The organism is Rhizobium sp. LARHSG275, from assembly GCF_052871115.1.
The window spans coordinates 1-112093 of sequence record NZ_JBIXJN010000020.1; the positions used below are offsets into that span (position 1 = coordinate 1).

Consider the following 112093-nt stretch of genomic DNA (forward strand, 5'->3'; position numbering starts at 1 on the left):
GCGGGGCGCTCGACTTGCATGTGTTAAGCCTGCCGCCAGCGTTCGTTCTGAGCCAGGATCAAACTCTCATGTTGAGAATTCAATCTCGACTAAATCACGTTCTTTGAATCGACGAGAACTTCACACCTGTTTTCCAGGACATAAGCCGAAACCCATATCCGAAAACCAGTGTAACTTCTCTTGATAAACGTGACCGTCAAAGTCTCTTTCAAAGGATCCAAATCTCTTCAGACCCCGCAAGCTCCGCCGCCCACGTTTCTCTTTCTTCTCTATATTCAATTGTCAAATAACAGACGACACCAAAGGCCGTCGACAAAACCCGCTCCAAACTCGCGCCCAGAACACAAACCAGCAACCCGCCAATCCGCTTGAGTTTCTTTAGAACGAAAGACTTCGTCGCCAGCAGCGCCGCCGCCCTCGTTCAGTGAGTGGGCTTATAGAACTAACCCATTAGAACAGTCAACAGCGCTTTTCGAAAAAATTGATTTTTCTTTCAAGCCATTGTTTTTCAGCCTAAAATTCGGGTGACACTCACATCTTGTCATTTCCCGGATTCCGAACAGGCCTCACACGGCCAGGAAAGATGAACGTCTTTCGACTTTTCGTGGAAAGAACTCCTCTTTTGTCTCCTGCGCCCCGACATCATCACAATCTGCTGGTCTTAAGAGACACATGATTCACACAGGCAAATGCAGGCAGACTGCCTTTTCCTGGGTGATTTGACTTCCATGCCTAAAATATGCACATCTTTCGCCCAGCCAGGATGGCCGATACATGCTCCCACAGACGCCTGATGTAAGGACGCGGACCCGACTGCCATGATGACGGAGAAAATGATGATCCGCTCGTTGGGCAACGAGCCTCCGCTTCTGGCCGACGGCAGACGCGCGCCCGACCGGCGCGAAGTTTCCTTGCGCTGGCTCTCGGGCACGTTCCTCACCGGCATTACATCCTCCGTCCTGATGGGTGTCGCCCTTTTTGCCGCCCTTGATGGCCGCCAGCAATTGGCGATCCCCGCCGAGGCCTATGCAAGTGTTGCGGCGGACGCGCATGAGGATACGACAGTGGTCCGCGGTGGCCGGCTGATCGCGCCCGCCATCGCCGCAAAGCCGTCCGACCGTGCCATCATGGAAGTCTCAACCGTCGTCCACGACGGCGAAAAGGAAGTCGTGCGCCGCCAGCCCTTCGCACATGTGAAGATGACGCTGGCCGCCAACCATGTGGCGACGGAGGACTATCCCGACTTCGATCCCCTGGCGATCTTTTCCGCCGACGAGCCTCAGCCCTCGCCGCAAAGCCGCACTGGCGCGCTTTACGGCTCCGACGTCGAATCCGAAGTCAGCCTGAAGACCATCCCCTTCCCGACCGGCAAGACCAGCGTGCAGATGGCGTCTGGCCTGTCGCTCGAGGAGGTTGAAGAGAACGTGCGTTCCAACGGCTCGGTGCTGACTGACGGCAACACGCAGCTCGCAGCCCTTTATTACGTCGATCCGCGTCGCTTCTCCAACGAGGACGCCGACGTCGATCTGACCGCCGGTCTGTCCGCCCGCGTGCTCGAACAGAACATGACGGTCTCCGCATCGGAATCGATCACGCCGCAGACCGAAGAATTCGCCGACGACGTCCTGCCCGTGCGCGTCGACACGCCCATCGCCAAGGCGCTGACGGATTCAGGCTATCCGCAGCAATATGCCGATGGCATTGCCGGCTATATCGCGCAGCAACTGGGTTCTGGTGATCTCGACAAGGGCGACGTGCTGCGCATCGGCATCATTCAGAAAGGCGAGCAGGCAAAGATCATCCGGGCCAGCGTCTACCGCGGCACGCGCCATCTCGTCACCGTGGCCGTCGACGACAAGGGCAGATACGTGCCTGGCAGCGAGCCGCCGATGCTGGATGCCATCGCCACCGCCTTCGATGATAATTCCTTTGCGCCGCCCCCCGGCCAGAACCTGCCGCGTGTCTATGACGGCATCTATCGTGCTTCCCTTTCCTACGGCATGACCAAGGATATGACGGCGCTGATCATCAAGCTGCTCGCCAGCAATGTCGATTTCCAGGCGCAGCTGAGGCCCACCGACAGTCTCGAGGCCTTCTTCTCCGTCGCCGACAGCGGCGGCCAGGCGACCGAGGATTCCGAGCTGCTCTACGTCAACGCCCGTTTCGGCGACACGCAGACGCGCTTCTACCGCTTCCAGGACCCCGAGGACGGCACGGTCGATTATTTCGACGAGAACGGCAAGAGTATCCGCCAGTTCCTGCTGCGCAACCCGGTGCCGAACGGCATCTTCAAATCGGGCTTCGGCATGCGCCGCCACCCGATCCTCGGTTTTGCCCGCATGCACACCGGCGTCGATTGGGCAGCACCGCGCGGCACGGCGATCATCGCCGCCGGCAACGGCACGGTCGAAAAAGCCGGCTGGGATTCCGGCGGTTATGGCAACCAGACGATCGTGCGCCATGCCAACGGCTATGAATCCTCCTACAATCACCAGAGCGCCATTGCCAAAGGAGTCGTCCCAGGCGCCAAGATCCGCCAGGGCCAGGTGATCGGCTGGGTCGGCACGACGGGCGAATCCACCGGCCCGCACCTGCATTACGAGCTGATCGTCAACGGCACCAAGGTCGATCCGCTGCGCATCCGCCTGCCGGGCGGCAAATCGCTGCAGGGCGAGGCACTGGCGAAATTCGAAGACGAGCGCAAACGCATCGATACGCTGCTGAACAACCAGACTCCGGACCAGGTGGCGAGCAAGTAGCATCTCGACCACCCAACGAAAATGGCGGCCGAAGCCGCCATTTCTCATTCATCCGGCAAACCGGCTTACGCCGCTTCGCTCACCGTCTGTCTCGTCCTGAACTGCAGCCGGTCCGAACCGCTCGTCACCGTGACAGTCGATCCGTCCGGCACCTGGCCGGACAGGATCTGCTCGGCCAGCGGATCCTGCACGAACTTCTGGATCACCCGCTTCAGCGGCCTTGCGCCATAGACCGGATCGTAACCCTTGTTCGCCAGCCAATGGCGGGCTTCCTCGTCGAGATCGATGACGATCTTGCGCTCGGACAGCAGAGCCACCAGCCGCTTCAGCTGGATATCGACGATCGCGCCCATCTCCTCGCGCTTCAGGCGATGGAACAGAATGATCTCGTCGATGCGGTTCAGGAATTCCGGCCGGAAATGCCCGCGCACGACCTCCATCACCTGCTCGCGAACCGTGTCACTGTCGTCGCCGTCCCTCAGCTGCGTCAGATATTCGGCGCCGAGGTTCGAGGTCATGATGATCATCGTGTTGCGGAAATCGACCGTCCGGCCTTGGCCGTCCGTCAGGCGTCCGTCGTCCAGCACCTGCAGCAGGATGTTGAAGACGTCGGGATGCGCCTTTTCGATCTCGTCGAACAGCACGACCTGATAGGGCCTGCGGCGCACGGCTTCCGTCAGCGCTCCGCCTTCGTCATAACCGACATAGCCCGGAGGCGCACCGATCAGCCGGGCAACGGAGTGCTTCTCCATATATTCCGACATATCCATGCGCACCATCGCCGTTTCGTCGTCGAAGAGGAAGCGGGCGAGTGCCTTGGTGAGCTCCGTCTTGCCAACCCCGGTCGGGCCGAGGAAAATGAACGAGCCGATCGGCCGGTTCGGATCCTGCAGGCCGGCACGGGCGCGGCGGACGGCGCGTGACACGGCCTGAACCGCATCGCCTTGACCGATCACCGATTTCGCCAGCTCATCTTCCATCCGAAGCAGCTTGTCGCGCTCGCCCTCCAGCATCCTGTCGACCGGAATACCGGTCCAGCGCGAAACGACATGGGCGATATTGTCCGGGCTCACCACCTCCTGCACCATCGCGCCTCGGTCGCCATCCTGCTTCTCGGCATCGACGAGCTGCTTTTCGAGATCCGGAATGACGCCGTAGGTCAGCTCGCCGGCACGCTGGAATTCACCTTTGCGCTGGGCGATCGCCAGTTCGTTGCGGGCATCGTCGAGCTGCCTCTTGAGATCGGCGGCTAGGCCGAGTTTCTGCTTTTCCGCCTGCCAGCGAGCCGTTAGCGCATCGGCCTGTTCCTCAAGATCGGTCACTTCGGTTTCCAGCCGCTTCAGACGGTCGGCGGACGCGACGTCCGTTTCCTTTTTCAGCGCTTCGCGCTCGATCTTCAGCTGCATGATCCGGCGATCGAGTTCGTCGAGTTCTTCCGGTTTGGAATCCACCTGCATGCGCAACCGCGCCGCCGCCTCGTCCATCAGGTCGATGGCCTTGTCGGGCAGGAAACGGTCGGTGATATAGCGGTTGGAAAGTGTCGCCGCGGCCACCAGCGCCGCATCGGCGATGCGCACTTTGTGATGCTGCTCGTATTTTTCCTTCAGGCCGCGCAAGATCGAGATCGTGTCTTCGACCGTCGGTTCATCAACGACGACGGGCTGGAAACGGCGGGCCAGGGCCGGATCCTTCTCGACATGTTTGCGATACTCGTCGAGCGTGGTGGCGCCGACGCAATGCAGCTCACCGCGGGCAAGAGCGGGCTTCAGGAGGTTGGAGGCATCCATCGCCCCATCCGCCTTGCCGGCGCCGACCAGCGTATGCATCTCATCGATGAACAGGATGATCTCGCCACTTTCCGCCTGGACTTCATTGAGCACGGCCTTCAGCCGTTCCTCGAATTCGCCGCGGTATTTCGCACCGGCGATCAGCGCGCCCATGTCGAGCGCCATCAGCTTCTTATCCTTGAGCGATTCCGGCACGTCACCGTTGACGATGCGTAGCGCCAGGCCCTCGACGATCGCCGTCTTACCGACGCCGGGTTCGCCGATCAGGACAGGATTGTTCTTGGTGCGGCGCGAAAGCACCTGGATGGTGCGGCGGATTTCGTCGTCGCGGCCGATCACCGGGTCGAGCTTGCCCTCGCGGGCCTCGGCGGTGAGATCGCGTGCGAACTTCTTCAGCGAGTCAAAACCCTGCTCGGCATTGGAGGAATCGGCCGTCCGGCCTTTGCGGATATCGTTGATGACCTGGTTGAGGCCCTGGGCCGTCACGCCGGCATTCTTCAGCGTCGAAAAGGTCGAGGCAGAGGATTCGATCGCCAGCGCCTGCAGCAGGCGCTCGACGGTAACGAAGCTGTCGCCGGCCTTCTTCGCCGCTTCTTCGGCGGTCGAAAGCACCTTGGCGAGCGGCTGTGCCAGATAGATGTTGCCGTTGCCGCCGGAGATCTTCGGCAACTTGGCGAGAGCCGCGTCATTGGCTAGGCGGGCGGCCTTGGCATCGCCGCCGGCGCGTTCGATCAGCGACGCCGCCATGCCCTGATCATCGTCGAGCAGGACCTTCAGCACATGTTCGGGTGTGAATTGCTGGTGACCTTGCGCCAGCGCATAGGTCTGGGCGGACTGGATGAAACCACGCACCCGCTCCGAATATTTCTCGATATTCATATTCTACCTCCATGGATCGCCCTGCCCTGACGAGGCGCAGACCGATGATTGAGATCGACCCCCTGAAAAGGCAGGCCGCGCTTGACCCGTAATGGATTCGGGCGAAGCAGTTCGAGGAGAATATGGTAGCCTGTTCTGCAAGTTTAAAGAGCCCGTAAAATGAAAATCCCCGGCACAAGGCCGGGGATTTTCAAGGCAATTCGAGCTGATGGCATGAGCGTCACGTTCTCCCCTGAAGGGAAAGCGAAATCCTCATTCCGATGCGACGTCAGCCAGCACTGGCGCCTCGGCAGAGGCACCCTCGCCTTCAGCGGCTGCTTCTTCGCCCTCAGCGCCGCGACGCGGGCGACGGGCACGGCTGCCGGTGCTGCGGCGGCGGGGCTGGCGTTCGCGCGGCTGGCCGCCGGCACCTTCCTCGTCCATCGCGACTTCGGCCGGAATGCCTTCGATCTCCGGCTGCGGGCCGGTTCCATCGTTGATCTCCGATTGGGGTGCCGGTGCAGGCGCCTGAGCGGCTACCGGCTTCGGCTGTGCCTGCGGCTGATGTTGTCTGCTCTGCTGCGGCTGGTGCGGCCTGCTCTGCGGCGGCTGGACAATAACGACATCGTCGCCGTCATTGTCATTCTCATTGTTGTCCATATCGTCGCCGTCGCGGTCCGCACCGTCGCGATCATTGTACTCGCCGCGGTCGTCGCGCTGGAAGCGTTCCTGCATCTGCGCCTGGGCACTGGCAATGATACGATTATAATGTTCGGCGTGCTGGAGATAGTTCTCGGCAATCACGCGGTCGCCGGAGCTTTGGGCGTCGCGGGCGAGCTGTGCGTATTTTTCGGCGATATGCTGCGCAGTACCGCGAATCTTCACATCGGGGCCGGAACTGTCATAGGTCCGGGTTAGCGGGTTGCCGCCCTTGCGGTTGAAATTGTTGTTATTGTTATTTCCACCGCCGCCACCGCCGCCGTTATTATTGTTACCACGCCCTCGACCGCGCTTGTTCTGCTGTCCTGGCCTCATCGATCGTTCACCTGAATTCTCTGTTTGTGATGGATACATGGCACCAACCGCCATGACCGGAAAACCGGGTCAGGACCTTTGTGCCGCGAGCATACTGCGCCTTTGCGCCGACCTGCCGCTTGGTTCTCAAGTCAGTTTGACTGATTCACGCATTGGGTCGTGTTCAAACCGTTGAAACTCTCGTTTAAAAGAGCGGACCCCCGAGGCAAACCAAGTACCGAACGAATCTCGTTCATTCCCATCTGCCCAACACGTGACCGCAACCTATATTGCTTCACCGGGAAATCCAAGCCTTTTCTTCGCAATAACAATAATGTCTCGTCCAATGCCGCATTATCGTCTTTCACGCGAGCGCGAACACGAGCACCCTGTCGTTCTGACCATAATCTTTCACGGATTTGAGGCACCTGAAGCCTTTCGCTTCAAAGATCGCCGTCACGTCGTTTCGCTGATCGTAGCCGATCTCCAGTCCGACGACCCCATCGGGCCTGATGAACCTTGCCGCATCCTTAGCTATGGCTTCGTAAGCGTCAAGCCCATCCGGGCCGCCATCCAGAGCCGCAGCCGGATCAAATTTGGTCACTTCGGGAGCGAGATCGTGAATGACATTGGAAGCAATATAGGGCGGATTTGAGACAATCGCGTGAAAGGATCCCTGGATGTCCTCGAACCAATTCGACTGTACGGCCTCAAAACGATCCTGCAACCCGTTTCTTTCTGCATTCGATCTTGCCGTTAAAAGTGCATTCGCCGATATGTCGCTGCCGACACCTGACGCATCAGGACATTCGCTCAAAAGCGCAAGGCATATCGCCCCGGTCCCGGTTCCCATGTCAAGGATATGGAGACGGCGTTGCGCCTTTGCAAGATCTTTGAGGTAGACGAGAACCGTATCGACCAGAATTTCCGTATCCGGCCGCGGTTCCAGCGTTTCGGCCGAGAGCCGAAGCGGCAGACCATAGAATTCCCGTTCGCCGAGAATGCGATGCACCGGCTCATGACCAAGCCGCCGCTCCAGCGCTCTGAAAATCACTTCTGCCTGCTCGGCAGAAAGCCTCTCGGCCGATCGCGTCAACAGCTCGGTCGGCGACAGTTTCAGAAGGCCCGCGACAAGCAGCCGCGCATCGGTCGCCGCATCGACGATACCTGCTTCGGTGAAGCGGCGGCGCGCATCGGCAAGCATATCGGCGACCGTCGAGCTCATTGTTGCTCGCCGAGCTGCGCCAGCTGGCTGGCCTGGTAATCGGCCATCAGCGCGTCGACGACCTCCTCGATCTCGCCTTCCATCATCCGGTCGAGCTTATAGAGCGTTAGGTTGATGCGATGGTCCGTTACCCGTCCCTGCGGGAAATTATAGGTGCGGATACGTTCCGAGCGGTCGCCCGAGCCGACCTGGCTCTTGCGATCGGCAGAACGCTCGCTGTCGGCCCTCTGCCGCTCGGCATCGTAAAGCCTGGAGCGCAGTACCTGCATAGCCTTGGCGCGATTTTGGTGTTGCGATTTTTCCGAGCTGGTGACGACGATGCCGCTCGGCAGGTGGGTAATGCGCACCGCCGAGTCCGTCGTATTGACGTGCTGGCCGCCCGCACCCGAAGAGCGCATCGTGTCGATGCGGATATCCTCAGCCCGGATCTCGATGTCGATTTCCTCGGCCTCCGGCAGCACCGCAACCGTTGCGGCCGACGTATGGATGCGCCCGCCCGCCTCGGTTTCCGGCACACGCTGCACGCGATGCACGCCGGATTCGAATTTCAGCTTGGCGAAGACACCCTTGCCGGTGATCGTCGCGATGATTTCCTTATAGCCGCCGGCTTCGCCCTCGCTCGCCGAGAGCACCTCCACCTTCCAGCCCTTTTCCGCCGCAAAGCGCTCGTACATGCGAAAGAGATCGCCGGCGAAAAGGGCCGCTTCCGAGCCGCCCGTACCGGCGCGGATTTCGAGGATCGCGCTCTTTTCGTCGGCCGCGTCCTTCGGCAGAAGCAGGATCTGCATCTCCTGCTCGAGCGCCTCGATCTGCTCTTTCACCTCTGGCAGCTCGAGTTCGGCCAGGTCGCGCATCTCGCGGTCGACCGACCTGTCCTCGAGCAGCGTTTCGAGGTCGGCAAGCTCGGCGACGGCCTTCTCATAGGCGCGGATCTTCGTCACGACTGGCTGCAGCTCCGAATATTCGGATGCGAGCTTCACATAGACATCGGCAGCCGGGCCAGCCGACATGCGCGCCTCGATTTCGCCGAAACGGCGTTCCAGCTCGCGCATCTTTTCAACGGGAAGCTTCGCCACCCTTCACTCCGATTCTTCTTAATCTCTGTCTAAAGGGGAATATTGTGGCTCTCGGCGAAGCGGGCAAGCACCTCGCGCATCGGCATCAAGGCGTGGTGATCGTCCAGCACCTCGTCCATCGCCTTCGTCAGTGCCCCGACATCGAGCCCGAGCAGCATCGCCTTCACCGGACCGATCGAGGCCGGCGACATCGAGATCGAGCGGAAACCAATGCCGAGTAGCGCCATCGCCGAGATCGGTTTGCTGGCGAGCTCGCCGCAGAGCGTCACCGGTGTCTTGTTCCGGTCCGCCCCGCGCACGATATCGCGCAGGATGCGCAAGAACGGCTTGCCGAGCGGATCAAAGCGGTCCGAGACCCGCGCATTGCCGCGATCGACCGCCATGGAGAACTGGAAGAGATCGTTCGAACCCACCGAGACGAAATCGACCGCCTCCATCAGTTCGTCGAGCTGCCAAAGCAGTGCAGGCACCTCCAGCATTGCTCCGAATTGCAGCTTGCGCGGCAGCCCGTGGCCAAAACGCGAGAGATGCTGCACTTCCTTCTGCAACAACTCGCGCACCATCCTCAGCTCGGAAACCTCGGTCACCATCGGCACCATCAGCTTCAGCTCGGTGTCGGCCGATGCCTTCAGCAGGGCGCGCAACTGGGTGCGCAACAGTCCCGGCCGGTCGAGCGACAACCGGATGGCGCGCCAGCCGAGTGCCGGATTTTCTTCCTCATGGCCGCGGAAATACGGCACCACCTTGTCGCCGCCGATATCGAGCGTACGGAAGGTGACGGTGCGACCTGCCGCCTGCTTTATCACATTGCGGTAGAACTGCTCCTGCTCCTCCGCCTTCGGCATGGTGGAGGCGATCATGAACTGCAGTTCGGTCCGGAACAGGCCGATGCCCTCGGCGCCTGATTCCGAAAGCTGCGGCAGGTCGACCAGCAGGCCGGCATTCATCATCAGCGCGATCCGCTGCCCATCCTTGGTCACCGGCTCGACGGCGCGCAGCGCCCGGAACTGCTCCTGCCGCCTGGCGCGGAAGCGGACCTTTTCCTCGTAGGAGCGCCGGTGATCGGCCATCGGCCGCAGATGCACATGTCCCTCGTCGGCGTCGATGATCACGGCATCGCCGTTCTCGGCGAGCGCCACCACGCCCGCTGCCTGGCCGATGACCGGAATGCCCATGGCGCGGGCGACGATCACCACGTGGCTCGTCACCGCCCCTTCTTCCAGCACCAGTCCACGGACATTAGAACGCGGATAATCGAGCAGTTCGGCTGCTCCCATCGCGCGCGCCAGGATGATTGCGTCGCTGGGGAAACCTTCGGCGGTCGTCCGGCCGGTATAACCGGTCAACTGTCTGAGCAGACGGTTCGCCAGATCCTCGAAATCATGCATGCGTTCGCGCAGATATGGGTCGGTCAACCGCATCATTCGCGCCTTGGTGTCGCTCTGCACTTTCTCGACCGCCGCTTCCGCCGTCAGGCCGTTGCGGATCGCCTCCTCGAGCTTGCGCACCCAGCCCTGGTCATGCGCAAACATGCGATAGGTTTCGAGCACCTCGCGGTGTTCGCCCTCCATCGAGACGTCGCGACGCGACAGCATGTCGTCGATCGAAATCCTGAGCGAGCCCATGGCTTCGGCCAGCCGCCGGATTTCCTTCTCGGCATCCTCGTTCAGCAGGTTGGTGACGACGATGCGCGGCTCGTGCAGCACAACGTAACCGAGGCCGATGCCGTCATTATAAGTATCGCCATCCACCGTCACCGAACGCGTCAGGTCGAGTTCGAGGCCCGGCTTGGTGATCTTCTTGAGCTCGCCGGTGGCGATCATCTCTGCAAGCACCATCGCCGTCGTCTCGAGCGCTTCAACCTCTTCCTCGCGATAGTTGCGGCTCGCCTTGTTCTGCACGACGAGAACGCCGAGCGAGCGCCCCGTCCTGAGGATCGGCACGCCGAGGAAGGAATGGTAGATTTCTTCGCCCGTTTCCGGCAGGTAGCGGAAGGCAGGGTGCGACTGCGCGTCGGAAAGGTTGAGCGGCTGGGCTGAGGCCGCGATGGTGCCGACAAGGCCTTGCCCCATCTTCAGTTGCGCCAAGTGCACGGCCTCACGGTTGAGGCCTTCTGTCGCATAGAGTTCGAGGACGCCGTCGGCGCGCAGCACATAGACGGAGCAAACCTCCGCCACCATGTTGCCGGCGATCTGGCGGACGATCCGGTCAAGCCGCTCCTGCGGCTCCAGCGGCTCCGCCATTAACTCGCGCAACCGCCTGAGCAGCACGCGCGGACCGCCGGAAAGGTCTCTCATGGCGTCTCAAGCTCCCGAAACAACGCACTCAGTCCCGGCGGGCCGGCCCTCGTCTCCTCAACCTGAAGGGGCAGGGCGCCCGCTGGGAATCAATTCTTATCCAGACCGTAGCAGGAATGCAAAGTCCTGACAGCGAGTTCTGCATAGGGACCGTCGATCAGGATGGAAATCTTGATCTCGGAGGTGGTGATCGCCTTGATGTTGATGCCTTTTTCGGCAAGTGCACGAAATGCGGTAGCAGCAACGCCCGCATGGCTGCGCATGCCGATGCCGATGACCGATACTTTCACCAGCCCCGATTCGTTTTGCACGACATCGTAGCCGATCTTCTCCTTATGGTCGCCGAGCACCTTGATCGCCTTCTCGACGTCGCCTGATGGTACTGTGAAGGTCATGTCGGTCTTCGATCCGTCCTCGGAAATATTCTGGACGATCATGTCGACATTGATATGGGATTCGGCGAGCGGCCCGAAGATCGCCGCGGAAACGCCCGGCCGGTCGGCAAGACGGCGTAGCGAGATCTGAGCCTCATCCTTGGCATAGGCGATGCCGGTGACTACTTCCTGTTCCACGATTTCATCCTCGTCACAAATCAGCGTTCCGGGCGGGTTCAACAGATCGCCCATGCCCGGAGCATCGGGATCTTCGAATGACGAGCGCACGAAGGTGCGCACCTTGTGTACCATGGCAAGCTCGACCGAGCGCACCTGCAGTACCTTGGCGCCGAGCGAGGCCATTTCCAGCATTTCCTCGAAGGCGATCTTCTTCAGCCTGCGCGCCTTCGGCACGATGCGCGGGTCGGTCGTGTAGACGCCGTCGACATCAGTATAGATATCGCAGCGGTCCGCCTTGACAGCTGCCGCGATTGCGACGGCCGAGGTATCCGATCCGCCGCGCCCCAGCGTCGCGATACGGTTGTCGGGTCCCAACCCCTGGAAGCCGGAGATGACGGCGACCTGCCCCTCGCCCATCCGCTTGACGATGTCGGAGCCGTCGATCTCCATGATCCGTGCCGCGCCATGCGCGTTGTCGGTGCGGATCGGGATCTGCCATCCCTGCCAAGAACGGGCATTGATATCCATCGCCTGCAATGCAATGGCCAGCAGCCCGGAGGTCACCTGCTCGCCGGATGCGACCACCGCATCATATTCCCGCGCATCGTAAAATGGAGAATTGGCGCCGATCACCTTCGGCGTGCCCTGGACCCAGCCGACCAGTTCGTTGGTCTTGCCGGACATGGCCGAGACGACCACCGCCACCTCGTGCCCGGCATCGACTTCGCGTTTTACGTGGCGGGCAACGTTCTTGATGCGGTCCAGGTCAGCGACGGATGTGCCGCCGAATTTCATTACGATGCGTGCCATATGCCTCTACCACGACTGGCGCCGGGAAATCGGAAAACCGGACCCGGCATCACGAAAGCTCTGGGGCAAACCGCTAGGCCCAAGAGCCGGATTCCCAACTTCCGGAACCGCTCTAAAGCCCAGGTCCCCAAAGGCCCCAAGTTGCGGCGTCTCATAGCGAGTTTGGCGGGGGGAGGCAAGCGCACGCGATAAAAGCTATTGGCGAGCGGATCCGCGCTCGCCAATCCCCTGATCCGCGCCCTTGACTTATGCCCCCGATCGTCCGACTTCACATGTCACGAATGAAGGAGTGGACGATGACGGAAACCGCCAGAAGCACGATTGACCAGGGCGAGGTGGACCGCTTTTCGGCGATGGCGGCGGAATGGTGGAGCCCGACCGGCAAGTTCAAACCACTGCACAAATTCAATCCCGTCCGGCTCGCCTATATAAGAGACAAGGTCTGCCAGAATTTCGGCCATGATCCGAAAAGCCCGCGCCCGCTCGAGGGTCTGCGTGTGCTCGATATCGGATGCGGCGGCGGCCTGTTGTCCGAACCTGTCGCTCGCATGGGCGCCTCCGTCGTCGGCGCCGATCCGTCCGAGAAGAATATCGGCATCGCCTCCACCCATGCCGCAGCCTCCGGCGTTTCGGTCGACTATCGCGCCGTCACCGCCGAGGAGCTTGCGGATGCTGGCGAGACCTTCGATATCGTCTTGAACATGGAAGTTGTCGAGCACGTCGCCGATGTCGAATTCTTCATGACCACCTGCGCGAAAATGGTCCGCCCCGGCGGCCTGATCTTCGTTGCCACCATCAACCGCACGATGAAGGCGGCAGCGCTTGCCATCTTCGCCGCCGAGAACATTCTGCGCTGGCTGCCGCGCGGCACCCATCAGTATGAAAAGCTGGTGCGCCCGGAAGAACTGGAAAAGCCGCTGGCGGCAAGCGGCCTTGAGATCACCGACCGGACCGGCGTCTTCTTCAATCCGCTGTCGAACCAGTGGAACCTGTCCAAGGATATGGACGTCAATTATATGCTGCTGGCGAAGCGGCCGGCATAATTCCCGCCGTCAATAAGCCGGCTGCACTTTCAGCAGAACGAGATGCAGGCCGAAATTGTAGGCGGCCAGACGCCCGGACTGGATGTCAGTTCACGTCCTCCGGCAAAACCGGAATGGCCGCGATCTCAATGCCCTCTTCCAGGAGCGCCTGCGCCTCGTCGACCGTCGCCTGGCCGATGATGCCGCGGGCATCCGCCTCGCCATAATGGATCTTGCGGGCTTCCTCGGGAAACTGCGTGCCGACGTCCTCTGAATTGGCCTTGACCGCCGCAACGGCCTCCTTGAGTTTTTGCAGGGCCTCGCGGCGCATGGCATCCATCGCCAGCGTCTGCCTCTCGTCCTTCCCGCGCGCAGTCGACACCGAAGGCGCCATCAACAGCTTGGAAATGGCGGCGGAATGACAGACCGGGCAGGTCAGGAAACCGGCTTCGACCTGACGGTCGAAATCGGCGCTTTCCGAAAACCAGCCTTCGAATTCATGGGCATTGTCACAAGTGAGGGAATAGCGGATCAAGCGGCGACGCCTCCGGCGATTGCCCCTGCAATCCTCTCAACCGAGAATTCCCGCCCATTCTTCAGGTTCGGGATCTTGTCATGCGCAGCCTTGACCGCGCCGGGATCGATCTCGGCGACGATGACCGCCTCGCCGGCGGCGCCGGCCGACGCCAGCACCGTGCCCCAGGGATCAATGATCATCGAATGGCCGAAAGTCTCGCGCCCGTCCTCGTGCCGGCCGGCCTGTGCAGCGGCGATGACGAAGACCCCGTTCTCGATCGCGCGTGCCCTGAGCAGGATCTCCCAATGCGCCTCGCCGGTCTGCTTGGTGAAGGCGGCGGGAACCGTCATCACTTCAGCGCCGGCCATGGCCTGGGCGCGGAAGAGTGCAGGGAAACGCACGTCGTAGCAGATCGCGAAGCCCATTTCCGCAAAGGGCAGCGACAGGACGCGGGCCTCCGAGCCGGCTGTATAAGCAGCACTTTCACGCCAGCTCTCGCCATTGTCGAGGTCGACGTCGAACATATGGATCTTGTCGTAGCGATTGAGAATCCTGCCGTCGGGACCGAACAGGAAACCGCGATTGGCGATCTTGCCGTCGGCAAGGGCGATCGCCGTCGAACCGACATGCATGTGGATGCCGAATTCCGCAGCGAGCTCAGAGCCGGTCTTGACGATGATGTCATGCGCCTCGTCGGCAAGCACGGCGCGTGCCGCCGTACGGTCGCGCTGCAGCATTCCGGTCATCTCGGGCGTCTGTACATAAGTCGCGCCCTGGCCAGCGGCCTCGCGCACCAGCTGCGCCATGGCCGCGGCATTCCTCACCGGATCGACCCCGGAGCACATCTGGACGGCGGCGGCCTTGAAGCTCATCGGCTCTTCCTCAAGCTGCCAGCATCGGATCGAGCCTGCCGGCCCGATCGAGTGCAAAGAGATCGTCGCAACCGCCGACATGTTCGATGCCGATGAATATCTGCGGAAAGGTCGTACGCCCGTTCGACTTGCCGATCATCTCCCGGCGAAGATCCGGCGAAAAGGTCGCGTCGTGCTCGACATATTCGACGCCCTTTTCTTCGAGAAGGGACTTGGCGCGGCTGCAATAGCCGCAAAACTGCCGTGTATAGATGGTGACGGGTACCATAATCTCTCCAGACCGACGCCGGGTATTTCTGTCATATAGGCTCGGAGAGAGCCCTTGCAAAGGTCAAAACCGTGATCTCAGCCGCACCCGCCTTGCGCAGTGTCCGGCTTGCCGCAGCGACCGTCGCCCCTGTTGTATAGACGTCGTCGATAAGCACGATGCGCTTGCCGAAAATGTCGTTTTCGCAACCCTTGGCGATCGCGAAAGCGCCCCTGACATTGTCCTCGCGCGCCTTGGCGCCAAGGCCGACCTGCTGGCTGGTGCGCTTGACGCGAATAAGCGTGGCGGCAAGCAGCGGCTTGCCCGAGAGCTTTGCCATGTGGCGGGCAAGCTCTGCTGCCTGGTTGAACTTGCGCGCCAGCATACGGGTGCGATGCAGCGGCACTGGGATCAGCGCATCGCAGCTTTCGACCGTCCCATCGGAGGCCCGCAGCATCCAGGCGGCCATCATCGGCGCCAGATCGGTGCGATCTCGATATTTCAGCCCATGGACGAGATCACGGACCGCATGATCGTGGGTCGCAGCCGACCGTAGCCGGTCGAAGGGCGGCGGGTTGGCGATCGCCTCGGCGCTGAGGATCCCGGCGCCGAGATCGTGCGAGAAGGGAATGCCGAGCACCTCGCAATAAGGCCGTTCGATGAAGCGGATACCAGACCAACATTTCGCACAGAGCCCGCGATGGCCGCCGGTCGAAATACCGCAGACGGAACAGGCGGGCGGATAAAAGAAATCGGCAAGCGCCGAAAACGGCCGCAAGAGATGCGTCCGCAAGAATTCTGCCGGTCTTTTCAATTCGATTGGCCCCATGCCCGAGAGACTAGCGCGTTCTCCACGAAAGGAAAATCGTCTTGCCGCAAAGGCGGCGCGGGACTAAGGACATCGCCATGGAAACGATCTTCGACAGAGCCCTGATCGCCGCACATCGCCATCGCGCGCTTGTAAACAACGACCCGAAAGCCGCCTTCCTGCTCGACATTGCCGCTGAGGAAATGGCCGAGAGGCTTACGGTGGTCGAGCGGACTTTCGAGACCGCCGTCGAACTGCATGGCGCAACCGGTGCTGCCGCCCGTGCCGCGCTAGAGACGGGCAAAATCGGCACGATGATCCGCATCGAAAGCGAGAAGGTCTATGCCGGACCGGGCGAAACCTTGATCGAGGCGCCGCTGGAGGATGTGCCGCTCGAACCGCAATCGGCCAATCTTATCCTTGCGCCGCTCAGCCTGCATCTGACCAACGATACGCCGGGTGTCTTCATCCAGATCCGCCGTGCCCTGAAACCGGACGGCCTGTTCCTGGCCGCGATCCCCGGCGCCGGCACGTTGCAGGAATTGCGCGACGTGCTGCTGGCCGCCGAGGTCGAGATGACGGGTGGCGCAAGCCCGCGTGTCATTCCCTTCGCCGACGTGCGCGATGTCGGCAGCCTCATGCAGCGCGCCGGCTTCACGTTGCCGGTGATCGACGCTGAGAACTATACGGTGCGATATGATTCGCTCTTTCCGCTGATGCGGGATCTGAGAGCGATGGGCATGAGCAATCCACTTGCAGCCCGCGCCCGGATGCCCCTGACGCGCGCCTTCTTCCTGCGCGCAGCGGAGATCTACGCCGAACGTTATTCCGATCCCGATGGACGTATCCGCGCCACCTTCTCGATCATCTATGTCTCGGGATGGTCTGCCCACGAGAGCCAGCAAAAGCCGCTCAGGCCAGGTTCGGCCAAGGCGCGCCTTGCCGATGCACTGAAGGTAGACGAGTACAAGCTCAAGCAGTAGCGGCCGGCGTCTTCAATTCGCGGGCAGATTGTTGCCGATCACGTTGAAGACGCCTTGCAAGGCGCCGGTGAAGGCTCCGAGACCGGAGATGAGCGCGCCACAAATGAGGGCGGCGATCAAGCCATACTCGATTGCCGTCGCACCTCTGTTATCCGCAAGAAATGCTTTCAAAATACGCATTATTACGCGACCCTCTGAGCGAAACCGACTGCAAACGACCAATTCCACGATTATCGGGGACGGCCGGCATTCTTCAGCAACCGCCGACGCCATAGCCCTGGACGACGCAGACCGACCCGGGCGTCTCCTGAAGAACGCTGCGGCGGATGGTGTAACGCTTGCCGCTTTCACTCTTCGGGATTGATCCCGTCGTGATCGTATCGAAGTCCGCCGGCGCGCTGGCAAAAACGCTTTTCTTCGAGGAATCCGCAAGCATCGGCGTCAGAATGAGCGTCAGCGCGACCACCGCCGTGCCGAACAGAAGGGCGATATTCAGCGCACCCGTCCTGCGCGAGGCAGACGAAGCCCGTTCCTTTTCCCGGACAGCTTTCCAGAAATCATCGTCCATGACGTCAAGCCTTTTAATACACGCACGCCAGATGCTTGATTGAGGCCGATCTTTGGCAGAAGGTGCTAAACGATCCATTAATATCCACAGCCGAAAACGGTGTGGCACAATAATAATCAGATAACGCTAAAGTAAATCCTGCAACATCGGGATGAGCGGCTCGTCGGCCGGCGGCATCGGGTAATCGCGCAGCGCCTGCGGACGCACCCATTTCAGCGCCTGGCCCTCCCGGCCCCGGGGAATGCCCTCATGGCGCCGGCAGATATAAAGCGGCATCAAAAGATGGAAGGTCTCGTAAGAATGGCTGGCAAAGGTAAGCGGCGCAAGGCAGGCGATCTTGGTGATGATGCCGAGCTCTTCCTCGAGCTCGCGCACGAGCGTTTCCTCCGGCGTCTCGCCGGGCTCGACCTTGCCGCCGGGAAACTCCCAGAGCCCGGCAAGCGACTTTCCCTCGGGACGCTGCGCCAACAGGATACGCCCATCGGCATCGATCAGCGCACAGGCGGCGACCAGCAATATCTTCCGGCCTGCCTCGCTCATCGCGGCTCCTTTTGCCAATAGCAATAATGATAGGCGTCGCGAAAACCGAGGCGCTCATAGAGTGCGATAGCCGGGCGGTTGGACAGCTTCACCTGCAGCCAGGCCGAACGGGCGCTGCGCATGCGCGCCCAGCGTAGCGCCGAGGTCAGGATTTCGGTGCCAAGCCCCTCGCGCCGCCGCGTCTCGGAGACCGAAAGCGACATGATGCCGGCAAGGTCATTGTCCTGGACGCAGAGAACGGTCGCAAGCGGACCGTCCGTCGCATTCTCGATCATGAACAGGCCGGATGGCGGCTTGATCGCCGAAATGATCTCGGCAAGCGCCGGCTTCAGCCTCAGTGGCGCCTGGTCGACGGCAAGATTGGCGTCGACGAACCGGCCGACGTCATGGGTCGGCAGGTGATCGAGCGTATCCGGCAGCTCCGCCTCGGCAAGGTCGCAGGTCATCACCACCGTCTCATCGAAGCACGTCCAGTTCTGCGTGCGCAGAAGTTCGATCAGCATCGGCGAGGCAAGCGGCGTCTGGCGGACCACGGCAGCGCGTCCATAGGCCTCGAACTTCCGGCGCGCTTTTTCGAGGCGGATTTCGACGTCGCGATGATCCGAAGGATCGAGCGGCACGATCGAATTCAGCCGGTTGGACGGGTGACCGGCCGTCAGCCGCACCTGCCAGCTGCCGTCATATTGCACGGATGCCGCCGGCCAGGCGCGGAAGCCGACGGCCTCCAGCCTGCGCACCAGCGGCAGATTGTGTAGGGAAATGGATGCCTGCGCCAATGAACGATCAGCTCCGATAGTCGCCATTGATCGCAACATATTCCTTGGTGAGGTCGCAGGTCCAGACCGTTGCCGTGCCGGCGCCGAGCCCGATATCGACTTTGACGGGGATATCCTGCGCCTTCATGACGTTCGAGGCCGCCTCCTCGGAATAATCGGGATCACGCTCGCCATTGACGGCAACCCTGATGTCGCCGAACCAGATGGCAAGCCGGTCGCGGTCTGCCATCTCGCCGGACTTGCCGACGGCCATGACGATACGGCCCCAATTGGCGTCCTCGCCGGCGGCGGCCGTCTTGACCAGCGGCGAATTGGCGATCGACAGCCCGATACGCTTGGCGGCGGCATCGCTCTCTGCGCCCGTCACGGTGATTTCGAGCATCTTGGTGGCGCCCTCGCCGTCCCGCACCACCTGCAGCGACAGATCCTTCAGCACTTCATTGAGTGCGGCTCGGAAGGCGGCAAGGCGCGGATCGTCGGCGCGGTCGATGCGGGCCTGGCCGTCCTCGGCTGCGGCACCCGTTGCAAACAGCATCAGTGTGTCGGAGGTGGAGGTGTCGCTGTCGACGGTCATGGAATTGAAGGTCGGGCCGACGCCGTCGGACAGCAGCGCCTGCAGCGCGGCAGGCGCGATGTCGGCATCGGTGACGACGAAGGAGAGCATCGTCGCCATATCAGGCGCGATCATGCCGGCGCCCTTGGCGATGCCATTGATCGTCACCGCCACGCCGCCGATCTCGGCGCTGCGGGTCGAAACCTTCGGATAGGTGTCGGTCGTCATGATCGCCTTGGCCGCCTCGAACCAGAAATCGCCGGTCGCTTCGACCTGCATCCGTTCCAGAACGCCTGAGAATTTGGTGGCATCGAGCGGTTCGCCAATGACGCCGGTCGAGGCCAGATAGACCTCGTTCTCGGCACAGCCGACGGCAGCGGCAGCCGACTTCGCCGTCAGCGCGGTCGCCTGGCGGCCCTTCAGGCCGGTGAAAGCATTGGCATTGCCTGAGTTGACGACGACGGCGCGGGCGCTGCCGTGGGGGAGGTTGGCCCGGCAGAAATCGACCGGCGCCGACGGGCACTTGGAGCGGGTAAAAACGCCCGCGACGGTCGCCGGCCTGTCGAAGACCATCATCAGCACGTCGGTACGGTTCTTGTACTTGATGCCGGCGGAAGCCGTCGCCATGCGCACGCCGCGCAGCGGTGGCATCGAGACGAAGGATTTCGGAGCGAGCGGAGAGACGGAACCGGACATGATGAGACCTGCCAATGAGCATTTCCAGGCGAAATGGAAACCGGTTCGCCGTCCGGAAATGCGACAACCACGATAGTGAAGGGCCCGGAAGAACCGGGCCCTAGGCGATTATTATTACTGCTGCGGCGCCGGCGCGACGGGCTCGCTGCCCGGCTCCGGCTGCTTGTTGGCTTGGTCGTAACCCTTGCGCAGCGTCTCGTCCGTGATCTCGATCTTGGACGAGGCCTTCGCCTGGTTCAGAAGCGCAAGATACTTGTCGCGCATGACGAGCTGACGAACCTGATCCTGCACCTGATCGAAGGGCGGCGGCGGCGCATCGCGCTTATCTTCGACCTTGATGACGTGAAAGCCGAAATCGGTCTTAACAGGCGTCTTTGAATATGTGCCTTTCTCAAGCACGAAGGCTGCGTCTTCGAATTCCTTGACCATGCGGCCGCGCGAGAAATAACCGAGGTCGCCGCCTTCCGACTTGTTCGGATCGGTGGATTTCTCCTTGGCGAGTTCGGCGAAATCCTTGCCGGCGTCGAGCTGCTTGATGATGTCCTTGGCTTCGTCCTCGGTCTTGACGAGGATATGACGGGCGTGGACTTCCTCCTGCTTCGGCAGGGCGGCGACTTCCTTGTCGTAACGGGCCTTGACTTCGTCAGGCGTTACGATGTCGACGACATGCTTCTTGAAATAGGCATTGTGCAGCTCGCGATCGGTGAGATACTGCATGCGCTTCTTGAATTCGTCGGTCTGATCGAGCTTCTCGGTCGCAGCGTCGGCGGCGAGCAGCTTCACGTCGATGGCGGCGGAAAGGGCTGCGACCTTCTTCTGGTCATCGGGAAGCTGTGCCAGCTGGGGGTCGAGATTGGCGACGGCGAGGTCGAGTTCCGACTGGTGGATCTCCAGGGCGCCGACCGTGGCGATGACGGCGTCATCGGCATAGGCCGGGGCCTGGAGCGCAACGAAAGTTGCAAACGCCAGAACGGCAAGTTTGTTGGTGCTCAACATGAAATACCCTTCACAGTTACATTGCCGGTTTCAGCATCCCCTGAATCCGGCCCAAAATAGCCATCAACACCGGATTGTGGCCTTTCTGTATCCGCCAAATCCGTTGACATCATTCGACCCCCCTCTTATCTGTCACGCAACCTCGCGTCCAGAACAGTTTCCGGGCGTTTTAAGGCGCGCGCCTGATTTTCGGCTGGGCCGCGAACAAGAAACGCCGGGGATGAATATTGAGAAAGGGCCAGTCATATGGTCAGCTTTGGCGGTATAGCCCGCAAGTTATTTGGGTCTTCCAACGACCGCCGCGTGCGGTCCTTCCAGCCGAACGTCATTGCCATCAACTCTATCGAAGAGAAGACGAAGGCCCTGACGGACGAGCAGCTCGCGGCAAAGACCGTGGAGTTTCGCGCCCTGCTCGCCGAGGGCAAGACGCTGGACGACATTCTGATCCCGGCCTTTGCTGTCGTGCGCGAAGCCTCGCGCCGCGTCCTCGGCCTGCGACCTTTTGACGTACAGCTGGTCGGCGGCATGATCCTGCATTCGAATGCGATCGCCGAGATGAAAACCGGCGAAGGCAAGACCCTTGTCGCCACCCTGCCGGTCTATCTGAACGCGCTTTCCGGCAAGGGCGTGCACGTCGTCACCGTCAACGATTACCTCGCCCAGCGCGATGCCGCCAACATGGGCCGCGTCTACGGCTTCCTCGGCATGACCACCGGCGTCATCGTCCACGGCCTTTCCGACGAGGAACGTCACGCGGCCTATGCCTGCGACATCACCTACGCCACCAACAACGAACTCGGCTTCGATTATCTGCGCGATAACATGAAGTACGAGAAGAACCAGATGGTCCAGCGCGGCCACAACTTCGCGATCGTCGACGAAGTGGACTCGATCCTCGTCGACGAGGCGCGCACGCCGCTCATCATCTCCGGTCCGCTCGACGACCGCTCCGAACTCTATAATACGATCGACGCCTTCATTCCGATGCTGGCTCCCAGCGATTACGAGATCGACGAAAAGCAGCGCTCGGCCAACTTCTCCGAAGAGGGCACCGAGAAGCTGGAAAACCTGCTCCGCCAGGCTGGCCTCTTGAAGGGCAACGCGCTCTACGACATTGAGAACGTTGCCATCGTCCACCACATCAACAATGCGCTGAAGGCTCACAAGCTCTTCCAGCGCGACAAGGACTATATCGTCCGCAACGACGAAGTGGTCATCATCGACGAGTTCACCGGCCGTATGATGCCGGGTCGCCGCTATTCGGAAGGCCAGCACCAGGCGCTCGAAGCCAAGGAAAAGGTGCAGATCCAGCCGGAAAACCAGACGCTGGCCTCGATCACCTTCCAGAATTATTTCCGCATGTACGACAAGCTCGCCGGCATGACCGGTACGGCGCAGACGGAAGCGGAAGAATTCGCCAATATCTACAATCTCGATGTCATCGAGGTCCCGACCAACCTGCCGATCAAGCGCCTCGACGAGGATGACGAGGTCTACCGGACCTTCGACGAAAAGTTCAAGGCGATCATCGAAGAGATCCTCGACGCCCACAAGCGCGGTCAGCCGGTGCTGGTCGGCACCACCTCGATCGAGAAATCGGAACTGCTCGCCGAGCGCCTGCGCAAGCAGGGCTTCGACGACTTCAAGGTGCTGAACGCCCGCTACCACGAGCAGGAAGCTTATATCGTCGCCCAGGCCGGCGTGCCGGGTGCCATCACCATCGCCACCAACATGGCCGGCCGCGGCACCGACATCCAGCTCGGCGGCAACCTCGACATGCGCATCGAGCGCGAACTCGGCGAAGTCGAAGCCGGTCCGGAGCGTGACGCCCGGATCCAGGCGATCATCGAGGAGATCAAACAGCTTAAGCAGAAGGCGCTCGAAGCCGGCGGCCTCTACGTCATCGCCACCGAACGCCATGAAAGCCGCCGCATCGACAACCAGCTCCGCGGCCGCTCCGGCCGTCAGGGCGACCCCGGCCGCTCGAAGTTCTACCTCTCGCTTCAGGACGACCTGATGCGCATCTTCGGTTCCGACCGCATGGACAGCATGCTGACCAAGCTCGGCCTCAAGGAAGGCGAGGCGATCGTCCATCCCTGGATCAACAAGGCCCTGGAGCGCGCCCAGAAGAAGGTCGAAGCTCGCAACTTCGATATCCGCAAGAACCTGTTGAAGTATGACGACGTTCTCAACGATCAGCGCAAGGTGATCTTCGAGCAGCGCCTCGAACTGATGGAATCGACCAACATATCCGAGACCGTCTCCGACATGCGCCGCGAGGTGATAGAGGACATGGTCGACAAGCATATCCCCGAGCGCGCCTATGCCGAACAATGGGATGCTGTCGGCCTGAAGACCGGCGCTTTGAACATCCTCAATCTCGACCTGCCGGTCGAGGACTGGGTGAAGGAAGAAGGAATCGGCGAGGACGATATCCGCGAGCGCCTGACCGAAGCCGCCAATGCGGCCTTCACGGAAAAGGCCGAGCGTTTCGGCGACGACATCATGCATTATGTCGAACGCTCGATCGTCATGCAGACGCTTGATCATCTTTGGCGCGAGCACATCGTCAACCTGGACCATCTGCGCTCCGTCATCGGCTTCCGCGGCTATGCCCAGCGCGATCCGCTACAGGAATACAAGTCGGAGGCCTTCGAGCTCTTCACCGCGCTGCTCAACAATCTGCGCGAGGCCGTCACTGCCCAGCTGATGCGCGTCGAACTGGTGCAGCAGGCGCCTGCCGAGCCTGAACCGCCGCTGATGCAGGCCCATCATCTGGATCCGACGACCGGCGAGGACGATTTCGCCCCGGCGATCTACCAGGCGTCGGAAGTCATCGTTTCGCCTGAAAACCGCAACCCGGATGATCCCGCCACCTGGGGCAAGGTCGGCCGCAACGAGACCTGCCCCTGCGGCTCCGGCAAGAAATACAAGCACTGCCACGGCGCCTTCGAGCAGGTCTGAGGCAAGCCCGCAAAGATCCGCGAAAATGCCGCCTTCGGGCGGCATTTTCTTTTCTGCGGCAACGCCGAAAATCCGAATTTCAGCGTTGGACGGCAGCCCAATCCGGAACCGTTTCTTAACCCTGTCCTGTCAAGACTTCAGGGGCGATTTGCCTGACCTCAGAGTTTTGCGTGTTCATCATGGCGGTCATAGAAACAGCGGAGAAGATGCTGCCCGCGGGCCTGCGCCCAATCGGCGGCCGTACGCTGCGCATGCTTGCCGCCGTGCTCACCGAACGCGGGGAGAAGGCGGCCGCCCAACGCATGGCGCTGACGGCGTTTTCGATCCGTATCCTCAGCGCAGCACTCGCCTTCGTCTCCCAGATCGTGCTTGCCCGGCTGATGGGCGAGTATGAATACGGCATCTTCGTTTTCGTCTGGGTGCTGGTCGTCGTCTTCGGCGATCTCTCATGCCTCGGTTTCCACACCGCGATCGTCCGCTTCTTGCCGCAATACAGGGCTGCCGGCGCCTTCGAGGAAATCCGCGGCCTGACCGGCACGGCGCGGATCTTCGCGCTGCTGTCCGGCACGGCGGTGCTCGCCGCCGGCATGCTCGGGCTGCATTTCTTCGGCGATATGATCCAGGTCTATTATCTCGTCCCGATCTTCATCGGCCTGCTCGCCATGCCGATGATCGCGCTCGGCGACATTCTGGAAGGCACATCACGGGCGAACCATTGGCCGGTGATGGCGCTGAGCCCGGTCTACATCGTCCGCCCGATCCTCATCATCCTCTTCATGCTGATCGCGATTGCCATCGGCGCCGAGCACACGGCCGTCACCGCAATGCAGGCAGCACTCGTCGCCACCTTCGTCACCGCTCTCGGCCAGTATGTCGCAACGCTCTACCGCCTTCGCCGGCATTATGACGAAGGCCCGCGCAAGGTCGATTTCCTCGCCTGGTTCAGCGTCGCCTTCCCGATTTTCCTGATCGAGGGCGTGAGCTTCCTGCTCACCAATTCCGATGTCGTCGTCGTCGGCATCTTCCTCGAGCCGCACGACGTCGCCATCTATTTCGCCGCCGCCAAGACGATGGCGCTGGTGCATTTCATCAATTTCTCGGTCAAGGCGGCCTCCGGCCCACGCTTTTCCTCGATCATCGCCGAAGGCGACCACGCCCAGCTGGCAACCGCTGCCATCGACGCCGCCCGCTGGACCTTCTGGCCGGCACTCGGGGTCGGCCTTGTCGTGCTTGCGGCCGGCCATCTGCTGCTGTCGCTCTTCGGCGGCGCCTTTACATCAGGCTATCTGGTGATGGCTATCCTGCTCGCCGGCATCCTTGCCAAATCGCTGGTCGGCCCGGCCGAAACGCTGCTGATGATGGCAGGCAAGCAGAACCTCTGCGTCGCACTCTATGCCGGCGCATTGACGGCCAATGTCAGCCTCAACCTCGCATTGATCCCACATTACGGCATCGAGGGCACGGCGATCGCCACGGCCTCCGCCATGGCCGTCGAGGCGATCCTGCTGCATATGGCCGTGCGCCGCACGCTCGGCATCGTCCTTTTCGCCTTCGCCAGCCCCTCCACCGCAACGCCTGAAATGAGAGTTCGATAGATGGTGCGTGTTCCCCCCGTTACCGAAAGCACTGACAGCGCCGCAAACCGCATGGTGCATGATCTCGCCGCGTTGAATTTCGAAGCACCGCGGGCCGAGGCTCGCTCCGAGATCGGCCGGCCGGGCCGCGAGCTCTGCATCTATCCCGGCAAGCTCGGTTATGAGCTTCAGGATGAGCTCGATTTCCTCTCCAACCGGGCGATGGAGCCGAACGTCTTTTTCTCCGGCCGTTTCCTCGCCCCCGCCATGCCGCGGCTCGAAGACCGGCAGGTGAACTTCGCCCTGATCCGCGATCACAATGCCGGCCGCAGCCGTATGCGCTTACTCTTGCCGTTTTCGGTCGACAAGCCGGGCTTCGCCGTCGGCCCGTCGATCATCCGCGGCTGGTCGAACAGCTTCGGTCCGCTCGGCACGCCGCTCGTCGATGGCGAGGATGCCGCCGAGACGCTCGACAATCTCTTCGAGGGACTGACCGCCCGCGATCTCAATCTGCCCGGCATATTGGTTCTGCCGGATCTCAGGCTGAACGGTATCTTCGTGCGCATGCTCAAGGCCGTGGCGCTCAGCCGCAATCTTCCCGTCACCGTCACCAATCCTTACCTGCGCCCGATGCTGCAGAGCGAGGAAGAGGCGCCGGCCTATCTCGGCAAAACCATCTCCTCCTCGCATATGCGCGAGATGCGCCGGCAGTGGCGCCTGCTGGAGGAACAGGGAACAACGGTCTATGCTGTCGCCCGCCAACCGCGCGAAATTCATGTCCGCTTCGAGGAATTCCTGGCAATGGAAGCCGGGGGCTGGAAGGGCAAGCGGCGAAGCGCTCTCGTCACCGATCGTTATCATACGGCCTTCGCCCGCGAGGCGGTGTCGAACCTTGCCGCCGTCGATGCCGTGCGCATTCACACGATCGATCTCAACGGCAAGGCGATCGCCGCCATCGTCGTGCTGATGATGGGCGGCGAGGCCTATACCTGGAAGACCGCCTACGATGAAAACTATGCCCGCTATTCGCCGGGCAAGCTTTTGATGAGCGAACTCACCGAATGGCATCTCGACGATGCCAATATCGTGCGGTCCGATTCCTGCGCCGTCTCGGATCATCCGATCATGAGCCGCTTCTGGCAGGAGCGCGAGGAGATGGGAACACTGGTGATCGGCCTGATGCAGAACGGCGACCGCGACATGCGCCAGGTCACCGCCCAGCTCCACATGTACCGCAGCACCCGCAACATGGCGAAGATGCTGCGCGAAAAGATCATGTCGCTTGCCGGGCGAGGCTAACCTTCAGCCGCCGCCCTCTCCCGCAGCAGCCGGCGGATCACCTTGCCGGTGGTCGTCAGCGGCAAGGCATCGATGAATTCCACCTCACGGGGATATTCGTGCATCGAAAGCCGCGTCTTCACCCATTCCCTTATGTCGGCGGCCAGCGCCTCGCTTGGATGATGGCCCGGTGAAAGCACGATATAGGCCTTGACGATCTCGGTGCGCACCGCATCGGGCTTGCCGACGGCGGCGGCAAGCTGCACGGCGGGATGGCCGATCAGGCAGTCTTCGATCTCGGCCGGGCCGATGCGATATCCCGACGAGGTGATGACGTCGTCGTCGCGGCCTTCGAAGGTGACGTAGCCCTCAGCGTCCTGCCGGCCGATATCGCCGGTGAGCAGCCAGCCCTTGGCGAATTTTCGTTCGGTCGCCGCCGCATCGTCCCAATAGCCGAGGAACATCACAGGATCGGGACCGGCGATGGCGATCTGGCCCGGTTCGCCGACGGGCAACTCGTCGCCCGTCTCGCTGACGATCGCGACGCGATGCCCGGGCACTGCCCGTCCGATGGCACCGGCCTTGGTGACGCCATAAGCAGCGCTGGAAGCGAGCACGAAATTGCACTCCGTCTGGCCGTAGAATTCGTTGACGGTGATGCCGAGCGTATGCCGCGCCCATTCATAGGTCTCGCGGCCGAGCGCCTCCCCGGCCGAGCCGATGGTGCGCAGCACCAGATCATATTTCGAGCGCGGATCGGACACGGACCGCATCAATCTCAGCGCCGTCGGCGGAATGAAGGCATTGCGCACCTTCATCTCAGCCATGATGCGATAAGCCATGCCGGCATCGAATTTCTGCGCCGGCGACGAGACGACGGGAACGCCGAGCAGAAGGCTCGGCAGCAGCGCATTGAGCAGACCGCCCGCCCAAGCCCAGTCGGACGGCGTCCAGACCTTGTCGCCCGGTTGCGGAAAACCCTCATGGGCAAACTGCATACCGGGAATATGGCCGGGCAGAACGCGATGACCATGCAACGCACCCTTGGGCGGCCCCGTCGTGCCGGAGGTAAAGATCATCAGCGCCGGATCGTCCGGACCGGTCTTGGCGATGTCGAAGACAGGGGGATGGCCATCCGCCAGTTCGGCGAAAGCAGTCGCATCGGCACTCGCCCCGTCGATGCTGACGATATGCTTCAACGCCGGCAGGCGTCCGCGGATCTGCCGGATGCGTTCGAGACCGAAGCCGTTGGTGACGACGGCCGCGGCACCTGCCGCCTTCAACCGGTATTCCAGCGCCTCGACGCCGAAGAGCAGCGCCAGTGGCAGCGCGATCGCGCCGGTCTTATAGATCGCCACATGCGCGATCACCGTTTCGAAGGATTGCGGCAATAGCAGCGCGACGCGATCGCCGCGTTTGATATCAAGTGAAACGAGCGCATTTGCAAAAGCCGAGGAAAGGTCGGCGAGCGCGCGATAGGTCATTGCGCGATGATCGCCGTCAAGGCTGAAATGCTCAAGGCAGACACGCTCCGGATCTCTTGCGGCCCAGTCGTCGCTGACGGCGCGGCCGATATTGAAATCCTCCGGAATCCGCCAGGAGAAATCGCGATAGAGATCGTCGTAGCGATCGTGTGACGGCAGCTGCATGGTCGGATTCCGATAAAATGCTGCGTCAGCTAACATCTTGCGGCGCGGATGTGCAAGCTGCAGCCGGAATCGACAGCGATGAGCTTCAGAAGTCGATCACGGATCATTGTGCGCATGCAGCGTAGATTCTTCATTTGCCGCCCTGCGACTTTGGCGATCTCGCGCTAAATCATGGAGAGCCGCCTGGGGGTCATCCAATTCATCACGGAGTCGTTTCATGGAATATGTAAAATTCGGAAAGACCGGTCTCGAAGTATCGAAAATCTGCCTGGGCTGCATGACCTTCGGCGATCCCGGCCGCGGCAATCATGCCTGGAGCCTGCGGGAAGAAGAAAGCCGGGTGATGATCAAGCAGGCGATCGACCTCGGCATCAATTTCCTCGACACCGCCAACACCTATTCCAACGGTTCGTCAGAGGAGATCGTCGGCCGCGCCATCAAAGATTTCGCCAAGCGCGAGGACATCGTGCTGGCGACCAAGGTGTTCAACCGCATGCGGCCGGGCCCGAACGGCGCCGGCCTGTCGCGCAAGGCGATCTTCGACGAGATCGACAACAGTCTGCGTCGTCTCGGCACCGACTATGTCGATCTCTACCAGATCCACCGCTTCGACTACACGACGCCGATCGAGGAAACGCTGGAAGCGCTGCACGACATCGTCAAATCAGGCAAGGCCCGCTATATCGGCGCCTCCTCCATGTATGCCTGGCAATTCGCCAAGGCGCTCTATGTCTCCAGACTGAACGGCTGGACCGAATTCGTCAGCATGCAGGACCACCTGAACCTGCTCTACCGTGAGGAAGAGCGCGAAATGCTGCCACTCTGCGAGGATCAGAAGATCGCCGTCATCCCCTGGAGCCCGCTTGCCCGCGGCCGCCTGACCCGTGACTGGGACGAGACGACGGCACGCAGCGAAACCGACGAATTCGGCAAGACGCTCTACACCCAGTCCATCGATGCCGACCGCAAGATCGTCGGGGCCGTGGCCGAAGTCGCCACTGCCCGCAACATCTCCCGCGCCCAGGTCGCAACCGCCTGGATCCTGCAGAAGACTGCGGTGACCGCCCCGATCATCGGCGCGTCCAAACCCAACCACCTCAGAGACGCCGTTGCCTCGCTCTCGGTCAAGCTTACCGCCGAGGAAATCGCGGCACTGGAAGCACCCTACGTCCCGCACGCCATCGCCGGTTTCAAGTAGCCGCTGGCTTCTCGGTCCTCAGCACATGCAAAGTAGATCCCTCTCCGCGCGGAGATCGAAACCATCGCCTTTCGCGACTGAGATTATGTCTGGCTTTCAGGATCGAGCTGCCGGCGCATCGTCACCAAAAACTGCTCGGCAAGCGCCCTGTCCTCGACCGCGCGGGCAAGAATGACAGCACCCATCATCGATGACAGTGTCGTCGTCGCATTGGCACGACGCTTCTCTTCCGTTTCGCCGGGAACGATATCGGCAAGCGTGTCGACCAGCACGGACAGCCCATCGCTGAAAACCGCGCGGACCGCGCCGCGGCTGCGGCTGACCTCCTGGATCAGCATTGCGAAGACGCAGCTGCCGCCGGGATCGTCAACCGTGCGCCAGTGGATATAATGATCGAGAAGCGCTGCCAACGGCCGGTCGGGCGATTCGGCGATATGTTCCTTCCAGCGCCTTTCGACCTTGTCGATCAGCTTGCGGCTGACCTCAAATGCCAGGTCGTCCTTCGAACCGAAATGACCGTAGAAGCCGCCATGCGTCAGCCCCGCCGCCTTCATGATGTCGGCGACGCCCACCCCGTCGAAACCCTTTTCGCGGAAAAGCACGCCGGCAACGCTCAGGATCTTTTCGCGGTTCTCGGCAAATTTTTCGCGGCTGACCCGCATTCGTCATCTCCAGAAATAGGCGCTTGACAAAATATATGACGTCCATCATCAATACGCAAGAAATATGATGTCCATCATGTAAATCGGTCCAGTATCTCCTAAGACCTGAATTCAACCGGAATCTTGCCCATGGTTTCCACAGCCCTTGCCTCCTCTCTTGCTCGGCGCAACATCCATTACGGCTGGGTCGTCGTCGCCGCGACCTTCCTCACCATGCTGGTCACCGCCGGCGCCATGGGCGCACCCGGCGTTCTCATCAAGCCACTGCAGGACGAATTCGGCTGGGAGACATCGCAGATTTCCTCGGCCCTTGCGATCCGTCTGATCCTTTTCGGCTTCATGGGTCCGTTCGCCGCCGCCTTCATGAATTATTTCGGCGTGCGCAAGGTCATCGTCTTCGCCTTAGCGCTGATCGGCGCAGGCTTCGTCGGTTCGCTGTTCATGACGACGCTGTGGCAGTTGCTGCTGCTCTGGGGTATCGTCGTCGGCTTCGGCACGGGTCTGACGGCCATGGTGCTCGCCGCAACGGTCTCCAGCCGCTGGTTCACCAAGCATCGCGGCCTCGTCGTCGGCATGCTCTCGGCAAGCTCGGCCACCGGCCAGCTCGTCTTTCTGCCGTTGATGGCGGAACTGACGCAACGTTACGGCTGGCGCTCGACGGTGTTTTTCGTCTGCGCCATGATCATGGTTGCAGCCCTTGCCGTGCTTGCCTTCATGCGCGACCGGCCAGCCGATCTCGACCTGCCCTCCTTCGGCGAAACGCAGGTGACGCCACCACCGGCAAGCACCTCGCTTGGCGCCGCGCTGATGACGCCGATCACCGTCCTCAAGGAAATCTCAAAGACCTCGACCTTCTGGATCCTCTTTGCCACCTTCTTCATCTGCGGTCTCAGCACCAACGGCCTGATCCAGACCCATTTCGTCACCCTGTGCGGCGATTTCGGCATTGTACCGGTGGCCGCGGCCAGTGTGCTGGCTGTCATGGGCATCTTCGATTTCTTCGGCACCATTGGTTCCGGCTGGCTGTCCGACCGTTTCGACAATCGCTGGCTGCTGTTCTGGTATTACGGCCTGCGCGGTCTCTCGCTGCTCTACTTGCCCTTCAGCAATTTCAGCTTTTACGGCCTCTCCATCTTTGCCATTTTCTACGGTCTCGACTGGATCGCCACTGTGCCGCCGACCGTCAAGATCGCCGCCGACCGCTTCGGCCGCGAAAAGACCGGCCTCGTCTTCGGCTGGGTCTTTGCCGGACATCAACTGGGAGCCGCCACGGCCGCTTATGGCGCCGGCCTCTCGCGCACGGAGCTTTCGAGCTACCTGCCCGCCTTCTTCGTCGCCGGCGCCTTCTGCCTGCTGGCCTCGATCCTGGCGATTACGCTGAAGAAGTCTGGCCTGAGCAACCCGGCACCGGCCGCCGCCCATTGATATCAAACAGGATCCGGCCTCGAAGCGAGGCCGGATCTCTCTACCGGATCAGTCCGATAACTTCGCTTGCCCGTCTTGCGCGCCCGGGCGCTCGCATGTTAGACAGCCGCCCGTTCGTATCCGTTGCCCCATTGGCGGAATTGGTAGACGCGCTCGACTCAAAATCGAGTTTCGAAAGAAGTGCTGGTTCGACTCCGGCATGGGGCACCATCATCTCAAATTATTGTCGCGTAGTGTCCCTGCCTCAAAAACCCGACACAGGACCACGCAACATAATTCGTATCTAGCGAAGCTTACTTATTCTTCAGCAACCACATCTTGCCGGCCATCGTGATGCCGTAGACGTCTTTTGATGCGTCGTCATTCAGATGCCGCCTCTCCAGAAAACCCGGCTCCTTCAGCTCGCCCAGCGTCTTGGCAGTGACCGATTTTATTTTCTGCGGCCGCTCTTTCCACCGGTCAGTTTTTGCATAAGTCACCGTCGCGTTCTCGTGCGTCCATTTATTGGCCGGCTGAGGATAAAGGTCTCCATCCCTGGCGAGTTTAAGTGCGGCGATCTGGGACGGCGTAAGCTCAATCATTCTGAAAAATCCTGTGCGGGCGGTGTTTGCGCTGGGAACGCGCTTTTACCAAAGGCGTGCTCATAACACCGACAGACGACTTTCACCACCGCATTGAGTTATTCGCGCCACGAAAGGCGAAAGCCCGGCTCGTCGGAACCGGGTTTCGTGCTTATCGCATATTTTTTCGTTAATTGCAGCGCCGGACCGTCCTGGTGACCTCGCCTTCGTCGGTCTGTCGGGTGACGCTCCTGGTTTCGCAGCCATTATCGCGATAGCGGCGGTGCTCACGCTCGCGCACAGCACCGAAGGTGACGCCACCTTCGCTGATCGTGATGCCGGGTCGTACCCGCTCATGGCGATAGCCGTCGTCATAAGAACGCTCCCTGACATAGACGCTGTCGGCAAGAACAGGCGCTGCAAACGAGCAGGCGGCAAGAGCCGCCACAGTACAGTTTAGGATGATCTTCCGCATATCGTTCTCCTTTCTTGATGAAAGGCCAACGAGACAAGACGCAAGTGGTTCCAACATCGGTGACGGCCCGACCGTGCCGTGGCGACGTCTGCGCCGCACTGGCCAGCGACTGAGAACGAAGACTTCAAACAGGAGCCCATCCCCCAAATCAACTGTTTAATTTTGCTTGCGCTTCGTCCAGAGTGGCCGCCGCGATCACAAGAGAGGGCGGACGTGCATCAGGAAGTAGGACTTATCGCGACGGTCGCCGTCAGTTTCGTTTTCGCGGCGATCCTGGGCTATGGCGCCGACCGGCTTCGGCTGCCGCCGCTCGTCGGTTATTTGATGGCGGGCATCCTGATGGGTCCGTTCACGCCGGGCTTCGTCGCCGATACCGCCCTTGCCGGCCAGCTCGCCGAAATGGGCGTCATCCTTTTGATGTTCGGCGTCGGCCTGCATTTTTCCGCCTCCGACCTGCTCGCCGTGCGCGGCATCGCCGTGCCGGGCGCGATCGGGCGGATTATCCTCGCCACCCTGTTGGGCATCGGTCTTTGCAAGCTCTGGGGCTGGAGCCTCGGCGCCGGCATCGTCCTTGGCCTCAGCCTGTCGGTGGCGAGCACCGTCGTGCTCTTGAAGGCGCTGGAGGAGCGCAATCTCGTCAGCGCGGCGAGCGGACGCGTCGCCGTCGGCTGGCTGATCGTCGAGGATCTGGTGATGGTGCTGGCGCTGGTGCTGCTGCCGGCGCTCGCAGAGCTTCTGGGTGGCAATGCCAGCATTACGACCAATCATGGGCTCGGCGACCTGCCGCTGGTGCTGACGATCGGCCTGACGCTGCTGAAGGTGGCGGCCTTCGCCGCCATGGCGATCTTCCTCGGCCCTCGCATCGTGCCCTGGCTGCTGACGATGATCGCCCGCACCGGCTCGCGCGAACTCTTTACGCTGACGGTGCTGGCGATCGCGCTCGGCATCGCCTTCGGTTCGGCGGCGATCTTCGGCGTCTCCTTTGCGCTCGGCGCTTTTTTCGCTGGCGTCGTCATGAGCGAATCCCAGCTCAGTCACAGGGCGGCGGCCGACTCGCTGCCGCTGCAGAATGCCTTCTCCGTGCTGTTCTTCGTCTCCGTCGGCATGCTCTTCGATCCCTCGATCCTGGTGCGTCAGCCGCTCGCCGTGATCGGCGCGCTGGCGCTCGTCATCCTCGGCAAAGGCATCATCACCTTCCTGATCGTCATCCTGCTCAGATATCCGATCAGCATGGGGTTGACTCTGGCCGGCGGCCTTGCCCAGATCGGCGAGTTTTCCTTCATCCTCGCCGGCCTCGGCGTCTCGCTCGGGCTCCTGCCGCATGAGGGCCAGGATCTGATCCTGGCCGCCGCAATCCTGTCGATCACCCTCAATCCGATCGTGATCTTTGCGACCGACGGCCTGAAGAAATACATCCATTCGAAATGGCCCTCCCTCTGGGAAAGCTACGGCAGGAGCAGACAGAAGGCGCTCGGCAAAGAGCTCGAAAAGATCAGGGAGCTCGGCGAAGAGCGCGAGCGCCAGCATCAACTGAAGATGCAGCAGCTGATCGAGACTTTCCCGCTGTTCTCCGAGGTCGACGAGGACGCGCAGGAGGAGCTGCTGCTGCTCTTCAAGGCGAAATCCGCGCCGCCTGGCGAACGCGTCATCCGCCGCGGCGACCGCGGCGACAGCATGTATTTCATCTCCTCTGGCGCGGTGGAAGTGCGGCTCGCCAGCGGCGCGATACGCCTGGAGCCGGGCGCCTTCTTCGGGGAAATGGCGCTGCTGACTGGCGGACGGCGCACCGCCGACGTCATCGCCGTCGACTTCTGCCAGTTCGAGGTGCTCGAGCGGCGCGACTTCAACATGTTCATGTCGCGCCATCCGCATCTGCGTGCCGCCGTTAGCGAAATGGCCCAGAAGCGGACGGAAATGAACGTCCTGCGGCAGCAATGGGAAAAGTCGATGGACCTATCCTGAGACGGGATCCGCAGCTCTCGGATAGAGCTGCGGCGTTTCGCAAAATGATAGACTACTTGTCGGGGCAAGCTTCGTTGGTCGTCGTGCCGCTGTTGCCGCCTTGCGTCTGAAGCGAATTGCCGCTCGGCTGGTCCGGGCAATTTGCCTTGTTCATCGGCATGTTCATCGAACCGCCGGAGCCATTGTTCGTCGTGCTGTTCGTTGCATTCGGATCCAGTGGTACCGTCGTGCCGCTGCCGCTGTTGCCGGTGCTGTTATATTCCGAGCTGCTCGGCGTATTGGCGCCGCTGTTGGTCGGAGCCTGCGGCGGGTTGCTCTGTGCAAAAGCCGACGCCGCCATGCCAAGAGCGAGCAGCGAGACTGCAGCAAGTTTCATCCGCATGGGAATATCCTCCTCGGGATTTTGTTGATCATGAGAAGGAAACCATGCGCCAAAGCCGTTGTTCCGACAGGCATAGGGATTAAATCCCCAGACGCGCGGCGCCGTAGCGGGATTGCCTCAGCCCGCCGGCCAATAACCGTCGGCGCAGAAATCCTCCGGGATTGGATCGAGCCGCGACAACGCCTCGGCTGCGAAATCGATCTGCAGCGACAAGTGTTTGAGAGACGCCAGCATTGGCACGCCGGTCGCGAATTCCCGGACGCGGGACAGATGATAATCGCTCTCGCTGATCCGTCGCGCAGCCTCCCGGCGCACGTCGTCTTTGCTTGGTCCACGCCCCTCTGCGGAGAGCCCATCCATTTGCACGGCCTGTCCACGGCCGCCTTCGATCACTTTGAACATTCTCATGCCACCCTGCACGTCGACCCTAAATCAGCTTGCCGCAGAATGGCCGATTCGCAATCCCGTCAAATCTTGGGAGAGGCGCCGATGGCCTGCATCACGAAAATTTTTCGACGGCGGTGGCAGGAAGGACACGGGCGAGCATTTACAGCGCCGCGCACGGCCCCTAAAGCTTTTTGCACCGCAACAGGAAGGAAACGGAATGCTCCGCAGACTTTACGACTGGACCATGTCTTTGGCCTCGCGCAAATCGGCCGAAGTCTGGCTCGCCGTCATCGCCTTCGTCGAAAGCTCCGTCTTTCTCGTCCCCGCCGATGTGCTCTTCCTGCCGATGGCGCTTGCCAAGCCGGAACGCGCCTATCGTTATGCGCTGATTGCAACTGTCGCCTCCGTGCTCGGCGGCATCGCCGGCTGGGCGCTCGGCTATTACGCCTATGACGCAATCGCCAGACCAGTTCTTGAGTTCTACAGCAAATTCGATGATTTCGAGCGATTGCGAAGCGCGATCCACGGCGAATGGGAAATCCTGTTACTATTGCTGGTGACTTCCGGCTTAGCACACCTTCCGCCGATTAAGGTCGTGACCATTATGGCTGGCGTCATTGGAATGAATCTAGGCTTCTTCGTTATCTCGGCCATCGTGGCTCGTGGTGCTCGGTTCCTGCTTTTGGCGTGGCTGCTTCGTCGATATGGTGAGCCGATCCGCCACTTCGTCGAGAAACGCCTTGGTCAGATCGTCGGCATCGGTGCCGGCGTCCTCATCACACTCGGAATCGCTTATAAACTGTTTGCCCACTGAGCCAATTTCGCGGAGCTCCGCCATGACTGCCACTTCCTCGCCTCTCGCCCGCCCCGGCTTTATTTATTCCCTGTTGCTCGCCATCGGTATGGCGGCGGCGGTCGGAACGGCGCTCGGCTTCCAGTATATCGGCGGCTATATTCCCTGTGCGCTCTGCCTGTTGCAGCGTCAGCCCTATTATTACGCCATCCCGATCGCGATCCTGGCCGCAATCTCCGAACTCGTCGGACTGCCGAACTGGATCACCCGGGCGCTCATTCTCGCGGCCGGCATCCTGATGCTGGTGACGGCAGGCATGGGTGTCTATCACGCCGGCGTCGAATGGCATTTCTGGCCCGGTCCGGCCACTTGCTCGACGACGGCAAGCAGCATGACGACCAATGCCGGCGATCTGCTCGGTGAGCTCAACACCATCAAGGGCCCGTCCTGCACCGACGCGGCGCTTCGCGTGCTCGGCCTGTCTTTTGCCGGCTGGAATGTGATTGCCGGAATCCTGCTTGCGGCCTTCGCCTTTGTCGGCGTTTGCAAGGCCGCCACTGCATAAATTATGCAGGAAACCGAAATGTACAGCGTCTTTTGCGCGTCTGAAAAGACGCGCGATGCTGCAGGCCGTTCGATCAGGGCTGTAGTTCGGTATCCCAGTAGAGATAGTCGAGCCAGCTTTGATGCAGATAGTTTGGCGGGAACAGCCGGCCGTTATTGTGCAGATCCTGTACCGTCGGCTGGTAGGGCTTTTGCGCCGGGAACATGCCTGCCTGCTTCGGAAGCTTGCTGCCCTTGCGCAGATTGCAGGGCGAGCAGGCTGCCACGACATTCTCCCAGGTGGTCTCGCCGCCATGGGCGCGCGGGATGACGTGGTCGAAGGTCAGGTCGTCATCAGCGCCGCAATACTGGCACTCGAACCGGTCGCGCAGGAAGACGTTGAACCGGGTGAAGGCGGGATTGCGGGACGGCTGAACGTAAGTCTTCAGGCACACGACACTCGGAAGCCGCATCGAAAAACTCGGCGAGGAAACCGAATGTTCATATTCTGCAATGATGTTCACACGGTCGAGAAATACCGCCTTGATCGCGTCCTGCCAGGACCACAACGACAAGGGGTAATAACTCAGTGGCCGGTAGTCAGCGTTCAGGACGAGCGCTGGCAGGGCCTGTGGGGAGACTGCAATCGTCAAGGGACTCTCCTGATCGATTCGGCATCTGCACCTGTATATTAGGCCGGTTGTTACAGGATTGTGAAGTCCAATAAATTCAGAGGATAAAGGCAATTTGAAGAGTGTTGCCGATCAGCCGATCGGCACCATGTCACGGCGCATTTTCGTGGCGTAATAGGCCCAGAAAAGCCGTGCCGCCACCGAACGCCACGGCGACCAGACTTCCGCAAGCTGGGTCAGCGCCTTTGCCGGCGGCCGTGCTGCAAGACCGAAAGCCGTCCCGACGGCATTCTGCAGCGCGACATCGCCGGCTGGGAAAACATCGGCATGGCCACCGCAAAACATCAGATAGACCTCTGCCGTCCACGGTCCGACGCCTTTCAGCGCGGTCAGTTCGCCAAGTGCGTCGCCCGGCGGCTTCAGGCAGAGCCCGGAGAGATCGAGGCGGCCGGAGGCGACCGCTTCGGCAATCCGCGACAGCGTCTCGGCCTTGGCGCGCGACAAGCCGAATTCGCGCCATGCGTCGGCGTGAAGCAGCACGTAGCCTTCGGCAGTCAAAAGACCGTCCGCCGGCAGCATGCGCCGCCAGATCGCGTCGGCGCTGGCGCGCGATACCATCTGCGAGACGATGATATGGGCAAGGCCGGCAAAGCCGGGTTCGCGCAGCCGCAGCGGAATAGGCCCGGCCTCCGCGACGATCGGTGCAAGACGCGGATCGAGGCGAAGCAGCGCTTCGAGCCCCTGCCTGACATCGTCTTCGTTGCGGATGATCTGCACTCTGCCTCGCAGTGGTTCAAAATTCGAATCCATGGCAGAAGAAAGCATGACCACGAGTGAGCGTCAAAAACCTGTCTTTCGTTTTGCGCCGAGCCCCAACGGACCGTTGCATCTCGGCCATGCCCTGTCGGCCCTGCTGAACCGCGACATGGCGGATGCCGAACAAGGCCGCTTGCTGCTGCGTATCGAGGATATCGACCAGACGCGCTGCACGCCAGAGTTCGAGGCCGGCATCCTCAGCGATCTCGAATGGCTTGATATCAAGTGGGAAAGCCCGGTGCGGCGCCAGTCGGAACATTTCCCCGAATATCAGGCGGCGCTGCACACACTGATCGAGCGCGGACTGGTCTATCCGGCCTTTCTGACGCGCGGCGAGGTGAAAGCGCGCGTCGCCGCCTACGAGGCGGCGGGTGAATCCTGGCCGCGCGATCCCGACGGCACCCCGCATTATCCCGCAAATGATCGCGAGCGTTCGGCAGACGAATGGCGGGACATGCTGACCTCGGGAAAGAAACATGCTTGGCGGCTCGATATGCGCAAGGCGCTCGACCTGATCGGTGAACTGCTGTTCTGGACGGAAACCGGCGACGGCAGGACAGGTGAGATCGCCGCCGAGCCCAACGTCTGGGGCGACGTCATCCTGTCACGCTCGGATGCGCCATCGAGCTATCATCTTTCCGTGGTCGTCGACGATGCGCTGCAGGGTGTCACCCATGTCGTGCGTGGGCTCGACCTCTTCCACGCGACATCGGTGCATCGGCTATTGCAGGTGCTGCTCGGCCTGCCGCAGCCGGTCTATCATCATCATCGTCTCATTCTCGGCGCCGACGGCCGCAAACTTTCGAAAAGCGAGGGCGACACCGCACTTGGCGAATTGCGCGCCCAGGGCATGTCAGTTGCGGATATTCGCCGCCTTGTCGGGCTCTGAATGGCTTTCGACACGCTCTCTGCCGACGATCGAAAGCGTGTGCGAAAACATCCGGAAGACGCGGAACTTGATCAGCGCCGCGTTGATCTCCGCCCCGATGATGAAGATGACGCCGACCATGTAGAGGAAGATCAGAACGATCATGACAGAGGCGAGACCAGCATAGGTTGCCGTATAATTGGCGAAGGTCGCGAGATAATAGGCAAAGATCAGCGCGCCGGCGAGCCAGAGAAGCAGCGTCAACAGTACGCCGGGAATGACGTCGAAGACCCGCCGCTTGCCGGCCGGCAGCCAGAGATGCATGACCAGCAGTCCGACCGTCAGAACCACCAGCGTGCCGTAGATGCGCCAGCTGAAGACGATGTCGAGCGTATCGGCAAACAGCGGAAACCAGCCGCGCGCATAATCGAGCGCCAGCGGCAGCGCGACCAGCAGGATGCTGATCGCGGCAAAGATGATGACCGCGATCAGCACGTAGCCGAGGCTGGCGAGACGCGTGAAATACCAGGGCCGTGTTTCCTGTACCCGGTAGGCGCGGTTGAGCGAGATGCGGAGCGCCTCGACGCCGTTCGAGGCGAAATAGGCGGCGGCCAGCACCGAGATCGTCAGCAGCCCGCCGCGCGGAATGGTCAGCACCTGCAGCACCTGGTCGGCGAGCGGCTTGGCGATCGCCTCGGGCCAGGTGTCGAATATCAGGTGGATGGCGGTCGAGGAGAACTGATCGGCGCCGAGGAAGCTTGCAAGCGCGGTGCCGAAGATCAGGAAGGGGAAAACCGCAAGCAGGCTCGACAGCGCCACATGGCTTGCCATGGCGAAGCCGTCGTCCTCGACCATGTGACAGATCGCGTCATAGACTACGTCGTAGATCGTGCGCAGCACCTTCGGCATTCCGTCTCCGGCTTTCCAGATTGTATCCTCTGGCCGAATATGGGAAACGAGTCCCATTTTGTACAGGAATCATTCCATGGCGGGAGAACGCACCATCGTCGTGACCGGGTGTTCGTCCGGTATCGGCGCTCATTGCGTGCGGGCGCTGAAAGCCGATGGCTGGCGTGTCTTCGCGACGGTGCGCAAACCGGACGATCTCAAGGGGCTGGAAGCGGAAGGCATCGAAGCCTTCCTGATGGATTATACCAGGACCGAGACGATTTCCGATCTGGTCGGCGCGGTTCTGGAACGCAGCGGCGGCCGGATCGACGCGCTCTTCAATAACGGCGCCTACGGCCAGCCGGGCGCCGTCGAGGATCTATCGACGGCAACGCTGCGCGCGCAGTTCGAGGCGAATTTCTTCGGCTGGCATGAGCTGACGCGGCAGGTCATTCCGCCGATGCGTAAACGCGGCCAAGGGCGGATCGTACAATGCTCGTCGATCCTCGGCGTCGTCCCCTATCGCTATCGCGGCGCCTACACCGCTTCCAAATTCGCGCTCGAAGGCCTCAGCATCACCCTACGCATGGAGCTGCAGGGCAGCGGCATCCATGTGAGCCTGATCGAGCCGGGACCGATCGCTACACGGTTCACCGCCAACGCGCTCGCAAAGATCAAGGAGCATATCGATCTCGAGAATTCGCCGCACGCGGTCGATTACGTCAGGCAATTGGCGAGGCTCGACGGATCGGGGCCGGTCAACCGCCACAAGCTCGGCCCGGAAGCGGTCTATTCCGTGTTGAAGCACGCATTGAACTCGAAAAATCCAAGGCCACATTATCCCGTAACGACTCCGGCCAAGCAGGGCATGTTCCTGAAGCGGCTGCTTCCGGCAGACCTCTTCTACCGCCTGATGCGCTGGATGGACTGAGAAAGCTGAATGCCATGTCCACAGTCACCTATATCCTCGCGATCATCGTCATGGGCGTCGTCGCCCTCGTCCTGATCCGCGGCCTCTTCAACATGATGAAGGGCGGCGATGCCAACCGTTCCAACAAGCTGATGCAGCTTCGTGTGCTGTTGCAGGCGGTCGCCGTCATCCTGATCATGCTGACGCTCTGGCTGACCGGCGGTGGCCGCCCGACCTGATCGTCATTCAAGGAGGAAACCGTGGTCAAGCTCAACAAGATCTACACGAAAACAGGCGATGACGGCACGACCGGGCTGGTGTCCGGCCCGCGCCGGCTAAAAGACGATCTGCGCGTCGAGGCCTACGGCACGATCGACGAGGCCAATTCCGCGATTGGCCTGGCGCGGCTGTACACGGCCGGCTTGCCTGAACTCGACGCCATGCTGATGTCGATCCAGAACGACCTCTTCGATCTCGGCGCCGATCTCGCCACCCCTGACACTGGCGAACTGCCGGCCTATGAACCGTTGCGGATCTCGGAGACGCAGGTCGACCGCGTCGAGCGCGATATCGACCAGCTGAACGCCGATCTGCAGCCGCTGAAATCCTTCATCCTCCCAGGCGGCAGCCCGGCCGCCGCGCATCTGCATCTCGCCCGCACGATTGCGCGCCGTGCCGAACGTCTGATGGTGGCGCTTGCCCGCACCGACGGCGAAATCCTCGGCGAGCCGGCGATGAAATATGTCAACCGCCTGTCCGATTTCCTCTTCGTCGCCGCACGTCATGCAAATGACGGGGGCCATGCGGATGTGCTTTGGGTTCCGGGAAAAAACAGATAGGCTTGTCGCGATCACGATCGCCGGGGGGCCTTTATGTTCATACCACTTCACGATGCCAATACCTTGAAACATATCAAGGTTCAGTGGGTGACGCTCGCATTGATGGCGTTGAATATCGCGGTCTGGCTTTTGACCAGTTTTGAGAACGAACAGGCAGCCCAGGCGACGACCGTCGGGCTCGGCTATATCCCGGCAATCGCCTTCGGCCACGCGGTGCTGGCGCAAGGGCTGGAGATCGTGCCGGAACCCCTCACCTACCTCACCTACGCCTTCGTTCATACCGGCTTCTGGCATCTGGCCGGCAACATGATCTTCCTTTGGGTCTTCGGCGACAATGTCGAGGATGCGATGGGGCATCTGCGCTTCCTGATCTTCTATCTCATCTGTGCCGCCGCCGGCGCGCTCTGTCACGGCCTGCTGACCATGACCTCGGAAGCGCCGCTGGTCGGCGCATCGGGGGCGGTCTCCGGCGTCATTGCCGCCTATGTCATTCTGCATCCGCGCGTCCGGGTCTGGGTGCTGGTGTTTTTCCGTGTTCCGTTGCCCCTGCCGGCCTTCGTGCCGCTGCTTTTATGGATCGGGCAGCAGTTCTTCATGCTGGCGATCGCGTCTGACGGCGACGTTTCCTGGGGCGCGCATGTCGGCGGCATCCTTGCCGGCGCTTTCCTGATCCTGGTGTTCCGCCGGCCTGGTGTGCCGCTCTTCGACCGGCAGATCGTCACGCCTCGCGCCGTCAGAAACGACCCGGGCACCGGCCCGGCCATCGCGGCCGGCACGGACGGGCGGACGGCGCAGCGCTTTCCCTGGGGCCGACGCTGACGATATTGACGTGAACGTAAACGTCCACATATTGCCGAGGCAAATCGCTTGCCGGCGTCATGCAAGCGTTGAATTTGGAGGAAAAACGCGTATCCATGTCGCCATTCGACAATCGGAGCGGCGCCCAAGCGCGCATTTTCTAAAAAAGGCTCCGAAGCCAGTTTCTCCTGAAGGAAGGACCCCATGAAGATACTCGTCCCAGTCAAACGGGTTGTCGACTACAACGTGAAGATCCGGGTGAAGCCGGATGGCACGGGTGTCGAGCTAACCAATGTGAAGATGTCGATGAACCCGTTCGATGAGATCTCGGTGGAAGAGGCGCTGCGGCTGAGGGAAGCCGGCAGGTGCGAGGAAGTGGTGGTCGTCTCAATCGGTCCGGCCAAGGCCGAGGAGACGCTGAGGACCGCACTCGCGATGGGTGCCGATCGGGCGATCCTAGTCGAGACCGACGATGCTGTAGAGCCGCTCACCGTCGCCAAGATCTTGAAGGCTGTCGCCGATGCCGAACAGCCGGGGCTGATCATCGTTGGCAAGCAGGCGATCGACGACGACAGCAACCAGACCGGCCAGATGCTGGCAGCACTGATGGGAATTGCCCAAGCGACCTTCGCCTCGAAGATCGAGATCGGTGATGGCAAAGCAACCGTCACCCGCGAAGTCGATGGCGGCCTGCAGACGATCGAGATCAAGCTGCCGGCGGTCGTCACATCAGATCTACGCTTGAACGAACCGCGTTATGCCTCGCTGCCGAATATCATGAAGGCGAAGAAGAAGCCGCTCGACAAGAAGAGCCCTGCCGATTTCGGCGTCTCCACCACGCCGCGCCTCAAAGTGTTGAAGACCGAGGAACCGTCGGGCCGCAAGGCCGGCGCCAAGGTCAAGTCGGTCGCCGAACTGATCGACAAGCTCAAAAACGAAGCCGGCGTGCTGTAATCAGCTGGGAACAGGAGCCAATATCATGACCATTCTTCTTCTGGCTGACCACGACAATGCCAGCCTGTCCGATCAGACCGCCAAGGCGCTGACGGCGGCAACCAAGATCGCCAAGGACCAGGCAAGCGATATTCATATTCTCGTTGCCGGCAAGGCTGCCAAGCCTGCTGCCGAACAAGCCGCCAAGCTTGCCGGCGTCTCGAAAGTGCTGCTGGCCGAAAGCGACGAACTCGCCAACAATCTGGCCGAACCGCTCGGCGACTTGATCGTTTCGCTCTCCGCCAGCTACGACACGATCCTGTCTGCCGCCACCTCGGTCGGCAAGAACGTTCTGCCGCGCGTCGCTGCTCTTCTTGATGTCGCCCAGGTCTCCGAGATCATCGAGGTGATCTCGTCCGACACCTTCAAGCGGCCGATCTATGCCGGCAACGCCATCCAGACGGTGCAGGCAACGGACACCAAGAAGGTGATCACCGTGCGCACCGCATCCTTTGCCTCCGCGCCGGAGGGTGGCTCGGCAACGATCGACGCAATCCCGGCGGTTTCCGACCCGGGGCTGTCGACCTTCATCGGCGACGCGCTGTCGGCCTCAGACCGGCCGGAACTGACCTCGGCGAAGATCATCATCTCCGGCGGCCGGGCACTCGGTTCGGCGGAAAAGTTCAGGGAAGTCATCCTGCCGCTTGCCGATAAGCTGGGTGCCGCCGTCGGCGCATCCAGAGCCGCCGTCGATGCCGGTTATGCGCCGAACGACTGGCAGGTCGGCCAGACCGGCAAGGTGGTGGCGCCTGATCTCTATATCGCCTGCGGCATTTCGGGCGCCATCCAGCATCTGGCCGGCATGAAGGATTCGAAGGTGATCGTCGCCATCAACAAGGACGAGGAGGCGCCGATCTTCCAGGTCGCCGATTACGGATTGGTCGCCGATCTCTTCGATGTCCTGCCGGAATTGCAAAAGGCGCTCTGACCGCGCCAAATGCTTTTCTTTCGCACGTGCGAATGACTGGAAAATTATCTTTTATCGGGCTACTACTGCTGCCGGGCGATCCTTCGTCCGGCAGTATTGTTAGAAAAGTGCGGCGGCGCGGGGGCGAATGCCGTGCGGGGGTTTGGAGATGAATGCGGTGTTGAAGAATATTGGTATTATCGGTGCCGGCCAGATGGGCTGCGGCATCGCGCATGTTTCGGCCGCCGCAGGCTACAGGGTTCACATTTACGATCTCTCGCAGGACCGCATCGAATCCGGCCTTGCCACCATCAACGGCAACCTGGCCCGCCTGGTGACGAACGGCAAGATGACCGAAGAGGAACGCAAGTCGACCTTGTCGCTCATATCAGGCTCGTCCGATGTCAATGATCTCGCTCCCTCCGATCTCGTCATCGAGGCCGCCACCGAGGATGAAACAGTCAAGCGCAAGATCTATACTCAGGTCTGTCCGGTCCTGAAGCCGGAAGCGCTGCTTGCCACCAACACCTCTTCCCTTTCCATCACCCGGCTTGCTGCCGCCACCGACCGCCCCGAACGCTTCATGGGCATACATTTCATGAACCCGGTGCCGGTGATGAAGCTGGTCGAACTGGTGCGCGGCATCGCGACCGACGAGAAGACCTTCTCCGCCGCCAAGGAATTCGTCGGCACGCTGGAAAAGACCATCACCGTCGCTGAGGATTTCCCGGCCTTCATCGTCAACCGCATCCTGCTGCCGATGATCAACGAAGCGATCTACACGCTCTATGAAGGCGTCGGCACGGTCGACGCCATCGATACGGCGATGAAGCTCGGCGCCAACCATCCGATGGGGCCGCTGCAGCTTGCCGATTTCATCGGCCTCGACACCTGCCTTTCGATCATGCAGGTGCTGCATGACGGCCTGGCGGACTCGAAATATCGTCCTTGTCCGCTGCTGGTGAAATATGTCGAAGCCGGCTGGCTCGGACGCAAGTCCGGCCGCGGCTTCTATGACTATCGCGGCGAAGTGCCGGTCCCGACGCGCTAAGCTGACATCATCAGAAAGGCTGAATGGACCGAGCGCCCGCGAAATGCTTTCCTTGCCGTGAACGCGAGGAAACGCAATGTCGACCGAAACTCCGATGTTCCTGCTGCAATGCTTCGTACTCATCGGACTTGCGGGTGTGTTCCTCATAAAAGGCGACGGAGACTCCTGACCGGCGTTCTTACGATCCGATCGCACCCTTGATCAGCGCCCTGGCATCCTCGCTGTCCCAGGCGGCAGGGCCGTTCATGGCGGAGATCAGGCATCCCTTGTCATCGATCAGCAGCGTCACCGGCAGCCCGAAAGCGAGGCCTTCCTTCTTCAGGCTGTTGAATACCGAAATCGTATTGTCGCGATAGAGCTGCAGCGCATCGACGCCGGTGTCCGCGAGGAAGGTCCTCGGCTTCTCGTCGTCGCCGGTATCGATATTGACCGGCACCACCTGGAACCGGTCGCTGCCCATCTCCTTTTCGAGCGCATTCAGCGCCGGCATCTCCTCGCGGCAGGGGACGCACCATGTCGCCCAGAGATTGAGAAGCACGATCTTGCCGGCGAAATAATCGAGCGTCAGCAATTTGCCGTCCGGCCCGTTGAAGGAAATGGCGGTCAGCTTGCGCGGCTCATTGGCGGCGACCATGGCGGCCACCTGTCCCCTCATCAGCGGTGTAATGCCGGCGATGCGGTCTTTGGCGAGCTTGCATTCGGCCGACGCCGTTTCGCCGCCGCCATTGCCAATCCCCGTCTCCTTCACGTATACCGCTGCCGCACCGGCAACGACACCCGCAACGGCGGCCATCGCGATCCATTTCAGGGATGGCAGCCCGAGGGGTTTTCTTGTCGTCATTTCATTCTCCTGGACATGCATCCTCAAGGCGGACACCTTCATGGCCGACGACACCACGGACACCAAATCCTCCAACCAGATGTGGGGCGGTCGCTTCGCCTCCGGCCCGGACGCGATCATGGAGGAGATAAATGCCTCGATCGGTTTCGACAAGAAGCTATTCGCGCAGGATATCCGCGGTTCCATTGCCCATGCGACGATGCTCGCCCATCAGGGGATCATTTCCGCTGACGATAAGGACAAGATCGTTCACGGGCTAAACACGATCCTGTCAGAAATCGAAAGCGGCAATTTCGAATTCTCGCGTCAGCTCGAAGACATCCATATGAATGTCGAGGCACGCCTGGCGACGCTGATCGGACCGGCCGCCGGCCGGCTGCACACCGCCCGCTCGCGCAACGATCAGGTGGCGCTCGACTTCCGTCTCTGGGTGAAGGAAGAGCTTGAGAAAACCGAACAGATGCTGACCGGCCTGATCGCGGCTTTCCTCGACCGCGCCGAGGAACATGCCGAAAGCGTCATGCCGGGCTTCACCCATCTGCAGACCGCCCAGCCCGTTACCTTCGGCCATCACTGCATGGCCTATGTCGAAATGTTCGGCCGCGATCGCTCGCGCGTGCGCCACGCCATCGAGCATCTGGATGAAAGCCCGATCGGTGCCGCCGCCCTCGCTGGCACCGGCTATCCGATCGACCGCCACATGACGGCCAAGGCGCTCGGTTTCCGCGAGCCGACCCGCAACTCCATCGATACGGTCTCCGACCGCGATTTCGCCATCGAATTCCTGTCAATCGCAGCGATTGCGGGCATGCATCTGTCGCGTCTGGCGGAAGAGATCGTCATCTGGTCGACTCCGCAATTCGGTTTCGTGCGCCTGTCCGACGCCTTCTCGACCGGCTCGTCGATCATGCCGCAGAAGAAGAATCCGGACGCTGCCGAACTGGTGCGCGCCAAGACCGGCCGCATCAACGGCTCGCTGGTGGCGCTGCTGACGATCATGAAGGGGTTGCCGCTCGCCTATTCCAAGGACATGCAGGAAGACAAGGAACAGGTCTTCGACGCAGCCGAGAGCCTGGAACTGGCAATCGCCGCCATGACCGGCATGATGCGCGACATGACCGTCAACACCGCACGCATGAAGGCGGCGGCCGGCTCCGGTTATTCGACGGCGACCGATCTTGCCGACTGGCTGGTGCGCGAAGCAGGCCTCCCCTTCCGCGACGCCCATCACGTCACCGGCCGCGCCGTTGCACTCGCCGAAAGCAAGGGCTGCGACCTTGCCGAGCTGCCGCTCTCCGATCTGCAGGCGATCCATCCCGACATCACCGACAAGGTCTATGATGTGCTGACCGTCGAGGCCTCGGTCGCCAGCCGCAAGAGCTTCGGCGGCACGGCGCCGTCCGAAGTACGCAGGCAGATCGCCTTCTGGCGCGCCCGCAACTAAGAGATACAGGGCCTGGCGAAAAGCCGCCGCACCCTTCCTGCAGGCGCGGAAAGACCGCCAACAATCAGGGTGCACAAGGCGGATAAACTTCGCTATGAAGATGTCCGTCATTCGATATGAATGATGCCGTCACATGCCGCAGAAGAGGATATCCATGAAGAGCTTGCCGCACCTCGTCCGCCTGACGGCGATTGTCGCCGTCATCGGCCTTGCCGTTGCCGGATGCGGGCGCAAGGGCGACCTCGATCCGCCGAGCGCTGCGGCAACCAAGGAAGGCGACATTTCCAAGCCGACGAAACGGCCGGGAACAGTCGACAAGCCCTTCCTTCTCGATCCCCTTCTTTAAGGCACAAGCCCGTGAACCATTTCGAGTACCGCGACGGCGTCCTTCATGCGGAGAACGTTCCCGTTCCCGAGATCGCCAAGGCGGTCGGCACACCTTTCTACGTCTATTCTACTGCGACGCTGGAGCGCCATTACCGCGTCTTTTCGGAAGCCTTCGCCGACATGGATTCCATGGTCTGCTATGCGATGAAGGCGAATTCGAACCAGGCAGTGCTGAAGACGCTGGGCCGTCTCGGCGCCGGCATCGACGTGGTCTCTGAAGGCGAACTGCGACGCGCGCTTGCCGCCGGCATTCCGGCAGACCGCATCATGTTCTCAGGTGTCGGCAAGACGCCGTCCGAGATGGATTTCGCCCTTGAGGCCGGCATCTACTGCTTCAATGTCGAATCCGAGCCCGAGCTTGAAATCCTCAACCAGCGCGCCGTGAGCGCGGGCAAGAAAGCGCCGGTCTCCTTCCGCATCAACCCAGATGTCGATGCGAAGACGCATTCGAAGATCTCGACCGGCAAGAAGGAAAACAAGTTCGGCATCTCCTGGGAGCGCGCCCGCGCAATCTATGCCCATGCCGCAAAGCTGCCCGGCATCGAGGTCACCGGCATCGACATGCATATCGGCAGCCAGATCACCGAACTCCAGCCCTTCGACGACGCCTTCAAGCTGCTGCACGACCTTGTCGCGACGCTCCGTGCCGACGGCCACACCATCCACCACGTCGATATCGGCGGCGGCCTCGGCATTCCCTACAAGGACGACAACAATCCGCCGCCGCTGCCGGACGCCTACGCGGCAATCGTCAAGAACCAGCTGCGCGGCCTGGACTGTAAGATCATCACCGAACCCGGCCGCCTGATCGTCGGCAATGCCGGCATTCTCGTGACAGAAGTCCTCTATGTGAAGGATGGCGGCGAAAAGACCTTCGTCATCGTCGACGGCGCGATGAACGATCTCATCCGCCCGACGCTCTACGAGGCCTATCACGAGATTCGCCCTGTAACGATTTCGGCGGCCAACGCGCCGCGCATCCGCGCCGATGTCGTCGGCCCCGTCTGCGAGACCGGCGACTATCTGGCGCTCGACCGCGAGATGGCGATGCCGAAGCCCGGCGACCTGATGGCCGTCAGCACTGCCGGCGCCTATGGCGCGGTCCAGGCCGGCACTTACAACAGCCGCCTGCTGGTGCCCGAAGTTCTGGTCAGGGGCAGCGATTTCCATACGATTCGACCGCGCAGAACCTATGCCGAGCTGATCAGCCTCGATTCCGTTCCGGCCTGGCTCGACTGAACAAGCCATCACTTTTTGGCGAATAAACGTGAAAAGCCGGTATTACCGGCCGCTCGCCCTCGCCTTCGCCACAAAGAGTGTTATCCTTTCGTTCATGAGCGTATTGCCCCGCAATCGCCGGAAGCGCCCTCTGTTCCAGAACGCCAGATCGCGGAGACCGGACCGATGACAAGCCCCTCGAGGCAGAAGAAAGGTGCATTTGCCTTCCGTCCCTCGCTTGCCCGGCTGGTGACGACGAAACGCCTGCTGGCGCGCATCGTGCTCTTTTTCGAGCAGTTGCTGCCGCCTCTGATGCCGGTACTGTCCGTCATCGCCTTTTATCTCTCCACCTCCTGGTTCGGCCTCTTCCGCAGCGTGCCGGACTGGCTGCGCATTCTGCTGCTCATCGCCTTTGCTGCCGCTTTTCTCGTCTCGCTCCTCCCCTTCCGCACCTTGCGCTGGCCGAGGATTGCCGAGGCCGACCGCATGCTGGAAGAGCGCAACGGCCTGCCGCACCAGCCGGTCACCGTCCAGGAAGACGAGCCGGCCTTCGATACGCCCTTCGGCCGGGCGCTCTGGCGCGAGCACCAGACGCGCATGGCTGAAAAGATCGCAGCGCTCGATGCCGGACTGCCGCGGCCTGATATAGCCGCGCATGATCGTTTCGCCCTGCGCGCCGTCCCGGCGCTGCTGCTCGTCACGGCCTTCGGTTATTCGCTATCGATCAACGGCGGCTCGATCCGCGACGCGTTGCAGGCGGCGCCCGCGCAGGTGGTCAGCGATCCGGCGGTGCGCATCGACGCCTGGGTAACGCCGCCTTCCTATACCGGCCGCGCCCCTGTCTATCTGACGGCTGACGGCAGCGAGCAGGCGCCGATCGGCATTCCCCAGTTTTCAGGCCTCACTGTCCGGGTCAGCGGCGGAAGGACGGCCGAAAAAGTCGTGTTCCGCAAGGCGAACGGCGAGGCGCAGGATATCGCCGTGCAGGCCGATACCAAGCCGCAGCAGACAGCGGTATCAGGGCAGACGGCGGCACCGGCCAGCCAGGCTCTCGTCGCGCAGACGCATATGATGAAGCTGCAGGAGAACGGCGCACTCGAGGTCAACGGCCACCGCTGGAGCTTCAACGTGCTGCCCGATAAGGCGCCGGAAATTGCCTTTGACGGGCTGCCGAAGCCCAGCGTCAACGGCGCGCTTGAAATCGGCTTCACCGTCAAAGACGATTACGGGGTCCAGGAGGCTCATGCGGAGATCGTTCCTCTGGAAAACGATCCGACGGCAACGCCGCTCTATCCACTGCCGGAATACCGGCTGGATATTCCGCGCCGCAACGCCCGCGACGCCAAGGCTGTGACCAGCCGGAACCTGACCGAACATCCGCTTGCCGGCAAACGTGTGCGCATCACGCTCGTCGCCAAGGATGCCGCCGGCCAGACCGGCCGCAGCCCGCCGCATGAGATGACGCTGCCGTCACGCCCCTTCAACGAGCCGCTTGCCGCGGCCGTCGCCGAGGAACGGCAGGTTTTCGCGCTCGATACGCGCAAGATGCCGCAGGCAATCGCCCTGAACGAGGCGTTGACCATCCGCCCCGAGGAGACCATCCCGAAGCTCACCAACTACCTGCTCTTGGAATCCGCCTTGACGCGTATGAAGCTCGCAAAGGGCGAGGATGCGCTGAAGGATACGGCCCAATATCTGTGGGAAATCGCCCTCGGCATGGAGGACGGCGATCTTTCGCTGGCCGAGCGCAAGCTGCGCGAGGCCCAGCAGAACCTCGCCGACGCGTTGGACCGCAACGCCCCGGACGCGGAGATCAAGAAGCTGATGGACGAGCTGCGCAAGGCGATGCAGGACTATATGACTGAGCTTGCCCAACGCATGCAGAACGCGCCAATGCAGCCGAACCAGAACGCGCAGAACATTCTGCGCCAGCAGGATCTGGAACGGATGATGGATCAGATCGAGAATCTCGCCCGCTCCGGCAATCGTGACGCGGCCCAGCAGATGCTGTCGGAATTGCAGCGGATGATGAACAACCTGCAGGCCGGCCGGCCGCAGCGCAGCCAGCAGAGCCAGGAAAACAGCGAAGCCCGCAAGCAGATCGACAAGCTCGGCGAGATCCTGCGCGACCAGCAAAAGCTGATGGAGCAGACCTTCCGGCTCGACCAGCAGCTCAGGGACCGCATGCAACGCGGCGAGCCCGACATGGGCGAGAACGATCCGCTGCTCGACGAGATGAACCCCGGAGAAAACGGCGAGCCGCAGGATCAGCAGCAGGGCCAGCAAGGCAAGGATGGACAGCAGCCCTCCGACCAGATGACGGCCGAGCAGCTGCGTGAGGCGCTGAAACAGCTGCGCGCGCAGCAGGATGGGTTGGGCAAGCAACTCGGCGAATTGCAGAAGAGCCTCGGCGAGATGGGAATTAAGCCCGGCCCGGGTTTTGGCCAGGCGCAACGCGAAATGGAAGGCGCCGGCCGTGAACTCGGCCAGGGCCGCGGCCAACCGGCCGTCGAGGGCCAGGGCCGCGCGTTGGAAGCGCTTCGCCAGGGCGCCCGCGACATGATGAACCAGATGATGCAGGCGCAGCAGGGCCAGCAGGGTCAAGGTCCGAACGGCCAGGTGGGCCAAGGCGACCAGAACGGCCGCGACCCGCTCGGCCGGCCGCGCCGGACCCAAGGGCCGGATTTCGGCGACAACAGCGTGAAGGTGCCTGACGAAATCGACGTTCAGCGGGCGCGAGAAATCCTTGACGCGATCCGCGAAAAGCTCGGCAACAATCCACCGCAGGAAATGGAACGGCGATATCTCGAACGGTTGCTGGACATCCAGTAGGCCTTACGACTCCGCGCAAAAATAGGACGCGCACGGGAAAGGATGATTCTAGATCGGATCGGCCTAAAGCATGTCGCGCAAAACTATGCAGCGGTTTTGCGCGAACGACATGCATTGGGAATAAAGACCTAAAGCGCAAGGAGCGAATCTGAAAGATTGCGACGCGCTTTAGAAGCTGAACCTGGATCTAAATCAAAGAAATAGAGCGGGATACCGATCGAAAAGCGCTGACACTTTTCGGCATCCTGGCTCTAAGCGACAAGCGCCCGGGCGACCGCCTTGCGGATATCGGGAAGCGCGAATGGTTTGGCGACGACATCGATGATCTTCTCGGCAAGATCGTCGGCCCGTTCGCGTTGTTCGGCATAGCCGGTCATCAGCAGGATTTTCAAGCCAGGAAAAGCGTCTTTTGCCTGATGGGCGAGTTCAATGCCGTCCATCACAGGCATGCGGATGTCTGAAAGCAGCAGATCGTAGACCCCGTCCTTGAGCTTCTCCAAGCCCTCGGCTCCATCGGCCGCCTCGTCGGTCTCGTGGCCATCGAGCCGCAGGGCTCGGGCTACGAACGACCGCAGGGAGTCCTCGTCTTCCGTAATCAGAATTCTTGCCATATGTGCATCGCTCCGTCGTCAGCCCCGCGACGGAAATCACCAGACTTTCCTTTTCGATCGGTAAAGATGACGAAGCGATGGGCGAGATGGTTAACAACTCGTCTTGAAGGCATTGCAGCGCCGCGCGTCTTTAAGACGCGCAAAGGACGCTGTAACATTTTTAATTGCTGCATAATTTTATCCTTAAATCGATTCCGATTTTAGGAACTATGCAGGAGCTCAGGCGTCCCCGGTCACCACGCCGACGAAGGGCAGTTCGCGAAACGCATAGGCGACATCCATGCCGTAGCCGACGACAAAATAGTCAGGGCATTCGAAGCCGACATAGTCGGCCTCCAGCTTTTCCTTACGCTTGACGCGCTTGTCGAGCAGCACGGCGATCGTGACGTTACGCGCACCACGCTCGAAGAGCAGTTCCTTGGCAAAAAGCAACGTCCGGCCTGATTCGAGGATATCGTCGATCAACAGGACGTCGCGGCCATGCACGTCGCTGTCGATATCCTTGACGATGCGTACGCCCTGCGAAACCGTACCGATGCCATAGCTCGACAGTGTGATGAACTCGACCTCCGGGGCAAGCCCGCTATCATGCAGGGCGCGGATCAGGTCGGCGGCGAAAATGAAGGAGCCCTTGAGCACGGCGATGACGAGCAGGTCCTTGGTCGGGCCACTGGCGATCTCCCGCGCCATCGAATGATTGCGCTCGGCGATCTGCTCGGCGGTGAAAAGCGGCTCTATGTTTTTTCCGCGCACGACAGGCATAAGGGCTTGCTCCATGAAAAGAAGGGTAAGCCGTTAGCACATATGCGAGCCTGAAACAGCCTCGCTGGCCATGAAATTAACGGGATTGGCCCGACCTGTGGCGAGAAAGTCGGCCATTCCATGTCCTGTTACATCTATGGCAGGAAGGAGAGCCGGACCTCCGGCGTCTTTCCGCCGGCATGCTGGACGCGAGCCGAGAAGCCCCGGCTTTGGCCGCCATAGATGACATCGGCCGGCGGGTCGATGACGATGCTTGCCGTCAGCTGCTCGTCGGTCACGAGATCGGCACGGATCGGATACACCGTCTGCGTCGTGCCGCTCTTGTTTTCGACGATGCCGTTGATAACGAGCACGCGCATGCCGTTTGCATCACGCGGCGTCACCGTGACGTGGGTGAAATGCAGCGGCGCTCCGGAAGTGGCGCGCGCGCCGGAAAGGCCGGAAAAACCACCCGCAAGCCCGAAGACGAGCACGACGAGCGCCAGCACCAGCGCTGCGAAGCTCCGCGTCGACGCGCGCTGCAGCCAGGATTCGACGGTCTGCAGAACGGAAGCAGCCATTGCCGGCATGGGCGGCGGGGCGGCGTGTGCGGCAGCCATGCGCTTGCGGTTGTCGTTATAGGTCCTTGCACTGAATTCCCTGGTCCGCACGTTGCCGAGGGTAACGAATTCAGCGTCGGAGATATCGGCAGGACGCGCCGAGCGGTACTGACGATTGGCGGGTTCCGGCGGCAGGAAATCATAGGCCTGGCCCGGCGTCCGGCGACTGAAGGAGGATGCTTCCATGGTGGCTGCCTCGCAGATGTCCACATGGTTTCGTTGCCAGGAGAAATCTGGCATTGAAACGAATCCTGCTCAGTCGTAAATTTTAATGGTTAATGCTTCGCAAAGATCGCCATCAAACGGGCGTCTTTCCAGCAAAATTTACCGGCTGTTAACGGTGTTGGTTAACAAGTCGTGCGGTGAAACCCACAACAGACTGAGCTGCCCGTTGATCCACTTTGAGAATGTCGGTTTGCGCTATGGCATGGGCCCGGAAATCCTCCGGGACCTGACCTTCGACATCCCGAAGAAATCCTTTCAGTTCCTGACAGGCCCATCGGGTGCCGGCAAGACGTCGCTGCTGCGGATGCTTTTCATGTCTCTGCAGCCGACACGCGGCCTGATCCGCATGTTCGGGCGCGACATTTCCGAAATCCCTCGCCCCGAACTGCCGCTTCTGCGCCGCCGCGTCGGCATCGTCTTCCAGGATTTCCGCCTGCTCGACCATCTCACCACCTATGAGAATGTCGCTTTGCCCTTACGGGTGCGTGGCAAGGATGAGAGCTCCTACAAGACCGACGTGCTGGAGCTGTTGAAATGGGTCGGCCTTGGCGAACGCATCAATGTGCTGCCGCCCGTGCTCTCCGGCGGCGAGAAGCAGCGCGCCGCAATCGCCCGGGCGCTGATGGACCGGCCGGAAGTGCTGCTGGCCGACGAACCCACAGGCAATGTCGACCCGCCTATGGCCAAACGCCTGCTCAACCTTTTCCTCGAGCTGAACCGCCTCGGCACGGCGGTCGTGATCGCCACGCATGATCTGGCGCTGATGGAACAGGTGGAAGCGCGCCGCATGATCCTCTCAGAGGGGCATCTCGATATTTATGACTGAGCCCCCGTCCAGAAACCCCGAAAAGGCGGCTGCCAAGATCCAGCAGAAGCGGCCGGAATTGCGCGTGCGTCCGACCGCGCCGATCCTGCCGCCTTCCAACATCCAGGGCAGTGCGTTGATGGTGGTGATATCAATCATGGCCTTTCTCGCCTGCCTGACGCTCGGCGGCGTCAGCATGGTGCGCTCGACGGCGGCAAGCTGGGAGAGCCAGATCTCCCGCGAGATCACCATTCAGATCAAGCCGGACGACAATCTCGACATGGAAAAGGCGCTGACCCAGGCGCGCGACCTGGCGCTGACCTTCGTCGGCACCAAGAGCGGCCAGATCGTTGACGAGGCGGCGACGGCTCGCCTGCTCGAACCCTGGCTCGGCCCCGGCCTCGATCTCAAGGATCTGCCCGTTCCCCGCCTCGTCATCATCACCATCGACGAGAGCAATCCGCCGGATTTCGATTCGATGCGGTCGCTGCTGAAGGACAGTATCCCGCAGGCCAGCCTCGATGATCACCGCACCTGGGTCGACCGGCTGGTGTCTATGGCGCACACGACGGTCATGATTGGCACCGGCATCCTGCTCCTGGTTTTCACGGCGATGGTGCTCACCGTCGTCTTCGCCACGCGCGGCGCGCTGTCGGGCAATCGTCACGTCGTCGAAGTGCTGCATTTCGTCGGCGCCGAAAGCTCCTTCGTCGCCACCGAATTCCAGAAGCATTTCCTGAAGATCAGCCTCAAGGGTTCGGCGATCGGCAGCGCGCTTGCCGCTCTCTTCTTCGCCACCGCCGGTTTCTGGCAAAGCCGCACCCTTGCCACCCCGGAAACGGACCAGGCGACCGCGCTCTTCGGCACCTTCTCCGTCGGCGTGCTTGGTTATGCCGGCATCTTCGCGACGATGATCGTCATCGCGCTCCTCACCACCTTCACCGCGCGGCTGACCGTCATGCGGACAATCTACGAAATCGATACACTGCGCTCGGACCCGACACGCACCGACGGCATCGGAAGTTGATCGTGACCGTGCCGTTTTGCCATGAAAGCGTCTGTTCCGTGCCGCAATCAGCGTATAATCACGATTCATGACCATGGGACATACGACACCCAACCCGATTCATCAGGACCCGGAGCTTGATCGCTCGGCGGGTTTGCTGCCGCGGCGCGGGCCGATCCGCCGTCTGCTGCGCTGGGGCGGCTTTGGCTGCCTGCTGGTAATCGCCCTGGTGTTCGGCGGCTTTCTGCGTTTCGCTGATTCGGTGACGACACTCAGGCCGCCGGCCGAGCCGAAGGCGGATGCGATCGTGGTACTGACGGGTGGCTACCAACGCATCGACCAGGCTGTGGAGCTGCTGCAGAAGGGTGCCGGCAAGCGCCTGCTCATTTCCGGCGTCCACCCGACGACGACGCCGGCACAGATCCGCAAGATGACGCAGGGCTCGGCCGATCTCTTCTCCTGCTGTGTCGATATCGGCTACGATGCGATCGACACGATCGGCAATGCTGAGGAGGCTTCGAACTGGATCCACGCCAAGGGATACAGGAGCGTTCTGATCGTCACCAACAATTACCACATGCCGCGAAGCCTCGCCGAACTCTCCTATGTCGATCCCAACATCGAATTTGTCGCTTATCCCGTGGTCAATTCGGATTTGAAGAGCAGCAACTGGTTCACCGATCCGAATGCGATGCGCGTCATGCTTGCCGAATATGCGAAACTGCTGCTGGCAGGCACCCGCAACATCACCGGCTTCGGCCGCCATACCGGGCTGCGCTCGGCAAATGCGTCCGGCCAGCAATAAAGCCGCGCTTCGGATAGGAAACTCCATCGCTTTAGACGTGCGCATAATCCTTTCGGAAAATCGATTCCGATTTTCGGGGGCATGCGCTATCTGTTGCTGCGCACTTTTGCTGGAATGCTCCAGCCTTTTACATCAGGGCAGCATCAAACGCTTTTTATGACGGGGAATATCGTGTAGGCCGGTCGCGTGAGCATGCCTCGGGAAAGTTTCATGATCGCCCTGCGTTCCGTTCTCTTCAACACGATCTTCTACGCCAATCTCATCATCCGGATGATCGTGCTCTCGCCCTATTATTTCGTGGTACCGCGCAAAATCGCCTATGCGATCCCGAAGAACTGGGCACGGTCCAACCACTGGCTGATGCGGGTGATCGTCGGCACCACCTTCGAGATCGAGGGCCTGGAGAACCTGCCTGACGGCAGTTACATCCTGGCGCCGAAGCACCAGTCTTTCTGGGATACCTACGCGCTGCTGCCCTGGCTGAAGGACCCAGTCTATATCCTGAAGCGCGAACTGATGTGGATTCCGCTCTTCGGCTGGTATGCGAAGAAGCAGCGCATGATCCCGGTCGATCGCGGCGCCCGTGGCAAGGTGATGGTGGAAGTGCAGAAACGCACGAAGGAAGAGCTTTCGACGGGCCGCCAGCTCATCATTTATCCCGAGGGCACTCGCCGTCCGCCGGGTGCGGAGCCGGTCTATAAATACGGCATAGCCCGCATGTACCGCGATCTTAATCTCCCCGTCGTTCCGGTCGCCATGCATCCCGGTCTCTTCTGGCCGCGGCGGAGCATCCGTCGTTATCCCGGCCATTTCAAGGTGAAGATCCTGCCGCCAATCATGCCCGGAATGGATCCGGACGCCTTTTTCGCCCATCTGATCGAGGTATTGGAGCGGGCAAGCGACGAGCTTCTGCTCGAAACCGTCGCGCAAAATCCGCATCTGCCGCTCCCGCCAACGGCGGTCGAAAGACTGGTCGAGCTGCGCAAGCTGAACGCGACAACTGGCTGAGATCAGGCGGCGCGCAGCCGCTCCACTTCGTTGACGACCTGTTCCAGCCAATGGTCGCGAATGCCCATCTGCTTCAGATGCGCCAGCGTGTTGAAGACATAGGCATCATTCGGGCCTGACTGGCCTTTTGCTTCGTTCACCACCCGTGCCGCCGCAAGCGCATCGAGCGCGCCGGCATATTGTTCATGCTCGCGATCGATGATGTAGGCGACCGCTTCCACCCGGCGCCGGCCGGCAAGCTGCAGCCGCACCCGGCGCTCCAGATAGACATTGGTGACCAGCTCGCGGGCGCGGAGATAGTCGATCACATCTTCCCATTTTTCAGGCGAAATGCGGAAAGCCATGCCGCGGCAGGCGCCACCCCTGTCGAGGCCGAGAACCAGGCCCGGATTGTCGCGTGTGCCACGATGGACAAAGGAGCGGACACAAAGCGAACGCCTGTAGCCGTAAACCAGAGCCTCTGCCCGCTCCATGAACTCGAAGCCCGGATTCCACATCAGCGAACCGTAGCCAAATACCCAAAATTCGTCCATATCGCACGCCAGACCGGGAATCACATTTGCGATTCACCATTGGAGAACATCATGGCAGCGTCAAGCCGATCCGGCAGCAGCCAATTCGGCAGCGGTAAGAAATTCTGGTTGCTGGGTGGAGGTATCCTCCTGGTGATCGCGCTTTATACCGGCGGCTGGTTCTATGCGGCGTCGGCATTGAAGACCACGGTGCTGAAGGCGATCGCGCCACGCGACCAGGCAGGCGTCAGCGGCGAATGCTCCGATATCGAATTCCGCGGCTATCCCTTCCGTATCGGCCTGTTCTGCTCGAAGATCGACGTCGACGACAATGTCAACGGCGTCTCCGCCACCTTCGGCGCGCTGCGCTCGGCAGCACAGGTCTATGCACCCGGCAAGATTGTCTGGGAACTCGATTCGCCGGCCGAAATCCGCACCAGCAACGGCCTTTCGATCTCGGCCCAATGGACGAACCTGCAGGCGAGTCTTGCAACCCGACTGCAGGGCATCGACCACAGCTCGACCGTCATCGAGGGTCTGAAGGCGATGGCCGTCTCCTCCTACACCGGCCAGACCATCAGCTTCGATGCCGTCCGCACCGAAATCCATCTGCGCCAGAACGGCGCCGATCTCGATGGCGCGATCTCCGTGCAGGATGCGAATACGGCGATCAAGGACTGGCCGCAGATCTTTCCAAAAATGTCTGCCAGCATAGATCTGACCATCGCCGGCAAGGCCGGCCTGATCGACGGTAGTGATCCGAACGGTCTCAATGGCGCCACCGGCAACCTGCGCCGCATCGTCGCCGACATCGGCGACGGCAAGGTGATGACGCTGACTGGCCCCTTCTCCCTTGACGAAAAGGGTCTGCTCTCGGGAAAATTCAAGCTGGAGATCGAACAGCTCGGCCCCTGGGGCGACAGCCTGAAACAGGCCTTTCCGGATATCGCCTCGACCGTCAACACGGCGACAAAGCTGCTGAAGTCGCTTGCCGGCGGCGGCGACAAAGTCTCTGTCGATCTCGTCGTCGATCGTGGCAATGCGACCGTCAGCGGTTTCATTCCGCTCGGCCGGATTCCGCCGATCTAGCCGATGCGCTTGATGAAGAATACTTCCGGCACCGATTGCAGGCCGGGCAGCTCGATCGCGCCGGTTTCGCAAAATCCGTTGCGGCGATGCCAGTCCTGAGGCCGGCTTTCGTCGCATTCGCTCGACGTCATCAGCATACGGGCGCCGTCGCCGCGCATGGCCTCTTCCCAGGCGAGAAACAGCGCCGTTCCAACGCGCGACCGGCGATGGCCGGGCAGAACGCGGATCATTTCCATGTAGGGAACCCTGCCCCAGAAGCGGGAGAAGCGCAGGAAGCCGACAATCTCATCAGCCTCCCTGGCAACCAGATATTCGCCGAGCGCCACACAGCGCGATACCCATGCCTCACCGGCGCTCGCATCCTCGCGCACCAGCCAATCGATATCCGCCGGGCCGGCACGTGCCACCTCCACCATCGCGGCGGCTACTTCTTGTCCAGCGCGTGCCGGCCGAAATCCGGCGCATCGACATCCTGGCCGGCCTGGACGATCGAACGGCGGATGGCGCGTGTGCGGGTGAAGAGTTCGAAGATCTTGTCGCCCTCGCCCCAGCGGATGGCGCGCTGCAGATAGGCGAGGTCCTCCGAGAAGCGCGCCAGCATTTCGAGGATCGCATCGCGGTTGTGCAGGCAGACATCACGCCACATGGTCGGGTCGGAGGCGGCGAGGCGGGTGAAATCGCGAAAGCCGGAGGCGGAATATTTGATGACCTCAGACTCCGTCACCGTCTCCAGATCGTCGGCCGTGCCGACGATATTGTAAGCGATGATATGCGGCAGGTGCGAGACGATGGCGAGCACCTTGTCGTGATGCTCGGCATCCATTTCGTCGACCTTCGAGCCCAGCGTTTCCCAGAAGCTGCGCAGCCGCTTCAGCGCTGTCTCATCGGTATCCGCGACCGGCGTGAAGATGCACCAGCGGCCTTCGAAGAGGCCGGGGAAGCCGGCATCCGGGCCGGATTTCTCGGTACCTGCCAGCGGATGGCCGGGGATGAAATGCACATTATCAGGCATATGCGGCAGCATCTGTGCGATGACAGAAGCCTTTGTCGAACCCACATCGGTGACAACAGCCCCGGGCTTCAGGCTTCCAGAAATCTCCTTCGCCACACTTTCCGAAGCGCCGACTGGCACCGAGACGATCACCAGATCGGCATCCTTGACGGCATCCTGCGAGGACGTCGTGTAGCGGTCGCCGAGGCCGAGCTCTTCCGCACGCTTCAGCGTATCGGGGCTGCGCGTGGCGACGACGATCTCCCTTGCAAGACCAAGCCGTCTGATGTCGTAGGCAAGCGAAGAGCCGATCAGGCCGATGCCGATCAGCGCAATCCGATCGAACTGCACGCTCATGCCTGATGTCCCATGAATTCGGTGAGCGCGGCAATCACGCCGCGGTTGGCCTCTTCGGGGCCGATGCTCATGCGCAGCGCATTGGCGAAACCATAGCCGCGCACGGCGCGCAGGATGTAGCCGCGGCCCGTCAGGAAATCGTCGGCATCCGCGGCGCACTTGCCGTCGATCTCGGGGAAATGAATGAGGACGAAATTGGCGACGGACGGCGTCACTTTCAGCCCGATCGCCTCGAGCGCCTGGGTGAGCGTCTCGACCCACAGCTGGTTGAAGGAAACCGCCTGCTGGATGAAGGCCTGGTCGCGGATGGCAGCGGCACCGGCGGCGATTGCCGGCGCGTTCAAGTTGAATGGTGCGCGCACCCGGTTCAGCGCGTCGACGATCTCGGCCGGCGCATACATCCAGCCGACGCGCAACGCCGCAAGACCATAGGCCTTCGAGAAGGTGCGGGTCATCACCACGTTGGCATTGGAGGATACGACCTCGATGCCCGCTTCATAATCGTTGCGGCGCACATATTCGGCATAGGCGGCATCGAGCACGAGGACGACATGTTTCGGCAATCCGGCCTGCAGGCGGCGGATCTCGCTGACGGAAACATAGGTGCCTGTGGGGTTGCCGGGATTGGCGATGAAGACGATCTTCGTCCTCTCCGTCACCGCGGCAAGAATCGCATCGACATCGACGGTATAGTCTTTCTCCTTGACGACGACAGGCGTAGCACCCGCACCCAGGATCTGGATCTTGTAGACGAGGAAGCCGTGCTCGGTGATGATGCCCTCATCGCCGGCGCCGAGATAGACATGGCAGAGCAGGCCGAGCAGCTCGTCGGAACCGTTGCCGCAGAGGATGTTTGCCGGATTGAGACCGTGCACGGCGGCGATTGCCTCGCGCAGTTCGATCGCCTGCCCGTCAGGATAACGCCCCAGATTGTCGGCAACCGCCTTGAAGGCTTCGATCGCCTTTGGGCTGGCGCCGAGCGGCGTTTCGTTGGACGAAAGCTTGTAGACGCGGGCGACGCCCGGCGCATGTTCCTTGCCCGGCACATAGGCTGCGATATCGAGAATACCGGGACGCGGAACGGGCTTGCTCATCTCAACGCTCATGGGTTCCACCTTGGAATTGCCGGAAATCCGGGCTGAAAAACACCAAGTGGCATTAAAGCGGAATGCGATTGTTGTCGAGAGCTATGGGCGTGACACAAGCAGCCGGGGAACGCCGGAAACAGCGTCACCTCCAGCACAATTCCTCAAATCGGAATCGATTAAGGATAAAATTATGCAGCATTCAAAGTGCTACAGCGTTCTTTGCGCGTCTTAAAAGACGCGCGGCGCTGTCGTGCGTGTGGTCGGCACGCCATGCGGTGCGAGAACCGGCACGAAGACGCGGCGGGAGGCCCGCGCCGCAACCGGCAGCCCCTGATAAAGCCGCTTCTGCGCCTCGACGATAATGACGCCTGAAAAGGCCGGCCATAGCGTTCGGCCGATCCGCTCGAAGGCGCGGCGAAGGCGCAATATAGCCCTGAGCTTCGAGGGCGGGAAGAACAGCGCTTCAGCCGTCGCGCCCGGCGTGAAATTCGTCTCGCGCAGCAGACTTGTCAGCTGACCGCGGGAATAGGGCCGGCCCGAACCGAAGGGCGTATGTTCCATCCGTGCCCAGACGCCGCGCCGGTTCGGCACGACGATGACCAGCCGCCCGCCCGGTGCCAGCACCCGCCAGAGCTCCTTCAGCGTCTCGCGCGGGCTTTCGGCGAATTCCAGCGAATGCACCATCAGCACCCGGTCGATCGAGGAATCCGGCAGCGGCAGTTCCTCGTCGAAAATCAGCGCCGTCGTCGAGAGCGAACCCATCGGCCAGTTCACCGCGCCCTGTCCGGCCGGCATGAAGGCGAAGGTGCGTTCGGTATCGGCCTGGAAGCGGTCGAGGAAGGGCACCGCATAACCGAGGCCGACCAGACGCTCTTGCGGCAGCCGCACCCAGAGCGATGATAGTGCCATGGCGATCGACTGCTCGGCAAGACGTCCGAGCTCGGAGTGATAGAATTGGCGTAGGTCGACGATATCGGCGTGCATTGCGACAAATGTTATCAGCGGGCGGTTGGACTTCAAGGCCGGAACCTCTACATTTCCGCGAGACTCCTGGGATAAGGGATTATTGAACGATGAAACCTTTGGAATTAGACGTTTTTCTCTGCCGCACCGACAATTTCGGCGTTCTCGTGCACGATCCGGAGACAGGCTTTACCGCGGCGATCGATGCACCGGAGGAGGCGCCGATCCTGGAAGCGGCGACACGTCGCGCCTGGAAGATCACCCATATCTTCACCACTCATCATCACACCGACCATGTCACTGCCAACCTGGCGCTGAAGGAACAGTTCGGCTGCGAGATCATCGGCCCGATCAACGAGGCCATCGCCATTCCCGGCCTCGATCGGGCGATGGCCGATGGCGACAGCTTCCTTTTCGGCGATCACACGGTCAATGTCATCGAGACGCCCGGCCACACCGCCGGCCACATCTGCTATCACTTCGTCGACGATAAGCTGCTGTTTGCCGCCGACACGCTGTTTGCGCTCGGCTGCGGCCGGCTGTTCGAACGCCCTGCCGCCGATATGTGGCATTCCCTGCAGAAACTCGCCGTGCTGCCCGATGAGACCGCCGTTTATTTCGGCCATGAATACACATTGTCCAATGCCCGCTTCGCACTGACCGTCGATCCGGACAATGAGCGCCTCAAGAGCCGCGCCGCCGAGATCGAAGCCTTGCGCGCCGACGGCAAATTCACCATCCCGACGACATTGGGGCTTGAAAAGGAAACCAACCCCTTCCTGCGCGCCGCCGATCCGGCGATCCGCCGCAATCTGCTGATGGAAGGCAAGACGAACGAGGAAGTCTTTGCCGAGATCCGCAAGCGCAAGGACAATTTCTGATGTCGCCCGAGGACATCATCCGCGAACTCGGCATGCAGCCGCATCCTGAAGGTGGCTGGTACGTGCAGACATTCCGCGATACGGCGGGCGGGGAACGCGGCCACTCGACGGCGATCTATTATCTGCTGACCGGGGGACAGCGTTCGCATTGGCATCGCGTTCATGACGCGGCGGAGGTCTGGCATTATTACGCCGGCGCGCCGCTCTCGCTGCACCGCGCAGAAGACGGAACGGCAAGCGAGACCCTGACGCTCGGAACGAACCTGTCCGCCGGCGAACGGCCCCAGGCGATCATTCCCGCCAATTGGTGGCAATCGGCCGAAACCCTCGGCGATTTCACCCTGGTCGGCTGCACCGTCTCGCCCGGCTTCGAATTTTCCAGCTTCGAGATGGCGCCGCCCGATTGGAAGCCTGGCGGCTAGAGCATGATGCCGAAAAGTGTGAGCGGTTTTCGGGCAACATCATGCTCAAACTATCTAATTTAGAGCAGGATGATTTTAGGCCGACCAGGCCTAAAATCATCCTGTTCTAAGACCTACTCTGCTGCAGCAGACTGCGCCGGAATCTTGCGGCGGAACATGTCCTGGGCGGCGAGCACCGCCCCACCGGTGACGAGCACACAGGCGAGAGCGATGCGCCAGCTCGGCTCGGCAAATCCGAACAGCACCAGAATCAGAGTCGATAGCAGTGGTGCCGCGTAACTTGCCGCGCCGAGGATCTGGATATCGCCGTTCTTGACGCCGTAATCCCAGGCGTAGAAGGCAGCCCCGACCGGAAAGAGCCCGAGCCCGGCGACGGCGACCCACTCGAAACTCGTTGCCGGCCAGACGGTCGTCTCCAGGCCGAGATGGCAGAAGAACGACAGCATGGAGGTCGCAAGGCAGAAGCCGGTGACGACATCCGTGGAGACGGCGTCGAAACGCCGCGTCAGCAGCGAATAGCCGGACCATGTGAAGGCGCAGAGAAAGGCAGCCCCGTAACCGATGGCATAGGCGCCGTCGAAATCGATGCCGTTGCGGCTAACGATCAGGAAGGTGCCGCAAAGCCCGGCAAGCGCACCTGCCACATGATACCAGCGCAGCCGTTCGCCCGGCAGCAGCGCCGAACCGACGACGATCAGCAGCGGCCAGAGATAGGCAATCAGCCCCGCCTCCACCGCCGGTGCGTTCCGGAGCGCGGTGAAGTAGAGGAAATGATAGCCGAACAGCCCCGCAATGCCCGTTATCCAGACCCTGGCCGGCTGCTTCAGCAGCGCTAGCCGCGAAGGATTGAGGATAAGCACCACAAGGCCGGGAATGCTGCCGATCGCAAAACAGATGGCCGAAAGCTGGAACGGCGGCATCTTGCCGGAGGCGGCCGTCAACAGCGCCAGGAACGACCACATCAGGATCGCCGTAAAACCGACCAACGTCGCGCGAAGCTTCACCTGTCCCCCTTCACGGAGGCAGAAGCCCCGTCAGCTGTTGCTGCCGTATTTGACGGCAGTGATCGTCACCATTCCATATTCTGTTGGAATGCGCACATAGACAGGAGCGTATACATTTGCCGCGTCCGACTTGGCAAACCAGATTTCCATCCGGTTGCTCTTGCTGAGATAGTCGATGTCCTTGCGGCCCTTCTTGTAGCCCGAGCGCGGCACGAAGCGCACGCTGCAGACGGTTGCCTTGCCCTTGAAGCCGTTGGTGGAAAAATCCTCGTCGCCCTTCGGCGACAGCACCAGATCCATGCGCGTTTCGCCGTCGAAGATCGGCAGCGTCTGCGAGCAGACCTTGGTATCGCCGGTGAAGACCAGGCCGGAGATCGGGTCGAGCACCGAGCGCATGTCGCGCGGCGTGACGTCGATCCAGTTCTTCGGACGCTTCGGCGCCGGTGTCGTCGTCGCCGAGATGATATTGCCGTTGCGGTAGCTGACCTCGTAGACGCGGGCCTTCTTCTTGCCGCTCTTGTAGTAGAGCGAATATTTCTGCGCCTGCAGTCTGTCATTGCGCACGACACCGGTGACGCTGGTCTTTGCCGAAATCGTCGTGACGAGATCGGCAAGACCGGCGGAATTGATGTCGCCGGCGATCTTGTAACTGTGATCGTCCTCGATCTGCGTCAGGAACGCGGCGCGCGCGATCGGCAGGCCGGCGAGCGCCACCCGGTATTCCGTTCGATGCTGGATTTCGGCCGCCGATGCCGGTATGGCAAGGAGCGCGGCAATGGCCGAAATGAAAATCCGTCTGCCCGAATGAGCCATGGAAAAAAGCCTTGTCTTGTCGCGCGCTGGCAGCTCTTGTTAAGCGCTCTATACTCCTGCCGCGAAGGGAAGAAAACAGCAGCTTTTTGACAGAATTGCGGGAAAGGCCAAGGTTTGGCTTGACGCGAGCAGCCTGTCTGACTATAGAACCGCAACTTTCCAATCATGCCCGTTGGATTGCGCGCCTGGCTTTGCCGGGAATGGCAATTCGATGGCCCGAGAAAAAACAAGAATAGGTGTTCCATGTCCCGCGTGTGCGAATTGACCGGCAAGGCCGTCCTGACTGGTAACAATGTCAGCCATGCCAACAACAAGACCAAGCGCCGGTTCCTGCCGAACCTGTGCCAGGTCACGCTGATTTCCGACGCTCTCAACCAGCGTTACCGTCTTCGCGTTTCGGCTGCCGCTCTTCGCACCGTCGAACATCGTGGCGGCCTCGATGCCTTCCTGCTGAAGGCCAGCGAAAACGAACTGTCGATGCGCGCCCGTCTGCTGCGCCGTCAGATCGCCAAGAAGACCGCCGAAGCCGCTGCTGCGTAAGCTTCTGCCTTTCTTTCATACGGCTTCAAAAGGCTTGAACGGATAATACCGGACAAGCCTTTTGCTTTGCCGGTTTGCTCCTCCGACTGGTGGCATCACCCAGGATAAAAAAATGCTGAAGACCCGCTATACCATTGCCTATGTCGCGCTGATGACGCTCGTCGTCGTCGCCTCGAACTTCCTCGTCCAGTTTCCGCTGAACGCCGAAGTTGCCGGCATCAACCTCGCCGACATCCTGACCTGGGGCGCCTTCTCCTATCCGATCGCTTTCCTGATCACCGATCTGACCAATCGTCAGTTCGGCCCGCGGGCAGCCCGCAAGGTCGTCTTTGCCGGCTTCGTCGTCGGCGTGACGCTCTCCTTCTTCACTTCGGTGCCGCGCATCGCCATCGCTTCCGGCTCGGCCTACCTCGCCGGCCAGCTGCTCGATATCGCCGTCTTCAACCGCCTTCGCCGTCAGGCCTGGTGGCGCGCGCCGTTGGTCGGTTCGCTGATCGGCTCGGCGCTCGATACGGTGATATTCTTTTCGTTGTCCTTCGCCGCGTTTTTTGTCTTCCTCGGCCCCAACGATCCCTTTGCGCTCGAGGCAGCCCCCCTCCTCGGCGTCTTTGCCGCGGAGGCTCCGCGCTGGACTTCCTGGGCGATCGGCGATTTCGCCGTGAAGATGATCGTCGGCCTTGTCATGCTGCTACCCTATGGCGCGCTGATGAACGTGCTGCGGCCGATGCAGGCCGCTCGCGCCAGCTGATTTAAGTTACCGACGCCGCCGGATCGCACCGGCGGCAATGGCCGGGTGCAGCAGCACCTCTGCTGCCAGATCGTCGATACCTAGCGATGAATCGAGCCGCAGCACCGGCACTGTCTGCGTTTCCAGCCATTGCTCATGTGCCGCAAGGCTGCGGCGTTCGGGACCGGCCGTGTCATAGCTCGCCGCCCATTCCAGAAACTCCCCGCTCTTGACGGCCATGTCGCCTCCGGGCCTGATTCTGTTTCCGTATCGGGCAATCTCCCGCGCGAGGATGCGCGTCATTCTAAGCTCCGGATCGATCCTGAGGAACACGATCAGATCGTAGAGTGGCTCAATCGGCCTTCCCCATTTCAGCGCCGATCCGGAGAGAACCCAGCCTTCATGCCGCGCGACCTCATCGAGCAGCAGCCTGATGCGGTCGTCGGCATCCCTCGGCGTCGTGAACGGCGGATCGGTCGGCAGCCAGAAGAAATCGTCGGTGTCGAGATGGGCAATATCGAGCTTTTCGGCGAGCACAAGGCCGAGCGATGTCGTGCCGGAACCGGACGCGCCCATGACGTGAATATGCACCATGATTTCCTCCGCAGGCTGCCACCGATGCCGCGGGCGGGATAGCCGAGACCTATGACATCAGTTTGACGCTTTGTGTTCGGCCTGTTCGGAAAGCCGGAACTCCAGCATCAGATTGCGCTGCAGGATCGAATGATTGTCGTCCGACAACAGGATGATATGGGTCGTGCCGTCGGCGGCCTGAAAGGCATCGAGCCCTTCCATATTGTCGATCTGCGAGTTGAAATTGCCTTCCAGCAGCAATTCGCCGTCAACAATGGCGCCGGGCCTGATATCGGCACCCTTGATGCGCCGAAGACGCATGCCGATGCCTTCGGCCATGTTGAAGCGGCGCTCCAGCAGCAGCAGGTCGCCGTTCGGCAGGAAAGCACCATCGGTGATGTCGAAGCTGCCGTCCCGCTCGACCGAGAAGCGCCCTTTCAGCGGTCCGCTGAGAATGGCCGCCAACCGGTTGCCGTCACTGTCGAGACCGCGTTCGGTGACGATAACCACACCGCCCCGCAGCGGGCTGGATGCCGGCGCCACGGTGATGGTCTCGATGCCGCGGTTGTCGTCCAGCATCTTCCGCGGGATAATAATCGGCAGGGTGGCGATCGCTCCCGAGCCGGCAAAGCCAGGATCGGGATAGACATCGACGCGATGATCCTGCTCGAAGGAGACCAGTATCCAGTCGCCGTCGAGCGCCAGGCCCTCGGCATCCATATGTCCCTTGCCCTCGAAGCTGCGCCCGGCGCTGTTCTTCATCGGCGTGATCTCGACATCCGAGAGACCCGAAAGCCTACCCTTGACGTCACGCTCGATGCCGCCGGTCAACCACTGGCCGGTATCGAGCACGACGACGAAATGTTTCTGGTCCTGCCGGAAACGGATGGAGGAGAGCGAGCCGAACAGCGCTCTGCTAGAGACCATCTCCAGCCCGCCGAGAAATTCCAGCGAGCCGAATGTCGTCTCTGAAGAGCCGATCCTGAAATCGGAGATTTGCCGGCTAATGACCGGCACGTCGTCGCCGGCCCATGACGAGGAAGCGCCGGCTGCGAGGCAAAGAGCGATTGACGCCGCACGGCAGAGGCGCTTGACCATCATTCTTCCAGCAGCGTCAGCCGGCACGGCGTATCCGGCCGCCGCGCGGCTGGACGGATTGGTCCTCGAACAGCGAGGCAAGCTGCTCGGTCATCGCACCGGCAAGTTCGTCCGCATCGACGATCGTCACGGCGCGGCGATAGTAGCGCGTCACGTCGTGACCGATGCCGATCGCCAGCAGTTCGACAGGCGAACGCGTCTCGATCTGCTCGATAACGGCGCGCAGGTGCCGCTCCAGATAATTGCCCGGATTGACCGACAGCGTCGAATCGTCGACCGGCGCGCCGTCCGAGATCATCATCAGGATGCGGCGCTGCTCGCGGCGTGCAAGCAGACGATTATGCGCCCAGATCAGCGCCTCGCCGTCGATATTTTCCTTGAGCAGACCCTCGCGCATCATCAGCCCGAGATTGGCGCGTGCCCGCCGCCACGGCGCGTCGGCCGATTTGTAGATGATATGGCGCAGGTCGTTGAGGCGGCCCGGCGTTTGCGGCTTGCCGCCGGCAAGCCAGTTTTCACGCGCCTGCCCGCCCTTCCAGGCCTTCGTCGTAAAGCCGAGGATCTCGACCTTGACGCCGCAGCGCTCCAGCGTGCGCGCGAGAATGTCGGCGCAGGTGGCGGCCACCGTGATCGGCCGGCCGCGCATCGAGCCGGAATTATCGATGAGCAGGGTGACGACGGTGTCGCGGAACTGGGTGTCGCGCTCCATCTTGAAGGAGAGCGCCTGCATCGGATCGATGATGATGCGCTGCAGCCGGGCCGGATCGAGATAGCCCTCTTCCAAATCGAAATCCCAGGAGCGGTTCTGCTGCGCCATCAAGCGGCGCTGCAGCCGGTTGGCGAGGCGGCCGACGGCACCTTGCAGATGCGCCAGCTGCTTGTCGAGGAAGGCGCGCAGGCGCTCCAGCTCGGCGGCGTCGCAAAGTTCCTCGGCGGTGATGATCTCGTCGAACTCTTCGGTAAAGACGTGATAGTCGACCTTCTCGTTGAAATCGGCGAAAGGCGTGTTTGGACGGCGGGTCTCGCCCGGCGTTTCCGAATCGTCCTCGCCTTCTTCCATCATGTCGTCGTCGGAGATTTCGGCGCCCTCGGTCTCGCCGTCCTCCATCTGCTCGTCGGCGACCTCGCTGTCCTCGACAGGAGCGGCATCCGTGCCGGCATCCTCGTCGACCTCGTCCTGATCCTGCTCGTCGCCGCTCGACTGGTCTTCCTGCTCCGACTGGTCGTCATTGTCGGCATCGCTGTCGTCGTCGCCGTATTCCTCGGCCATTTCCATGGCCGACAGCATGTTGCGGATGACCTTGGCGAAGGCCTGCTGGTCGTTGATCGCGCTCGACAGGTTGTCGAGTTCGGACCCTGCCTTGTCCTCGATGAAGCCCCGCCAGAGGTCGAGCACCTTGCCGGCGGTTTCAGGCGGGCGCTGGCCGGTCAGCTTCTCGCGCACCATCATCGCAACGGCTTCGCCGACCGGTGCGTCTTCCTGGCGCTCGATGCCGGTAAAATTCGCCTTGGAATATTTCTCTTCCGTCATGGAGCGCAGGTTCGACGCCATGCCCTCCATGCGCAGCGCGCCGATCGATTCGACGCGCGCCTGCTCGACAACATCGAAGATCGCCCGGGCGTCCGAGCCCTGCGGCGCCATCGTCGTGTGCACTTTCTCGTCATGGCAGGCAAGGCGCAACGCCATCGAATCACCGAGCCCGCGGGTGACCGCCAGCTCATGCGCCGTCGGCCGCTTGGAAAGTTCCGGCAGCCGGATGCGCTCGCCGGTCATCCCCGGCCGTTCATTGGCAAAGGTCACCTCGACATCGCCGTCGCCGGCGATCGAGCGCACGCAGCCGGTTATCGCCCGGCGCAGTGGCTCGACGTCGACAGGCGCGCCGGGCTTTGCTTTCGAATTGTCACCGCGAGCTGCCATGATCGGTCGGCCTCAAGCTCCGAGAACGATATTGGCGGCACTTTCCTTCAGCTCGACGCCGAAGGCGCGCTGATAGTGCTCGGCGACCAGCGGACGCTCCAGCTCGTCGCACTTGTTGAGGAAGGTGACGCGGAAGGCGAAGGCCAGATCGCCGAAGATGTCGGCGTTTTCGGCCCAGGTGATGACGGTGCGTGGGCTCATGACCGTGGACAGATCACCGTTCATGAAGGCGGCGCGCGTCAGGTCGGCGACACGAACCATCTTCGAAACGGTCTCACGGCCGCCCTTGTCCTTGCCGAAGCTCTTCACCTTGGCGGCGACGATATTCACTTCGTGATCATGCGGCAGGTAGTTCAGCGTCGTGACGATCGACCAGCGGTCCATCTGCGCCTGGTTGATCTGCTGCGTGCCGTGATAGAGGCCGGTCGTGTCGCCGAGGCCGATCGTATTGGCGGTCGCAAACAGGCGGAAGGCCGGGTGCGGCCGGATGACGCGGCTCTGATCGAGCAGCGTCAGCCGGCCGGAGGATTCGAGCACGCGCTGGATGACGAACATCACATCGGGACGGCCGGCATCATATTCGTCGAAGACGAGCGCGACATTGTGCTGATAGGCCCAGGGCAGGATGCCGTCCTTGAATTCGGTGACCTGCAGTCCGTCCTTGACGACGATCGCATCCTTGCCGACCAGATCGATACGGCTGACATGGCTGTCGAGGTTGATGCGCACGCAAGGCCAGTTGAGCCGCGCCGCCACCTGCTCGATATGCGACGACTTGCCCGTGCCGTGATAGCCGGAGATCATCACGCGGCGGTTATGGGCGAAGCCTGCGAGAATGGCGAGCGTCGTGTCGCGGTCGAAAAGGTAGTCGGTATCGAGGTCCGGCACATAGGCGTCGCCCTTGCTGTAGGCGGGAACGCGGATGTCGGAATCGATACCGAAGACCTCTCGGACCGAAACGGTGGTATCGGGCAGTTCTGAAATATCCAGGTCGATCTTGCTCATCATGTCTCCAAGGCGGGTGCTGCCACCCGGCCATACTGTCTCAGGCCATGTCGCAACCCAGACGCCGCGTTTTTTATTCCGCGCCCGTCCAGGTCGGAACGTCGGCGATACTTCTCCGGGACTGAAACGAAACCTCGGCGGGATAATGACCGCGTGCGAGCATTCTTGAAAGAGTCCCAGACAAGAAACGCCGCGTCCGGAAGGTCGGCGGAGGCGATGTCGGGAAAACGCACAAATATGAGCCGCGTTTGCCTGCGGCCTCAGCCGATTTGGACCATACCCGATTGAAGCCCAAGAGCAAGGACGGGAATTAACAAAAACCGTTCTGCTTCAACAATTGATAGGCCTGTATGACGGCGCGGAAACGCTCCTCCGAGCCACGGTCGCCGCCATTGGCATCCGGATGGTGTTTCTTCACCAGTTCCTTGTAGCGGCTCTTGATCTCCGCCGATGTCGCATTGGCGTCGAGGGCCATCGTTTCGAAGGCCTTGGTCTCCAGCGATTTTAGCTTGCGCGCCTGGGGGAAACGCGGTCCGCTGCCCTTGCCGCCTTCCTTGACGAAGCCGAAGGGATCGCGAACGCGGGTATAGGCGCCGGAGCGGATCTCCGAATGCAGCGGACTGTCCTTCGCCGCCTTGTTGACGCCGACCGTCCATGTCGGCCGGTGGCCGGTGATCGCCTCTTTCTGGTATCGCGCGATCTCGCCGTCCGAAAGACCGGAGAAATAATTGTAGCCCTTGTTGTATTCCTTGACGTGCTCGAAGCAGAACAAGAAGAACTGGCCTTCGGCATTGCGGCCGACCGGAGCGCGATGCGCCCCCTTCTTGTCGCACCCGTCCCATTGACAGGTAGGCGGCGCCTGCTCTGTCTCCGGCTCGCGTTTGCGGCGTGTTCGGATGCGATCGAAATATTTGGAATCAAGTCTCATGACGGCGCTAATTATGGGGCTGTCGCGAAGCGACAACAAGAATTGACAAACGGGAATGTTGCAGGCTTGGTAGGAACCCTTTTCGCGAACCAGCAAGACCGGATGATGACCCTGCGAACCCGCATCGAAGAAAAACTTATCAAAGCCTTCGCGCCCGAACGCCTGAGCGTCATCGACGAAAGCCATCTGCATGCCGGCCACCAGCCTGATATCACGGGCACCGGCGAAACCCATATGCGGGTGAGGATCGTTTCCGGAAAATTCGCCGGCATGTCGCGGCTGGCCCGCCACCGGGCAATCACCGACCTGTTGAAACCGGAGCTCGATGCCGGTCTGCATGCGCTGGCCGTCGAACCGGCTGCACCTGATGAACCGACCCGCTGGTAGCGGCACGCAAGCCCATATAGGCGTTGGCCGTACAAGATCCAAGCGAAATCAGCCTGGCTTTGCGCCGTCTTCTCCGGCCGGCCGGATGCGCAGCTTGGTGATGCGATTCTTTTCCCGCTTCATGACGACGAAACGCTTGCCGTAGAAGGTGAAGGCTTGGCGCTCTTCCGGGATGGTCATCGATTCGTGGATGACGAGGCCGGCGATCGTCGTCGCCTCCTCGTCGGGCAGATTCCAGTCGAGCGCCCGGTTCAGGTCGCGGATCGGCACGCCGCCATCGACGACGACGGAACCGTCAGCCTCCTGACGCACGCCCTGTATCTCGATATCGTGCTCGTCGGAAATATCGCCGACGATTTCCTCGAGAATATCCTCCAGCGTGACGATGCCCTGCACCTCGCCATATTCGTCGACGACGACGGCGAAATGCTGCTTGCGCCGCAGGAAGGCGTTGAGCTGGTCCTCGAGGTTGGTGCTGTCGGGCACGAACCACGGCTTCTGCGCGATCTTCACGATATCGAGGTTCTGCGGCTCCATGTTCGGCTCGGCAAGCGCCCGCAGCAGGTCCTTGGCATGGACGACGCCGATGATGTTGTCGATCGTGCCGCGCCACAACGGCATGCGCGTATAGGGGCTTTCGAGGATGACACGCACCACCGCTTCCGGCGGATCGTCGGCGTTGATCGCCCGCATTGCGGTGCGATGGACCATGATGTCCGAGAGTTCGAGCTCGCCTAGATCGAGCACGCCGCCGAGACGGTCGCGGTCGGCCTTGACCACCGATCCCTCGCGGTGGAGCAGATCGACGGCGCCGCGCAGCTCTTCATGCGCCGTCAGCATCGATATCTCGCGTGAGAGATTGATGCCGAACAGCGAAAGAATCTGCCGCACGATCGCATTGACAAAGGAGGAAACCGGGCCGACGACGGCAACGAACAGCCTGGCCGGCAGCGCGATAGCGAGTGCGAAACGCTCGGGCGCTGAAATCGCCCAGCTCTTCGGCAGCACTTCGGCGAAGATGACCAGGATGACGGTCATCGCGAGCGTCGCCAGTGCCACCCCTGAACTGCCGAACAGTCCGAGGAAGAGGCTGGTGGCGATCGAGGAGGACAGGATATTGGCGAGATTATTGCCGATGAGCAGCGCGCCGATCAGCCGGTCGCGCCGCTCGATCAACTGCCGGACGAGGCCGGCGCGGTCGTCGCCGTTGGCCTCGAGCGTATGGATACGGCTGCGCGAAACGGCGGTCAGCGCCGTCTCCGAGCCGGAAAAGAAGGCGGACATCAGCACCAGCGCCGTGATCGAAAGGATCTCCGGCCAGTATGTCGCGAGAAATGCCAGAGCGCCTTCGACCGACATCAGGCGTGTTTTTCCCGGAGAAAGCTGATCACTTCGGACGCCGGAACATCGTCGGCGACGAAGGACTGGCCGATGCCGCGCGTCAGGATGAAGGTGAGCTTGCCGCTCTTGACCTTCTTGTCCTGGGCGATCGCGTCCATCAGCGTTTCGGCCGGCGGCAGGCCGCCCGGAATGTCGGAGATGCGGGTCGGCAGGCCGACCTCCTTCAGATGCCGCTCGACGCGGCGCGCATCGTCAGGGCTTGCAAGGTTCATTCGTGCGGAGAATTCGTGCGCCAGCACCATGCCGATCGAAACGCCCTCGCCATGCACGAGGCGGGAGCTGTCATAAGCAGTCGCCGCTTCCAGCGCGTGGCCGAAGGTATGGCCGAGATTGAGCAGTGCCCGCGGACCGTTCTCGCGCTCGTCGGCAACGACGACGTCGGCCTTCGCCTGGCAGCTCGCGGCAATCGCCTCGATGCGCGCGGAACCGCCTGTAAAAACCGCCTTCCAGTTCGCTTCCAGCCAGGCAAAGAAATCCGGCTTGTCGATCAGCCCGTATTTCGCGACCTCGGCGTAGCCTGCGCGGAATTCGCGCGCGCTCAGCGAATTCAGCACATCCGTATCGGCCAGAACCAGGTCCGGCTGGTGGAACACGCCGATCAGGTTCTTGCCGTGGCGGGAATTGATGCCGGTCTTGCCGCCGACGGAGGAATCGACCTGCGACAAAAGCGAGGTCGGCACCTGGACGAAACGCACGCCGCGGCGGACGATGCCGGCCGCAAATCCGGAAAGATCGCCGATGACGCCGCCACCGAGCGCGATGACGTAATCGTTGCGCTCGACGCGGGCTTCGAGCATCTTGTCGCAGACCGTGATCAGATGCTCGAAGCTCTTGGTCTTCTCGCCGGCCGGCAGGACGACCTCAGCCGAGGCGATACCCGCTTCCTCCAGACTTGCGACGAGGGCCTTGAGATAGAGCGGCGCGACATTTTCGTCGGTGATAACAGCCGCCTTGCGGCCCTTGAGCCGGGAGGCGATCTCGGCGCCGGCTCGCGCGATCAGCCCCGGCCCGATCAGTATGTCGTAGGCGCGCTCGCCGAGCGGCACATGCACCGTTCGGATGGCGGGGGCGGAGGTTATCGCATTCATGACGCTGCACTTTCCTTCTGAGCTTCGATCAAGGCCTTCAACACCTCGTCGGCCATGATTTCCTTGCGGACATCACGCGAAAGCACCGTCAGATCGGCCTGCGCATAGATCGGATAACGCGCATTCATCAGGCCCTCGAGCGTCTGCTTCGGATTTTCGGTCTTGAGCAGCGGCCGCGTGTCGCGCTTGGCGACCCGGTCCCAGAGCACGTCAAGATCGGCCTTCAACCAGACGGAAAGGCCGCCCTTCTTGATATGTCTGCGCGTCCGGTCGTTGATGAAGGCGCCGCCTCCGGTGGAGACGACCCGCGGCCCGCTCTTCAGCAGCCGCTTCATCACCCGCGCTTCCAGCGCCCGGAACTCCTGCTCGCCATAGGCGGCAAAAAGCTCGGCGATCGTCATGCGCGAAACCCGCTCGATCTCGAGATCGCTGTCTATGAAGGGAATGGCGAGCTGGTTGGCGACGATGCGCCCGACGGAGGATTTTCCGGCGCCCATCAGGCCGACAAGGATGAGATTGCGTGAACCGAGCGCGGCGCGAGCTCTGTCTTTCAAGCTGTCAGCAACGGTCAGCAGTTGTTCACTCATCGGTCCATTCACACTTTGTTTGCAAACGGTATCGACAAATGCAGGTGGAGCGTCAAGTCGCGGACAAGGGAATCATGGCTTGAATACCGCTTCTTGCACTTGCAGATAGGCTTCTTATAACAGAAGCAGAGCATGAAGGAGTTGCTGAATGCCGACCCTGTTCCGTTTCCTGTTCGTCTGCGCGATCCTCGCCGGGACGGTCTACGGAGCGATGCTGGCGCTTGTGACCTTCGTGGAGCCCGAGCCGCGCGACGTGACGATCCGCATTCCGTCCGAGCGCGTCAATCCGCCCGCAACGGGCGCGATCAACACGACCAGGAAGTGACCGGCATGGTGGATCTCGGCCGCGTCCACGTGGAATCCTTCCTGGAGATGATGAGCGCCGAGCGGGGTGCTGCCGCCAATACGCTGCAATCCTATGAACGCGATCTCGACGATATCAGATCCTTCCTGAAGGAGCGCAGCATACGGCTCACCGAAGCCGCCTCCGCCGATCTCGCCGCCTATCTCTCCTCACTCGCCCGAAAGGGCTTCAAACCCTCCTCCCAGGCGCGCCGGCTTGCGGCCATGCGGCAGTTCTACAAGTTTCTCTACGCCGAGGGCCTGAGGACCGACGACCCCACAGGCATTCTCGACGCGCCGAAGAAGGGCCGTCCGCTGCCGAAGACGATGGGCGTCGAGGAGGTCGGCAGGCTGCTTTCGCAGGCCGAGGCCGAAGCCGACGATGCGGCTCCGGGCCAGCTGCAGCGCCTGCGCATGCTGGCACTGCTGGAGCTGCTCTATGCCACCGGCATGCGTGTCAGCGAACTTGTCTCGCTTCCTGCCCGCGTGCTCGATCAGGAAGGCCGTTTCCTGATGATCCGCGGCAAGGGCAACAAGGAGCGGCTGGTGCCGCTGTCGCAATCGGCGATATCAGCGCTGAAATCCTATGGGCGCCTGCTGGCGGCCGAAAATGCAGCGGCGAAGGAGCCGCAGGAAAGCCCCTGGCTGTTTCCCTCCGTCTCGAAGGAAGGATATCTGCCGCGCCAGGTATTTGCCCGCGACCTCAAGAACCTGGCGATCCGCGCCGGCCTGACGCCGTCGCTGATCTCGCCGCATGTCATGCGCCACGCCTTTGCCAGCCACCTGCTTGCCAACGGCGCCGATCTGCGTGTCGTACAGGAACTCCTCGGCCATTCGGACATTTCGACCACACAGATTTACACCCATGTCCTCGAAGAGAGGCTGCAGCAGCTTGTCCAGACGCATCACCCCCTTGCCAAACAGGCGAAAAAGCACGAATAGGACCGGCGACAAGGGGCGGAGCCAGGAAAACGCCCCGGGCACAAGGAACGGAAACGCACCTCATGCACAATTATCTCGACTTCGAAAAGCCGATCTCCGACCTCGAAGGCAAGATCATCGAGCTGAAGAAGCTCGCAACGGAAGACGAGAGCATCGACACCACCGATGAGATCGGCAGGCTTGAGGTTCGCGTCCGTGAGGCCATCGTTGAAATCTATTCCAGGCTCAATCCCTGGCAGAAGACGCAGGTCGCCCGCCATCCGCAGCGCCCGCATTTCGTCGATTACGCCAAGACGCTGTTCCAGGAATTCACGCCGCTTGCCGGCGACCGCAAATTTTCCGAGGATGCCGCGATCCAGGCGGGGCTTGCCCGTTTCCGCGGCCAGCCCGTCGCCGTCATCGGCCAGGAGAAGGGCAATGACACCAAGAGCCGCCTGAAGCACAATTTCGGCAGCCCCCGGCCGGAAGGCTATCGCAAGGCGATCCGCATCCTTGAGATGGCCGACCGTTTCGGTCTGCCGGTGATTTCGCTGGTGGATACGGCAGGCGCCTATCCCGGCGTCGGCGCCGAGGAGCGCGGCCAGGCCGAAGCGATCGCCCGCTCCACGGAAATGTGCCTGGGCGTCAAGGTTCCACTCGTCTCCGTCGTCATCGGCGAAGGCGGCTCGGGCGGCGCGATTGCCATCGCCACCGGCAACAAGGTCTATATGCTCGAGCATTCGATCTACAGCGTCATCTCGCCGGAAGGGGCAGCCTCCATCCTCTGGCGCGATTCCACCCGCGCCCGGGAAGCGGCGACCAACATGAAGATCACCGCCGAAGACCTGAAATCGCTTGGCGTCATCGACGGCATCATTTCCGAGCCGCTCGGCGGCGCGCATCGTGATCCCGACAGCGTGATCGCAGCAACCGGCGACGTGATCGCCAATGCTCTGGCCGAAATGGCACCCCGCTCCGGCGAGCAGCTGCGCAACGACCGCCGCCAGAAATTCCTCGCCATGGGCCGCAATCTCTAACAGACATTCGGTTTCTCATCGATTGGGGCCAAATCTTGGCCACATTGATGTTATCTGTAGCATTTCGCGCTTGCGGGGATGTTCCAGGCACGTCATAGGCTGGTAAGGACTTATAAAGTATAAGCCGTCTATGATTCCGTTTGATGCCCGGACTCCATGGGCGGACCGGGTCGCATTGTCTTTATGGGCTAGTTGGGATGCGCATACGTTATTTTGCCTATATTTCCCTCATGGCGCTGGCTCTCTCCGGCTGCAATGACGCGTTGGAAACCGCGCAGGTCGATCTTTCCAAGGTCAAGAACAAGGTCGAGCAGCCGCTTCCCAGCCACATCCTCACTGCCATGGCCGCCAAGGGCATGGACCGCAATTCGCCGATCATGATCCGCATCTTCAAGGAAGAAGGTGCCATGGAGATCTGGAAGGCGAAGACCGACAACCGTTTCGACAAGATCGCCGATTACAAGATCTGTGCCTGGTCCGGCCGTCTCGGCCCGAAGGTAAAGACCGGCGACCGGCAGGCGCCGGAAGGTTTCTACGACCTGACGCGCGCCAACCTGAATCCCAATTCGAAATATTATCTGGCGATCAACACCGGTTTCCCAAACCGCTACGACGCGGCGAACGGCCGCACCGGCTCCGATCTGATGATCCACGGCGCCTGCTCGTCCTCCGGCTGCTACTCGATGACCGACCAGCAAGTGCTGGAGATCTACGCCTTCGCCCGCGACGCCTTCAAGGGCGGCCAGTCGACCGTGCAGCTACAAGCTTTCCCCTTCCGCATGACGGCGGAAAATATGGTGAAGCATCGCCTCGACAGCAGTTACGACTTCTGGAAGATGCTGAAGGTCGGCTACGACAATTTCGAAGTGACGAAGCGCCCCCCTGAGGTGAACGTCTGCGAGAAGAAATACGTCTTCAACCAGCAGGCAACCGACGGCAGCGCCTTCAATGCCGCCGGCAAGTGCCCTGCTATGTCGACGCCGCCGGCGCTGACGGCGGCCCTTGCCGCCTACGGCAAGACCTACGATGCCGATTATGCCAAGGCGATGAGCAAATTTGACGGCATGGCCTGGTACGACCCGTCTGAAGCCGAACGCAAGGCGGTGGTCGCCAAGACGCGCAAGGGCCGTGAACTCGCTTACGCCCCGACCGGAACCTCGCTGGAAGCCGGCCGCATGGTCAAGGTCGCCGAACTCGAAGACCTGATGGCCAAGCGCACCGAGCAGGGCCTCGCCGCCAAGACGGCACCGGGTGCCACGCCTGTCGCCCCTGCCCAGCCGCAAGCCGTCGCTGCCGCGGCACCTGCGGTCGTGCCGGTGCCGATGCAGAACCCGCTGGCCTTTGCGGCGCCCGAACCGCAAGAAACGGCGGAAGCCACGGCAAAGAAGCCGTTCTGGAAATTCTGGGCGAGGAACTGAACGGCTTGAACCCCGTTCTCTACGATCTTCGCGGCCTGAAATGCCCATTCCCCGTGATCAAGACACGCAAGAAGCTCGCCGCCATGGCGAGCGGCACGCTCATTCGCGTCGACACCACCGATCCGCTTGCGGTGATCGACATGCCGCATTTCTGCAATCAGGACGGCCACGAACTGGTCGAGACGGAAAAGACCGAAAACGGCCACCGCTTCCTGATCCGCAAGCGCTAAAGCGCGTCGCGATCTTTCAGATTCGCTTGCCGCACTTTAGGTCTTTGTTTTCCGCATGTCTTTGGCGCAAAACCGCTGCACACTTTTGTGCGACAAGCTTTAAATTCTGAGGCCGGGGATAGCGAGCGGATTGTCCGACAGCGCCGCACGATCCGGCATGTCGATGCGCGGCTTGCCGAGGAGGGCGTCGAAGAGATCCTTCACGAAGGCTTCCGGCAGATCCCGGGTGATCAGCACCATGCGTGTGCGCCGGTCTTCCCCTGGCCAGGCGGGAAGCCGCACCGGCGGATGGAAGATGCTCTGCACCCCATGCAGCACCAGCGGCCGATCCGGCCGGTCGGAGACGGACACGATCGCCTTCATCCTCAACAGCTTCTCGCCATGGGCAGAGCGCAGGAGATCGATGAACATCTCGAGCGCCATCGGATCGATCGGCTTCTCCTCGACGATCGAGAAAGAGCGGATCGAGGCATCGTGACGATTGACGTCGTGCGGATCCTGGTGCGCATGCCCCTGATCACCAAGATGGTGATGATCATGATGGTGGTGACCGTGGTGATCGCCATCACGATCACGATCATGATCATGATCGTGATGCGCCTCGTGCGCATCCTCGTCCTGCAGCCAGCGGCCGACATCGGCAATCTTCGTCGCCGGATCGTAGAGCCCGTTGACCAGCACCGCGGCAGTACCCGCCTCGGCACTGTCGGCATCCATCATCACTGCACGCGGATTGAGCGCCCGCAGGTTTTTTTCCAGCCCCTCCGTTGCTTCGGCCATCGTCTTTTTCGAGACGATCAGCCGGTCGGCGACCGCCGCCTGCTTGCGCGCTTCCTCATGATTGTCGAGCGTCTGCAGCCCATTCACTGCGTCGACGACGGTGACGACGCCGTCGAGCTCGAAATTCGTGGCGATGACCGGATTGCCCATGATCGCCTGCATGACCGGTGAAGGATCGGCAAGGCCGGTCGTCTCGATGACGACGCGCTTCACCGGCTTGACGCGGCCCGTCTGCACGGCATCCATCAGGTTCGCCAGCGTATCCACAAGTTCGCCGCGCACGGTGCAGCAGAGGCATCCATCGGAGAGCTCGATGATCGAATCGCCGGAACTTTCGACCAGCAGATGGTCGATGCCGACATCGCCAAATTCATTGATGATGACCGCCGCATCTTTCATCACCGGATCTTTGAGGATGCGGTTGAGCAGCGTCGATTTGCCGGCGCCGAGAAAGCCGGTCAGGATGGTGACCGGAATCCTGTCGTTGAGCGCGCTCATGTCACCTACCTTAAAAGCTTAAAAGGATGTCGGGCGCCGCATCGGCACCGGCACGTTGGCGATCGCTCCCGCCGTATCGCCCCGCGCAATTTTTTCCGGTTCCGCAGCCGGCTGCGGATCCTGGCCCGGAATGAGGCCGGCAAAGACGAATTGCGGATCGTGGTCCATCGGCTGGATGTAGGGCGACTGCACCCGCATGCGGCCGACCTCGTCGCGCGTTTCGCTGCGCACCTTGGCGCCCTTGGCGCTGCAGATATCGGCGGTGATGTCGGCAACCTGGTCCTGCCCAGGGCCATAGGGCCTCAGCGAACCCAGCGTGTCGTTGCTGGCAGGCTGGGTGGTGAAGCCCTTCTGCAAAAGGTTCGCCGTCGCATCGGCGCGCGCTGCAAGGCTGTCGGTGCCGAGCACGACGGAGACCAGCGTGCGGCCGTTGCGCGTCGCCGAACCGATCTGGTTGAAGCCCGAGGCGCAGATGAAGCCGGTCTTCATGCCGTCGGCGCCGGCGAAGCGGCCGATCAGCATGTTGAGGCTCGGCACGTTCTGCTGGCCGGTGGTGAAGCCCTCCAGCGCGAAAAAACCGGCATATTGCGGAAAATCGCGGCGCAGCGCCACCGTCAGCACCGCAAGGTCGCGCGCCGTCGTATACTGGCCCTTGCCGGGCAACCCGTTCGGATTGACGAAATGCGAATCCGTCATCCCAAGCTTCAGCGCCTCGCCGTTCATCCGCGTCACGAAGCCTTCCTGTGTGCCGCCGATAGCTTCGGCGACCGCAACCGCGATGTCGTTCGCCGATTTGACCATCAGGATCTTCAGCGCGCTATCGAGCGTCAGCTTCTGGCCAGGCTTGAAATACATCTTGGCGGCCGGCTGCGCGGCGGCGCGTTTGCTGATGACGACGGGCGTATCGAGGCTGATCTGACCGGCGCGGATCGCGTCGAACACGGTATAGACGGTCATCAGCTTGGTGAGCGAGGCCGGATACCATTTGCGGAAGGCTTCTTCATGCTCGAGCACGCGGCCGGTCTGCACGTCGACGAGAATATGCGGATTGGCCTGGGCCAGCGGAACCGAGGCCAGAAAAACGGCAGCCGCCGCTGATACGAAAGAAAGCGGCCGCAAGGCAGCAAACAAACGGAAGTGGCTCGTCGACACGGTTCGTCCTTCGGATATCAGGAAAATCTCGAAATCTTCCCCTATTTAGCCTATATGGCTATGACATGGCAAAGGTCATTGACTAAGTAATTTCCACAGCCTCACACCCTTGTGATGCGATGAAAGATTGTCGAGATTTCATAACAGGAACGCCGATATGCCGATTTTGAACAGAGCCGCGGAGTTGCAGGACGAGGTCGCCGAATGGCGCCGCCACATCCACGCCCGGCCCGAACTCCTCTTCGCGGTGGAAAATACGGCCGCCTTCGTCGCCGAAAAACTCAAGGAATTCGGCGTCGACGAGATCGTCACCGGTATCGGCCGCACCGGCGTCGTCGGCCTGATCAGAGGCAAGGGCGAAGGCTCCCGCACGGTCGGCCTGCGCGCCGATATGGATGCCCTGCCGCTCACCGAAATATCAGGCAAACCCTGGGCTTCGAAGACGCCGGGCAAGATGCATGCCTGCGGCCATGACGGCCACACCGCCATGCTGCTCGGCGCTGCGAAATACCTGGCCGAGACCCGCAACTTCAACGGCAACGTCGCCGTCATCTTCCAGCCCGCCGAAGAAGGCGGCGGCGGCGGCAATCTGATGGTCAAGGACGGCATGATGGAGCGCTTCGCTATCGAAGAGGTCTACGGCATGCACAATCTGCCGGGCCTGCCTGTCGGCCAGTTCGCCACCCGCAAGGGCGCGATCATGGCGGCGACCGACGAATTCACCGTCACCGTCAAGGGCCGCGGCGGCCACGCCGCCCAGCCGCATAAGACCATCGACCCGATCGCCATCGGCGCCCAGATCATCGCCAACCTGCAGATGATCGCTTCGCGCACCGCCGATCCGCTGCGCTCGGTTGTCGTCTCGGTGACCAAGTTCAACGCCGGTTTCGCCCACAACGTCATTCCGAACGATGCGACCTTCGCCGGGACGGTCCGCACCCTCGACCCCGAGGTGCGCACGCTCGCCGAAACCCGGTTCCGGCAGATCATCGAGGGCCTGGTCGCAGCCCACGGCGCCGAGGCCGAAATCAGCTTCCACCGCAACTATCCCGTCACCGTTAACCACCCCGATGAGACCGGGCATGCTGTGGCCACCGCCAGCACCATCGCCGGCGAAGGCAACGTCAACGCCGAGATCGATCCGATGATGGGCGGCGAGGATTTCTCCTATATGCTGAACGCCCGCCCCGGCGCCTTCATTTTCATCGGCAACGGCGACAGCGCCGGCCTCCACAATCCGGCCTACGACTTCAACGACGAAGCCATCGCCCACGGCATCTCCTACTGGGTCCGCCTCGCCGAACAGCGCCTTGGTCTCTAGCAACAATTAAGGCTTGGCTTCACGCCAAGCCTTTTGTATGCATGGCACTCAAGTGGTCCCGTAGCTCAGCAGGATAGAGCACCAGATTCCTAATCTGGGGGTCGCGCGTTCGAATCGCGCCGGGATCACCATTAATTTCAAAAGACGCAACGGCTCCTGTTCAATTTCGCATTCTTGTTGCAAGCATTTGCGTTGGTTTACAGGCATTTCAACGAGGTAACGGCAAATCCACGCGACACGGAATGCAACATGCTGCGAGGCCATGCCGACCTCTATTTGGTTCTTGTGATGAAAATTGATGATCTTAAAATCGCGTTGGATGATGTTCGGGCTCGGCAGACTGCCTTGGTAAATTTGATCATCTTTACGGATCAGAAGGCCATGGCTGTATTTCGCCTTTACGTGACCTTAGGGATCGCCGCCGGCGCAGCAGGTGCAGCAAGCTTCTTCCGCAACGACGCCCTGCTAGAATTCGCTCGTTGGGCAATGGTGGCAACCGCTTGCTGGTTAGCACTCGGGGCACTGTTTTGTTTCCGAGCCATGTCGCGTGCGTCCATCAACCTTCCTGGCCGAGGCCCAGAGTTTTGGCAGTGGGCCATGCGCCCCGAAAACGAGCCTCATGAGGTAGCAGAAGCCTATCTGGTCGAATTACTCGATCGGCAGAAAGTGAATCGAGAACTGAACGAGAAGACGGCCGGCGCTCTAGCTACCGCAGTCAAAATGGGTATCGCGACACCCCTGATCACCGCAGTAGCCGCAGCAGCCGTCCCGCTACTATCTTACTTGTAATCCTTTTGCTTGGGGTCCTCGCTCTTGCGACTATCCCAGTCCCTCGGCGGCGGAACCTTCTCGCCGCTATTAGTAGTTTCCTTTTTGTCGTCGTTCTTATCGTCGTCCACAGCGCCCTCCATCAGTGATGCTCCCACGTTCTTGCTACAGGACCGCTTTGTCAACATCGTCGTGGGACGGGGACCAATTAGCGTCCCCACTAAACATCCCAGGCGATGGTGGCGGCTAACCGTCGTAAATCCTGCAGTCTCATTCACCTGTGAGCATTTCAATGACCGAAGACAAAAAACTGGAACAAATATTTGAGTCGCGCCACATGGTCGCAAAGGTGCGGGGAATCTGCGATCTGGATCCCGTACCCGTTCCAGATTTGCCGCTCGGAAAGGCAATTATTCTTGTCGCCCAAGGCGTCGATGGCCAGATAACGACCGCCGCCAGGATATTCTGGGGCGCCGATGGTTCGATAAACTACGACGGATGTAAGATCATGCTTCAGCGATATGGAGAACAAAGGCTGCAGGAATAGAAAACGGTCTGCACCATTCGGCTGCGGCAGCTTATCGTCTCCGGGCCGAAGCGAATCAGCGGACATTCCGTAAGGAATATCGTCACTTACCTTTTTGGATCGTTTTCGGGCCGCTTCCCCTCAAAAAGTCAACACTCAGCACTCGTCAAGCGAATTTTTCTTTTTTCTTTTTTCCTTGTGTGAAAAATGTCCGAAAGAGGAAACTCATTGTTTCAAAAACGATTCTTTCTTGACGTTAGTGTGACATCCGAAAAGCGCGGGCAGTGTCAATGGCCGCATCCGAATTCTGCGTAAAATTCATCGTTGATCTTCAATGATTTTCAGGGCTTGAATCGCAAAGGCCGAAGCGCAGACGGTGCGTCATAAACACCTGAAAAGTCTGGCTCCGGCCTTGGTACGGTGTTTGTGGAACAACCACGATCGCGCGATGGGGATGGGCCGCTCGCAACGGTTCATCCCCTAGCGGTTCCCATCTTGCAACATCCCGACAAGAAGAGCAAAAGCAAAAACGACGAGGTCGAGAATTTGTCTTCCGCCGTCACAAACCTGCCGCGCCCGGTGCCCGGTGTTCGAATTTCCCAACAAGGAAAAGGTCGATTGCGGCTTCACCGTTCGGCTCGCTCCAGGAGCTGCCGGCGGCGTTCGTTGCGCCAGTGGCATGTGAAAGAGCTTCCGCCCTGCCCTTCTTCCCCTTGCCGGGGACATGCCCAAGCTCAGGAGATCAAGAAGGAGAATACCTCCGCTACGGTCGTCTCAGGCAGTCGAACCGTCATTTATCAATCGTCATTTGTGCATCCTGACTGTACCTCGGCTGCCGTGCCGCGTCTAAAAATTCTGGACGGCGGTAGACTCGTTCAACTGGCTAGTTTTTCAACATCGGCGTCAATCCACAGTCAGTTCGCTCAAAATTGACGATCGCGTCTCAGCACAGACTGCCCCACCGAAAAAGCACTCGGGCCAGAACCACTGGATCAGGACGATCAACGAATATTTTCGCAATCAGTGTTGAGCCGGGCGCAAATCTGCGCGCATCGGAGCATGTTATCGTAAAGTGGATACAACCACCCTGGCGAATTAGCTACCCTAAATTGAAAACGGTCTCTGCGATAGTCGCGCAGCGTAGGCCGTCATGGTCCAGCCATGCGAAGTTCTTGGCACGGCTGCCTCGGTACATTAGCCCATAAGAATGGCACGCTTCTTGCGTTGCTTAGCCTGGGGCCTGCGAATGCCCACCAAAGGTGGAGTTCTCCGACATTTGGAATAGGCTGATCGGCGGCCAGGAGCAGATGACAACATATTCGATCGTTCTAGGACGCGAACGCCATGTCTTTCAGGATCTGAAATCGATATTGGCTTGCGCTTCGCCGCTGAAGTCAGGTGACGTGCTGGCCGGGATCGCAGCGTCGAGCAACGAGCGGCGGGTGGCCGCCCGCTACCTGCTCGCGGATATGCCTCTCAAGACTTTCCTGGAAGACCTCGTCATCCCATACGAGGTCGACGAGGTCAGTCGGCTTATCGTCGACCGTCATGATTGGATGGCATTCGCGTCGGTATCTCATATGACGGTCGGTGAGTTTCGCGATTGGCTTCTCTCTTATGACGCGACCTCCGAAAAACTGCTGGCCATTGCACCAGGCCTCACCCCCGAAATGGTCGCGGCGGTCTCCAAGATCATGCGCAACCATGATTTGATCACCGTCGCCGGCAAATGCAGGGTGGTCACTGGCTTTCGTTCCACGATCGGTCTGCCTGGCCGACTGTCGAGCCGTCTTCAGCCCAATCATCCCACCGATGATCCTGAAGGCGTCGCCGGCTCGACGCTCGATGGACTTCTCTATGGGATCGGCGATGCGGTGATCGGCATCAACCCGGCGACCGACAATCTCGAGGCCTGCACGAGATTGATGGTACTTTTCGACCGGCTGCGCGAACGGTTCGAAATCCCCACCCAATCCTGCGTGTTGACCCATGTCACCACCTCGATCAAGGCAATCGAGGCGGGAGCGCCGCTCGATCTGGTGTTCCAGTCAATCGCCGGCTCGGAGGCCGCCAACAAGGGTTTCGGCGTCGATCTCGCCGTCCTCAGGGACGGCCAGCAGGCAGCACTCTCCATGAAGCGCGGAACGGTCGGAAACAATGTGATGTATCTGGAGACCGGCCAGGGCAGCGCTCTCTCGGCCGACGCCCATCATGGTGTCGACGAACAGACGGTGGAGGCGCGGGCCTATGCCGTTGCACGTGAACTCAATCCGTTGCTCGTCAATACGGTGGTCGGCTTCATTGGCCCCGAATATCTGTTCGACGCCAAGCAAATTATCCGCGCCGGGCTCGAAGATCATTTCTGCGGCAAACTGCTTGGTGTGCCGATGGGGGTCGACGTCTGCTACACCAACCATGCCGAAGCCGACCAGGACGATATGGACAATCTGATGGTGTTGCTGACTGTCGCAGGCGTCAGCTTTCTGATCGCCGTGCCCGGCGCCGATGACGTCATGCTCAATTATCAGAGCCTTTCCTACCACGATATTGTCGGCCTCAGGCACCAGTTCAATCGTCCGCCCGCTCCGGAATTTGAAGCCTGGCTCCATCGCATGGGCATGCTTGATCACACGGGTCGTCTTGCGCCGGCCAGCGCCTCGGGCGCCTTCTCCCGCAATCTCTTGAGCTACAGGGCATCGGCATGACTCCCTTCGAACGAGATCCGTTTGCGCGATTCCGCAATGCCACACGCGCCCGGATCGGGCTTGGCAGGGCGGGCGACGCCTTGCCGACATCGGCAATTCTCGACTTCCAGCTCGCCCATGCCCGGGCGCGGGACGCCGTGCATGGTCAAGTGGATTTTGTCGCCCTTGCCAAGCAGCTTGCGCCCATGGCTACGGTCCGCATTCGCTCTCGCGCCAAAGACCGCACGATCTATCTGGCGCGCCCGGATCTCGGCCGTCAGACCAATGCAGCCGATCTGCCAGGCCCAGGCGATCGTTATGATATCGCCTTCATCATTGCAGATGGGCTTTCAGCCTCGGCGGTCGAGCACCACGCGGTGCCGCTGTTTAAGGCATGCATCAAGCGCCTCGGCGACTTCAGCGTCGCCCCCGTGATATTGGGCGAGCAGGCGCGGGTGGCATTTGGCGATGAGGCAGCGGCAGCGTTTGGTGCGGAAGTTGCCATCGTGCTGATCGGCGAGAGGCCGGGATTAAGCGTCCCTGACAGTCTCGGTGCCTACATCACGTTCCGCCCGCAATCGGGACGGCGCGACAGTGAGCGCAACTGCATTTCGAATATTCATGCCGACGGGCTCAGCTACGAGGTCGCAGCGGACAAGATCGTTTGGATCGTTCGGGAGGCGCTTCGCCTGCAGCGGACCGGTGTCGATCTCAAGGAAAATGCCGAAGGCGCCATAGAAGCGCTGCCACACCAAGAAGCATAAAGTTCATCTGCAAAAAAGGGGAACAATCATGTCAAATCCTCAACCGACGCTCGCCAAAAGCCTGACCGGGCTGCATTTATGGGGACTTGCCGTCGGCCTCGTCATCTCGGGCGAATATTTCGGCTGGAGCTATGGCTGGGCGGCTGCCGGCACACTCGGCTTCTTGATCACCACGATCCTGATCGCCGTGATGTACACCACCTTTATCTTTTCCTTCACGGAATTGACGACAGCCATTCCACATGCCGGCGGCCCTTTTGCCTATGCGCTCAGGGCTTTCGGCCCGCTCGGCGGCTTCGTTGCGGGCTTTGCGACATTGGTTGAATTCGTCTTCGCCCCTCCGGCCATCGCGCTGGCCATCGGCGCCTATCTCAATGTGCAGTTCCCGGGGCTCGATCCGAAAGTGGCGGCTGTCGGCGCCTATATCATTTTCATGGCGCTCAATATCGTCGGAGTTACCATCGCGGCAACCTTCGAACTCTTCATCACCATTCTGGCGATTGCCGAACTGCTGATCTTTATGGGTGTCGTCGCGCCGGGCTTCTCTTTTGCCAATTTCGCGGCCAATGGCTGGGCTGGCGCCCCTGAATTCTCGGTCGGTGCCATTGGAGGCATCTTTGCCGCCATTCCATTTGCCATCTGGTTTTTCCTGGCGATCGAAGGCGCGGCGATGGCGGCTGAGGAAACCAAGAACCCCACCCGCACCGTTCCCATTGCCTATATTGCGGGTATTCTGACACTCGTCTTCCTCGCCTTCGGCACCATGATCTTCGCCGGTGGCGTCGGCGACTGGCGCACGCTGTCCAACATCAACGATCCGCTACCGCAGGCGATGAAGGCGGTCGTGGGCGAATCCTCCGGTTGGCTGCATATGCTGGTCTGGATCGGCCTGTTCGGCCTGATTGCGTCCTTTCACGGCATCATCATGGGCTATTCCAGGCAGATTTTTGCGCTGGGCCGCGCCGGCTACCTCCCGGAAGTCCTTGCAAAAATCCATCCGAAATTCCGCACGCCTTATCTCGCAGTCCTTGCAGGTGGCGCCGTCGGCATCGCAGCCATCTTTTCCGACAGCCTGATCCAGATCGGCGGTTTGCCGCTGACCGCCAATATTGTCACCATGTCGGTGTTCGGCGCGATCATCATGTACATCGTCTCGATGGCATCGCTGTTCAAGCTGCGCCAGGCCGAACCTGAACTCGCCCGCCCCTTCAGGGCCTGGGGTTATCCCGTGGTCCCAGCCATTGCCCTCGGGCTCGCCCTCGTCGCGCTGGCGGCGATGATCTACTACAACTTCCTGATCTTTGTGATCTTCCTCGCGATGGGCGTCGTGGCATTCGGCATTTGGCGTTTGCTTTCAGGTGGCATCATCAAGGAAGCGGCAGCGTCCACGTAATAAGGCTCTCTGGCCCGATCACCGGAAAGGCGATGCACGAACCGCTTCCGATCAACATCGATGCCCCCGCCGAAGTTTGGCGGGGGTTATTCCAGCGCAAAGCTTGACTGATATCATCCCGTTCCGGGGCCAGGGCCGCGTTCGCCGTAGATTAGTTCACCGCACCTGACGATGGAATCGCCGCGTCCTCGTGACGCGCCGCGCACCCAATCCCAATAGCGCCGCCACGGCCCAACCTCCGATAAATCCAATCGCGCCCCAGACGAGACCGGCAAAACTGACGGGCACGCCAGGCACGAAGTCGCGCCAAGTATTGGCGAAAACGACGTCATCCGCATTTCCCAGCAGGATGAAAGGCCTGGCGACGGGTGCGGCGGTGCCGAGGTGGAGTTGCTGCGACTGCAGCGTTTCGTAGCGCGAGATCGTGCTCTGCATCGAGACGCCGCGGTCGCGCAGGAAATCGTCGGATGATTGGGCATAGGCGCTCAGCGCCTGCTGGCGATCGAGATGGTGCTCGGCGGCTTGGCGGTTGAAATCCTCGACGATGACGCGCAATTCGTCGATCGCCCCGCCGATCCGCTGGCGGTATTGCTGCGCAAATTCCGGCGCCTGCGAAAAAATCGTACCGCCGGCAAGCCCGGCCAGAATGGCGATGATCCTTGCAATCAGTCCCATGATCGATGCCTCTGGCTGTCCCCTTGCGCTAACGATCGGCGGCCCAAAAGGTTTCTGACATCGACACAATCGGTAACTCTATGTGATTGAACCGACAGCACTTCCGGCGAGTTGATCTCGTGACAAACTCAGAAAGAGAGGCTCGTCATGAAACGGATTATTCTTGCCTGCACGCTCGCTGCTGCGTCCATCTTTTCCGCAATGCCGTCCCAGGCGGCAAGTGTGACCATCACCACGGATGATGCGCGTCCCTATTATCGCCATTCGGACCGGCCCTATTACCGCCATCACATGAGGCCGCGCCACATCTCCGAGGAGTGCTTCACCAGGGTGGAAAAAATCCGCCGCCACGGTCACACGATCGTCAAGGAAACCCGAATCTGCCGATAAGGCAATCGATGCAGGAAAAGCCCGGCTGATCCTCCCCAGCCGGGCTTTTCATCTGATCGCGCCCTGATCGCGCCGATGAGGAACTTCACCATATCAGCCGCGTTTATTGCGAAAACAGGAGTACTCATCATGCGTATCAAGATGATTCTTTTGGCCATCGCCTATGTCGCCGTCAGCGCCGTGTTGCTTGCCACTGCCTATCACCCACAAGGGTCGGGCGCCATGCAGAAGACGGATCGTCTGGCCGGCTCGTCCTTCCTCGTTGAACGCTTCGCCGGTTGATTAGCTCAGTGCCGACTGATAGGCGGCGATGCTGAACTGTCCTCGGCCGGCAGGTCTGGGCTCGGAGCAGCCTGCCATCTCGTTAATGCGTGCCATCGAGCGAAGATCCGCCAAGCAATATCCGGTTCTGCACCGCATGCACACCCTCGACGGCCTTGGCGACCGCGGTTGCCCGTTCGATTTCGCCGACCGTGCCGACGGTGCCGCTCAGCACGATCTGGTCGTTCTCCATCGTCACCTCGACATCAGAGGCATCGATGCCGCCGGCGATCGCCAGCGCATTGGCAACGGCCGCCTCGACCGATGCACGATTGGCGATTTCCGCTTCCATTTCGGGTTCGAGCCCGTGAAATGTCTGCTCCTTGAAAACCATGATCCGTTCCTCCGTGAAAACCTGCGGAGGAAACGCTGATCGGCGGAGTTTGGTTCAGCGCCGCTACCACTGCACGCGATAGCGGAGATTGACGCTGCCTGCCTCACCCCCCGAAAATGGATTGCTGACCGAGGCATCGAGATTGAGGTTCGGCAGGATGGTCTGGCTGACCCCCACCGTGCTCGAGAAGTCGCCGCTGGCATTGCTGACGCCCGTCCCTGCCGAAAGCGAGGTTCCCGTCCAGGGATGGATCAGCTTCAGCGCCTGCGATGCCGTCACCGAGGCCTGCCGGGCTTCGACCGCGTCATATTGCACGCTGATGGACCGGCTCGATTGCATGTCGAGCGAATCGGAGAGTATCCAGCTGCGCGAGCGGCTAAGCGTCAGCGCGCCGCTGCCGCGCAGCGTATCGACGCTGACGCTGGCACCCTGCTGTGACTGGCCTGCCGGGGTGACGCTGGTCCTGCTGATCCTACCCCAAAGCATTGCCTGTTCGGAATCGGGCAGCAGCGCCCCGCTTTTGGTCGAGGCCAGTGCGATGTCGGCGCCGGCGCTCGTTTCCCATTCCGCCGGCAAGCGAAAACCCATTGTCGCCTTGTAGGACCGGTCCGAAAGCTTGGCCGGCGACCAGATCACCAGGTCGTCCGCCCTGGCTGTGGCGGTGACCGAGGGCAGGACAGCGAAAAGAATGCATGCTGTTTTAAGTATCTTCATGAAATCCGATCGTTTTGACCTGACACAGGGCTATAGCGGCGAACCGACGCGACGGCACATGTGAAGGCGCTCGCAGCGAACGCGATGGGGGATTGCGGCCAAGCCGCCAATCCCGGTTTCAACCTCGATTTGATTTTGGCCGGAAGGCCTGTGGCACCGCGTGCCTGTTCTTCAATGGACGCCGCAGCGTCCCGATTGCGCATGCGACCGTGAACGGCCGCGGCGGAACCTCCCAATCCCCATGAGGATTGTTGTAAGGATCACACCCAACCGCCGCTCTGTAAACCCCTCGCGGGTTGAAATCTGCTGCACCGCACACTTGCCGCCCCCTCCAAAGCCTAGTAGAGCCTGAGCCTACGAGAGAAATTTTCGCGAAATACCACATGATAACCGGCAAAAGCGCGCCGCGGCGCCTCAGCATCTTCGGTTCGACGGGTTCGATCGGCCAGAATACACTCAATGTCGTCGATCACCTGGGCGGACGGGAGAACTTCGAAATCTCCGCGCTGACCGGCAACGGCAATGTCGAATTGCTGGCTCGGCAGGCGAAATCATCCGGCGCGCGGCTGGCGGTGACGGCAAACGACCGCCATTACGAATCACTGAAGAGCGAACTTTCCGGCAGCGGCATCGCGGTCGCTTCGGGAAAATCCGGGCTGATGGAAGCCGCCGACCGCGAAGCCGACTGGGTGATGGCGGCAATCGTCGGCACCGCGGGCCTGGCGCCGACGCTTGCCGCTGCCCGCCGCGGCGCCGATATCGCCCTTGCCAACAAGGAATGCCTGGTATCGGCCGGCGATCTCTTCATCGCAGCGATCCGGGCGGGCGGCGGCAGGCTGCTTCCGGTCGACAGCGAGCACAACGCGATTTTCCAGGTGCTGGAAGAGAACCAGCGCCACGCCGTCGAGCGGGTCATCCTGACGGCGTCGGGTGGCCCCTTCCGCACCGCCTCTCTGCGTGACATGGCGGATGTGACGGTGGAAACCGCGCGCGCCCACCCGAACTGGTCGATGGGATTGAAGATCTCGATCGACAGCGCCTCGATGTTCAACAAGGCGCTGGAGATGATCGAAGCCCGGCACCTTTTCGGTCTCAGACCCGAACAGATCGAGGTCATCTTCCATCCGCAATCGATCATCCACTCCATGGTCGGCTATACCGATGGGTCGGTTCTGGCGCAGCTTGGCGCGCCGGATATGCGCACTGCCATCGGTTATGCCCTGTCCTTTCCGCGCCGGCCGAACCTGCCCGTCGAGCGGCTGGATTTCGCCAAGCTCGCCAGGCTGGATTTCGAGGCACCGGATGAGGTGCGGTTTCCGGCGCTGCGGCTCGCGCGCCTGGCGATGACGCGCGGCGGCGTTCAGGGCGCGGTGCTGAACGGCGCCAAGGAAGTGGCGCTCGAAGCCTTCATCGAAGGGCGGCTGTCCTTCCTCGCCATGGCCGAGGTCACCGAGAGGGTCATGGACGATCTGGCCGGCCTGCCGCCGGCTGCCGCCATGGACGATGTCTTCGCCGCCGACAGGCAAGCCCGGCAAAGGGCGGCGGAGCTGATGACACTAGCGATCGCCGAGTGAAGCTCAGATGGGCGGATCATCGAGTGGTCGCCCGCCTGTGATCGCGACCGGCGCCATTAGCGCAACCGGTTGCCGCTCTCATCGAACAACCGGCAATCCGACGGCTCAAACAGCAGGCTCACCTGCTCGCCTGCCGCGATACTGATCGGCGAGCGATGCTCGACGGTCAGCGACTGGCCGTCGGCAAGCTGGCAATAGAGATATTGCGTCCCGCCGAGATATTCCGAAAAATCGACCCTGGCGGTCAGGCTGCCCGATAGATCGGAGGCCACCCTCAGATCCTCCGGCCGCAGGCCCAGCGTCACCGCGCCACCAACCGGCCTGTCTGCCGGCGGCAGGCCGCTTTCGATCTGCCGGCCGGCGACTTCGACCAAGCCTCCCTCACCCCAACGGGCATTCAGCAGGTTCATCCTCGGCGAGCCGATGAAGCCCGCCACGAAGGTATTCGAGGGATTCTCATAGATTTCCCGCGGCGTTCCGGCCTGTTCGACGCGGCCGTCGCGCAGCACGACGATCTTGTCGGCGAGCGTCATCGCCTCCGTCTGATCGTGCGTGACATAGATCATCGTATTGCCGAGTTCACGATGGAGGCGGGCGATCTCGATGCGCATCGAAACGCGCAGTTCCGCATCGAGATTGGACAGCGGCTCGTCGAACAGGAAGACATCCGGCTTGCGCACGATCGCCCGGCCGATCGCCACACGCTGCCGCTGGCCGCCGGAAAGTTGTCCCGGCCGCCGGTCGAGAAGATGGTCGATCTTCAGGATGGCGGAAGCGGCCTTGACGCGCGTCTCTATCTCGGCGGCACTGGTGCGCGCCATCTTCAAGCCGAAGGCCAGGTTGTCGCGCACGCTCATATGCGGATAGAGCGCGTAGGACTGGAAGACCATGGCGATGCCGCGCTCGGATGGATCGAGATCGGTGACAACACGCCCCTTGATCTCGACCTCCCCGTCGGTCACGTCTTCCAGGCCGGCGATCATGCGCAGAAGTGTCGATTTTCCGCAGCCGGAAGGGCCGACGAAGACGACGAATTCGCCCTCCGCGATCGTCAGGTCGATGCCGTGGACCACCTGCAGATTGCCATAGCTTTTTCGCACGTCCTGGAGCACGACGCTCTTGTTAGCCATACCGTTCGTCATCCCCAAAAGACCTATCTGTCCGACTGGACCCAGACGAGCATCTCTCCGGGTGCGCGGTTGTCCCAGAGATGATAGGGCACGAAACGCGCGGTGGCGACCTGCCTTTCGGCCGGCGCCTTGCGATAGAGCGCTGTTCCCCAGTTCGATGTTTCCTCGCGCTCGACCTTGAGATCGAGGGCGACGGCATCGTTGAGATCCTTCAGCACGACGGTTTCGGCTGTGGAGAGTTCACGCGGCAGGATGATGGCGTTGAGGTCTTCGCCATTGTCCGTGGTTTCGACGCAATAGACCAGCGGGCCGCGCATCAAGGCGACCCGGCCGGCGTCCTGGCGCACCTTCGGGTTGGCATATTGCGGCCGAAGCGCCAGCGGCAGGTAGAGGGCGACACGATCGCCCGCCGCCCACTCACGATCGATCCTGGCATATCCGTCGTGCATATTGGCGTTGAGATCGAGCATCTCTCCATTGACGCTGAGGGTTGCGCCTTCGGCCCAGTCCGGAATGCGCAGCGACAGCGCAAACCGCGCCGGCTTCTCCAGCCTGGTGGTAAAGGCGACCGCACCGTCCCACGGATAGTTGGTGGTCTGCTCGAGTTCGACCTCGGCACCGTTGGCAAGCTTCAGCCGCGCGGTGCTTTCGCCATAGAGGTGGACGGCGATCTCGTTGTCCGAAACGGCGTACATGTAGGAGCCGATCGAGGTCACAAGCCGGGCGATGTTGGGCGGGCAGCAGGGGCAATGGTGCCATTTCCACCGGTGGTGCTTACCAGCACTTTCAAGCGGATTGTCGTAGAAGAAGGTCTTGCCGTCCGTCGAAAGCCCCGGCAGCGCGCCGTTGTAAAGCGCCTGCTCCATGATATCGGCATAGCGCCGATCCGGCCCGCGGCCGAGCATGCGGCTTGCCCAGAACACCAGGCCGACCGAGGCGCAGGTCTCCGCATAGGCGGTATCGTTCGGCAGATCGAAATAATCGGTAAAGCCTTCGTTGGACGCCGCCGGCCCGATGCCGCCGGTGATGTACATCTGCTTGGTCGTCAGATCGTCCCAGAGCGTTTCCAGCGCCGCCGTCAGACTGTCGTCCTGGTATTCGGTGGCGATGTCGGCCATGCCCGAATAGAGGTACATGGCGCGCACCGCGTGGCCGACGACCTTTGTCTGCGCGCGCACCGGCTGGTGCGCCTGCGCATATTCATAGGTCTTCTGGTGGTACTCGGAGACATCGCGGCCGTCGCGGCTTGCCTCGGCGGTGAAGAAATGCGGTTCGGTGCCGCGTTCGTCGATGAAGTATTTCGATAGCTCGAGATATTTCTTTTCTCCCGTCACGCGGGCGAGCTTGACCAGCGCGAGCTCGACTTCCTCATGGCCGCAGTAGCCGGGGATCTGGCCTTCGCCGTGCCCGAAAATCTTGATCATATAATCGGCATAGCGGCTCATGGTGTCGAGCAGCTTGCGTTTGCCGGTCGCCTGGTAATAGGCGACCGCGGCTTCGATCAGATGGCCGGCGCAATAGAGCTCATGATGGTCGCGCAGGTTGGTCCAGCGGCGGTTCGGTTGCACGCGCTGGAACCAGGCGTTCAGATAGCCGTCCTCATCCTGCAGCTTCTCATACATGTCGATGATCTCGTCGGCACGCGCTTCCAGCTTCGGGTTCGGCCGGCGATAGAGCGAATAGGCAATCGTCTCGATCGACTTGCCGAGGTCGGAGTCCCAGAACATCTGTGTCGTCCCGCCCCATGGCTGAATGGGAATGACGACCCCGGGACTCGGCTGATCGACGTCGATCGCCTTGAGCATGCCGGCCTCGACACAGCGGTCGAGCAAGGTCTCAGCGGTGGAATTGCAGACGGCGTCCTGCCATTTGCCCCAGAAGCCGCCTAATTCCACATCGGGAACGGCGACGGGACGAAACTGGCGGTCGTTGCTTGGTTTGGTCATGGGCTCCACTTTCTCTGGATCATTTCACCGCGCCGGCCATCAGCCCGCGCATGTAATAGCGTTGCAGGAGCAGGAAGACGATCAGGCAAGGAATCGTCATGACGACGACACCGGCCTGGACCGCTCCCCAGTTGATGGCGCCGAGCCGTCCGGCGCGAACCGCCGTCATCAGCACCGGCAGGGTGTATTTCTCATTGCTGGAGAGCAGCACGAGTGCTGCGAGAAACTCGTTCCAGGCATTGAGGAAGGCAAAGATCGCCACCGTCGCGACGCCGGGAAGCACCAGCGGCAGAAGAACCCGGACCAGAAGCCTGAGGTCGCGCGCGCCGTCGATGCGTGCGGCCTCTTCGATCTCCTTCGGCACGGCGTCGAAGGCGTTGCGCATCATGAAGACCGAGAAGGGCAGTTGCAGCGTCACATAAACCAGCGTCAGCCCAATCAGCGAATTGTTGAGGTCGAGCTTTGCCAGGATGATGAAGAGCGGCGTCAGGATCGACTGGAACGGGATCATCAGCGTCGCGATGATCAGCACGAAGAGCGCATTCTTCAGCGGGAACCGATAACGCGAGAAACCGTAGCCGGCGAGCAGGCTGACGGCGACGGTGAGCACCACGGTGGCGACCGAAACGAACAGCGAATTGATCATGTGCCGCCAGATGCCGGCGCCGAACGTATCGAGCAGCGCATAGGAATCGGTGCTGACGCCGGAGGTCGGCCATGGGGGCAAGGGCGGCAGGCTGGCCTCCGTGCCATGCCGGAAGGACGACAATAGCGTGATCACGAAAGGGGCGAGAAAGAAGATCGATATCACGATGCCGGTCAGATGATAGACCGATTTCGCACGGATGGCCTTGCGCGCGCGGCGTTCCCTTGAGGTGGTCATGGACGCTCCTCCCCGACGCGAAGCAGCCAGAGCTGCACGATGCTGATCGCCACCAGGATGGCGAGAAGTACGATCGACAGTGCTGCTCCATAGCCGAGATTGAACGACACGAAGGACTGATTGAAGATGTAATAGACCACCGAGATCATCTTGTTCTGCGGTCCGCCTGACGTCATGATGTAGAACTGGTCGAAAGCGAGGATCGAACCGGTGACGGAGACGATCAGCGCCAGCGCGATCGTCTTGCGCATCAGCGGCAGCGTCAGATGCCGGAAACGCTGCCAGCGCCCGGCGCCGTCGATGCGGGCGGCCTCCGTCAGCTCGGACGGAATGGCCTGAAGCCCAGTCAAAAGAATGATCATGGTGAAGCCGGCGATCTTCCAGACGACCATCACCACGATCGTCAGAAAGGCGGTGTCGAAAGTCGCCAGCAGATTGGGGCTCTTTTCCAGAAGACCGAGCGCCTTCAAGGCCGGCCCGATGAAGCCGCTATCGACATTGGCGAGCCAGACCCAGAGCAGGGAGGCGGTGGCAAGACCGACCACGACGGGCAGGAAGATGATCGTCCGATAGGCGCTGACGAACTGCCGTTCCTTTTCGACGAAGATGGCGAGCGGAAAGGCGATCGCGAAGATCGCGATGGTGACGATCACGGTGTAGTAGGCCGTGAAATTCAGCGCCGCCATGAAGCGGGTGTCGTTGGCCATGCGAAAATAATTGTTGAAGCCGATCCAGCGCGACGCCCCCATCAGCGGCCAGTTGTGAAGGCTCATCCATCCGGTGAAGAGAACCGGCATGATGAAGAAGACGATGACGAGCGCCATGGCCGGCGCGATATAGGCAAGACCTCGCCAGTTCGATCTGCGCCGTCGCCTGCGCTGAGGCAATAGAGTCTCTGAACCGGAACCGGTCATCAAAACGCTCCGCGTCTGTCGAGTGGGATTGGCCGGGAAGCTGCCACCGCTCCCCGGCCGCGGCCGGGGGAGAGATTACTGGCCGCTATCGATGATCGATTGCATTTCCGACTGGGCGCTCGAAAACGCGCCGTCGACATCGTCGCCGAAGATCGCGGCATTGGTGAAGCTTGCCCATGGCCCGTTGGCGCTGTTGATCAGGTCGTTGAATTGCAGCGTATAGGGTGTCTTGGCGACGCTGATCGCCTTCAGGCCAACCTGCATGCGCGGATCGAGGCCCTCAAGCACCTTATCGGCGATATCGCCGCGCGTCGGCAGGCTGCCGTATTTCGCCATGATCTTCTGGCCGTCCATCGAATACACATATTCGAGGAAGCCCTTCACCGCGTCGATCTTCTTCGTGCCCTTGGTGATGACGAAGTTGTCGCCGCCGGCAAAGGACGAAGGCTTGCCGTCAACGCCGGGGATGAGCGTCACGCCGAAGTTGATATCGGGATGCTCGGTCACCAGCGTGCCGATGGCAAAGGCGCCGAGGCTTTGCTGGCCGATCTTGCCGTTGGTAAAGGTCAGGAAGTTGGCGCCGGTGTCGCTGGCCGCACCCGCCGGCACCAAGTCCTTCTTGACCATGTTGCGGTAGATATCGACGGCCTTGCGCATCTGAGGGGTATCGAGCGTTGCCGTCTTGCTGTCGGCCGACAGGATATCGGCGCCGGCACCCCAGGTGAGCGGCGTGAAGGTGAAGATCATGCAGCCGCCGCAGCCGCCGCCGGAGAAATAAAAGCCGTAGGTATCGTCACCCAAGGCCCGGATCTTCTCGGCATTGGCGGTGATTTCATCCCAGTTGGCCGGCGCCTTTTCCGGGTCGAGACCCGCCTTCTTGTAGAGATCCTTGTTCCAGGCAAAGACCGATGTCTCGACCGACAGCGGCAGGCCGTAGATCCGGCCCTGATAGGTGCCGAGGCGCACATGCGAGGGCGACAGCGAGTTGAAATAGGGCAGCGATTTCGCCCAGTCCGTCAGGTCTTCCAGCTGGCCGGCCGCAGCAAAGGCCGGGTTATAGATGAGATCCATCGACAGCGCGTCCGGCGCCTGTCCGCCGGCGATTGCCGTCGCATATTTCTGCACGAGCTCGGAAAACGGCACTTCGGTCATCACGACCTTGTTCTCGTGACCCGAATTATAGGCTTCGACGACCTTCTTGAAGGCGTCGCCGATCCCCGAGCGAACCCACATTTCGACATTTTCGGCGGCCGACGCGGCCGACACCAGACATAAGGTAGCGATGCTGGTCGCCGCCAATAGACGCTTGATCATGACACTCCTCCCGATATGGCGCATCTCCTCGCGCCTTTGCTCATTCACGTGTTCTCATCCCCGAGGGCTTTACCCCCCGCATGATTGCCGGACGATCAGCCGGCACGGCAATTTCCTCACGCCCGGCTCGACAGGCCGTCCTTCAGCAAGCGCAAGCACCGTCAATCCGGCTTGCCGCCCGAGCTCCTTCAATTCCATATCCACCGTCGTCAGCGGCGGCCGCGTCTGGGCCGCGACAATCTCCCAATTGTCGAAGCCGACGACCGAGACGTCCTGCGGCACCTTGACGCCGCGCTCGCGCAACGCATCCACAGCACCTCGGGCGATCTGGTCGTTGCCGCAGAAGAGCGCATCCGGTTTTTCTCCGGGTCTCTTCCAAAGCTGCTCGACTGCCTCATGGCCCCAGCTTTCCGACCAGACGCCGTAGAGCACCGGTTCGCGGTGACCTGCCACCTCGTGATAGGCGCCGGCACGCTCCCGCACCGAGAAGAACTCTTCCGGCCCGGTGATATGGGCAATCCGCCGCCGCCCGATGTTCGCGAGCCACTCGACGGCGAGCCTCGCACCCTGCTCGTCGTCCGAACGAAAAGTAACACTGTTCTGCGTCCCCTCCGTGAAGGCGTAGACGACAGGCACATGCAAATTCGACAGGTCGACAGGCAGGCGCCTGTCCAGCCGCTTGCCGGTTGCGATGATCCCGTCGACCTGCTTGTCCAGCATCGCGTCGACATGGATCTGGGCGAGCGCCGGATCGTCTTCGATCGCGCACAGGAAGACCGAAACACCGTGATCGACGAGTGCGTCCGAAATGCCTGCCATGACAGGCAGCGTGAAACGGCCGTAAGTATCATTCGTCAGCAGCCCGATGGTGAAGCTGCGCTTGCTGAGAAGACCTCTGGCCAGCGCATTCGGCCGGTATCCAATTTCCGCGGCAATCCGTTTCACCCGTTCGCGCGTTTCCGAGCCCATCCGGCCGGTATCGTTGAGAGCTTTCGACGCCGTGGAGATGCTCACCGCGGCAGCCGCCGCCACCTCGTGGATGGTGATCCTGCCTCTTTTTCCTCCCGATATATTCAGAACGTCCTCCTTCTGAAGTGATCTGAGAAAAGCTTTTACCAAACCTTATGTCAAGTGAGAAAAGGTTTTCTCATGCGGCACAAAGGCCGGATCGGCAATGCAGTTTGCGGGAAGGCAAGCACAGGGAGAGTTCGACGCGCATCGATCAGGCCGATTGCGATGTGTCATCGGTGTTGAGACCAAGCACAGAGCGGATGATCTTGGGCGGGTAAGGAGGTTTGCAGCAGCGCCTTGCGGGAGCAAGACCGATCGCTGTCAGAGCCTCCAGTGGAGGCCCTGAATTACGGTTCGAACCGAGCGATCATCGAAAAATCAGGCAACGTGCCTTGCGAGCGCGCAGCGCGACCAAAGCGAATGCAGCGCCTCGACCAGATGGGCGATATCGGCGTCGGAATGCAGCGGCGTCGGCGTGATGCGCAGCCGTTCGGTCTTCTTCGGCACGGTGGGATAGTTGATCGGCTGGACATAGACGCCGCAATTGTCGAGCAGCAGGTCGGAGATCCACTTGCACTTGGCCGCATCGCCGACCAGCACCGGCACGATATGGCTCGGATTGGGCATATGCGGAATGCCGCGCTGGTCGAGCAGCGCCCTCAGCTTGCGGACACGGTCCTGATGGCGGGCGCGCTCGAACTGGCTGATCTTCAGGTGCTGGATCGAGGCGACGGCGCCGGCGGCAAGCGCCGGCGGCAGCGCCGTGGTGAAGATGAAGCCCGACGCAAACGAGCGGATGAAATCGCAAAGTGCCGTCGAAGCGGCGATATAGCCGCCCATCACCCCGAACGCCTTGCCAAGCGTGCCCTCGATCACCGTCAGCCGGTCCATCAGCTCTTCGCGCTCGGCAATGCCGCCGCCGCGCGGCCCATACATGCCGACGCCATGCACTTCGTCGAGGTAAGTCATCGCCCCGTATGTGTCGGCGAGGTCGCAGATTTCCTTGATCGGGGCGATATCGCCATCCATCGAATAGACGCTCTCGAAGGCGATCAGCTTTGGCGCCTTCGGATCGGCGGCCTTGAGCTTGGCTTCGAGATCGGCCACGTCATTGTGCTTCCAGATCACCTTGTCGCACTTGGCATAGCGGATGCCCTCGATCATCGAGGCATGGTTCAACGCGTCGGAGAAGATGATCAGGCCGGGGATCTTGGCGCCAAGCGTGCCGAGCGCTGCCCAGTTGGAGACATAGCCCGACGTGAAGATCAGCGCTGCTTCCTTGCCGTGCAGATCGGCAAGCTCACGCTCGAGCATGACGTGATGATGGTTGGTGCCAGAAATATTCCGGGTGCCTCCCGCACCCGCGCCACAGTGGTCGATGGCGTTCTTCATCGCCTCGATCACCTTCGGATGCTGGCCCATGCCGAGATAGTCGTTGGAGCACCAGACCGTGACCTCCTTTTGGCCATCCGCGGTGTGACGCGTCGCGCGGGGGAAATTGCCGCGGTGACGTTCGAGATCGGCAAAAACGCGGTAACGGCCCTCGCTATGAAGCCCGTCCAGCTCGTTTTTGAAAAACGCTTCGAAATCCATCATATGCTCCAATATCACGCGGATGTTCTTGATGACTGGACGTCCGCGCGTCAATGCTTACCCTTTGCTTTAACATCAACTGCGGCAAAAGGCCCAGATTTTTGAATGATTCCAGATAAAAAATATGCGAGCCGCAATCAACGAAATTGATGCCGCAGAAGGCAGGGGGAGCTTGCGCACCGTGCAAAAGGCGACCCAGCCCGATCGCAAAAAAATCAGCATACCGGATGGACAACCCTTTCTTCCGACATAGTTTTCGGTCTAGCCTGACAAAAAAATAGAAGGGACGGCCTTTGCCCGCTGGGCAACAACCTCGGAGAGAAAAGATGAAGAAAGCTGTCATACTCGCATTGGTCGGCCTGTCGATTGCAAGCTGCACGCCGACGCAGCAGGGCGCCGGCATCGGCGCTGCATCAGGCGCCGTCATCGGCGGCGCAGTCACCGGCAATGTTCGTGGCGCGGCAGTCGGCGCCGCGATCGGCGGTGTGTCCGGCGCCCTCATCGGCAGCGTCGCCGAACAGCCCGGCCAGTGCTACTATCGCGACCGTTACGGCCGCCGCTACATCGATAGCTGCCCGCGCTGAGAGCACCCTGAAATCGCTAAATCCAGGAAATCCCGGACACACGTCCGGGATTTTTTGTGCTAAATTAACGCGTTGGCAATTTAAAATGGTACACCCCGCGCGATTTTATCGCTAAGCTGTTCACGGCTGGGCAACGAAGCTTCATCATAGGCGTAACCAAAAGCGGCGGATGCGGATTAGAGGGACAGGTCCGAAAACAAGTACTGCGTATCGGCGAACAGGCACCATGATGGTGGTCGCAGCGGCAGCTGCGTTCTCACCGGTCCTGATCGGCGACGCTTACGCCTTCAAGCTTTTCGGCATCACCATTTTCGGCAAAGAAGAAGACGAAGGTGAACAGGTGCCCGATCCGGTGCGCTACCACGTCGACCTCAGGGCCGATACCGCCGATCCCGACCTGAAAGAAGCGTTGGAAAACAGTTCCCGTCTCGTCAGCGACCAGAAGCAGCCGGTGTCCGGCGATCTCGGCATCGTCGTCAAGGCGCGCGACGACCGAGAGCGCCTGATCGCCACTCTCTATGAAAAGGCCCGTTATGGCGGCCTGGTGACGATCACCATCGACGGCAAGAATATCGACGACCTGCCACCCAATCCGACATTCGACCGGTCAGGCCCGATCCCCGTCACCGTCGACATTGCTCCCGGCCCGGTTTTCAAGGTCAGGGAAGTACAGTTCGGCGGCGATGCTGCGAACCATAATCCCGCCGATTACGATCTCGCCCCGGGCGCTGAGGCCGGCTCGCTCGCCATCATCAAGGCCGGCGACAAGATCGTCGAACAATTGAAGAGCGAAGGTCGGCCGTTTGCCAAGTTAACCGAACGCAAGGTCGTCGCCGATCACAACAGCGATACCGTCGATATCGTCCTTGCTGCCGAGGGCGGTCCCGTCGCCCCGATCGGCGATGTGGGCGTCACCGGCGAAAAGACCGTCAAGCCGACTTTCATCCAGCGTTATTCCCGGCTGAACAAGGGCGAAGCCTATTCCCCGGAAGCACTGAAGAAAGCCGGCGAGCGGTTGCGCGCCCTCGGTGTCTTTTCGAGCGTCACCATCCACCAAGGCGATGCGCTGGCATCCGATGGCACGCTGCCGATGACGATCGAGGTTTCCGAAGGCAAGAGGCGCTACTTCGGCGTCGGCGCGCAATATTCCACCACCGACGGCTTCGGTGTTCAGGGTTATTGGGGCCACCGCAACCTGTTCGGCGAAGCCGAAACGCTGAGGATCGAGGGATCGGTCTCCAGGCTTGGCGAAACGACGGATGTCGGCAGCCTCGACTATTCCGCCGGCATCCTCTTCACCAAGCCCGGCGCCTTCTTCCCCGCCGCCACCTTGAAGGCCGGCATCGTCGCCAAGACCGAAAATCCGGATGCTTACAACGCGACGCTGGTCACCGCCTCGCTCGGCCTTTCCTACGAGCTGACCGACCGGGACACCGTCTCGGCGAGCGGCGAGGTCAGCTGGGAGCGCGACGACGACGCCTTTGGCACGAACGACTATCTGACCTTCACCCTGCCGATCAAATATGATCGCGATGCACGCGACGACAAGTTCAACCCAACGGAAGGCTATCGCGCGACGCTCTCGGCAAAGCCTGGCTACGAAATCTTCAACGCCACGCCCTATGCGGCATTCGAGGGCTCGATTTCCGGCTATTTGCCGTTCGGCCAGGAAGACGGCCTGGTGCTTGCCGGCAAGGTTGCCGCCGGCGTCCTGATCGGCGGCGATAGCATTGGGGACATTCCCGCCACCCAGCGCTTCTTTGCCGGCGGCGGCGGTTCTGTGCGCGGATACAGCTATCAGGAAATCTCGCCTTATAACGACAATGGCGATGCCACCGGCGGCCGCTCTTATGTGACCGGTTCGCTGGAGGCCCGCATCAAGATCACCGATACGATCGGCATCGTGCCCTTCGTCGATGTCGGCACGGTATCGGACAGCACCTTTCCGGGTTTTTCCGATATCCGCGCCGGCGCCGGCGCCGGAATACGATATGCAACGCCTTTCGGCCCGCTGCGGCTTGATTTTGCCGTGCCGCTAAACAAGTACGAAGATGGCACAGATTACGGAATCTACGCCGGCATTGGCCAATCCTTCTAGGGTTGCCGGTTCCGCTGTGTTTACCGATCTGTGAGCCGTCATGAAAACGGGGTAGTGTCCGCGCCGATGCAAACGCTGGCAAAAATCGTTAACTGGATCGTACGGCTCACCGGCTATGCCGTCGGTGCCACTTTGATTCTCGCCGTCGTAGCGCTGGCGATCTTCGGCTTCACCAGTTTTGGCGCTCGCATCGTCACCGAAAAGATAGCCTCCACGCTTTCCAACCGCGACATGACGATCGAGGTTCGCGAACCGCAAGGCCTTTTGACCGGCGGGCTGCGGGCCGCCGAGATTTCCATCTCCGACACCAGGGGCGTCTTTGCGGAAATTCATGGCGTCGCGATCGACTGGAATCCGCTTGCGCTGCTGACGGGAACTTTCCATGCCAAACGCTTCGAGATCGAAGCGATCAACGTGCTGCGCAAGCCGGTGCGCACCCTCCCCTCGCGGCCCGGAGCTGAAAATTCCGGCGGATTTAATCTTCCGATCAAGGTCGATATAGACCGTGTCGCACTGCCCGATATCAAACTTGCCGCACCTGTTGCCGGCCGCGCCTTTGCGCTCGCCGCCGAGGGCAGCCTTTCGGCAAATGGCGATGGCGGCGAGGCCGTCGTCAATGTCAGCCGTCACGCGGTCCCGGATGCGCGGCTTGCCGCCGACATCGCCTTTGCGCCGGCCGAAAACCGGCTGCGGTTGAAGGCGCAACTGTCCGAGCCGAAGGGCGGGCTGCTGGCGGGCTTTCTCGGCTTGCCGGACAGCCCGGCCGTCAACATTGATCTCGACGGCCAGGGGCCGATATCCGATTGGAAAGGCAAAGTGCAGGCCGCCCTCGACGGGCAGCAGCGCGCCGCAATCGAGGCCCGGCATCAGATCACGGCAGACGGGCTGCACCATCTCGACCTCAAGGGTGGCGGTGACCTGAGCTCGCTGCTTCCATCGGCATTCCGGCCGCTTTTTGCCGGCCAGACCAATATCGATCTTGCCACGACCTTCGACAATCACGGCAAGATCGATATCCAGACCGGCAATATCGCCACCGGCAGCGTGGTGATCGCCGCCTCGGGCACCCTCGATCCGGCCGGCAACAACAGCCTGAACGCCAATCTGCTCGGCACGTCGGGGCCTGTCGATTTCCGCTGGCCGCTCGCCGAAGGCGAAGCGCGCTTCCTCATTTCTGGCCTCAATCTGGCACTGACAGGCGATGCGCAGGCGGCCCGGCTGAACGTCAGCGGCTCGCTCGACACCGCAACCCTCCCGCAGGCCAATATCGGCAATATCAAGCTGACCGCAAAGAGCGACGCCTTCAATCTCGCCGCGCGTTCCGGCAGCGTCCAGCTGCGCCTCGTTGCCGGCGACGTTACCTTCTCCGACCCGAACCTCAATCGCGCCGTACAGGGCCCGGTCACGATCGCCTCGCCGCTGCAGATCTCGCCCAGTGGCATCGGCTTCAACGCCACCACCGTCGAAAGCGCCAATATCAACGGCGGCCTCAACGGATCCTATCGGCTGGCAGACAAGGCGCTGACCGGCAACCTCAAGCTCACCATCGACCCGGCAGCCCTGCCGGCTGCGGTGACAACCAGGTTCGACGGACCGATCTCGCTCGAAAGCCAGATGGTCGGCACCATCCCGTCAAAATTCGCGCTGTCCAACATCGTCCTGAAATCCGGCACGCTCGAAGCCGCCGGCAACGTCGCGCTCGACGACGGGATGTTGAATGCCGATCTCTCCGGCCGGTTGCCTGACATCGGCAAGCTCATCCCCGGCGCCAGTGGTGGCGCGGGTTATGCATTGAGAGTTGGCGGTGAGCTCCCGGCAATCTCGGTGACGGCCAATCTGAAGGCCGCCAGCCTTGAAATGGCCGACCGCGTGCTCGGCAATCTGAATATCGACCTGTCAGGGCTCGCCGATCCCAAGGCGCCGCAGGGCAGGATCGCCGCCACCGGCACGATCGACGGCCAGCCGATCCGCATCAACGGTGACATCAGTTCGCGGGACGGCAAGACGAGTATTCCGGCTTTGACCGCCGATATCGGCGGCAACCGGCTGACCGGCAATGTCGAATTCTCGCCCTCCCTGGAGCCGACAGGCGCACTGTCCTTCGATTTCCCCAATGTCGGCCTGCTTGCCGCACTCGGCGGCCAGAAGGTCGAAGGCGACCTGAAGGGTTCGCTCGGCATCAGCAGCGATAGCGGCAGGATTGCGCTCAAGCTGCTTGCAACAGGCGGCTCGATCCGCCGTGACACGCTTGCGATCGCCAAGCCGGATATCGATGTCACGGTCAGCGATCTCAAAGCCCTTGCCGCAAAAGGTACGGTCAAGGCCGCGGAGGTGAGTGTCGGAACGAACAGGCTGGCCGGGTTTTCGCTCGATTTTACCAAGCAGCAAGACCATACCGACTTCCATCTCGATGCTGCCTATGACGGCAATCCCGTGCTGGCGGCCGGCAATATCGAGGCGGCGGCCGGTACGATGCAGCTGAACCTCGATCGCTTCTCGGCAAGTCCCCGCAATATCCCGATCGATCTTGCCGCACCGACGCAGGTCGCCATCGCCGGCGGTGCCGCCAGTCTGAACGGACTGACGCTGAAGACCGGCACCGGTTCGGTGACCGTCACCGGTTCCGCCGGCGAAACGCTGAAGCTCGATGCAGACATCCACGAGCTGCCGGCAGCGCTCGCCAACGGTTTCGTGCCGAACCTTTCAGCCGGCGGCACGATCTCCGGAACGATTGCCGTGACGGGAACGCCGGCAGCACCGGTCGCCGACTTCAAGCTCGACTGGAAGGATGCGACGACGGGCCAGACCAAGGGGGCGGGCCTGGCACCGCTCGGCATCACCGCCGGTGGCAAATTCGCCGACAACAAGCTCGATTTCGACACGACGATTGGCAGCAATGACGGCCTGTCGCTGAAGGCCGCCGGCAATGTCGCGCTCGCCGACCCGAAGGCGCCGGTGCTTGATGTCAATGCCGATATCCTCAACCTGCCTGCCCGCATTGCCAATGGCTTCGTTCCCGATCTCGCCGCCGAAGGCACGATTACAGGAAAACTGGCCGCCTCCGGCTCGCTCGCTGCTCCCACCGCCAATTTCGATCTCGATTGGAAAAGTGCTGCGACCAGCCAGACGAAACGTGCGGGCCTTGCCGACCTCGCCGTCAAGGCATCCGGAAAATTCGGCGACAACAAGCTCGATTTCAACACGACGATTGGCGGTGCCAACAGTCTCTCGCTGAAGGCAAACGGCAATATCGCCATCACGGGTACGACGATCGGTAACGTCACGGTCGATGCCGCACTGGCGAATGTTCCGGCAAATATCGCAAACAGCTTCGTCCCCGATCTCGCCGCCGAAGGCGCGATCTCTGGAAAGATCTCCGCCAGCGGGTCGCTCTCCGCCCCGAGTGCCGATTTCGATCTCGATTGGAAAGACGCTGCGACGAGCCAGACGAAGCGTGCGGGCCTTGCAGCGCTCGGCGTGACCGCATCAGGAAAATTCACCGAAAACAAGCTCGATTTCGACACGGTGATCGTCGGCGCCAACAGCCTCTCCTTAAAGGCAACCGGCGATGTCGCCATCACGGGCACGACGATCGGGAATATCACGGTCGACGCCGCACTGGCGAATGTTCCCGCAAATATCGCAAACAGCTTCGTCGCCGATCTCTCCGCCGAAGGCGCGATCTCAGGAAAGATCGCGGCCAGCGGGTCGCTCACCGCCCCGAATGCCGATTTCGATCTCAATTGGAAAGATGCTGCGACCAGCCACACGAAACGGGCTGGCCTTGTAGCGCTCGGCCTGACCGCATCAGGAAAACTTGCGGATAATAAGCTCGACTTCAGCACGGTGATCGTCGGCGCCAACAACCTCTCGCTGACGGCCACCGGCGATGTCGCCATCACGGGCACGACGATCGGTAACGTCAAAGTCGATGCTGCGCTGGCGAATGTTCCCGCGAATATCGCAAACAGCTTCGTCCCGGGTCTCGCCGCCGAAGGCGCGATTTCCGGAAAGATCGCGGCCAGCGGGTCGCCCTCCGCCCCGACTGCAGATTTCGATCTCAATTGGAAAGATGCTGCGACGAGCCACACGAAACGTGCCGGCCTTGCAGCGCTCGGCGTGACCGCATCGGGAAAATTTGCGGAAAACAAGCTTGATTTCAACGCGGCAGTCAGCGGCGATAAAGACCTTTCACTAAAGGCCATCGGCAATGTCGCATTGGCTGGTACGGCGATCGACAGCATCAAGGTCGATGCCGAGATCGCCAAGCTTCCCGCCAGCCTCGCAAATGCCTTCGTTCCCGATCTCGCAGCCGGCGGCACGATATCCGGCACCCTTTCCGCCGCCGGGACATTCGCCGCACCGAAAGCCGACTTCAAGCTCGACTGGACCGATGCTGCGACCAGCCAGACCCGACTCGCGCACCTCTCCGGCCTGGCACTTGCCGCATCGGGACACTTTGCCGACAACCGGCTCGATTTCGATACCAATCTCGCCGGCCAGGGCGGCCTTTCGCTGAAGGCCGCCGGCAATGTCGCGATTTCAGGCACGTCGGTCCGTAACCTCGACGTCAAGGCCGATCTCGCCAATCTGCCGGCAGGCCTCGCCAACGGCTTCGTCCCGGGTCTTGCCGCAGAAGGCAGCGTCTCGGGGACGGCATCCGCTTCTGGCGCACTTCCAAAGCCGGCGGTCGATTTCAAGCTCGACTGGAAGAACGCCGCGACCGCCCAGACCAAGAGCAGCGGCCTTTCGGGCTTGAGCGCTGCGGCATCCGGCAAGTTCGCCAATGACCGGGTCGATTTCGACGCTAATCTCGCCGGCAAGGACGGCGTGTTGGCCAAGGCAAAGGGCGGCGTCACGATCGCGGGAACCGCCATCCGGGACCTTTCGATCAATGCCGATATCCCGGCGCTGCCGGCAAATATCGCAAATGCCTTCGTTCCCGGCCTCGGTGCCGAAGGCACGCTTTCGGCAAGCGCCATAACGTCGGGAACGCCGGCCAATCCGATCGTCGATTTCAAGCTCGACTGGAAGGATGCCGCCACCAGCCACACCAAGGCAGCCGGCCTGTCCCGCCTCGCGTTGGCGGCAACGGGAAAATATGCCGGCGACAGGCTGGATTTCGACGCGAACCTGACTGGCGGCGGCGGCATTGCGCTGAAAGCAGCCGGCGATCTTTCGATCGCAGGCACGTCGATCCGCTCCATCGACGTCACGGCGAACGCCACCAATGTTCCGGCCGGCATCGCCAACGGCTTCGTTCCCGGCCTTGCCGCCGAGGGCGCGGTCTCGGCGACCGTAAAGGCCAGCGGCGCGCTATCGGCGCCCTCGGTCGATTTCAAGGTCGACTGGAAGAACGCAGCGACGAGCCAGACAAAAGGCGCCGGCCTTTCGCCGTTCAGCATCGGTGCGTCAGGCAAACTTGCCGGAAACAAGCTGACGGTCGACACCAGCCTTGCCGGTGACGTCGGCATGTCGCTGAAGGGCGGCGGCAGTGTCGTGATCACAGGCAATCGCGCCATCGACATGCACTTCACAGGCAATCTCCCCTTTGCCGTGCTCGGCGCCCCGCTCGCGCAGCAGGGCCTCGTCGCGGACGGCGTCGCCACTGTCAATCTCCAGATTGGCGGAACGGCCGCAGCACCCGTCATCAATGGCACGGTCTCGACCAACGGCGCCAAGCTCGTCGACGTCCGGCGCAATCTGGCGGTCAACAATCTCGCGGCAACCGTAACCTTCAATGGCAGCCAGGCCGTGATATCGCGTCTCAGCGGCAACCTTGGCGGCGGCGGCACGATTTCTGCAAGCGGCACGATCGGCATCCAGCCGGCTGGCGGCTTTCCCGCCGACATTTCGATCAAGCTCGACAAAGCAGTCTACGTCGATGGAACGCTTGTCGTCTCGACCGTCAACGGCACGGTCGGCCTGCGCGGGCCGATCGCCAGTGCGACGCTGAGCGGCAAACTGCTGCTGGACAAGACCTCAATCACGGTCCCGGAAAAACTGCCGACCTCGCTGAGAGAAATCGACATCCGGCACAAGAATGCGCCGCGCGCCGTGCTTGCGCAGATGCGCGATAACGGCGAGCGCAAACCTGGGGAGAAATCCTCCGTGATCACGCTGGATCTCGAAATCGACGCGCCTTCGCATATCTTCGTTCGCGGCCGTGGCATCGACGCCGAACTCGGCGGCCAGGTGACGATCCGCGGAACGGCGGCTGCACCCATCGTGACCGGCGGTTTCACCATGCGCCGCGGCCGCCTGACCATTCTCAACCGCCGCCTGGACTTCTCTGACAAGAGCAGGATCACCTTTGCCGGCGACTTGACGCCGGCGCTTGATATGGAAGCG

107 protein-coding genes, 2 tRNA genes and 1 rRNA gene (1 of these 110 cut by a window edge) are annotated in these 112093 nt (G+C 61.3%); 52 read left to right on the plus strand and 58 right to left on the minus strand.

What is annotated here, in order from left to right; translation table 11 throughout:
- Positions 1-74, minus strand: a 16S ribosomal RNA gene (locus ACIPSK_RS24695); the annotation flags it as partial.
- 744 nt (positions 75-818) lie between these two features.
- Here ACIPSK_RS24695 and ACIPSK_RS24700 point away from each other — a divergent pair.
- The gene (locus ACIPSK_RS24700; RefSeq protein WP_017966399.1) at positions 819-2759 is read left to right on the plus strand and encodes a M23 family metallopeptidase; all 1941 of its coding nucleotides are present in this window, start codon (positions 819-821) and stop codon (positions 2757-2759) included.
- A 65-nt stretch (positions 2760-2824) separates the two neighbouring features.
- Here the strand turns inward: ACIPSK_RS24700 and clpB are convergent, their stop codons facing one another.
- The 6 genes from clpB to ACIPSK_RS24730 form a co-directional block, all read right to left on the minus strand.
- The gene (gene clpB, locus ACIPSK_RS24705) at positions 2825-5425 is read right to left on the minus strand and encodes an ATP-dependent chaperone ClpB (RefSeq protein ID WP_017966398.1); all 2601 of its coding nucleotides are present in this window, start codon (positions 5423-5425) and stop codon (positions 2825-2827) included.
- A gap of 252 nt (positions 5426-5677) precedes the next feature.
- Positions 5678-6439: a DUF4167 domain-containing protein gene (locus tag ACIPSK_RS24710; protein ID WP_162116758.1), complete on the minus strand. Its 762-nt coding sequence runs from the start codon at positions 6437-6439 to the stop codon at positions 5678-5680.
- Between the two features lie 343 nt (positions 6440-6782).
- The gene (gene prmC, locus ACIPSK_RS24715) at positions 6783-7643 is read right to left on the minus strand and encodes a peptide chain release factor N(5)-glutamine methyltransferase (protein WP_162116759.1); all 861 of its coding nucleotides are present in this window, start codon (positions 7641-7643) and stop codon (positions 6783-6785) included.
- Positions 7640-8719 (minus strand): peptide chain release factor 1, encoded by a 1080-nt coding sequence (gene prfA / locus ACIPSK_RS24720; RefSeq protein ID WP_162116760.1) that lies wholly within the window; start codon positions 8717-8719, stop codon positions 7640-7642. The genes prmC and prfA overlap by 4 nt, the downstream gene beginning before the upstream one ends.
- A gap of 29 nt (positions 8720-8748) precedes the next feature.
- Positions 8749-11016 (minus strand): phosphoenolpyruvate--protein phosphotransferase, encoded by a 2268-nt coding sequence (ptsP, locus tag ACIPSK_RS24725; RefSeq protein ID WP_162116761.1) that lies wholly within the window; start codon positions 11014-11016, stop codon positions 8749-8751.
- A gap of 89 nt (positions 11017-11105) precedes the next feature.
- Complete coding sequence (locus tag ACIPSK_RS24730; protein WP_011653679.1) at positions 11106-12380, minus strand: aspartate kinase; 1275 nt, start codon at positions 12378-12380, stop codon at positions 11106-11108.
- A 296-nt stretch (positions 12381-12676) separates the two neighbouring features.
- Between ACIPSK_RS24730 and ubiG the strand changes: the two genes are divergently transcribed.
- Positions 12677-13423, plus strand: coding sequence for a bifunctional 2-polyprenyl-6-hydroxyphenol methylase/3-demethylubiquinol 3-O-methyltransferase UbiG (gene ubiG / locus ACIPSK_RS24735; RefSeq protein ID WP_162116762.1), 747 nt, complete (start codon positions 12677-12679; stop codon positions 13421-13423).
- A gap of 85 nt (positions 13424-13508) precedes the next feature.
- On the opposite strand, the gene ACIPSK_RS24740 is transcribed toward ubiG, so the two are convergent.
- From ACIPSK_RS24740 to ACIPSK_RS24755, 4 genes are read right to left on the minus strand one after another with little or no spacing between them, the layout of a single operon-like run.
- The gene (locus tag ACIPSK_RS24740) at positions 13509-13937 is read right to left on the minus strand and encodes a DUF1178 family protein (RefSeq protein ID WP_162116763.1); all 429 of its coding nucleotides are present in this window, start codon (positions 13935-13937) and stop codon (positions 13509-13511) included.
- Positions 13934-14791 carry a carbon-nitrogen hydrolase family protein gene (locus tag ACIPSK_RS24745; protein ID WP_162116764.1) on the minus strand — a complete coding sequence of 286 codons (858 nt, stop codon included), beginning with the start codon at positions 14789-14791 and terminating at the stop codon, positions 13934-13936. Before ACIPSK_RS24745 ends, ACIPSK_RS24740 begins: the two co-directional genes overlap by 4 nt.
- A 10-nt stretch (positions 14792-14801) precedes the next feature.
- On the minus strand, positions 14802-15059 hold the full coding sequence (gene grxC / locus ACIPSK_RS24750) for a glutaredoxin 3 (protein WP_017966390.1): 258 nt from the start codon (positions 15057-15059) through the stop codon (positions 14802-14804).
- A 31-nt stretch (positions 15060-15090) separates the two neighbouring features.
- Positions 15091-15867 carry a ComF family protein gene (locus tag ACIPSK_RS24755; protein WP_162116765.1) on the minus strand — a complete coding sequence of 259 codons (777 nt, stop codon included), beginning with the start codon at positions 15865-15867 and terminating at the stop codon, positions 15091-15093.
- 77 nt (positions 15868-15944) lie between these two features.
- Between ACIPSK_RS24755 and ACIPSK_RS24760 the strand changes: the two genes are divergently transcribed.
- Positions 15945-16829, plus strand: coding sequence for a methyltransferase domain-containing protein (locus ACIPSK_RS24760; RefSeq protein WP_446532977.1), 885 nt, complete (start codon positions 15945-15947; stop codon positions 16827-16829).
- 12 nt (positions 16830-16841) lie between these two features.
- Here the strand turns inward: ACIPSK_RS24760 and ACIPSK_RS24765 are convergent, their stop codons facing one another.
- From ACIPSK_RS24765 to ACIPSK_RS24790, 6 genes are all read right to left on the minus strand, one after another.
- The gene (locus ACIPSK_RS24765) at positions 16842-17009 is read right to left on the minus strand and encodes a Flp family type IVb pilin (protein WP_017966387.1); all 168 of its coding nucleotides are present in this window, start codon (positions 17007-17009) and stop codon (positions 16842-16844) included.
- Between the two features lie 73 nt (positions 17010-17082).
- Positions 17083-17397 (minus strand): hypothetical protein, encoded by a 315-nt coding sequence (locus ACIPSK_RS24770; protein ID WP_017966386.1) that lies wholly within the window; start codon positions 17395-17397, stop codon positions 17083-17085.
- A gap of 126 nt (positions 17398-17523) precedes the next feature.
- Positions 17524-17937 (minus strand): 8-oxo-dGTP diphosphatase MutT, encoded by a 414-nt coding sequence (gene mutT, locus ACIPSK_RS24775; RefSeq protein ID WP_162116767.1) that lies wholly within the window; start codon positions 17935-17937, stop codon positions 17524-17526.
- On the minus strand, positions 17934-18740 hold the full coding sequence (locus tag ACIPSK_RS24780) for a GNAT family N-acetyltransferase (protein ID WP_162116768.1): 807 nt from the start codon (positions 18738-18740) through the stop codon (positions 17934-17936). Before ACIPSK_RS24780 ends, mutT begins: the two co-directional genes overlap by 4 nt.
- The gene (gene argJ, locus ACIPSK_RS24785; RefSeq protein WP_162116920.1) at positions 18721-19962 is read right to left on the minus strand and encodes a bifunctional glutamate N-acetyltransferase/amino-acid acetyltransferase ArgJ; all 1242 of its coding nucleotides are present in this window, start codon (positions 19960-19962) and stop codon (positions 18721-18723) included. Before argJ ends, ACIPSK_RS24780 begins: the two co-directional genes overlap by 20 nt.
- A gap of 114 nt (positions 19963-20076) precedes the next feature.
- On the minus strand, positions 20077-20958 hold the full coding sequence (locus ACIPSK_RS24790) for a peptidylprolyl isomerase (protein ID WP_162116769.1): 882 nt from the start codon (positions 20956-20958) through the stop codon (positions 20077-20079).
- A gap of 246 nt (positions 20959-21204) precedes the next feature.
- Here ACIPSK_RS24790 and secA point away from each other — a divergent pair, with 246 nt between their 5' ends.
- From secA to ACIPSK_RS24805, 3 genes are all read left to right on the plus strand, one after another.
- On the plus strand, positions 21205-23922 hold the full coding sequence (secA, locus tag ACIPSK_RS24795; protein WP_162116770.1) for a preprotein translocase subunit SecA: 2718 nt from the start codon (positions 21205-21207) through the stop codon (positions 23920-23922).
- Positions 23923-24101: 179 nt separating this feature from the next.
- Positions 24102-25517, plus strand: a complete 1416-nt coding sequence (locus ACIPSK_RS24800; protein WP_032985212.1) for a lipopolysaccharide biosynthesis protein — start codon at positions 24102-24104, stop codon at positions 25515-25517.
- A complete protein-coding gene (locus ACIPSK_RS24805; RefSeq protein ID WP_162116771.1) occupies positions 25518-26795 on the plus strand; it encodes a GNAT family N-acetyltransferase in 1278 nt (425 codons plus the stop codon).
- Here ACIPSK_RS24805 and ACIPSK_RS24810 read toward each other — a convergent pair.
- A complete protein-coding gene (locus ACIPSK_RS24810; RefSeq protein ID WP_162116772.1) occupies positions 26792-28423 on the minus strand; it encodes an AMP-binding protein in 1632 nt (543 codons plus the stop codon). The genes ACIPSK_RS24805 and ACIPSK_RS24810 overlap by 4 nt on opposite strands.
- A gap of 217 nt (positions 28424-28640) precedes the next feature.
- Between ACIPSK_RS24810 and ACIPSK_RS24815 the strand changes: the two genes are divergently transcribed.
- Positions 28641-29621, plus strand: a complete 981-nt coding sequence (locus ACIPSK_RS24815; protein ID WP_162116773.1) for an aldo/keto reductase — start codon at positions 28641-28643, stop codon at positions 29619-29621.
- Between the two features lie 83 nt (positions 29622-29704).
- Here ACIPSK_RS24815 and ACIPSK_RS24820 read toward each other — a convergent pair whose 3' ends face one another.
- Positions 29705-30283 (minus strand): TetR/AcrR family transcriptional regulator, encoded by a 579-nt coding sequence (locus tag ACIPSK_RS24820; RefSeq protein ID WP_162116774.1) that lies wholly within the window; start codon positions 30281-30283, stop codon positions 29705-29707.
- A 129-nt stretch (positions 30284-30412) separates the two neighbouring features.
- Here ACIPSK_RS24820 and ACIPSK_RS24825 point away from each other — a divergent pair, with 129 nt between their 5' ends.
- Both ACIPSK_RS24825 and ACIPSK_RS24830 read left to right on the plus strand, forming a co-directional pair.
- Positions 30413-31708 carry an MFS transporter gene (locus ACIPSK_RS24825; RefSeq protein ID WP_017966375.1) on the plus strand — a complete coding sequence of 432 codons (1296 nt, stop codon included), beginning with the start codon at positions 30413-30415 and terminating at the stop codon, positions 31706-31708.
- 125 nt (positions 31709-31833) lie between these two features.
- Positions 31834-31918: transfer RNA gene (locus ACIPSK_RS24830), tRNA-Leu, on the plus strand.
- 83 nt (positions 31919-32001) lie between these two features.
- Here ACIPSK_RS24830 and ACIPSK_RS24835 read toward each other — a convergent pair.
- Together ACIPSK_RS24835 and ACIPSK_RS24840 are read right to left on the minus strand one after the other, a co-directional pair.
- Complete coding sequence (locus ACIPSK_RS24835) at positions 32002-32289, minus strand: hypothetical protein (RefSeq protein WP_162116776.1); 288 nt, start codon at positions 32287-32289, stop codon at positions 32002-32004.
- Positions 32290-32458: 169 nt separating this feature from the next.
- Positions 32459-32743 carry a hypothetical protein gene (locus ACIPSK_RS24840; RefSeq protein WP_162116777.1) on the minus strand — a complete coding sequence of 95 codons (285 nt, stop codon included), beginning with the start codon at positions 32741-32743 and terminating at the stop codon, positions 32459-32461.
- A gap of 213 nt (positions 32744-32956) precedes the next feature.
- Here ACIPSK_RS24840 and ACIPSK_RS24845 point away from each other — a divergent pair, with 213 nt between their 5' ends.
- Complete coding sequence (locus ACIPSK_RS24845; RefSeq protein WP_162116778.1) at positions 32957-34705, plus strand: cation:proton antiporter domain-containing protein; 1749 nt, start codon at positions 32957-32959, stop codon at positions 34703-34705.
- Between the two features lie 52 nt (positions 34706-34757).
- Here the strand turns inward: ACIPSK_RS24845 and ACIPSK_RS24850 are convergent, their stop codons facing one another.
- Both ACIPSK_RS24850 and ACIPSK_RS24855 read right to left on the minus strand, forming a co-directional pair.
- A complete protein-coding gene (locus ACIPSK_RS24850) occupies positions 34758-35087 on the minus strand; it encodes a hypothetical protein (protein WP_017966371.1) in 330 nt (109 codons plus the stop codon).
- A 117-nt stretch (positions 35088-35204) separates the two neighbouring features.
- On the minus strand, positions 35205-35495 hold the full coding sequence (locus ACIPSK_RS24855; RefSeq protein WP_162116779.1) for a hypothetical protein: 291 nt from the start codon (positions 35493-35495) through the stop codon (positions 35205-35207).
- A 196-nt stretch (positions 35496-35691) separates the two neighbouring features.
- Here ACIPSK_RS24855 and ACIPSK_RS24860 point away from each other — a divergent pair, with 196 nt between their 5' ends.
- Complete coding sequence (locus ACIPSK_RS24860) at positions 35692-36288, plus strand: YqaA family protein (protein WP_017966369.1); 597 nt, start codon at positions 35692-35694, stop codon at positions 36286-36288.
- 22 nt (positions 36289-36310) lie between these two features.
- Complete coding sequence (locus ACIPSK_RS24865) at positions 36311-36832, plus strand: disulfide bond formation protein B (protein ID WP_162116780.1); 522 nt, start codon at positions 36311-36313, stop codon at positions 36830-36832.
- A 73-nt stretch (positions 36833-36905) separates the two neighbouring features.
- Here the strand turns inward: ACIPSK_RS24865 and ACIPSK_RS24870 are convergent, their stop codons facing one another.
- Positions 36906-37463 carry an HNH endonuclease gene (locus ACIPSK_RS24870; RefSeq protein ID WP_017966367.1) on the minus strand — a complete coding sequence of 186 codons (558 nt, stop codon included), beginning with the start codon at positions 37461-37463 and terminating at the stop codon, positions 36906-36908.
- A 111-nt stretch (positions 37464-37574) separates the two neighbouring features.
- Positions 37575-38267, minus strand: a complete 693-nt coding sequence (locus tag ACIPSK_RS24875; protein WP_162116921.1) for a DNA-3-methyladenine glycosylase family protein — start codon at positions 38265-38267, stop codon at positions 37575-37577.
- Here ACIPSK_RS24875 and gluQRS point away from each other — a divergent pair.
- A complete protein-coding gene (gene gluQRS / locus ACIPSK_RS24880) occupies positions 38266-39147 on the plus strand; it encodes a tRNA glutamyl-Q(34) synthetase GluQRS (RefSeq protein WP_162116781.1) in 882 nt (293 codons plus the stop codon). The genes ACIPSK_RS24875 and gluQRS overlap by 2 nt on opposite strands.
- On the opposite strand, the gene ACIPSK_RS24885 is transcribed toward gluQRS, so the two are convergent.
- The gene (locus ACIPSK_RS24885; protein ID WP_162116782.1) at positions 39112-40035 is read right to left on the minus strand and encodes a YihY/virulence factor BrkB family protein; all 924 of its coding nucleotides are present in this window, start codon (positions 40033-40035) and stop codon (positions 39112-39114) included. The genes gluQRS and ACIPSK_RS24885 overlap by 36 nt on opposite strands.
- A 76-nt stretch (positions 40036-40111) precedes the next feature.
- On the opposite strand from ACIPSK_RS24885, the gene ACIPSK_RS24890 reads away from it, so the two are divergent.
- The 7 genes from ACIPSK_RS24890 to ACIPSK_RS24920 all read left to right on the plus strand — a co-directional run bounded on the left by ACIPSK_RS24890 (position 40112) and on the right by ACIPSK_RS24920 (position 45512).
- Positions 40112-40945 (plus strand): SDR family oxidoreductase, encoded by an 834-nt coding sequence (locus tag ACIPSK_RS24890; protein WP_162116783.1) that lies wholly within the window; start codon positions 40112-40114, stop codon positions 40943-40945.
- 14 nt (positions 40946-40959) lie between these two features.
- Positions 40960-41163 (plus strand): twin transmembrane helix small protein, encoded by a 204-nt coding sequence (locus ACIPSK_RS24895; RefSeq protein WP_064247712.1) that lies wholly within the window; start codon positions 40960-40962, stop codon positions 41161-41163.
- A 21-nt stretch (positions 41164-41184) separates the two neighbouring features.
- Positions 41185-41763 carry a cob(I)yrinic acid a,c-diamide adenosyltransferase gene (locus ACIPSK_RS24900; protein ID WP_162116784.1) on the plus strand — a complete coding sequence of 193 codons (579 nt, stop codon included), beginning with the start codon at positions 41185-41187 and terminating at the stop codon, positions 41761-41763.
- A 33-nt stretch (positions 41764-41796) separates the two neighbouring features.
- Positions 41797-42582, plus strand: coding sequence for a rhomboid family intramembrane serine protease (locus tag ACIPSK_RS24905; protein ID WP_162116785.1), 786 nt, complete (start codon positions 41797-41799; stop codon positions 42580-42582).
- Positions 42583-42765: 183 nt separating this feature from the next.
- A complete protein-coding gene (locus ACIPSK_RS24910) occupies positions 42766-43515 on the plus strand; it encodes an electron transfer flavoprotein subunit beta/FixA family protein (RefSeq protein ID WP_162116786.1) in 750 nt (249 codons plus the stop codon).
- 25 nt (positions 43516-43540) lie between these two features.
- A complete protein-coding gene (locus ACIPSK_RS24915; protein ID WP_162116787.1) occupies positions 43541-44482 on the plus strand; it encodes an electron transfer flavoprotein subunit alpha/FixB family protein in 942 nt (313 codons plus the stop codon).
- A 148-nt stretch (positions 44483-44630) separates the two neighbouring features.
- Positions 44631-45512: a 3-hydroxybutyryl-CoA dehydrogenase gene (locus tag ACIPSK_RS24920; RefSeq protein WP_017966357.1), complete on the plus strand. Its 882-nt coding sequence runs from the start codon at positions 44631-44633 to the stop codon at positions 45510-45512.
- A gap of 178 nt (positions 45513-45690) precedes the next feature.
- Here ACIPSK_RS24920 and tlpA read toward each other — a convergent pair whose 3' ends face one another.
- Entirely contained in the window at positions 45691-46353 is a 663-nt protein-coding gene (gene tlpA, locus ACIPSK_RS24925) for a thiol:disulfide interchange protein TlpA (protein WP_162116788.1), read from the minus strand.
- Between the two features lie 40 nt (positions 46354-46393).
- Between tlpA and argH the strand changes: the two genes are divergently transcribed.
- From argH to ACIPSK_RS24945, 4 genes are all read left to right on the plus strand, one after another.
- Entirely contained in the window at positions 46394-47797 is a 1404-nt protein-coding gene (argH, locus tag ACIPSK_RS24930; RefSeq protein ID WP_162116789.1) for an argininosuccinate lyase, read from the plus strand.
- A gap of 133 nt (positions 47798-47930) precedes the next feature.
- Positions 47931-48143: an LPS translocon maturation chaperone LptM gene (lptM, locus tag ACIPSK_RS24935; RefSeq protein ID WP_162116790.1), complete on the plus strand. Its 213-nt coding sequence runs from the start codon at positions 47931-47933 to the stop codon at positions 48141-48143.
- Positions 48144-48154: 11 nt separating this feature from the next.
- On the plus strand, positions 48155-49423 hold the full coding sequence (gene lysA, locus ACIPSK_RS24940; protein ID WP_162116791.1) for a diaminopimelate decarboxylase: 1269 nt from the start codon (positions 48155-48157) through the stop codon (positions 49421-49423).
- 165 nt (positions 49424-49588) lie between these two features.
- A complete protein-coding gene (locus ACIPSK_RS24945; protein WP_162116792.1) occupies positions 49589-52234 on the plus strand; it encodes a TIGR02302 family protein in 2646 nt (881 codons plus the stop codon).
- Between the two features lie 251 nt (positions 52235-52485).
- On the opposite strand, the gene ACIPSK_RS24950 is transcribed toward ACIPSK_RS24945, so the two are convergent.
- The 4 genes from ACIPSK_RS24950 to ACIPSK_RS24965 all read right to left on the minus strand — a co-directional run bounded on the left by ACIPSK_RS24950 (position 52486) and on the right by ACIPSK_RS24965 (position 54392).
- Positions 52486-52845, minus strand: coding sequence for a response regulator (locus ACIPSK_RS24950; protein WP_003543311.1), 360 nt, complete (start codon positions 52843-52845; stop codon positions 52486-52488).
- A complete protein-coding gene (locus ACIPSK_RS24955) occupies positions 52830-53018 on the minus strand; it encodes a hypothetical protein (RefSeq protein ID WP_162116793.1) in 189 nt (62 codons plus the stop codon). The genes ACIPSK_RS24950 and ACIPSK_RS24955 overlap by 16 nt, the downstream gene beginning before the upstream one ends.
- A 46-nt stretch (positions 53019-53064) precedes the next feature.
- Positions 53065-53607: a hypoxanthine phosphoribosyltransferase gene (hpt, locus tag ACIPSK_RS24960; RefSeq protein ID WP_003543314.1), complete on the minus strand. Its 543-nt coding sequence runs from the start codon at positions 53605-53607 to the stop codon at positions 53065-53067.
- 134 nt (positions 53608-53741) lie between these two features.
- Complete coding sequence (locus ACIPSK_RS24965) at positions 53742-54392, minus strand: hypothetical protein (protein WP_162116922.1); 651 nt, start codon at positions 54390-54392, stop codon at positions 53742-53744.
- Positions 54393-54597: 205 nt separating this feature from the next.
- Here ACIPSK_RS24965 and ftsE point away from each other — a divergent pair, with 205 nt between their 5' ends.
- The 4 genes from ftsE to ACIPSK_RS24985 all read left to right on the plus strand — a co-directional run bounded on the left by ftsE (position 54598) and on the right by ACIPSK_RS24985 (position 58055).
- A complete protein-coding gene (gene ftsE, locus ACIPSK_RS24970; protein ID WP_003543317.1) occupies positions 54598-55257 on the plus strand; it encodes a cell division ATP-binding protein FtsE in 660 nt (219 codons plus the stop codon).
- A complete protein-coding gene (locus ACIPSK_RS24975; protein WP_017966348.1) occupies positions 55250-56263 on the plus strand; it encodes a cell division protein FtsX in 1014 nt (337 codons plus the stop codon). The genes ftsE and ACIPSK_RS24975 overlap by 8 nt, the downstream gene beginning before the upstream one ends.
- A gap of 73 nt (positions 56264-56336) precedes the next feature.
- The gene (locus tag ACIPSK_RS24980; protein ID WP_162116794.1) at positions 56337-57047 is read left to right on the plus strand and encodes a YdcF family protein; all 711 of its coding nucleotides are present in this window, start codon (positions 56337-56339) and stop codon (positions 57045-57047) included.
- 210 nt (positions 57048-57257) lie between these two features.
- Positions 57258-58055, plus strand: a complete 798-nt coding sequence (locus tag ACIPSK_RS24985) for a lysophospholipid acyltransferase family protein (RefSeq protein WP_162116795.1) — start codon at positions 57258-57260, stop codon at positions 58053-58055.
- A 2-nt stretch (positions 58056-58057) separates the two neighbouring features.
- Here ACIPSK_RS24985 and ACIPSK_RS24990 read toward each other — a convergent pair whose 3' ends face one another.
- Complete coding sequence (locus tag ACIPSK_RS24990; protein WP_162116796.1) at positions 58058-58588, minus strand: gamma-glutamylcyclotransferase; 531 nt, start codon at positions 58586-58588, stop codon at positions 58058-58060.
- A gap of 51 nt (positions 58589-58639) precedes the next feature.
- Between ACIPSK_RS24990 and ACIPSK_RS24995 the strand changes: the two genes are divergently transcribed.
- Positions 58640-59656 (plus strand): DUF2125 domain-containing protein, encoded by a 1017-nt coding sequence (locus ACIPSK_RS24995; protein ID WP_162116797.1) that lies wholly within the window; start codon positions 58640-58642, stop codon positions 59654-59656.
- Here the strand turns inward: ACIPSK_RS24995 and ACIPSK_RS25000 are convergent.
- From ACIPSK_RS25000 to ACIPSK_RS25015, 4 genes are all read right to left on the minus strand, one after another.
- A complete protein-coding gene (locus ACIPSK_RS25000; protein ID WP_162116798.1) occupies positions 59653-60072 on the minus strand; it encodes a GNAT family N-acetyltransferase in 420 nt (139 codons plus the stop codon). The two genes, ACIPSK_RS24995 and ACIPSK_RS25000, sit on opposite strands and share 4 nt — an antisense overlap.
- 8 nt (positions 60073-60080) lie before the next feature.
- Positions 60081-61004, minus strand: a complete 924-nt coding sequence (locus tag ACIPSK_RS25005) for a prephenate/arogenate dehydrogenase family protein (RefSeq protein WP_017966342.1) — start codon at positions 61002-61004, stop codon at positions 60081-60083.
- The gene (gene hisC / locus ACIPSK_RS25010) at positions 61001-62098 is read right to left on the minus strand and encodes a histidinol-phosphate transaminase (RefSeq protein ID WP_210254180.1); all 1098 of its coding nucleotides are present in this window, start codon (positions 62096-62098) and stop codon (positions 61001-61003) included. Before hisC ends, ACIPSK_RS25005 begins: the two co-directional genes overlap by 4 nt.
- A 222-nt stretch (positions 62099-62320) precedes the next feature.
- Positions 62321-63112, minus strand: coding sequence for a class I SAM-dependent methyltransferase (locus ACIPSK_RS25015; protein WP_162116800.1), 792 nt, complete (start codon positions 63110-63112; stop codon positions 62321-62323).
- Between the two features lie 53 nt (positions 63113-63165).
- Here ACIPSK_RS25015 and gloB point away from each other — a divergent pair, with 53 nt between their 5' ends.
- Both gloB and ACIPSK_RS25025 read left to right on the plus strand, forming a co-directional pair.
- A complete protein-coding gene (gene gloB, locus ACIPSK_RS25020; protein ID WP_162116801.1) occupies positions 63166-63936 on the plus strand; it encodes a hydroxyacylglutathione hydrolase in 771 nt (256 codons plus the stop codon).
- Positions 63936-64358, plus strand: a complete 423-nt coding sequence (locus tag ACIPSK_RS25025) for a cupin domain-containing protein (protein ID WP_162116802.1) — start codon at positions 63936-63938, stop codon at positions 64356-64358. The genes gloB and ACIPSK_RS25025 overlap by 1 nt, the downstream gene beginning before the upstream one ends.
- Positions 64359-64471: 113 nt before the next feature.
- Here ACIPSK_RS25025 and yddG read toward each other — a convergent pair whose 3' ends face one another.
- Both yddG and ACIPSK_RS25035 read right to left on the minus strand, forming a co-directional pair.
- Positions 64472-65362 (minus strand): aromatic amino acid exporter YddG, encoded by an 891-nt coding sequence (yddG, locus tag ACIPSK_RS25030; protein ID WP_162116803.1) that lies wholly within the window; start codon positions 65360-65362, stop codon positions 64472-64474.
- Positions 65363-65392: 30 nt separating this feature from the next.
- Positions 65393-66175, minus strand: a complete 783-nt coding sequence (locus ACIPSK_RS25035) for a DUF3108 domain-containing protein (protein ID WP_162116804.1) — start codon at positions 66173-66175, stop codon at positions 65393-65395.
- Between the two features lie 243 nt (positions 66176-66418).
- Between ACIPSK_RS25035 and rpmB the strand changes: the two genes are divergently transcribed.
- A complete protein-coding gene (gene rpmB / locus ACIPSK_RS25040; RefSeq protein WP_003543341.1) occupies positions 66419-66715 on the plus strand; it encodes a 50S ribosomal protein L28 in 297 nt (98 codons plus the stop codon).
- 112 nt (positions 66716-66827) lie between these two features.
- Positions 66828-67463: a queuosine precursor transporter gene (locus tag ACIPSK_RS25045; protein ID WP_162116805.1), complete on the plus strand. Its 636-nt coding sequence runs from the start codon at positions 66828-66830 to the stop codon at positions 67461-67463.
- A 6-nt stretch (positions 67464-67469) separates the two neighbouring features.
- On the opposite strand, the gene ACIPSK_RS25050 is transcribed toward ACIPSK_RS25045, so the two are convergent.
- The 5 genes from ACIPSK_RS25050 to ACIPSK_RS25070 form a co-directional block, all read right to left on the minus strand.
- A complete protein-coding gene (locus tag ACIPSK_RS25050) occupies positions 67470-68036 on the minus strand; it encodes an ATP-binding protein (protein ID WP_162116806.1) in 567 nt (188 codons plus the stop codon).
- Positions 68037-68093: 57 nt separating this feature from the next.
- On the minus strand, positions 68094-69116 hold the full coding sequence (locus ACIPSK_RS25055; protein ID WP_162116923.1) for an esterase-like activity of phytase family protein: 1023 nt from the start codon (positions 69114-69116) through the stop codon (positions 68094-68096).
- Between the two features lie 13 nt (positions 69117-69129).
- Positions 69130-71031, minus strand: coding sequence for a cobaltochelatase subunit CobT (cobT, locus tag ACIPSK_RS25060; protein ID WP_162116807.1), 1902 nt, complete (start codon positions 71029-71031; stop codon positions 69130-69132).
- Positions 71032-71043: 12 nt separating this feature from the next.
- Positions 71044-72036, minus strand: a complete 993-nt coding sequence (cobS, locus tag ACIPSK_RS25065; protein ID WP_017966331.1) for a cobaltochelatase subunit CobS — start codon at positions 72034-72036, stop codon at positions 71044-71046.
- Positions 72037-72346: 310 nt separating this feature from the next.
- Positions 72347-72964: a J domain-containing protein gene (locus ACIPSK_RS25070; protein WP_017966330.1), complete on the minus strand. Its 618-nt coding sequence runs from the start codon at positions 72962-72964 to the stop codon at positions 72347-72349.
- Positions 72965-73066: 102 nt separating this feature from the next.
- Between ACIPSK_RS25070 and ACIPSK_RS25075 the strand changes: the two genes are divergently transcribed.
- Positions 73067-73351, plus strand: a complete 285-nt coding sequence (locus ACIPSK_RS25075; RefSeq protein WP_017966329.1) for a BolA family protein — start codon at positions 73067-73069, stop codon at positions 73349-73351.
- Between the two features lie 48 nt (positions 73352-73399).
- Here ACIPSK_RS25075 and ACIPSK_RS25080 read toward each other — a convergent pair whose 3' ends face one another.
- From ACIPSK_RS25080 to ACIPSK_RS25090, 3 genes are read right to left on the minus strand one after another with little or no spacing between them, the layout of a single operon-like run.
- A complete protein-coding gene (locus tag ACIPSK_RS25080) occupies positions 73400-74710 on the minus strand; it encodes an HlyC/CorC family transporter (protein ID WP_162116808.1) in 1311 nt (436 codons plus the stop codon).
- The gene (gene aroB / locus ACIPSK_RS25085) at positions 74710-75840 is read right to left on the minus strand and encodes a 3-dehydroquinate synthase (RefSeq protein ID WP_162116809.1); all 1131 of its coding nucleotides are present in this window, start codon (positions 75838-75840) and stop codon (positions 74710-74712) included. Before aroB ends, ACIPSK_RS25080 begins: the two co-directional genes overlap by 1 nt.
- Positions 75837-76427 (minus strand): shikimate kinase, encoded by a 591-nt coding sequence (locus ACIPSK_RS25090; protein WP_162116810.1) that lies wholly within the window; start codon positions 76425-76427, stop codon positions 75837-75839. Before ACIPSK_RS25090 ends, aroB begins: the two co-directional genes overlap by 4 nt.
- A gap of 148 nt (positions 76428-76575) precedes the next feature.
- On the opposite strand from ACIPSK_RS25090, the gene ACIPSK_RS25095 reads away from it, so the two are divergent.
- From ACIPSK_RS25095 to ACIPSK_RS25115, 5 genes are all read left to right on the plus strand, one after another.
- Positions 76576-76752, plus strand: coding sequence for a hypothetical protein (locus ACIPSK_RS25095; RefSeq protein ID WP_017966325.1), 177 nt, complete (start codon positions 76576-76578; stop codon positions 76750-76752).
- A gap of 5 nt (positions 76753-76757) precedes the next feature.
- Positions 76758-77711, plus strand: a complete 954-nt coding sequence (gene xerD, locus ACIPSK_RS25100; RefSeq protein ID WP_162116811.1) for a site-specific tyrosine recombinase XerD — start codon at positions 76758-76760, stop codon at positions 77709-77711.
- Positions 77712-77773: 62 nt separating this feature from the next.
- Positions 77774-78727, plus strand: coding sequence for an acetyl-CoA carboxylase carboxyltransferase subunit alpha (locus ACIPSK_RS25105; RefSeq protein ID WP_017966323.1), 954 nt, complete (start codon positions 77774-77776; stop codon positions 78725-78727).
- Positions 78728-78924: 197 nt separating this feature from the next.
- A complete protein-coding gene (locus ACIPSK_RS25110) occupies positions 78925-80145 on the plus strand; it encodes a L,D-transpeptidase family protein (RefSeq protein WP_162116812.1) in 1221 nt (406 codons plus the stop codon).
- 5 nt (positions 80146-80150) lie between these two features.
- Positions 80151-80375 carry a sulfurtransferase TusA family protein gene (locus ACIPSK_RS25115; protein WP_162116813.1) on the plus strand — a complete coding sequence of 75 codons (225 nt, stop codon included), beginning with the start codon at positions 80151-80153 and terminating at the stop codon, positions 80373-80375.
- Between the two features lie 99 nt (positions 80376-80474).
- On the opposite strand, the gene ACIPSK_RS25120 is transcribed toward ACIPSK_RS25115, so the two are convergent.
- Both ACIPSK_RS25120 and ACIPSK_RS25125 read right to left on the minus strand, forming a co-directional pair.
- Entirely contained in the window at positions 80475-81653 is a 1179-nt protein-coding gene (locus ACIPSK_RS25120; RefSeq protein WP_162116814.1) for a CobW family GTP-binding protein, read from the minus strand.
- Between the two features lie 18 nt (positions 81654-81671).
- On the minus strand, positions 81672-82805 hold the full coding sequence (locus ACIPSK_RS25125; protein ID WP_162116815.1) for a serine hydrolase: 1134 nt from the start codon (positions 82803-82805) through the stop codon (positions 81672-81674).
- Positions 82806-82962: 157 nt separating this feature from the next.
- Between ACIPSK_RS25125 and ACIPSK_RS25130 the strand changes: the two genes are divergently transcribed.
- The 7 genes from ACIPSK_RS25130 to eat all read left to right on the plus strand — a co-directional run bounded on the left by ACIPSK_RS25130 (position 82963) and on the right by eat (position 90261).
- Positions 82963-84126, plus strand: a complete 1164-nt coding sequence (locus ACIPSK_RS25130) for a M20 aminoacylase family protein (protein WP_162116816.1) — start codon at positions 82963-82965, stop codon at positions 84124-84126.
- 54 nt (positions 84127-84180) lie between these two features.
- Positions 84181-84257, plus strand: a tRNA-Arg gene (locus ACIPSK_RS25135).
- 118 nt (positions 84258-84375) lie between these two features.
- Entirely contained in the window at positions 84376-84915 is a 540-nt protein-coding gene (locus ACIPSK_RS25140; protein ID WP_162116817.1) for a hypothetical protein, read from the plus strand.
- Between the two features lie 271 nt (positions 84916-85186).
- Complete coding sequence (locus ACIPSK_RS25145; protein ID WP_162116818.1) at positions 85187-85441, plus strand: hypothetical protein; 255 nt, start codon at positions 85187-85189, stop codon at positions 85439-85441.
- Between the two features lie 1286 nt (positions 85442-86727).
- Positions 86728-88125, plus strand: coding sequence for an ethanolamine ammonia-lyase subunit EutB (locus ACIPSK_RS25150; protein WP_162116819.1), 1398 nt, complete (start codon positions 86728-86730; stop codon positions 88123-88125).
- Positions 88122-88868, plus strand: coding sequence for an ethanolamine ammonia-lyase subunit EutC (eutC, locus tag ACIPSK_RS25155; protein WP_162116820.1), 747 nt, complete (start codon positions 88122-88124; stop codon positions 88866-88868). The genes ACIPSK_RS25150 and eutC overlap by 4 nt, the downstream gene beginning before the upstream one ends.
- A 28-nt stretch (positions 88869-88896) precedes the next feature.
- Positions 88897-90261: an ethanolamine permease gene (gene eat, locus ACIPSK_RS25160; RefSeq protein WP_017966314.1), complete on the plus strand. Its 1365-nt coding sequence runs from the start codon at positions 88897-88899 to the stop codon at positions 90259-90261.
- 156 nt (positions 90262-90417) lie between these two features.
- Here the strand turns inward: eat and ACIPSK_RS25165 are convergent, their stop codons facing one another.
- Positions 90418-90936 carry a DUF2937 family protein gene (locus tag ACIPSK_RS25165; protein ID WP_162116821.1) on the minus strand — a complete coding sequence of 173 codons (519 nt, stop codon included), beginning with the start codon at positions 90934-90936 and terminating at the stop codon, positions 90418-90420.
- A gap of 147 nt (positions 90937-91083) precedes the next feature.
- Here ACIPSK_RS25165 and ACIPSK_RS25170 point away from each other — a divergent pair, with 147 nt between their 5' ends.
- Together ACIPSK_RS25170 and ACIPSK_RS25175 are read left to right on the plus strand one after the other, a co-directional pair.
- The gene (locus ACIPSK_RS25170) at positions 91084-91326 is read left to right on the plus strand and encodes a hypothetical protein (protein WP_162116822.1); all 243 of its coding nucleotides are present in this window, start codon (positions 91084-91086) and stop codon (positions 91324-91326) included.
- A 129-nt stretch (positions 91327-91455) separates the two neighbouring features.
- A complete protein-coding gene (locus tag ACIPSK_RS25175; protein ID WP_017966311.1) occupies positions 91456-91608 on the plus strand; it encodes a hypothetical protein in 153 nt (50 codons plus the stop codon).
- Positions 91609-91690: 82 nt separating this feature from the next.
- On the opposite strand, the gene ACIPSK_RS25180 is transcribed toward ACIPSK_RS25175, so the two are convergent.
- Positions 91691-91981 carry a BON domain-containing protein gene (locus ACIPSK_RS25180; protein ID WP_018448136.1) on the minus strand — a complete coding sequence of 97 codons (291 nt, stop codon included), beginning with the start codon at positions 91979-91981 and terminating at the stop codon, positions 91691-91693.
- Between the two features lie 63 nt (positions 91982-92044).
- Entirely contained in the window at positions 92045-92695 is a 651-nt protein-coding gene (locus tag ACIPSK_RS25185; RefSeq protein ID WP_162116823.1) for a hypothetical protein, read from the minus strand.
- Positions 92696-93078: 383 nt separating this feature from the next.
- Here ACIPSK_RS25185 and dxr point away from each other — a divergent pair, with 383 nt between their 5' ends.
- Positions 93079-94269 (plus strand): 1-deoxy-D-xylulose-5-phosphate reductoisomerase, encoded by a 1191-nt coding sequence (dxr, locus tag ACIPSK_RS25190; RefSeq protein ID WP_162116824.1) that lies wholly within the window; start codon positions 93079-93081, stop codon positions 94267-94269.
- 56 nt (positions 94270-94325) lie between these two features.
- Here dxr and ACIPSK_RS25195 read toward each other — a convergent pair whose 3' ends face one another.
- From ACIPSK_RS25195 to hemA, 7 genes are all read right to left on the minus strand, one after another.
- Positions 94326-95399, minus strand: coding sequence for an ABC transporter ATP-binding protein (locus ACIPSK_RS25195; RefSeq protein WP_210254176.1), 1074 nt, complete (start codon positions 95397-95399; stop codon positions 94326-94328).
- 23 nt (positions 95400-95422) lie between these two features.
- Positions 95423-97345 (minus strand): glycoside hydrolase family 127 protein, encoded by a 1923-nt coding sequence (locus ACIPSK_RS25200; RefSeq protein ID WP_162116826.1) that lies wholly within the window; start codon positions 97343-97345, stop codon positions 95423-95425.
- 19 nt (positions 97346-97364) lie between these two features.
- On the minus strand, positions 97365-98228 hold the full coding sequence (locus ACIPSK_RS25205) for a carbohydrate ABC transporter permease (RefSeq protein WP_162116827.1): 864 nt from the start codon (positions 98226-98228) through the stop codon (positions 97365-97367).
- Complete coding sequence (locus ACIPSK_RS25210; protein WP_162116828.1) at positions 98225-99142, minus strand: carbohydrate ABC transporter permease; 918 nt, start codon at positions 99140-99142, stop codon at positions 98225-98227. Before ACIPSK_RS25210 ends, ACIPSK_RS25205 begins: the two co-directional genes overlap by 4 nt.
- A gap of 75 nt (positions 99143-99217) precedes the next feature.
- Positions 99218-100456 (minus strand): ABC transporter substrate-binding protein, encoded by a 1239-nt coding sequence (locus ACIPSK_RS25215; protein ID WP_162116829.1) that lies wholly within the window; start codon positions 100454-100456, stop codon positions 99218-99220.
- Positions 100457-100525: 69 nt separating this feature from the next.
- Positions 100526-101488: a LacI family DNA-binding transcriptional regulator gene (locus ACIPSK_RS25220; protein ID WP_162116924.1), complete on the minus strand. Its 963-nt coding sequence runs from the start codon at positions 101486-101488 to the stop codon at positions 100526-100528.
- Positions 101489-101845: 357 nt separating this feature from the next.
- Positions 101846-103060, minus strand: a complete 1215-nt coding sequence (hemA, locus tag ACIPSK_RS25225) for a 5-aminolevulinate synthase (protein ID WP_162116830.1) — start codon at positions 103058-103060, stop codon at positions 101846-101848.
- Positions 103061-103386: 326 nt separating this feature from the next.
- On the opposite strand from hemA, the gene ACIPSK_RS25230 reads away from it, so the two are divergent.
- From ACIPSK_RS25230 to ACIPSK_RS25240, 3 genes are all read left to right on the plus strand, one after another.
- The gene (locus ACIPSK_RS25230; protein ID WP_017966299.1) at positions 103387-103644 is read left to right on the plus strand and encodes a YMGG-like glycine zipper-containing protein; all 258 of its coding nucleotides are present in this window, start codon (positions 103387-103389) and stop codon (positions 103642-103644) included.
- A 169-nt stretch (positions 103645-103813) separates the two neighbouring features.
- Entirely contained in the window at positions 103814-105742 is a 1929-nt protein-coding gene (locus tag ACIPSK_RS25235) for an autotransporter assembly complex protein TamA (protein ID WP_210254177.1), read from the plus strand.
- Between the two features lie 66 nt (positions 105743-105808).
- Positions 105809-112093: the 5' portion of a translocation/assembly module TamB domain-containing protein gene (locus ACIPSK_RS25240; protein ID WP_162116926.1), read on the plus strand. It continues 459 nt past the right edge of the window; the window shows 6285 of its 6744 coding nt (coding positions 1-6285); it begins with the start codon at positions 105809-105811; its stop codon lies beyond the right edge, outside the window.

What these genes read in the sequence shown, in the direction of transcription:
- ACIPSK_RS24700 (WP_017966399.1), top strand. Translation starts at nt 819, where the DNA reads ATGATGACGGAGAAAATGATGATCCGCTCGTTGGGCAACGAGCCTCCG.
- clpB (WP_017966398.1), bottom strand. Translation starts at nt 5,425, where the DNA reads ATGAATATCGAGAAATATTCGGAGCGGGTGCGTGGTTTCATCCAGTCC.
- ACIPSK_RS24710 (WP_162116758.1), bottom strand. Translation starts at nt 6,439, where the DNA reads ATGAGGCCAGGACAGCAGAACAAGCGCGGTCGAGGGCGTGGTAACAAT.
- prmC (WP_162116759.1), bottom strand. Translation starts at nt 7,643, where the DNA reads ATGAGCTCGACGGTCGCCGATATGCTTGCCGATGCGCGCCGCCGCTTC.
- ptsP (WP_162116761.1), bottom strand. Translation starts at nt 11,016, where the DNA reads ATGAGAGACCTTTCCGGCGGTCCGCGCGTGCTGCTCAGGCGGTTGCGC.
- ACIPSK_RS24730 (WP_011653679.1), bottom strand. Translation starts at nt 12,380, where the DNA reads ATGGCACGCATCGTAATGAAATTCGGCGGCACATCCGTCGCTGACCTG.
- ubiG (WP_162116762.1), top strand. Translation starts at nt 12,677, where the DNA reads ATGACGGAAACCGCCAGAAGCACGATTGACCAGGGCGAGGTGGACCGC.
- ACIPSK_RS24745 (WP_162116764.1), bottom strand. Translation starts at nt 14,791, where the DNA reads ATGAGCTTCAAGGCCGCCGCCGTCCAGATGTGCTCCGGGGTCGATCCG.
- grxC (WP_017966390.1), bottom strand. Translation starts at nt 15,059, where the DNA reads ATGGTACCCGTCACCATCTATACACGGCAGTTTTGCGGCTATTGCAGC.
- ACIPSK_RS24755 (WP_162116765.1), bottom strand. Translation starts at nt 15,867, where the DNA reads ATGGGGCCAATCGAATTGAAAAGACCGGCAGAATTCTTGCGGACGCAT.
- ACIPSK_RS24760 (WP_446532977.1), top strand. Translation starts at nt 15,945, where the DNA reads ATGGAAACGATCTTCGACAGAGCCCTGATCGCCGCACATCGCCATCGC.
- ACIPSK_RS24765 (WP_017966387.1), bottom strand. Translation starts at nt 17,009, where the DNA reads ATGCGTATTTTGAAAGCATTTCTTGCGGATAACAGAGGTGCGACGGCA.
- ACIPSK_RS24770 (WP_017966386.1), bottom strand. Translation starts at nt 17,397, where the DNA reads ATGGACGATGATTTCTGGAAAGCTGTCCGGGAAAAGGAACGGGCTTCG.
- mutT (WP_162116767.1), bottom strand. Translation starts at nt 17,937, where the DNA reads ATGAGCGAGGCAGGCCGGAAGATATTGCTGGTCGCCGCCTGTGCGCTG.
- ACIPSK_RS24780 (WP_162116768.1), bottom strand. Translation starts at nt 18,740, where the DNA reads ATGGCGACTATCGGAGCTGATCGTTCATTGGCGCAGGCATCCATTTCC.
- argJ (WP_162116920.1), bottom strand. Translation starts at nt 19,962, where the DNA reads ATGTCCGGTTCCGTCTCTCCGCTCGCTCCGAAATCCTTCGTCTCGATG.
- ACIPSK_RS24790 (WP_162116769.1), bottom strand. Translation starts at nt 20,958, where the DNA reads ATGTTGAGCACCAACAAACTTGCCGTTCTGGCGTTTGCAACTTTCGTT.
- secA (WP_162116770.1), top strand. Translation starts at nt 21,205, where the DNA reads ATGGTCAGCTTTGGCGGTATAGCCCGCAAGTTATTTGGGTCTTCCAAC.
- ACIPSK_RS24800 (WP_032985212.1), top strand. Translation starts at nt 24,102, where the DNA reads ATGGCGGTCATAGAAACAGCGGAGAAGATGCTGCCCGCGGGCCTGCGC.
- ACIPSK_RS24805 (WP_162116771.1), top strand. Translation starts at nt 25,518, where the DNA reads ATGGTGCGTGTTCCCCCCGTTACCGAAAGCACTGACAGCGCCGCAAAC.
- ACIPSK_RS24810 (WP_162116772.1), bottom strand. Translation starts at nt 28,423, where the DNA reads ATGCAGCTGCCGTCACACGATCGCTACGACGATCTCTATCGCGATTTC.
- ACIPSK_RS24815 (WP_162116773.1), top strand. Translation starts at nt 28,641, where the DNA reads ATGGAATATGTAAAATTCGGAAAGACCGGTCTCGAAGTATCGAAAATC.
- ACIPSK_RS24820 (WP_162116774.1), bottom strand. Translation starts at nt 30,283, where the DNA reads ATGCGGGTCAGCCGCGAAAAATTTGCCGAGAACCGCGAAAAGATCCTG.
- ACIPSK_RS24825 (WP_017966375.1), top strand. Translation starts at nt 30,413, where the DNA reads ATGGTTTCCACAGCCCTTGCCTCCTCTCTTGCTCGGCGCAACATCCAT.
- ACIPSK_RS24835 (WP_162116776.1), bottom strand. Translation starts at nt 32,289, where the DNA reads ATGATTGAGCTTACGCCGTCCCAGATCGCCGCACTTAAACTCGCCAGG.
- ACIPSK_RS24840 (WP_162116777.1), bottom strand. Translation starts at nt 32,743, where the DNA reads ATGCGGAAGATCATCCTAAACTGTACTGTGGCGGCTCTTGCCGCCTGC.
- ACIPSK_RS24850 (WP_017966371.1), bottom strand. Translation starts at nt 35,087, where the DNA reads ATGCGGATGAAACTTGCTGCAGTCTCGCTGCTCGCTCTTGGCATGGCG.
- ACIPSK_RS24855 (WP_162116779.1), bottom strand. Translation starts at nt 35,495, where the DNA reads ATGAGAATGTTCAAAGTGATCGAAGGCGGCCGTGGACAGGCCGTGCAA.
- ACIPSK_RS24860 (WP_017966369.1), top strand. Translation starts at nt 35,692, where the DNA reads ATGCTCCGCAGACTTTACGACTGGACCATGTCTTTGGCCTCGCGCAAA.
- ACIPSK_RS24865 (WP_162116780.1), top strand. Translation starts at nt 36,311, where the DNA reads ATGACTGCCACTTCCTCGCCTCTCGCCCGCCCCGGCTTTATTTATTCC.
- gluQRS (WP_162116781.1), top strand. Translation starts at nt 38,266, where the DNA reads ATGACCACGAGTGAGCGTCAAAAACCTGTCTTTCGTTTTGCGCCGAGC.
- ACIPSK_RS24875 (WP_162116921.1), bottom strand. Translation starts at nt 38,267, where the DNA reads ATGCTTTCTTCTGCCATGGATTCGAATTTTGAACCACTGCGAGGCAGA.
- ACIPSK_RS24885 (WP_162116782.1), bottom strand. Translation starts at nt 40,035, where the DNA reads ATGCCGAAGGTGCTGCGCACGATCTACGACGTAGTCTATGACGCGATC.
- ACIPSK_RS24890 (WP_162116783.1), top strand. Translation starts at nt 40,112, where the DNA reads ATGGCGGGAGAACGCACCATCGTCGTGACCGGGTGTTCGTCCGGTATC.
- ACIPSK_RS24895 (WP_064247712.1), top strand. Translation starts at nt 40,960, where the DNA reads ATGTCCACAGTCACCTATATCCTCGCGATCATCGTCATGGGCGTCGTC.
- ACIPSK_RS24905 (WP_162116785.1), top strand. Translation starts at nt 41,797, where the DNA reads ATGTTCATACCACTTCACGATGCCAATACCTTGAAACATATCAAGGTT.
- ACIPSK_RS24910 (WP_162116786.1), top strand. Translation starts at nt 42,766, where the DNA reads ATGAAGATACTCGTCCCAGTCAAACGGGTTGTCGACTACAACGTGAAG.
- ACIPSK_RS24915 (WP_162116787.1), top strand. Translation starts at nt 43,541, where the DNA reads ATGACCATTCTTCTTCTGGCTGACCACGACAATGCCAGCCTGTCCGAT.
- ACIPSK_RS24920 (WP_017966357.1), top strand. Translation starts at nt 44,631, where the DNA reads ATGAATGCGGTGTTGAAGAATATTGGTATTATCGGTGCCGGCCAGATG.
- tlpA (WP_162116788.1), bottom strand. Translation starts at nt 46,353, where the DNA reads ATGACGACAAGAAAACCCCTCGGGCTGCCATCCCTGAAATGGATCGCG.
- argH (WP_162116789.1), top strand. Translation starts at nt 46,394, where the DNA reads ATGGCCGACGACACCACGGACACCAAATCCTCCAACCAGATGTGGGGC.
- lptM (WP_162116790.1), top strand. Translation starts at nt 47,931, where the DNA reads ATGCCGCAGAAGAGGATATCCATGAAGAGCTTGCCGCACCTCGTCCGC.
- ACIPSK_RS24945 (WP_162116792.1), top strand. Translation starts at nt 49,589, where the DNA reads ATGACAAGCCCCTCGAGGCAGAAGAAAGGTGCATTTGCCTTCCGTCCC.
- ACIPSK_RS24950 (WP_003543311.1), bottom strand. Translation starts at nt 52,845, where the DNA reads ATGGCAAGAATTCTGATTACGGAAGACGAGGACTCCCTGCGGTCGTTC.
- ACIPSK_RS24955 (WP_162116793.1), bottom strand. Translation starts at nt 53,018, where the DNA reads ATGCAGCAATTAAAAATGTTACAGCGTCCTTTGCGCGTCTTAAAGACG.
- hpt (WP_003543314.1), bottom strand. Translation starts at nt 53,607, where the DNA reads ATGCCTGTCGTGCGCGGAAAAAACATAGAGCCGCTTTTCACCGCCGAG.
- ACIPSK_RS24965 (WP_162116922.1), bottom strand. Translation starts at nt 54,392, where the DNA reads ATGGAAGCATCCTCCTTCAGTCGCCGGACGCCGGGCCAGGCCTATGAT.
- ACIPSK_RS24975 (WP_017966348.1), top strand. Translation starts at nt 55,250, where the DNA reads ATGACTGAGCCCCCGTCCAGAAACCCCGAAAAGGCGGCTGCCAAGATC.
- ACIPSK_RS24980 (WP_162116794.1), top strand. Translation starts at nt 56,337, where the DNA reads ATGGGACATACGACACCCAACCCGATTCATCAGGACCCGGAGCTTGAT.
- ACIPSK_RS24985 (WP_162116795.1), top strand. Translation starts at nt 57,258, where the DNA reads ATGATCGCCCTGCGTTCCGTTCTCTTCAACACGATCTTCTACGCCAAT.
- ACIPSK_RS24990 (WP_162116796.1), bottom strand. Translation starts at nt 58,588, where the DNA reads ATGGACGAATTTTGGGTATTTGGCTACGGTTCGCTGATGTGGAATCCG.
- ACIPSK_RS24995 (WP_162116797.1), top strand. Translation starts at nt 58,640, where the DNA reads ATGGCAGCGTCAAGCCGATCCGGCAGCAGCCAATTCGGCAGCGGTAAG.
- ACIPSK_RS25000 (WP_162116798.1), bottom strand. Translation starts at nt 60,072, where the DNA reads ATGGTGGAGGTGGCACGTGCCGGCCCGGCGGATATCGATTGGCTGGTG.
- ACIPSK_RS25005 (WP_017966342.1), bottom strand. Translation starts at nt 61,004, where the DNA reads ATGAGCGTGCAGTTCGATCGGATTGCGCTGATCGGCATCGGCCTGATC.
- hisC (WP_210254180.1), bottom strand. Translation starts at nt 62,098, where the DNA reads ATGAGCAAGCCCGTTCCGCGTCCCGGTATTCTCGATATCGCAGCCTAT.
- gloB (WP_162116801.1), top strand. Translation starts at nt 63,166, where the DNA reads ATGAAACCTTTGGAATTAGACGTTTTTCTCTGCCGCACCGACAATTTC.
- ACIPSK_RS25025 (WP_162116802.1), top strand. Translation starts at nt 63,936, where the DNA reads ATGTCGCCCGAGGACATCATCCGCGAACTCGGCATGCAGCCGCATCCT.
- ACIPSK_RS25035 (WP_162116804.1), bottom strand. Translation starts at nt 66,175, where the DNA reads ATGGCTCATTCGGGCAGACGGATTTTCATTTCGGCCATTGCCGCGCTC.
- rpmB (WP_003543341.1), top strand. Translation starts at nt 66,419, where the DNA reads ATGTCCCGCGTGTGCGAATTGACCGGCAAGGCCGTCCTGACTGGTAAC.
- ACIPSK_RS25045 (WP_162116805.1), top strand. Translation starts at nt 66,828, where the DNA reads ATGCTGAAGACCCGCTATACCATTGCCTATGTCGCGCTGATGACGCTC.
- ACIPSK_RS25050 (WP_162116806.1), bottom strand. Translation starts at nt 68,036, where the DNA reads ATGGTGCATATTCACGTCATGGGCGCGTCCGGTTCCGGCACGACATCG.
- ACIPSK_RS25055 (WP_162116923.1), bottom strand. Translation starts at nt 69,116, where the DNA reads ATGATGGTCAAGCGCCTCTGCCGTGCGGCGTCAATCGCTCTTTGCCTC.
- cobT (WP_162116807.1), bottom strand. Translation starts at nt 71,031, where the DNA reads ATGGCAGCTCGCGGTGACAATTCGAAAGCAAAGCCCGGCGCGCCTGTC.
- cobS (WP_017966331.1), bottom strand. Translation starts at nt 72,036, where the DNA reads ATGAGCAAGATCGACCTGGATATTTCAGAACTGCCCGATACCACCGTT.
- ACIPSK_RS25070 (WP_017966330.1), bottom strand. Translation starts at nt 72,964, where the DNA reads ATGAGACTTGATTCCAAATATTTCGATCGCATCCGAACACGCCGCAAA.
- ACIPSK_RS25075 (WP_017966329.1), top strand. Translation starts at nt 73,067, where the DNA reads ATGATGACCCTGCGAACCCGCATCGAAGAAAAACTTATCAAAGCCTTC.
- ACIPSK_RS25080 (WP_162116808.1), bottom strand. Translation starts at nt 74,710, where the DNA reads ATGTCGGTCGAAGGCGCTCTGGCATTTCTCGCGACATACTGGCCGGAG.
- aroB (WP_162116809.1), bottom strand. Translation starts at nt 75,840, where the DNA reads ATGAATGCGATAACCTCCGCCCCCGCCATCCGAACGGTGCATGTGCCG.
- ACIPSK_RS25090 (WP_162116810.1), bottom strand. Translation starts at nt 76,427, where the DNA reads ATGAGTGAACAACTGCTGACCGTTGCTGACAGCTTGAAAGACAGAGCT.
- ACIPSK_RS25095 (WP_017966325.1), top strand. Translation starts at nt 76,576, where the DNA reads ATGCCGACCCTGTTCCGTTTCCTGTTCGTCTGCGCGATCCTCGCCGGG.
- xerD (WP_162116811.1), top strand. Translation starts at nt 76,758, where the DNA reads ATGGTGGATCTCGGCCGCGTCCACGTGGAATCCTTCCTGGAGATGATG.
- ACIPSK_RS25105 (WP_017966323.1), top strand. Translation starts at nt 77,774, where the DNA reads ATGCACAATTATCTCGACTTCGAAAAGCCGATCTCCGACCTCGAAGGC.
- ACIPSK_RS25110 (WP_162116812.1), top strand. Translation starts at nt 78,925, where the DNA reads ATGCGCATACGTTATTTTGCCTATATTTCCCTCATGGCGCTGGCTCTC.
- ACIPSK_RS25120 (WP_162116814.1), bottom strand. Translation starts at nt 81,653, where the DNA reads ATGAGCGCGCTCAACGACAGGATTCCGGTCACCATCCTGACCGGCTTT.
- ACIPSK_RS25130 (WP_162116816.1), top strand. Translation starts at nt 82,963, where the DNA reads ATGCCGATTTTGAACAGAGCCGCGGAGTTGCAGGACGAGGTCGCCGAA.
- ACIPSK_RS25140 (WP_162116817.1), top strand. Translation starts at nt 84,376, where the DNA reads ATGCTGCGAGGCCATGCCGACCTCTATTTGGTTCTTGTGATGAAAATT.
- ACIPSK_RS25145 (WP_162116818.1), top strand. Translation starts at nt 85,187, where the DNA reads ATGACCGAAGACAAAAAACTGGAACAAATATTTGAGTCGCGCCACATG.
- ACIPSK_RS25150 (WP_162116819.1), top strand. Translation starts at nt 86,728, where the DNA reads ATGACAACATATTCGATCGTTCTAGGACGCGAACGCCATGTCTTTCAG.
- eutC (WP_162116820.1), top strand. Translation starts at nt 88,122, where the DNA reads ATGACTCCCTTCGAACGAGATCCGTTTGCGCGATTCCGCAATGCCACA.
- eat (WP_017966314.1), top strand. Translation starts at nt 88,897, where the DNA reads ATGTCAAATCCTCAACCGACGCTCGCCAAAAGCCTGACCGGGCTGCAT.
- ACIPSK_RS25165 (WP_162116821.1), bottom strand. Translation starts at nt 90,936, where the DNA reads ATGGGACTGATTGCAAGGATCATCGCCATTCTGGCCGGGCTTGCCGGC.
- ACIPSK_RS25170 (WP_162116822.1), top strand. Translation starts at nt 91,084, where the DNA reads ATGAAACGGATTATTCTTGCCTGCACGCTCGCTGCTGCGTCCATCTTT.
- ACIPSK_RS25175 (WP_017966311.1), top strand. Translation starts at nt 91,456, where the DNA reads ATGCGTATCAAGATGATTCTTTTGGCCATCGCCTATGTCGCCGTCAGC.
- ACIPSK_RS25180 (WP_018448136.1), bottom strand. Translation starts at nt 91,981, where the DNA reads ATGGTTTTCAAGGAGCAGACATTTCACGGGCTCGAACCCGAAATGGAA.
- ACIPSK_RS25185 (WP_162116823.1), bottom strand. Translation starts at nt 92,695, where the DNA reads ATGAAGATACTTAAAACAGCATGCATTCTTTTCGCTGTCCTGCCCTCG.
- dxr (WP_162116824.1), top strand. Translation starts at nt 93,079, where the DNA reads ATGATAACCGGCAAAAGCGCGCCGCGGCGCCTCAGCATCTTCGGTTCG.
- ACIPSK_RS25195 (WP_210254176.1), bottom strand. Translation starts at nt 95,399, where the DNA reads ATGGCTAACAAGAGCGTCGTGCTCCAGGACGTGCGAAAAAGCTATGGC.
- ACIPSK_RS25200 (WP_162116826.1), bottom strand. Translation starts at nt 97,345, where the DNA reads ATGACCAAACCAAGCAACGACCGCCAGTTTCGTCCCGTCGCCGTTCCC.
- ACIPSK_RS25205 (WP_162116827.1), bottom strand. Translation starts at nt 98,228, where the DNA reads ATGACCACCTCAAGGGAACGCCGCGCGCGCAAGGCCATCCGTGCGAAA.
- ACIPSK_RS25210 (WP_162116828.1), bottom strand. Translation starts at nt 99,142, where the DNA reads ATGACCGGTTCCGGTTCAGAGACTCTATTGCCTCAGCGCAGGCGACGG.
- ACIPSK_RS25215 (WP_162116829.1), bottom strand. Translation starts at nt 100,456, where the DNA reads ATGATCAAGCGTCTATTGGCGGCGACCAGCATCGCTACCTTATGTCTG.
- hemA (WP_162116830.1), bottom strand. Translation starts at nt 103,060, where the DNA reads ATGGATTTCGAAGCGTTTTTCAAAAACGAGCTGGACGGGCTTCATAGC.
- ACIPSK_RS25230 (WP_017966299.1), top strand. Translation starts at nt 103,387, where the DNA reads ATGAAGAAAGCTGTCATACTCGCATTGGTCGGCCTGTCGATTGCAAGC.
- ACIPSK_RS25235 (WP_210254177.1), top strand. Translation starts at nt 103,814, where the DNA reads ATGCGGATTAGAGGGACAGGTCCGAAAACAAGTACTGCGTATCGGCGA.